A 114,477-nucleotide genomic window follows, 5' to 3' on the forward strand; every position below is an offset into this window, starting at 1 on the left:
CCGGTTTTATCCAACATGCTCGGCATACGCGTTGGAGGCGGTAGAGGTGCATGGTGCGCTTAAAGGCTCATGGCTGGCTGCCAAGCGTATAGCCAAGTGCCATCCCTTTCATCCGGGCGGGGTAGATTTGGTTCCTCCTATCCAAAAACGGGCAGATAAATCTGGTGAAGACCGGCTGGCTGATCATGATGAGAAGATGCTGGGAAGGGGCTGACTTGACATCGCTGCGTGGATTTGGTTATATTTTGGTTAATATTGTTTTCCTGTGAAGGGATGAGTAGGGCAAGAGTCCAGTACAGAGAGCCGGAGTTAGCTGCAAACCGGTCTGGAGCGAAGCCTGAATATGGTCCTGGAGGAACCTTTTTCGAGTGTATTTGCCAACATTTTTGTGCAAGTGTGGGGGCAATTGTAAGGGAAAGGCGTGATCCAGCGTTAATGGGCGGTCAGTTGTGACCGGTGAAGCCTGTAGTCTGCGAGGATACAGGGAATTTGGGTGGTAACGCGTGAGGTGACTCTCGTCCCATAGGGGCGGGGGTCTTTTTTGTGCCCAATTTGTGTCGAAATCATGAATTGGAGTAACAGGAAACAAAACAGGAGGAATACACATGTCCCATGAGAACACATTTTACATTACGACACCGATCTATTATCCCAGTGACAAGCTCCATATAGGTCATGCTTACACGACGGTAGCGGGTGATGCGATGGCTCGCTACAAGCGGCTGCGAGGCTATGAGGTTCGCTATTTGACAGGAACGGATGAGCATGGTCAGAAGATTGAGCAGAAGGCGAGTGCAGCCGGTAAAACGCCGCAACGTTTCGTTGATGATATCGTGGCAGGTATTCAAGATCTGTGGCGGAAGCTCGACATTTCCAATGACGATTTTATCCGTACTACAGAAGAACGTCACAAGACAGTCGTACAGGACATTTTTGACCGTTTGCTGAAGCAAGGCGATATTTACAAGGGAGAATACGAAGGCTGGTACAGCATTCCTGACGAGACTTACTACACCGAAACTCAACTGGTTGACGTGGTGAAGGACGCTGAAGGCAATGTGGCTGGAGGCAAAAGTCCGGATAGTGGACACCCGGTAGAACTGGTCAAGGAAGAATGTTATTTTTTCCGTATGAGCAAGTATGCTGATCGGTTGCTGCAATTTTATGAGGAGAATCCACAGTTTATCCAGCCGGAATCCCGCAAAAAAGAGATGATTAATAACTTTATCAAGCCGGGGCTGGAGGATCTGGCAGTATCCCGCACAACCTTTGACTGGGGCATTAAAGTGAAGGGTGATCCGAAGCATGTCGTATATGTATGGATTGACGCGCTTTCCAATTATATTACAGCCTTGGGTTATGGTTCCTCCAATACTGAGCTGTATGATAAATTTTGGCCTGCAAATGTGCACATCGTAGGTAAAGAGATTGTGCGCTTCCACACGATATATTGGCCGATCATGCTGATGGCGCTGGATCTTCCGTTGCCCAAAAAGGTATTTGCACATGGCTGGCTGCTTATGAAAGACGGTAAAATGTCGAAATCCAAGGGCAATGTCGTAGACCCGGTCACGTTGATTGACCGTTATGGTCTGGATCAGCTTCGCTACTACCTGCTGCGCGAGGTGCCTTTCGGGGCGGATGGAACCTTCACACCAGAAAGTTTTGTTGATCGGGTGAATTCGGATCTGGCAAATGATTTGGGCAATTTGTTGAACCGTACCGTAGCGATGGTAGACAAATATTTTGCAGGCAAGGTTCCAGCTTATGAAGCGAATGTAACAGCATTCGACGGAGCATTGGTAGAGATGGCAACATCGACTTACAGTAAAGTAGAAGAAGCGATGGAAAACATGGAGTTTTCCGTGGCATTGACAGCGATTAGCCAATTTATTAGCCGCAGCAACAAGTATATTGACGAGACGCAACCATGGAATTTGGCTAAAGATGAGAACAAACGCCGCGAATTGGCATCCGTCATGGTGCATTTGGTAGAAAGCCTGCGTATCGCTTCCATCCTGCTGCAACCGTTCTTGACGCGTGCTCCTCATAAAATTTGGGAACAACTCGGTATCAGCCAAGGTGAGTTAACTACATGGGATAGCGGCAAGCAGTTTGGACGTATTCCAGAAGGAACACAGCTGGTCAAAGGAAATCCAATTTTCCCGCGTCTGGACTCGGAGCAGGAGGTTGCTTTCATTGTGGAAGCAATGACGGGAGGCAAGAAGCCGGAGGGAGCTACGGCTCAAGTTCAGCCACAAAATGCGGCTGAGGCAGGCCAGGAGGCACCAGAGGCGAAGGAAGAGATTGGCATTGAGGATTTTGCCAAGGTAGAACTGCGAGTCGCTCAGGTCATTGCCTGTGAGCCTGTGAAGAAGGCTGACAAACTGTTGAAGCTTCAACTTGATCTCGGTTATGAGCAGCGCCAGGTTGTATCGGGAATTGCCAAGTTTTACACCCCAGAGGATATCATTGGACGCAAGGTGATTTGTGTGACCAACCTTAAGCCTGTGAAACTTCGTGGAGAGCTGTCACAAGGTATGATTTTGGCAGCATCGCATGGAGATCAGCTTACGCTGGCTACCGTACCGGAAGGTATGCCGAATGGTGCGATTGTGAAGTAGAAGCTTAGAGATTGTGTAAAAATTGTAGAATAAATAGAGTAGACGTATTGGCGTATGTCCGGGCGGCTTCATGTCCGGGCCTGCGCTTTTTGGTTTGCATCATATTTTGCTCTCTCCTTACGTATGTTGTAGTAAATAGGGCTTGTTTGCCGTGTTTATTTAAGACAGGTAGGAGGATATGAAGATGACGGATATTAACGCCGGGTTGGCGATCACAGCCGGGCTGGTTTCTTTTTTTTCACCGTGCTGTTTGCCGCTGTATCCCTCTTATTTATCGTATATGACGGGGATGTCGGCCCGTGAACTTGCCGAAGGACGGCATAAGGCAGAAGTGCGTTACCGTACGATGGGGCACACGCTTGCTTTTGTACTTGGTTTTTCGGTCGTGTTCTATTCACTTGGTGCAAGCATCGGGCTGCTAGGAGAATGGTTTGGTAATTATGGGGATACGTTAAGAGTGTTGGCTGGGTTGCTGATTCTGATTATGGGTTTGGTATCTCTTGGTGTGGTGCGTCCTTTGATTTTAATGAGGGAGCATAAGCTTCGTTGGACATGGAAGCCTGCCGGATATGCCGGTTCCTTTGTGATCGGAATTGGGTTTGCGGCAGGCTGGTCCCCCTGTATCGGTCCCATGCTGACAGCTATTATCGCTTTGGCGGTAGTTGAGCATCACACCTGGTTCAAGCTGATTACAGGCTACGCGCTTGGCTTTGCGATTCCATTTTTTGCATTGGCTTTGCTGGCAGGCTCTGTTCGGCTATCCTCTCGTTATACCTCAATCATCATTAAAATAGGCGGCATACTGCTTGTTATCACTGGTATTTTGCTGGTGACCGATCATATGACAGATCTAACACTGTTTTTACAACGAATTACCCCGGATTGGATGCTAATTATGTGAAATATTCAATACGGCTTAATGGAAAATGTTCAAAAATACGCTCTGTGATAAACTCCCGTAGTGCATTTTGCTGTTCATCGGGATAAACATATTTGTTTTGTCCCCAGCGGCCCCATTTTTTCTTGCGTTTCTCCATGTCCATTTCGAGCTTGGTTTTCGGGTAACGTTTTTCAATAACAGCTTTGGACGTTTTGGTAAAGCGGTGCTGAATTAATTCAAACGTCAAATCTGTAGCGGCATGCTGGGGCAAGGTTTCTCCCAATCTGCGCAGCAACTCACCATAGCCTTCTTCCCAGCCCTCATACCAGATGATCGGTGCAATGATGAAGCCCAGCGGATAACCGGCCCGAGCGACTTTACCCGCTGCTTCAATCCGCTCCTCAAAACGTGAAGTCGCAGGCTCAAACTGTTTAATAACATAATCGGAATTAATGCTAAAACGGATGCGCGTATGACCATTATGCTTAATATCGAGCAATGGATCGACATGATGATATTTAGTAACAAAGCGCAGTCGGCCATATTGCTCATCTGCCATAAAACGAATCAAGTCTCCGAGTGATCCGGTGATATGCTCCAGGCCAACAGGATCGGAGGTACAAGCTGCTTCAAAACGGGTGATTTCAGGGACACGTTCCTGAATATAGGATTTAGCTGCGGTCAGAATATCGTCGGTGTTGACATACACACGAATATATGGTTTTGCTCCCAAAGTGGTTTGTAAATAACAGTAGTGACAGTGTCCCATGCAACCGGTCGAAATGGGGATAGCGTATTCAGCTGAAGGTTTGGATTGATCAAAGGTTAACGTTTTGCGAAGACCGACGACCAGTGTTTTTTTTGCCATTCGATACTTTTCAACCTCAGTTTCACCCGGAAAATTGGTAATCCGGTTGTGGGAGGTGGTCATCCGATACGGAATATCCTTGGCTTTTACCCAATCCATAATATGCTGGCCTTTGGGATAATTCAGTGCATCCGGCTCAAAAAACACCAGATCGGGCAGGAACGGCTTGGTTCCTCTGCTTTGGACAGGAGTACGTTCAAGCGTAGACAAGGGTAACGCTCCTTTCCGAATAAAACTCAAGATTCAGATGTTTCATCTCTGACTCGTGCCAACAGGATAAAAAATACAAGTACGATATCACTAGTGTGTCCGGCTTAAGATTGAACAAATCATGGCAATAGCTGTGAGCAAAGGTAGGAGACTTGCCAATAGACAATGATAACATGTATCATTACATATGTAGGTTTAACGCAGGAAATGAAGGCGGTAGCGCCCGTTCAATTACAGAAAAGAGGGAAATAAGTGCCAACGCCAAGCATGGAAGATTATTTGGAGCGCATTTACCAGCTGATTGATGAGAAAGGCTACGCTCGTGTCTCGGATATCGCAGAGGGTCTGGAGGTTCATCCTTCGTCCGTTACCAAGATGATCCAGAAGCTGGATAAAGACGATTATCTTGTATATGAGAAATATCGGGGACTGATTCTGACGCCCAAAGGGAAAAAGGTTGGAAAACGGTTAGTTGACCGTCACCAGCTACTGGAGCAATTTCTGGATATGATTGGGGTTGACAAGGACCTGATTTATAAAGACGTGGAAGGTATTGAGCACCATTTGAGCTGGGATTCCATCACCCGCATTGAAACATTGGTCGAATATTTCCGCCGGGATGAAGATCGTTTGCGCCAGCTTCATGATATACACAAGGAATTAAGTGGGGATTCCTAAAAAGCATTGTCCGTAAGGACAGATGCTTTTTTTATTTGCAAAGACCGCAACAAACGTCCGGCTGTTAGCGTCTATCCATTATATAGCAGGACAAGATAGGGGTTAAAATTAACTGGGTAGCGGAGGACTGTAACAAAATGAATTGGAAGAAAATAGGGGTATCGGCTGCAGGCTTACTCTTGGCAGTGCAGACGGCCATTATGCCTGGAGCTCAAGCAGCTCCAAACGGAGATATTGAGATTATATTGGACGGAAAGTCCCTGCAAAGTGATGCGTCACCGTATATTGTACAGGGAGCCAATGTAACGATGGTTCCATTACGGGTGATCAGTGAGGGATTGGGCGCTCAGGTCAATTGGTCGGAAGCATCCGGTAAGGTAACGATTACAGCGCAGGACCAAAATATATCGATGGAGAACGGTGGACAGAGCGCGACCGTGAATGGCAAGTCCGTTCGATTAGACGCGTCTGCCCGCATGACGAGCGGGAGGGTCATGGTGCCGCTGCGTTTTGTAGGAGAAGCGTTAGGTTTAAAAGTAGATTGGCAGGCGACTGAGCGAGTTATTACGTTAAGCAGTGGTAAAGAAGGCGTGTCTACAGGTGCAAATACCTCTGCGGGAAATAGCACTATTCCAGATACGTCTGCATCTGTCAATCAGGAAAGTGAAAGTACGGATCAGAATGCCAGCGATGATGGGCAGGCGATGGGTACTTCACCGTCCACATCTACGAGCGAGAACAGTTCAAATGCTGCAAACGGAAATGTCGTTCAAGTGAAGGCTTCGACCTCCATGCGCGGAGCCTGGATTTCTACGATTAATGGAGATTGGCCTTCTTCGGCGGCCCGAAGTAGTGCCGAGAAGCAAAAGCAGGAGTTTACTAAAATGCTCGATGATTTGCAGGGCATGGGCATTAATGCGGTGTTCGTCCAGGTTCGTGCCAGCGGGGATGCGCTCTATCCGTCCAGTCTCGTGCCATGGAGCAAGTATTTGACGAACACCCAAGGTAAAAATCCGGGCTACGATCCTTTAAAATTTATGATCAGTGAATCGCATAAGCGAGGAATGGAATTTCATGCCTGGTTTAACCCGTTCCGTGCTAATTCGACAGGAACCACCAGCGGATTGGCTGCAAATCATGTGGCTAACCAGCATCCAGACTGGATTGTTAAAAATGGCAGCCAGTTGTACATCAATCCAGGAATTCCAGCCGCTCGTCAGCATGTCATTACGGCGATTATGGAAGTGGTGAACGGATATGACATTGACGGTGTTCATTTGGACGACTATTTCTATCCTTATAGCGGGACCTTTGATGATGATGCGACCTTCAAAGCATATAACGCCAACAATATCTCGAACAAGGGCGACTGGCGGAGAGATAATGTGAACAGTTTTGTTCGAGATTTGGGCAAAACCATTCATGCAAGCAAATCCAAGGTTCAATTCGGGATTAGTCCTTTTGGGGTGTGGCGCAACAAGTCTCAGGACTTAACCGGATCAGACACGAAGGCAGGCGTTACGGCGTATGATACGACGTTTGCAGATGTACGGACCTGGATCAACAAGGGCTGGGTTGATTATGTAGCTCCACAAATTTACTGGAGTATCGGTTTCCCGGCAGCCGGTTATGACAAGCTTGTCGCATGGTGGTCCAATGAGGTCAAAAATTCAGATGTTAAGCTGTATATCGGTCATTCTCCGTATAAAATCGGCACCCCAGAAAAGGGCTGGCAAACGGCTCAAGAGCTCATTAAGCAGCTTGAACTGAACGAAAATTATAAGCAGGTCAAAGGGGATATTTACTTTAGTGCACAGCATTTGCGCAAAAATCCTTACGGACTCATTCAACTTCTTCAAAATTATTATCAAATGTGATATAAATTGGATCATATAGGTTCTATTTGGGCCTCCGTTCTCATACATAAGCAGTAGAACTGCTTACTCCCAAGAGAACGGAGGTTTTTTGATCTATGCTGATCAATGCTGTGTTCCAGGGTGGAGGGGTTAAGGGTATATCGCTGGCGGGTGCAGTTAAGGCTGCGGAGGAGCATGGGACTGTATTCAATCGTGTAGCCGGCACATCATCAGGAGCTATCGTCGCTGCTTTATTGGCTGCAGGATACTCGGCAGATGAAATGAAAGCCGTGATTGAGAAGACCCCCTTAGTTAAGTTGTTGCGGCGTTCTCCGGTGTTTAACATCAAGTGGATTGGGCCGGCTGCTCGTATCTTCCTGAAAAAAGGGCTCTACTCAGGGGAAGCACTGGAGCACTGGGTACGTGAACTGTTGCGAGCCAAGGGAGTCCGTACATTCGCGGATTTACCCCCTGGCAAGCTGCGGATTATTGCATCAGACATCACGAATGGCCGTATTTTGGTACTGCCTGAGGATATTAAACGTTTTGGTATCAACCCTTCTTCGCTGGAGGTCGCCAAGGCCATTCGAATGAGCACAAGTATCCCTTATTTTTTTGATCCGGTGATGTTAAGACTTGATTCTGCACTTGCCAAAGGGAAAACTTTTTCCCAACAATTTGTTTTTGTTGTTGATGGAGCGTTGCTAAGCAATCTGCCTTTGTGGCTGTTTGATGAGCCTGTGAACGAACGTGAAGCCAAAACGATTCCAACGGTAGGATTTCAGATGGTGGGCAAAACGGGGACGGAAACCAAGGTTTCTTATATCCGGGGGCCATTGACGATGCTGCAGGCTATTTTTGATACGATGCTATCGGCGCATGATGAACGATATATCGAGCAGGAGAACCGATACCGGACTATTAAAATCCCAACATTGGGTATCCGTACCGCGCAATTCAACATTTCTCCAGAGCAGAGTGATTTGTTGTATGCTTCCGGTGTGCAGGCAGGGGAAGCCTTTTTCCACAAATGGAGCATTACCTCCTATCAACAGCAGTACAGCAAGTATCAATTGATGAAAAATACAATGTACGCCATGAAGTAATCACTACCAACAGCTAAATTAGATTAGAAGGTAAAAAAAGGAGCCGCTTCCCGGAAATATTTCATTACACGGGGATGGCTCCTTTTACTGCATCATACATGGTCTTTGCCTGACTAATGATACTTAGGCTGCTCTTCTTCATTTTTACCTTTAGAACCTTCAATGACATGAAAAGGATACGCCTTGCGCTTGCTTGAAGTCTGCTGCTTGCGTGAGTTGGCTGTTTTGGTCATCGTACGCGCAGAGGGCTTGATTTTGGGAGAACGACTTCGTCGTCCCGGCAAGTATTTGTATAGCAGAAAAATAACTGTAAAAACAAGGACAGGAATCAGTAAACTCATGAGAAAGCCCAAGCTGCCTTTCCATACCATATCCACAATTCCATATGCACCCAAAGCAAGGGTAAGCCAGAAAATAACCGCATGTCTGTTCATCATCTACTCATCCTTTCACAGGATCAAGAACCGGGCTGTTGAAGGTCTCCTTTGCAGGTGCATTTTCCAACTCGGCATCCAATTCAAGCATACGCTTAAAAGAAGCAATGGATACCTCCACTTGATCATCGGTCGGTTCTTTGGTGGTCAGCAGTTGCAGCCACAGGCCAGGATAGCCCAAATAACGAAGTACCGGAATCTCCCGCAGGGCATTGGTCAGCTTGAGAAATTCAAAAGAAAGGCCCAACACAATTGGAAGCAGCAGAAGTCGTTGCCCCATACGTTCCCACAGATTATCGTACGTAAACAGGGAGTAGACGAGTACGCCGATAATGACAGTGAGCATAATGAAGCTGCTTCCGCAGCGGTAATGCAGTCGGCTATATTTTTGCACGTTGGCTGGCGTTAATTCTTCTCCTGCTTCAAATGCAGTAATTACTTTATGCTCCGCACCGTGGTATTGAAACAGTCGTTTAATTAGCGGAGTTTGGGAAATCCCCCATAAATAAGCCAGCAGCAGAATCAGCTTAATAGCTCCTTCGGCGAGGTTATGCAAAATCTGATTGTGAAATAGATTGCCAAACAGGAAGCTTTCTACGACAACCGGCACGAGGGTCAACACAATTTTGCCGAACAAAAAGGATATAATCCCGACCGCCGCCACACCGATGATCATACTAGGGCTCCAGCGGGATTCTTCTTTTTTCTTTTGTTCCGCACGTTCTTCCGGGTCGAGCTCATCATCTGCATAGGCATCGGCTGAATAATTCAAATGCTTGGTACCCTTGGCGCTGGAATCAATGATACTTACAATCCCCCGCAGCAACGGTATTTTACGAAATTTGGATACCCAGGATTGCTCCTTGCGCGGTACTTCCAAATATGTGATTTCGCCGGTTTTACGGCGAACTGCCGTGACATTGACACGCTTGCCGCCGAACATGACACCTTCAATAACTGCCTGACCACCGTAACTTACAGGCTTCGATGCTTGTGACAACCGACTCACCTCTCTTTATACGTGATACATGCTTTTTTGTATATTGTATCGAATTTGGGAGTGAATATCTAGTTGGGGCAAATTCGAGAAGCAGTATTTAGACCGCTCCGAGCTCGGATCATCCTTCCGATCGCTGTTATCCCCAGATTTTTTTTGGATTGAATAAAAGATGTAATGGTAAAAATCCGGGGATAAAGGCGAACGCTAACGCTTCTTCAGGACGATTCCGAGCCCTCCGCTGCTACCCGCCTCTCGATTTGTTTTGGGTGGGGGAGTAAAATCGTGTTTTAAACCTCTATTGAGGAGCATGTTGCTGCTCTGCGAATTGAAAATTACCTTATAGCCACGTAGCCACAGGGCTATTATATAAGTTGAACTTAAAAGTTACCCTTTCACTTGTACAGCCCATTCGCTACTTCGTTTTCTATGTCATTTTTTAAGTTTAGCTTATATAGTCCCTTTTTAGCTTTTCGAATTTAAAGCATTTAGGTTGGTTTAGAATCAGATCTTTTAAGCTTTAAATAATGGTTGTAAATACGTCTCTTAACTAAGTCCGCCAAGGAAAAAGTTCGCACAAGCGCATAAAGCAGCGGAGAGAACGGAATCGTTCTGAAGAAGCGACAGCGTTCGCCTTTGCCTCCGGATTTCTACCCTTGAGGGTAAAAATCAGAAATCTGGAGGCAACAGCGATCGGAGGAATGATCCGTTCGCGTAGCGGTCACATACGCATGCAACTCACTAACGTCAGTGTTAAACTCACCCCTTCGGAGCATACTACCTAGCAAAATGGATATACAGACGCATCACAACGTGTAGCATCATGAAAGGGGAGCAAACGACATGAGTGAAACCTACTCCGTACCGAAGGGGAGACATAATCAGGAGCAGTCTCGTGAATCACAGGATCAACGCAGCCATAACCATAACAGCAGTAGGGGCAGACAACAGTCAGGCAAAATACATACACCGCTCATTCCCTTTGCGCTTGAGCTTGGTTTTTTTGCAGGTTTGCTCTGGGGATTGCTGCGCTGGCTATTTTTTACGCTGCACTTTACGATAGTAGCACCCGGCTTTCTGGCAGAGCCATTTTTCAAGCATTCGTTCATGAAAACAACGGCAGGGCATCTGGTAGGCTTGCTGTTTTTTATCGCACTATCCGTTATAGCTTCATTGGTGTACACACTGATGCTCCGTCGATTTAAGGGACCTATGCCCGGCATCGTTTACGGTCTGGTCTGGTGGGTTATTTTATTTGTATTAACCGGCCCCAAGCTCGGGATGATGAATCCGCCTCATCGGCTAACATGGAATTCCATATATACGGAAATTTGCTTGTTTTTATTGTGGGGCTTGTTTATCGGCTACACGATTGCTGTGGAGTATACGGATGAAAGAAAGCGCGAGCCTGAGGAAGCTGGGGATTGAACGTAACAAAAACTTCTCAAGCGCCTATCCCCTGTGTTAAAATAGCATTTGGTTATTTGACAGAGGGGAGCGGAATGAATGATGAAGAATGACCGGGTGTTAAAGCTGCGGCAGGCGCTGGGCGAGCAAAATCTGCGTGCCATGCTGATTACTAGCCCTGTCAACCGCCGATATTTGACAGGCTTCACAGGTTCGGCGGGTTATGTGCTGATCACGGAATCCCATAGCTACCTGCTGACCGACTTTCGTTATATGACGCAGGCGACCGAACAAGCTAAAGGTTTTACGGTGGTGCAGCACGCTGCGCAGGTCATGGAAACAGTGAAAGAGTTGCTGTCCTCCCATCAGATCAGTGAAACAGGCTTCGAGCAAGACGATGTATCTGTTGCTACGCATAAAGCTTACAGCGAAGATTTGTCGCCTCTTACGCTGGTTCCAGTGTCAGGCATTGTGGAGAAGTTGCGGGTGTACAAGGATACGGAAGAGCTGGAAGTGATGCAGCGGGCAGCGGATTTGGCAGACGCCACATTTACACACATTTTACCTTACATCAAACCGGGTGTCAGCGAGCGTGAGCTGGATCTGGAAATGGAATTTTTCATGCGCAAGCAAGGAGCTACCTCTTCTTCATTTGACACGATTGTGGCATCCGGGGTTCGTTCGGCATTGCCTCATGGGGTAGCCAGCGCCAAGTTGGTACAAGCGGGCGAACTGATTACGTTTGACTTTGGCGCCTTGCTGGATGGCTATTGCTCCGATCTGACTCGTACAGTAGCTACGCAAGGGGACTTATCGCCTCAGTTGCGTGAAATCTACGATATTGTGCTCAAGGCGCAGCTTCACGCATTGGAGCATATTAAACCCGGCATGACGGGTCGGGAAGCGGATGCGCTGACTCGTGATATCATTGCAAGTCATGGCTATGGAGACAATTTCGGGCACAGTACAGGCCATGGTCTGGGTATGGAAGTCCATGAATCCACACGCCTGTCGAAGGTGAGTGATGATATTCTGGAGCCGGGCATGGTTGTAACGGTCGAGCCGGGTATTTATGTACCTGGATTGGGCGGCGTGCGGATTGAGGATGATATCGTTATTACAGATAGCGGCATCAAAGTATTAACACATTCAAGCAAAGAATTTACGGTCGTTTAATAAAGATAACAGTCCTGTAGGAGGGGTATTTTAGTGATTAACGTTAATGATTTTAAAACAGGTTTGACCGTCGAGGTAGACGGAGATATTTTTACGGTGCTGGACTTCCAACACGTAAAACCGGGTAAAGGTGCAGCGTTCGTACGCTCCAAGCTGAAAAACTTGCGCAACGGCAACACCGTTGAACGTACATTCCGTGCGGGTGAAACAATTGGTCGTGCGCAAATCGAAAATCGTGGTGTATCCTACCTCTATGCAAGTGCAGATGATCATACATTCATGGACAACGAAACTTACGATCAGTTCACATTGTCCAGCGATCAGCTGAAATGGGAGCTTAACTTCCTGAAAGAAAATATGAATGTAAATATTGTCAGCTATAACGGAGAAATTCTGGGGATTAACCTGCCTACTAGCGTAGAGCTTAAAGTAGTCGAAACCGAACCGGGTATTAAAGGCAATACGGCTACCGGTGCGACCAAGAATGCCAAATTGGAAACAGGTCTGAATGTTCAGGTTCCTTTGTTCATTAACCAAGATGACGTATTGTTAATTGATACTCGTGACGGCAAATACATGTCTCGCGCATAATTTTTTTCCAGTTTTTAGAGTCCTCTGTCCTTGTTAAGGGCAGAGGATATTTTTATAAGGATTTATGATTAAAAAACATTGGCTCCGCATAGCACTTTCGTATTATACTGTACTAAAGTTATGCCGCAGGATGTCACGTTCAAGTCGGTTGTGCCATCTCAAGGTTACATACTGTTGAGTCTGAGGGAGTGAATATCGTTGTCTTTGTATGTCATGAAATTCGGAGGCAGTTCCGTCGGTGATACGGAACGCATGAAACGCGTGGCAAAACGCGTTGTTGAGAAACAGAGTGAAGGGCATCAATGTGTAGTGGTCGTTTCCGCAATGGGAGACACGACAGACGAACTGATTGACCAGGCCAAATTGCTGAATGAGCAGTTGCCTGCACGTGAGTTGGATATGCTGATGACGACAGGCGAGCAAATTTCGATCGCATTATTGTCAATGGCTATTCAGCAGTTGGGTCATGAGGCGGTATCGTTTACGGGATGGCAGGCTGGTTTCCGTACTGAATCTGATTTTGGTCGGGCACGGATTACGGACATTCAGCCTCAGCGTGTGCTGGATGCACTAAGCAGCAACAAGATTGTCGTTGTAGCCGGTTTCCAGGGGATGTCTGCCGAGGGAGACATTACGACGCTGGGACGTGGAGGTTCCGATACGACGGCGGTTGCGCTGGCGGCAGCGATCCAAGCCGATGCATGCGAAATTTACACAGATGTAGACGGCATTTATTCTACAGACCCACGGATCGTGAAGGTTGCTCGCAAGCTGAAAGAAATTTCGTATGATGAAATGCTGGAATTAGCCAATTTGGGAGCGGCTGTATTGCATCCCCGTGCGGTAGAATATGCCAAACATAATCGGGTACCTTTGATTGTGCGGTCCAGTTTTAACCATAATGAAGGAACGGTCGTAAAGGAGGATGCAGTAATGGAGCAGGGCGTTGTAGTCAGTGGGATTGCATATGATAAAAATGTAGCAAGAATCAGCATTTTGGGCGTCGCCGATATCCCTGGTGTACTGGCAAAAGTATTCGGAACATTGGCAGCAGCCAAAATTGATGTAGATATTATTGTACAGAGCGGGGTTGAAGCGGGTAAAGCAGACTTCTCCTTTACAGTAGCTCTAACAGACCGTGAAGCAGCACTGAAGACACTGGAAGGAATTCGCACAGAGCTTCCATATCGTGAAGTAACGTCTGAGGAAAATCTGGTAAAAGTATCTATTGTGGGCGCGGGCATGGTTAGCCATCCGGGGGTTGCGGCGCAAATGTTCTCCGTGTTGGCGGAGCAAGGCGTTAGCATTAAAATGGTCAGCACGTCTGAAATTAAAGTATCGTGTGTCATTGAGGCTGGTAAGCTTCATGAGGTTATTCAGGCGCTGCACACAGCGTACAACCTGGATACCGAAGAGCAAGCATTTGTGGGTGGACCGAAGGACCGTCGTTAATAAAGCTACTTATAGTTTTATATCATAGAGTATTGTGGTAGGTTAAGAGGTTGTCCAACAGTATGAGTCTGACTGTGGGGCAGCCTCTTTTTGCTGTAAATCTATCTTTTCTACTTAAGGGTATCCCTTTGCCGACAAGGCTTTGAGGTGCTCTTTTTTGATATCTGGAAATGAAGCAAAGGAGCTTGAACAAGTGAAAAAAAGGCCTGTTACGTGCTGATAGAAGCGGTGAAATTCTCGACCAGGTTTTCGATATATTTTCGGCATAAAAAGCGAGAGTCAGCCATAGACTTGTCTTAAAGAAAAAGGACAACTGTGAGGGGGGCATCGGTATGGAATGGCTGGAGTTATTTCCCGAACCGTTGCACGGTATACTCGGAAAACTTCCGGAAACGGTATTTAAGCAACTGGAAGAAATTCGAGTCCGGGAAGGAAGGCCGCTGGAAATTAACACGAATGGTGAACATCATTTTGTAACGTCAGCGGGTCGACTGACTTTGAACCATGTGGAAGCCTATAAGCCTAACCGGGAGGATGCCCACCGTTTGCTGGATTTTATCAGCAATCATTCCCTGTATACCATGGAGGAGGAGCTGCGTAAAGGCTTTATTACGATCCCAGGCGGTCATCGTATTGGGCTGGCGGGAAGAACCGTGCTTAGCAGGGGACGAGTGGAGCATTTAAGGGATATAAGCAGCTTTAATGTAAGAATTGCCCGAGCAATTCCCGGTATAGCTGATCGGATATTGCCTTATGTAGCGGATCAAAAGTCCGGGAAAATCCGGCATACCCTCATCTTATCTCCTCCTCAGCATGGCAAAACGACACTGCTTAGAGACTTGGCTCGGCAGCTAAGCTACGGAGGGGTGGGAAGTAATGGGGGGCGACGAAGTGGACTTAAGGTGGGCATTATAGACGAACGTTCTGAAATTGCCGGCAGTCACAAGGGTATCCCCGGATTTGATGTCGGACCTCGCACCGATGTATTGGACGGATGTCCGAAAGCAGAAGGCATGATGATGATGATTCGCTCGATGTCGCCGGATGTGCTCATTGTCGATGAAATCGGGCGACCAGAGGATGCCGAGGCGGTGCGTGAAGCACTACATGCGGGCATCGCAGTCATTGCTTCTGCACATGGCCGTGATGTAGCCGAAATGGCGACCCGTTCTGCTCTTGCCGGACTAACAGCAGGGCAGGAGCTATTTCAGCTCTATGTCATGCTGGAGAGGACGAGCCGGGGCGTCTCCTTCCGGCTGGCAGATGCCAAGCAGCGCAGGCTGACATTGCCTGGAGATGGGCAGAACGGGGGAATATCCTATGCTTAAGCTGCTGGGAGCCGCGTTGGTTATACTAGCCGCTACGCTGGCAGGCTGGCAGCGGGCAAGGCAGTTTGCAATGAGGCCGCGGCAGATCAGGGAACTAATTCTTGCGCTGCAAAGACTGACCACCGAGGTCTCCTACGGAGTGTCCCCGCTGCCGGATGCTTTCGCCAAGACAGGAGAGCCGCTGCGGGAGCCGCTGCGAACCTTGTTCACGCAAGCCTCACGCTGGATGCACCCCTCTTTTGGCCTGACCGCCAGAGAAAGCTTGCATAAAGCAATTGAAGATTCGTGGAGCCGTTCCTCTATGCAGCAGGCCGAGAAGGAGGCGATGCGGCAGCTTGCTTACAGCCTCGGAACCAGCGACCGTGAAGACCAGATCAAGCACATTGCGCTAACGATCCAGCAGCTATCCCATGAAGAAGCGCAGGCGCAGGCAGATCAGGTGAGATACGAGCGCATGAGCAGAAGCCTGGGACTGCTGATCGGAGCATTGATCGTCATTTTGATCTATTAGCGGGGTGCTCGAATGAATTTAGAAGTGAACGCGATCTTCCAGATAGCCGGAATCGGCATTATTATCGCCATGATTCATACCGTGCTTAAGCAAATGGGCAAGGAGGACATGGCCCATTGGGTAACGGTTATCGGTTTTGTTGTGGTGCTGTTCATGGTGGTACGAATGCTGGATAACCTTCTGCAAGAGATCAAATCAATCTTTCTTTTTCAGTAGGTGGATACATGGAAATCATTCAGGTGGTGGGATTTGCACTCATTGCCACAGTCCTCATTTTGGTCATTAAGGAACAGAAGCCGATGTTTGCCTTTTTAATTGCAACCGCAGCGGGAGTCGTTATTTTCCTGCTGCTGATTGGCAAGATCGGGTCCGTAGTTTCCGTGCTGGAGCGACTGGCCAGATCTTCAGGTATGGACATGATTTATTTTAAAACGGTACTGAAAATTATCGGAATTGCTTATATCGCCGAATTTGGAGCGCAGATCGTTCGGGATGCGGGGCAGGACGGCATTGCCTCCAAAATTGAGCTTACGGGAAAGGTGCTTATTATGGTGCTTGCCATCCCGATTATCAGCATTATTATTGACACGATTCTGAAGCTGATGCCCGCCTGAAGGGGTGATGCCATGAAAAGGCTGGGGGGCATGCCGAATCTCAAAGTAATTATGGTTTTGCTGCTATGTCTCTGGTGCGCCTCGGCTGCGGTCCTCTTTGCAGATACGCCTACCAACGAATGGATCAAACAGCAGGCGGAGCAAATGCCTAAAGATGAGGTTGAACACTATTGGGATGGGCTAATGCAGCAATACGGCGGATTTTTCCCTGATCAGAAAATGCCTTCTTTCATGGACATGCTTCTTCCGGGTGGTAAAGGATTTAGCATTAAGAGTGTACTGAGCGCTATCGTTGATTTTTTTATTCATGAAATCCGGGTAAATGCCAAACTGCTCGTTACCATTGTCATGCTCAGCATTATGAGTATGGTGCTGGAAACGCTGCAAAGCGCTTTTGAAAGCAAGCAGGTCAGTAAAGTCGCCTACGCCATCGTGTACATGGTCATTATCATCCTGGCGATAAACAGTTTTAGTGTAGCCATTGGTTATGCCAAAGAAGCTATTGACAGCATGATTCACTTCATGATGGCGATGCTGCCCTTGCTGTTTACCATGTTGGCCTCCATGGGTAACGTCGTCACGGTTTCGGTCACCCACCCGCTGATCGTTTTTATGATTAACACGGTCGGGACAGTCATTCATACGCTGGTTTTCCCGCTGCTCTTCTTCTCGGCCGTGCTGTATCTGGTCAACTCACTTACGGGTAAATACAAGCTGACCCAGTTAGCCGATCTGCTGCGAAATGCTGGAGTAGGGGTGCTGGGGGTGCTGCTGACGATTTTCCTCGGAGTCATTTCGGTACAGGGCTTGACGTCGTCGGTTACGGACGGATTAACGATTCGTACAGCCAAATATATTACGGGCAGCTTTGTTCCAGTGGTTGGCAAAGCGTTGTCGGATGCGACAGATACAGTCATTTCGGCTTCGTTGCTTGTTAAAAATGCCATTGGTCTGGTGGGAGTCATTATTATTTTATTCCTGTGCGCTTTCCCTGCCCTCAAAATTCTGACACTGGCTATCATTTATAAAGTGACTGCTGCAATCATGCAGCCTTTGGGAGAAACGCCCATAGTGGAATGTCTGGATGCGATCGGCAAAAGCATGATTTATGTTTTCGCAGCGCTGGCGGCAGTGGGCTTAATGTCCTTTCTTGCGATTACTGTAATGCTCGCAGCAGGCAATATGACGGTCATGATGAGGTGAATCAATGCACGCAATCCAACGGGAGGGAGGGGAGTGACGTGACCTGGCTGGGAGGATGGCTTAAGGAACTGGTGCTGATTGTGCTGCTGGCTTCTTTTGTCGATATGATCTTACCGAGCCGATCCATGGAAAGGTATGTCAAGCTCGTACTCAGCCTGCTTATTCTACTGACGCTGCTCTCTCCGGTCGTACGTCTGCTGAGCACCAGTCCCTCGGAGATTTTGGGGCGTGCATTCGATCTTCAACGTCAGGCAGAGATGGGCCAGAGGGAACCGACATTGGAGGAGATTTTAGCCAGAGGCAACAAGCTGAAGCAACAACAGGAGCGGAGCTCCATGCAATGGGCCGGCCAAGAAGTAGCCAAAGAAATGAAAGCCCAGTTGGAGCAGTATACCGGATTACCCATTCAGTCGGTTCAAGTTACATTGGCACAAATTGAGCAGAAGGAATCGGGATTAAAGGCTGGAACAGGCATTCAGTCCGTTGTGGTCAAATTAGCAGAGCAGCAGCCAGAAAATGAAAAGAAAAGCACGAACGCCCCGTCTGGCGCGGATTCCAAGCCAATTATGGTAGAGCCTGTTGCTGAAAAAACAGTCCATATTCACATAGAGCCAACACCTTCGAATGCTTCCGATCAGGCTGAAGGAACGCAAGCGAATACCCGGAACCCTGCCGAAGGCGTAAAAGATGCAACAGCAACGAGTACACAAGCTTTTGGCTTAATTACAGACGTGCTGCGTGAAAAATGGGGGATCGACAGTAAAAATGTTCAGGTGCTTCTTCCACAAAGCGGGACACATGAATGGTAACAGGAGGTGAGTAGAAATGGGCAAATGGATGAAAATGCTGGAGAAATGGATGGGCGGGGGGGAGGAGGGAAGCAAAAGGTTCAATTCGTTTCGCTGGCTGCTTATTCTAGGTCTGATCGGGGTAGCCATTATGCTTTTTAATTCATTCGTCAATGTAAAAAAGGTGGACCCGGAAAACGTAGGGCGTGAACCGCCTGGCGTGATGAAAAATGAGCCTGCACTAGAGACAACAGCGGGGGAAAAGAGCTCTTTTGCCGGGATCGAGAAGGTCTTTGAGGACAATATGAAGCAGATGCTGGAGCAGATTGTAGGTGTGGGAACGGTTGATGTCATGGTTACCGTAGACTCCACCGAAGAGGTTATCGTCCAGCGCAATGTGAAGGATATGCAGGAAGAAAATAACGAAACGGACGCTAATGGCGGCCAACGGCATACCACCCAATATACACGCGATGGAGAGATTGTCACCTATGAATCGTCAGGAGGTCAGCACACCCCGATAGTTACCAAAAAAGTAAAGCCGCAGGTGAGGGGAGTGCTCGTTGTGGCCATGGGGGCAGAAAACCCTACGGTGAAGAAGCTCATTATTGATGCTGTACAGAAGGGGCTTAATGTGCCTTCCTACAAAATCTCAGTTGTACCGCGCAAGCAGGGATAATATGGGGTTTACAGGCAAAGAAATTGATAAATTAACCATTAATGAATATGGAGGACGGAACATGAATAATAAAAGACAAACCGTTTGGCTGGTGTCCATGCTGAGTTTAATGGTCGTGCTGTCTGCGTATTATTTGTTTACGGAGGACTCAAGCCCGGCAAACCCGCCAGTGGCAGACAGTGAGCAAGTGAGCAAGGATAAGCAGGGAACCGCACAGGAAGCAACTTCGAAGGCAGAAGAGCAGTTGAATGAGCTGAAAGTGAATGAAGTGGTGACGAATGGGGAAGTCACTGGCGATGCAGCAGCTTCTTCCACAAAGTCGGACACAGGAACAGAAGCCTCAAAGAGCGATAAAGACACGGCAGCTAAGACGGACACAACCGCAAAAAGTGAAGATAAAACAACCTCTACCGCCAAAACCGACCAGCAGGTACTTGATCAAGTGGCCACAGAGCAAGAGGCCAAACCTACAGCAGCAGCGGTGATTGATAACTATTTGCTGGAACGGGATGTGGAAAATCAAAAGAAAAATGACGAGCTAACAACTGCCATGAACGACAGTACACCAAAGAAAGCTGCAGAGGCGCAAAAAGAATTGCATGTGCTGGAAGATAAACAGGCCAAAATTACCGGGATTGAAGAAGAGCTTCAGCAGCAGTTTGCCAATGCGGTCGTGCGTGAGGAAGATGCTGATAAATACAAAGTAGTTGTTCTGAGTGAGAAATTGGACGCCAAACAAGCGGTAACCATTGTCGATAAAGTCATGAAAGAACTGAATGTAACGCAGGACAAAATTAGTGTGCAGTATGTTACACAATAAGACAAAAATCGCGAAAAAGCCCGGATTTCTGAATAATCCCGGGCTCTTTCTATTTTTAATGATTGTGATATAATACATAAAGCTGTTTCAACAATGTTATCAGCAACCGGCAAAATGCTGAAGGAGTGATTAATAGAGATGTTTAAATTAAGCGAGATTAAGGAATTGATCAAGCTGGTGGATGAAACGTCTGTACATGAGCTTGAAATTGAAAATGAAGGAACTCGCCTGTTGATCCGCAAACCGGGCAAGAGCGAGATCGTTACAGTACAGGCTCCTGCGGCAGTACCTGCTTATACAGCGGCACCACAAGCTGCTATTCCAAATCCACAAGTACAGTCCGATGCTGGACAAGCAAATGCTGGGGAAACCAAGGAATATGCAAGCAATCTACATAAAATCGTATCTCCGATGGTAGGCACTTTCTATAGTTCTTCATCCCCGGATGCGGCTCCGTATGTGAGTATCGGCAGCAAAGTGGGCGATAAAACAACGGTATGTATCATTGAAGCGATGAAGCTGATGAACGAGCTGGAAGCTGAAGTGAAGGGCGAAATTGTAGAAATTTTGGCCGAAAACGGACAGCTGGTCGAGTATGGCCAGCCATTGTTCCTTGTGAAACCGGAGTAAGAAGCTTGCTTGAGCCCTCTTTCGAGGGCCAAACAAGACTGCTCCCAGGGAGGATAAAGTCATGACATTTCAAAAAGTATTGATTGCGAATCGTGGAGAAATTGCGGTTCGCATCATTCGCGCTTGCCGCGAAATGAATATTTCAACGGTTGCCGTATATTCGGAAGCCGATAAGGATTCGCTGCATGTGCGTCTCGCAGACGAGGCCTACTGTATCGGACCGACGCTGTCCAAGGACAGCTACCTGAATTTTACGAACCTGATGAGCGTTGCAACATTGACTGAATGTGATGCTATTCATCCAGGTTATGGATTTTTGGCGGAAAACGCCGACTTCGCTGAAATTTGCGAATCGTGCAATATTACGTTCATTGGTCCTTCTCCCGAAGCGATTAACAAAATGGGAGACAAGGCCGTAGCCAAGCAGACGATGAAGGATGCCGGAGTTCCGGTTATTCCGGGTTCGGACGGGCTTGTCGAGGATTTGCAGGATGCGATTAGCATCGCACGCGATATTGGTTATCCTGTGATTATCAAGGCCACAGCAGGTGGCGGCGGTAAGGGGATTCGTATTGCCGAGGATGAGGATAACCTCATTCAGCAAATTACTACTGCCCAGCAGGAAGCGCAAAAAGCGTTTGGCAATGCGGGTGTGTATTTGGAAAAATATTTGACCGGTATGAAGCACGTGGAAATTCAGATCATAGCGGACAAGCACGGCAATGTCGTGCATTTGGGTGAACGCGACTGCTCTGTGCAGCGCCGTCGTCAGAAGTTATTAGAGGAAGCGCCATGTCCTGTACTTTCACCGGATGTGCGTGAAGAAATGGGCCAGGCAGCGGTTCGTGCGGCTTTGGCTGTGCAATACTCTGGTGCGGGTACGCTGGAATTTTTGCTTGGTCCGGACAATCATTTTTACTTCATGGAAATGAATACACGTATTCAGGTAGAGCATCCCGTAACGGAGATGATTACCGGTGTAGACCTGATCAAGGAAATGATTTCGGTCGCTGAAGGACATCCGTTGTCCTTTACACAGGAAGAAGTGGTCATCAATGGATGGGCGATAGAGTGCCGTATTAACGCCGAGGACCCGGATCGCAATTTTATGCCTGCACCGGGAAAAATCGGATTTTATCTGCCTCCAGGTGGTCCTGGGGTACGTGTAGACAGCGCAGCTTACCCGGGTTACAGCATTCCTCCTTATTATGACTCCATGATCGCCAAGCTGATTGTGTGGGCACCTACACGGCAGGATGCAATTGCCAAAATGAAGCGGGCTTTAACTGAGTTTGCTGTTGAGGGTATACCAACAACAATTTCTTTTCATCAGCGTTTGCTGGAGCATCCGACCTTTATTAAAGGCGATTTTGATATTAAATTTTTGGAGGAAAACGAAGTTTAATCGGTATATTTCCTTCGTTTGTCATAATGAACGCCAAATGATATAGTATGGATAATAAGTGAGCATGTCTGCTTTGAAATCCAAAGCTGGAATGAAACTTATTTTGACCGAAAGGTGTTGAAGGTATGAGCACAGTGCCAACCGAATTCGAACGTACAGAAATTGGGGAGATTCAAATTGCCCCGGAAGTGATTGAAGTGATTGCCGGGCTGGCTACAGTTGAGGTACCAGGCGTAGCGGGAATGAGTGGCGGATTTGCAGGCGGGTTTGCCGAGCTGCTGGGCCGCAAAAATTTGTCTAAAGGTGTGAAAGTGGAAGTCGGACAGCGTGAAGCGGCTGTAGACGTCTCCGTCATTATTGAGTACGGTAACCGTCTGCCTGAGGTGGCTGCTGCTATTCAGCATAATGTTAAGCGCTCCATTGAAACGATGACAGGACTTAACGTTGTTGAAGTGAACGTGCAAATTCATGATGTTCAATTCAAAAGTGCCGAAAAAGTAGAAGAGCCGGAAGTTCTGGGCGCCGGACGGGTTAAATAGAGCGATACTTTGTACAAACCCCCGACCCTTTTGGGTCGAGGGTTTACTCTAATTTAAGGAGGCTGTGCGTTTCGTGGCCAAAGTTATGGACAGACTTCTGCTGTTCTTGTACAGCTTGAGTATCGGAATTATTTCCATTCTCGCCATCCTCCTCCTGAGCGGGGCCATTCCGTATGCTTTAAGTATTGAGGATGAGCGAGTCGTATGGTTCACCAGCTTGATCATTGCAGGAGTCCTGCTGCTGTTGAGTCTCCGGGTTTTTTATATCTCTATTCGCCGAAGCCAATCCGTGCAGCATTCTATTGATCAACGAACGGAATACGGCGACATTCAGATTTCGGTGGATACGATTGAAAATCTGTGTCTCAAAGCGTCATCACGCTTTCGTGGGATGCAGGATTTGAAGGCACGTGTTCGCGTGCTGGAATCGGGACTTGATATTACGATTCGGGCGGTTGTAGACGGGGAAAGCTCCATTCCGGTGTTAACCTCCGAGGTACAAAAGGGGGTACACGATCATGTGGAAGAAATTACGGGTATTCCTGTGTCCAATGTGTCGGTGTACATCGCTAATGTTTCTCAGTCACCAAGCTTTAAGAGTCGTGTGGAATAGAGGTGATTTTCCCTGATGCCCTGGAAAGAAATATGGGGAAGTTACAAGGGCCGGATCACGGGGATTACGGCCGGGATTTTTTTTGGTTTCATTTACTTGTGGGCAGGCTTTTGGAATATGTTGTTCTTTGCATTGATGGTGTTCATCGGATATACGCTAGGAAGGCGTAGCGATTCAGCGCTTGGTTCTCTCCTCCCTTGGAAGGAATGGAGCAATTGGCTGTCGCAGCGTTGGCGTCCTTTTAAATGAACCCTGTGATACGTGTTCTCCAAAATAGAGCTGTAGCTTCTTTGCGCCCAATGTTTTGGAGGATGCGTTCACAGGTTTTTTTGTGAAAATGGTTAAAATGAAAAATAGATACAGGCAAGCGTAGGAGGCAGGGCATGAAAAGACGTCTGGCGAGGGAATTAGCGGTACAAAGCATGTACCATATGGAAATGAATGAAGTGGATGCAGCAGCAGCGGTGGACATGCTGCTTCAGGAAGCCGCTGAGGAGAACGAAGCGGAAGTTGTCATTAAAAACGCAGCAGCGTTGAGATCGTATGTTTTGGAGCATGTGCGCGGTACGTGGGAACACAAGGAAGCCATTGATGGGCTGTTGGTGGATTACCTTAAAGGCTGGCAGATCAGCAGACTTTCACGCGTGGATCGTCAAATATTAAGACTTGCCGTATATGAAATGATTTTCCGTGAGGATGTTCCAGCCAAGGTGGCAGTCAACGAAGCCATCGAATTGTCCAAGCATTTTGGTACCGAAGAGTCGGGCAAATTTGTCAATGGTGTGCTGGGTCGGGTGATACAAGAACTGGAGCAGCTAAAAGCACGTTTTTAAGTTGAAACTACTGAATCAGGTTGGGGAGTGGTTAAACATGTCGGCACCGATCATTGATGGTAAACAAATCTCTCAGGATATTCGCGTAAGCATTCAGCAAGAGGTCATTCGTCTGAAAGATCACCAGTTTCAACCCGGATTGGCTGTTGTACTGGTAGGTGAAGATCCCGCTTCGCAGGTGTATGTTAAAAACAAGGAAAAGGCGTGCCATGATCTCGGTTATTATTCCGAGGTTCATCGGCTGCCAGCGGGTACTTCGCAGGAAAAATTGCTGGAGCTGGTGGATAAACTGAATCACCAAAGCAATATTCACGGAATTTTGGTACAGCTGCCGCTGCCCAAGCATATTCATGAAAAAGCGGTCATTGATGCCATTGCCGTGGAGAAGGACGTGGATGGATTTCATCCGGTAAACGTAGGTAATCTGGTCATCGGTGACGATAGCCTGCTGCCTTGTACTCCCGCTGGAGTGATTGAACTGATTAAGCGGACAGGGGTAGAAATAGCGGGTAAACATGCGGTAGTTATTGGTCGCAGTAATATCGTAGGTAAGCCAGTGTCATTATTGTTGCAGCGGGAAAATGCTACAGTAACGATGTGTCATTCCCGTACAGCGAATATCGCTGAGTTAAGTCGACAAGCAGATATTTTGGTCGTTGCCATCGGCAAAGCCAATTTTATTGATGCTTCGTTCGTAAAGCCCGGAGCAGTAGTTATCGATGTTGGAATGAATCGTCTGGAGAACGGAAAACTGGCGGGTGACGTTGATTTTGAGAGCGTGAAGCAAGTGTCCGGTCCGATTACGCCTGTTCCCGGCGGAGTAGGCCCAATGACGATAACGATGCTGATGCAAAATACGCTCGTAGCGGCCAAGCGGTCGCACGGTTTGGCTTAAGGACGACTGCCTGTGGCTGAACAGCGTATTTACTCCATAAAGGACCTGAATCGTTATATCCGGATGAAGCTGGAATCGGATCAGGTGCTGTCCGACGTATGGATACGCGGGGAAATTTCTAACTTTACGCATCATTCGAGTGGTCACATGTATTTTACGCTCAAGGATGAGGGGAGCCGCATACGTTCGATTATGTTTGCGACCCATAATAAGCGGCTCCCTTTCGTGCCTAAGGAAGGTACGCGTGTTATTGCCCGGGGAAACGTATCCGTGTACGAACGGGATGGACAATATCAATTTTATGCGACCCAAATGCAGCCCGACGGCATCGGAAGCCTGTATCTTGCTTATGAGCAGCTCAAACAAAAACTGGATGCCGAAGGGTTATTTGAAACTGCTCGCAAGCGTCATTTGCCCGCTCACCCGGTAACGATCGGCGTAATTACATCGCCGACCGGGGCGGCTGTGCGGGATATTATCACAACGCTTCAACGGCGATATCCGCAGGCAGGAATTGTGCTGTATCCTGTGCTTGTACAAGGCAAAGGAGCTGCGCCCTCCATCGTCAAGGCGATTGAAGCCATGAATCGCATGCAGGAGGTGCAGGTGATGATCGTCGGGCGGGGTGGCGGCTCGCTGGAAGAGCTGTGGGCATTTAACGAGGAAGCGGTTGCGCGCGCCATCTATGCATCGGTCATCCCGGTTATTTCGGCGGTCGGACATGAAACGGATTTTACCATTGCCGATTTCGTGGCCGATTTGCGTGCCGCTACGCCGACCGCAGCAGCCGAGCTGGCTGTGCCTCATCAGGGAGAGCTGCGGGATCAGCTGCTCCAGCGAGAGCAGCGGTTGCGCAACGCTCTAAGGCAGCGGCTGGAAACCAACCGTGAACGCTTAGCCCGGCTGCAGCGTTCGCCGGTGCTGCTGCATCCGCGCCGCTACATGCTGCAGCATGCGGAGCGAATGGACATGCTGCAGCAGCGGCTGATCCGTGCAGCGGGCCACCGTGCGCGCTTAAACGTGGAAAAAAACGCGCGTATGCGTCAGGTACTAGAGCGTTTTAACCCGCGTGAACAAATTCGTTCAGCGCGCAAGCAGACGGATATGGCGCAACGTCAGTTGGAGTCAGCGATACGTGCGATTACGAAATCGGGACGGCAGCAGCTGCACGCGGGCATTCGCCAGCTGGATGCGCTGAGCCCGCTCAAGGTTATGGCCCGAGGCTACAGCCTGGTATATGATGAGCAGGAAAAACGGCTGATCAAGTCGCTCAAAGACGTGCAGCCGGGAGATTCCATCAGGATTAAAGTGAGTGACGGGCAGTTGGACTGCCAAGTATGGGGAATGAAGGAGGACGCGAAGCACGGTGGCGAATGAAACGGAACTGAATTTTGAAGCGGCGATGGCCGCTCTTGAAGAAATTGTCGGGCAACTGGAGCATGGAGACGTTCCTCTGGAGCAAGCCATTGATCTGTTTCAGCGTGGCATGCAGCTGTCTCAGCTTTGCAGTCAGAAGCTGGAACAGGTCGAACGTAAAATTGAAATGATCGTGGAAGAGGATGGAGATTTGCGCAAGAAGCCCTTCGGCGGCGGATTGGATGAAAACGGTGGTGAAGGGGTTGAATAGACCGTCATTCAAGGAGTATTTGACCGGGACGGCAGATGCAGTTTCGTCTTCATTAACCGAGCAATTCCCGGCCCATTGGAACATTCCTGCAGTTCTTCGAAAATCTATGAATTATTCACTCACCGCAGGCGGAAAACGTCTGCGGCCTCTGCTTGTGATCGCGGCTGTCGAAGCATTTGGCGGAAGCAGGGAGGCTGCGCTGCCGGTGGCATGTGCAGTAGAAATGGTACATACGTATTCCCTCATTCACGACGACTTGCCAGCTATGGATGATGATGATTACCGTCGGGGCAAACTGACGAATCATAAGGTATACGGCGAAGCGGTTGCTATCCTTGCGGGAGACGCGCTGCTGACCCATGCCTTTTACAGCGTCGTACAAGCAGGTCGGCGTCACGGGGTTTCATCCGATGCGCTACTGTCCATCGTGGAGGAGCTGTCCGAAATGAGCGGAGCACGGGGCATGGTAGGTGGCCAGGTCGCGGATATGTCCGGCGAGCAGGGGTTGACAGGCATCGAGGAACTGGAGTATATCCATCTCCATAAAACCGCTGATTTGATCATTTTCTCCCTCTTGGCAGGTGGACGGATCGGTGGAGCGGACAAGAATCAATTAGAAGCGCTTCGCCAATTTGGACGCGATCTGGGTTTGGCTTTTCAAATTCAGGACGATATACTGGACCTCATAGGCGATGAGAGCAAAATGGGTAAAAAAACACAAAGTGATGTTGAACAGGAAAAGGTAACTTATCCGTTTTTTATCGGTATGGAGGCATCTCAGCAGCAAGTGGAGAAGCTTACGGCATCTGCCAAAAAAGCGTTAATAGAAGGCGGTATCCCGGATTCGTCGCGTTTGCTGGAGATTGCGGATTACCTGATGAAGCGTGATCATTAGTGCGGTTAAAGCTGCTTTGACTTGTCTGCGTTTAAGCAAGGTCACAAAGTGTGATATAATATTGGTTAACTTTACACACAAACTTGAAGGAAAGCGGGGAGATATGCGTGCTGCTTCCACACATAAAGCAACCAGGCGATCTGAAATCACTGTCGGTTGAGGAGTTGGCTTCTCTAGCCGAGGAAATCAGGAGCTTTTTGATTGAGAAGCTGTCCGTGACTGGGGGGCATCTGGCATCGAATCTGGGAGTGGTTGAGCTCACAATCGCCCTGCATTACTGCTATAACAGTCCGAAGGACAAGATGATATATGACGTTGGACATCAGGCCTACGTGCACAAAATATTGACAGGGCGAATGGAACGGTTTGATACTCTTCGTCAGCGTGATGGACTTTGTGGATTTGTCAAAAGAAGCGAGAGCGAGCATGATGTCTGGGAAGCCGGTCATAGCAGCACGTCTCTGTCAGCGGCGATGGGGATGGCTTTGGCACGAGATTTGAAGGGCGAGGACAATAAAGTTATTGCGGTGATCGGGGATGGAGCGTTGACCGGAGGCATGGCTTTTGAAGCGTTGAATCATATCGGTCATGAACGTAAAAATTTGATGGTCATTCTGAATGACAACGAAATGTCGATAGCACCGAATGTTGGGGCCATGCATAATTACTTGAGTAAAATCCGCTCAGATCGTCACTATTTGCGGGCCAAAGATGAGCTCGAAGTTTTGTTGAAAAAAATACCCGCTATTGGCGGTAAACTTGCCAAATCGGCTGGCCGTGTCAAGGACAGTCTTAAATATATGATGGTGCCCGGAGTGCTGTTTGAGGAGCTGGGTCTTACGTATCTTGGTCCGGTCGACGGACATGATTTGCCGAAGCTGATCGAAACCTTTCAGCAGGCCGATAACGTCACGGGTCCTGTGTTGGTGCATGTCGTAACCACTAAGGGCAAGGGCTACAAGCCTGCGGAGGCAGATTCACATAAGTGGCACGGAATCAGTCCGTACAAAATTGAATCAGGTCAGGTGCTTAAGGCTGTGGGCAACCCCATGTATACGGAAATCTTCGGACGGACGCTGATTGAGCTGGCTGAACAGGACGAACGCATTATAGCGGTTACGCCTGCTATGCCTGGTGGTTCTGGACTGGTACCGTTCAGCAAGGAGTTCCCTGCACGGATGATTGACGTCGGCATTGCCGAGCAGCATGCAGCTACCATGTGTGCCGCCTTGGCGATGGAGGGACTGAAGCCGGTATTTGCGGTATATTCCACCTTTATGCAGCGTGCTTATGATCAGATTGTACATGACATTTGCCGTCATAATGCGAATGTGATGTTTGCGATTGATCGTGCCGGTTTTGTCGGGGCTGACGGGGAAACGCATCATGGCGTGTTCGATGTGGCATTTTTACGTCATATCCCTAATCTTGTGCTTATGATGCCTAAGGATGAAAACGAGCTGCGCCATATGATGAAAACAGCACTGGACTACGATGATGGCCCAATTGCTTATCGCTATCCGCGTGTTAATGTGGTAGGTGTGCCATTGGATTCAGAACTGAAAGCCATACCGATTGGCAGTTGGGAGCTTCTGCGCAAGGGTGAGGGCTACGCTGTAATTGCTTCAGGCCCGATGCTTCAGGTGGCGACGGAGGCTGCGGAGGCGATGAAACGTGAAGGTCTGCAGGTGAGTGTCGTCAATGCCCGTTTTCTCAAGCCAGTGGACGAGGAAATGCTGCGTGAGCTGGCCCGCCAGCATACAAAGCTGATCGTTTTGGAAGAAGCTTCTGAAGCGGGAAGTTTGGGTAGCGCCGTGCTGGAATTTTACGCGAAAGAAGAAATTCAAAATGCACAGGTGCGTCTAATGGGGATTCCCGATATGTTTGTGGAGCATGGCTCCATTAAAGAGCAGCGTGCTGAAGTGGGTCTTACCGTTGAAGCCGTATGCCTCAAGCTTCGTCAATGGGCTGCTGAGCCGGCTTATGGCATAGGACAATCGGTATAAGGGAACCGGTGCTAAAACGATAATAATTAAACGATAATAATTATAAAAAAAGTATGACAAAAGCAGCTTGGCTGCCCAAAGGGAGATTAACATGTCTGTTCCGAAGGAACGCATTGATGTATTGCTTGTAGAACAAGGCTTTTTTGAAAGCCGTGAAAAAGCCAAGGCCGCTATTATGGCAGGTCTAGTGCTGGCGGACAGCGAGCGGATCGAGAAAGCGGGTATGAAGGTGCCACGCGATAGCGAGCTTAAAGTTAAGGGATCGGTGCATCCGTATGTAAGCCGTGGAGGATTGAAGCTGGAAAAGGCCATTCGCCAATTTGCGCTGGACATGAACGGCAGGGCAATGCTGGATATCGGTTCATCCACCGGTGGTTTTACGGATTGTGCGCTTCAGCATGGAGCGGAATACGTATATGCGATTGACGTTGGTTATAACCAACTGGACTGGTCGCTTCGTAATGATGAACGGGTATGTGTCATGGAGAAAACAAATTTCAGGTATATGACACCTGCGGATTTGAGCGGTCCTGTTCCGAATTTCGCAAGTATTGACGTTTCTTTTATTTCGTTACGCATTATTTTGCCTCCGCTGCTTGCATTGCTGAAACAACCTGCCGATATTGTAGCTCTGATCAAGCCGCAATTTGAAGCTGGCCGCGAAAAGGTAGGAAAATCGGGTGTAGTCCGTGACCCTGCTACACATAAAGAAGTGTTGCAGACCATCCTGATGTTTGCGCAAGAGCTTGGCCTCTCGCTACAAGACTTGGCCTATTCTCCGATTACAGGTGGAGAGGGCAATATTGAATTTTTGGCGCATTGGCGTTTGAACGAGGCTCCGGTTGCGAAATTGCCACTGGAGAACGACGATTTCAGTTCATTGATTGAGCGTACTGTTCAGGAAGCAGGTCAGACTTTTAACAATGGTCCGTCGCGCAAGTAACATTCAGGGGTTCTCATGAGTTCGGTGAACTTAAGGGAACCCCTTTTTGGTGTGGGGGATTGATTATCGAACTCACGTTCGCCTATAATGAGAAGTATAGTAGTGGATATTCAATTCATTCACACAGATGTGATTAACCAAATTGAATATCCGGTCGCAGGTACAGTGGACCTGCTATGAGGAAAAGGAGTTTTACGTCTTGTCCTAGAATATGTCCATGAGGTGATCGGTTCATGGACACACGATATGATACGGTTATCATTGTTGTGATCGGGGTGATATTAGCAATATGGGCTTTATACAGCCTGCGTGCATGGTTAGAGGAGCCGGGACCACTTGTATTAAAGACGATACCGATTAACGAGGAGCTGGACGAAGGGCCTGCCGTGGACCTACTTGAAAACGCAGGATATGAAGTGGTAGGCGGAAAAATGAAAATACCGCTTGCTTTTAAAGTGAATGGAAATACCGTGTATAGTCGTTTGTTTATAGACTACGTGGCTGTACGAAACGGTTCGACATATATGGTTACAACATCACGCCGGAAGAAACCAATCCAGTGGAGCGGTCCTGAATTGCGGGACAGGCTCTTGCCGTATTTGCTGCTTTATCCGGGATGCGCGGGTGTATTGTACGTCGATACGGACGAGCAAAGTATTCGCCTTATTACATTAGTGGAAGACCTCGAAGAAGAGGAATATGAAGATTAATCCACAGGAGGATTATATGAAGGGTCAACGACATATTAAAATCAGGGAAATTATTTCACAACAGGAGATTGAGACACAGGATGAGCTGGTTGAAGCATTGCGGAAGGCTGGTTTTCAGGTGACTCAGGCCACTGTATCACGCGATATTAAGGAGCTGCTGCTCATTAAGGTTCCAATGGATGATGGCAGATATAAATATTCGATGCCTTCAGATCAGCGGTATAATCCGGTGCAGAAGCTGAAACGAACGTTGGTTGACAATTTTTTGCATATTGATTACACAACAAATCTGATTGTGATGAAATGTCTGCCGGGAACAGCCAACTCCATTGCTGCTTTACTGGACAACATTGAATGGCCTGAGGTTATGGGTACGATTAGCGGGGATGACACCATTCTGATTATTTGCCGTTCGGAAGAGAACAGCGAAGCTATCGTGAATCGTCTTATGGGCTTCATTTCCTAATTGCAAATCAGGCGTTTTAATTTGTACATCATGAGGTGAAAGAACGATGCTGGTCACTTTGTCTATACGAAATTTGGCAGTTGTAGAGGCTGTGGATGTTCATTTTTTTAAAGGCTTTCACGTTTTGAGTGGAGAAACAGGTGCTGGTAAATCCATCATTATCGATGCGCTAGGTCTTATTGCAGGCGGTAGAGGCTCTGCTGATCTTGTGCGCTACGGGTGTGATAAGGCAGAGATGGAAGCCTTGTTTGAACTGCCGGGCAAACATCCAGTGTGGAGCACGTTGGAGCAACAAGGTATTAAAGCCAATGCCGAGGAGCATTTGCTGATCCGTCGCGAACTCACAGTCCAAGGGAAAAGCTCTTCACGAATTAATGGGCAAATGGTTAATTTAACGATGCTGCGTGAGGTAGGCGAGCAGTTGGTCAATATCCACGGACAGCATGAGCATCAAAGTTTGCTGCGTGCAGATCGTCACCTGGCGCTCTTGGATACGTTCGGGGATTCGGTTATTGGTCCGGTCAAAGCGTTGTATCGAGAGCGCTACAATGCTTTTGTCAAAGCTGAAAAAGAAGTACGGGAATTGCAAAGCTCCAGCCAAAAGGCTTATCAGCTATTGGATATGTACCGTTTTCAACTGGAAGAGATCGCTGCAGCGGAGCTGAAATTGGGGGAAGATGAATTATTGGCAGAAGAACGGGTCAAGCTATCCCATAGTGAGAAAATGATGGATGGGATATCAGGAGCTTACGAATTGCTTAACGGCAGAGGTGGACTGGACGTGATCAATGATGTGTTGTCCAGACTAAATGATGTTCAAAACTACGACAGCAAAAGCCTTCAGCCTATTGCCGAGCAGATTCAATCAGCTTTTTACCAGTTGGAGGATGCGGCATTTCAATTACGTTCGTATCGTGAGGATATTGAATTTAATCCGGGGAAGCTGCATGAAGTAGAGCAACGTTTGAATCAAATTACCGGGTTACAACGAAAATATGGTGATAGTATCGAGCAGATTTTGGAATACTATAGCCGTATTGAGCAGGAAACCGACCTGCTGGAAAATAAGGATGAACGACTGGAGCAATTGATTGCAAAGCGGGATCAGTTGCTTGCGGATTTGCTGGAAATTGCGGAAGAGCTTACGGAAGCGCGTGAAATTTGCGCGGAAGAGCTTGCAGAGCAAGTGGAGCAAGAATTAAAAGACCTTCAAATGGAAAGAACGTCACTCAAGGTGCGTATTGATGCAATTGAAGATCCACGAGGATATGAATATAAAGGACTTCGTGTAAGACCTACCAAGCAGGGTATTGATAATGCGGAATTCCTTATTTCTCCTAATCCCGGCGAGCCGCTTCGTCCACTTGGCAAAATCGCTTCAGGCGGTGAATTGTCACGTATTATGCTGGCAATGAAGAGCATTTTTGCTCGTCATGATCAAATTCCGGTACTTATTTTTGACGAGGTGGATACCGGGGTGAGTGGTCGTGCGGCTCAGTCCATTGCCGAGAAGCTGTATCGATTGTCCTCTGTCTGTCAGGTGTTTTCCATTACTCATTTACCGCAGGTGGCATGCATGGCAGATCACCAGTATCTAATTGAGAAAAATGTTCATGATGGACGGACCATGACACAAATTGAGGGATTAACCGAAGAAGGGCGTGTCAAGGAATTGGCACGTATGCTGGGCGGTGTGGAAATTACCGAAAAAACGTTGCATCACGCACAGGAAATGTTGAATTTGGCGGAAGGAAAGAAAGCCTGAAAAGAGCGGCTGGCGTAATGATTAACAGTTATAAAAGCCTGGGGGCAAGGTTACCTTATAGGTACGCAATTGGCGACCACCTTTACTCGTCAAGCGAAAGAAGCAAAGGGAGCGTGACAGCCATTGAATTTTTACTCCAGGATCAAATTGCTCGGTCTTTTGCTTGTTTTTCTTATGTGTTCTATCGGTAACGCTAAGTATGTGCATGCAGCGCTGCCTCCACAAGCTTCTTTGGATTGGTTCGGATCTAAAAGCACGAGGACGGCTCAAGAGAGCGTGATTCCCGATTTAAAGGTATACCCGGGAGGACAGACAATTGGGGTCAAGGTAAAATCATCAGGAGTGCTTGTCGTCGGTCACCATGTCATCCAGGAAAGTAATGATCGCAAGGTGTCACCTGGAGAGACAGCAGGAATTCGTTTAGGGGACCGGATTACGCATATGAACGGCAAGCCGCTGGATAGTCTGGCGAAGGTTGCGGAGGCGGTAGACGAAGCAGGTAAGAACAAAAAGCCGCTTGATATCACGCTTTGTCGAGGGGAGCAGACGATTTCCACCAAGCTAACACCAGCTTATGATTCAGACGATAAAGCGTGGCGGCTAGGATTGTACATTAGAGACTCGGCTGCGGGTGTAGGCACTTTAACGTTTTACGCTCCAGATCAGGGTGTATACGGGGCCTTAGGGCATGTAATTACCGATATGAATACTCAAACCCCTATTGTTGTGGGGAGCGGAGAGATTGTACAATCCAATGTGACGTCAATTGCAAAAAGCCAAAGTGGGGAGCCTGGGGAAAAACGCGCTCATTTTCTCAAAGATCATCGGATATTAGGTAACATTGAACGTAATACAAACTTCGGAATTTTTGGGAAAATGTCCAATGAGCCGCAATATGGCTTATATTCAAAGCCCATTCCTGTGGCTCTTGCGAATGAAGTAAAGGAAGGACCCGCAGAAATATTGACCGTACTCGAAGGTCAGCAGATTCAACGGTTTCAAGCAGAGATTGTACACATTTCTCAACAGGACAAACCGGCAACCAAAGGACTTGTGATCCGTATTGTAGATCCAAAGCTGCTGGAGAAGACTGGAGGAATTGTACAAGGGATGAGCGGTAGTCCAATTATTCAAAATGGCAAGCTTATCGGGGCAGTGACACATGTATTTGTAAATGATCCGAAATCTGGCTACGGTTGCTTTATCGAATGGATGCTGCGTGATGCAGGAATCATGCAAAATAATGTGAGCATGACAACTAATCTTAAGGCGAGCTAGTGGCCCTAAGATTTTTTTGTCGAAAAGCAGGGAATTAGCTCAAAAAAGCGAGATAAATATTTAATTATAATGGAAACGATAACAAAAATAAATAAAAATAATTTTCGACAGAAGGAATTCATAATTCGATGTCGAAATCATATACTCCGACAAGAAATATTTATATACTGTAAGTAGAAATCCAACGGAATAACACTCAATAAGGAGGAAGTACATTGCAAAAAATTGAGGTATTGTTGGCTGATGACAACCGGGAATTTACGAATTTGCTCGCTGAATTTATTTCCGATCAGGAGGATATGGAAGTTACAGGAATCGCCTATAATGGTGAAGAAGTGCTTCAACGCATCTCAGAATCCCGCAACATACCTGATGTACTTATTTTAGATATTATTATGCCTCATCTGGATGGTCTCGGTGTATTGGAGCGTTTGAGAGAAATGAACTTGACTCCACAGCCAAAAATCATCATGCTGACTGCATTCGGTCAAGAAAATATTACACAGAGAGCCGTACAGCTCGGGGCATCTTATTATATTTTAAAGCCGTTTGACATGGAAGTGCTTGCCAACCGTGTTCGCCAATTGGTGGGGCCACAGCTAGTCAGCAACAGTCCGGTGACCGTTTCATCCATGCGTTCCAATGTTGTGCCGATGGGTAAGACGAAAAATCTGGATGCCAGTATTACGGCCATCATTCACGAAATCGGTGTACCCGCTCATATCAAGGGTTATCAATATTTACGCGAAGCCATTACGATGGTGTACAATAATATCGAAATTTTAGGTGCGATCACCAAAACATTATATCCGGCAATCGCCGAAAAATTCAAAACGACGGCATCCCGCGTGGAACGCGCCATTCGTCATGCGATCGAGGTAGCATGGACACGTGGAAATATCGACAGCATTTCCCACCTTTTCGGCTACACCATTAACATCAGCAAATCCAAGCCAACCAATAGCGAATTCATCGCGATGGTCGCTGACAAGCTGCGGATTGAGAATAAGGTGTCCTGAAAGGGCTAAAAGCATGAAGAGAACAAGAAACGCTGAGCCCGAAAATCGTAGCATAACCATAAAAACCAGCCCGACACTTTTGTGTTGGACTGGTTTTTTGTTTATCTTTTCACTTTTTTAGTAAGCGGACCAACCAGCATCAGCCGTAATCACAGTACCATTTACAAAGCTGGAATCATCTGATGCGAGGAAGAGAGCAACCTTCGCGATTTCTTTGGCCTCCCCAGCCCTAGGAGTCAGATTTTGCCCAGCCATCGCTCTGTCCAAACCAAATGCATTGGGTTCGTTAATGGAAGCTGCAATATTGGTGATTACAGCGCCGGGAGCAATAGCATTACACCGTACACCTTTATTAGCATATTGGAAGCCTACATTTTTAGTTAGGCCGACAACAGCATGTTTTGCTGCAGTATAAGCTGCTCCCGCTCGAGAGCCTTGCAACCCTCCCAGGGAAGCGATGTTAATAATGACCCCAGCGCCTTTGTCAGTAAAAATAGGAAGTGCCTTTCGAATGGCACGCATAGGTCCGGTGCTGTTAATTGCAAATATGCGTTCCCAGAGCTCATCGGTCAAATCAGCAGCTGGAACAAAATTATCCATGATCCCCGCATTGTTAACTAAAATATCCAACGTTCCATACGTGCTTACAGCGGTATCAATTAGATTTTGAATATCTGCTTCTTTGGAAACGTTCGCTACAATAGCAATAGCAGTTCCGCCATACGATTCAATCTCTGCTACGGTTGAGTTAGCCGCATCTAAATGGATATCGGATACAACCACTTTAGCCCCTTCTTTAGCGTACAAAATGGCTATTTCCTTGCCCATCCCAGAGGCAGCTCCTGTGACTACTGCAACTTTACCCTGAAGTTTCATGATGATCCCTCCGCATGTTCAGTCAGGTGTAATGTATTTTATCGAACACCTGTTTACTAAAGTATAGTTCCCCTTTCTTTATAGTATAATCATAGACATAAATGAATCACAATCAGCAAACAAGCAGCAAATTGTTGCTTTTTGAACAGTATATCTATCATGTGTATATAAAATTTAAAATAACGGCGGTGCAGCATGACTGATCCAAAATTAGCTCAGGATAAACGTATTCGAAGAACGAAAAAACTATTGAGGGAATCTTTAGTGTGCCTTCTAAAAGAAAAAGATTTGAAGGATATAACCATAACGGATATCGTACAGCAGGCAGACATCAATAGGGGGACATTTTACAAGCATTATCAGTACAAGGAAGATCTGTTGGGAGAGGTCATAGATGAGGTTCTACTGGATTTAGTTGATTCCTATCGGGAACCTTACCGTCAGGTTGATACTTTTGTAGTGGGAGACATGGTGGTTTCCACAATTAAAATCTTCGAGCATATTGCGCAGTATGCAAATTTTTATGAAATTGTGTTGAAAACAGATATGCTTCCGGGAGTCCAGACAAAGATTTGTAATGAGCTTAAAAAACTTCCAATACAGGATCTTGTAAATACACAGCAGCATAATCATATAAATCAAGAACTTCAGTCTAGTTATTATGCTTATGCTATTCTGGGGATGATCATAGAGTGGGTGAATGAAGATTTTCAGCACTCCCCTCGCTATATGGCGGAACAATTGTTGGAGATCATGAAATATAATAGCCTCAACGTAGTTTATAAAATTAACCAAAATCAGATGCACTAACCCACACACAAAAAAATTTTCCTATTGGAAACAGTTCTGAAAATCTCTTTAATTTGATATAAACAAACTGTCGATTCTTGTCGATATAATATCTATTATAAAAGAGATTGAGGAGCGAAAGTATGAAATTTAACATTCGAGCGAAATTGTTATTGGGTTTTCTTGCGGTTATTGTCTTATTGATCGTCATTAGCTTAGTATCCATCTCAAAAATGAAAAACCTGGGTGATAATTCGATGGAAATCGATAGCCGTTGGATGCCCAGTGTAACGATCCTGGGAACGCTGAACGGCGATATCTCTGATGTAGAACGGCTCTCCTTGAATATTATTGTAGAACGCGACCCGGCAGAAATGGAGAAGGTGCAAGCGGAATACGATAAGGTTTTGAAAAAGGTCGAGAGCGGACGGAAAACATATGAAAAATTAATTGCCACCCCAAAAGAACGTGAAATGTATGAGGACTTCTCCAAAAAATATGCAGAATATCTGAATAAGTTGCCAGAGGTGATCGCAGCCGGAAAAGCTAACGATTATGTTCAATCCAGCATTCTGCACAAAGAGTCCTATGTGCTATGGTATAGTGCGAACGACACGATCAATCAGCTTATCAAGTTGAACTCGGATGGTTCAAAACAGATTACGCAAGAAGCCGTTGACAACTTTATCTCAGGTAGACAAATAGTCATCATTTTGAGTATTGCTGCCATTGTGTTGGCACTGATTATGGCAATCATCATCGCCCAGATTATTTCTAAACCCATTTTGCGAATCAGTCGTGCTGCTGAGAGCATTGCATCGGGTGATCTTACAGGTGAGGCTATCATTGTGAAGGGCAAGGATGAGATTAGTACGTTGGCCCTTTCCTTTAATACGATGGTTGAAAACCTTCGTCAACTGATTCAATCGGTTAGTAAGACAACTGAAATGGTAACCACATCGTCAGAGGAATTGACAGCCAGCGCAGAGCAAAATAGCCAAGCTTCTGCACAAATAACCGAAACGGTACAAGAAGTAGCTACAGGAACAGGCGATCAGGTGGATATGGTGACCAAATCGTCCCAGGCTATTGAGGAAATGTCCATCGGTGTAGAACAAATTGCCATTCGTGCGCAAAATGTATTTGCATCAGCTCAGGATGCGGCTCACAAATCAGCTGAGGGTAATCAGATGATTCAGCAGGCTGTTACGCAAATGAATGCTGTGAATGACTCGATGAATAGTTTGGCAGGTCTGATGGCTGGATTGGGAGAACGTTCAGATGAAATTGGCAAAATAATTGATGTAATTACCAATATTTCGAGTCAGACCAACCTTCTTGCTCTGAACGCCGCCATTGAAGCGGCCCGCGCAGGAGAGCACGGTCGAGGATTTGCTGTAGTTGCAGGCGAAGTGCGCAAGTTGGCTGAACAATCGGCTCATTCTGCTCAACAAATTACGGAGCTTGTGGGCTTGATTCAAAAGGATACCGCACATGCGATTGAGGCGGTAGCCGCCAATGGGCAGGATGTTATGACAGGTCGGGAAGTCGTACAAAATGCAGGTGCATCCTTTGAACTGATTCAAGAAACGGTGAATAAAGTGGCAAGCGAAATTGAAGAGGTATCTGCTGGTTCGGAGCAAATGTCTGCAAGTACCGATGAGATTGTTGGTTTTGTCAAGCAAATTTCGGTAATTGCCGAGGAAGCTGCAGCCGGTACACAGCATGTGTCTGCTGCAACTCAAGAGCAGCTGGCCTCGATGGAGGAAATTGCTTCATCTGCAAAAAACCTGTCTACGATGGCAGAGGATCTGCAAGGGCAAATCGGCAAATTCAAAGTATAATTTGAAGGCTATTATTTACAATTCTTAACTTCAGGGGAAAGCCGCTCTATTGTAGAGCGGTTTTTTCTGCCATTTCCCCCTTTTCCTTAATATGGTGATTGTGTTCACTCAATGATATAATGATAAATAATGATGTGGGCTGGAGTGTGATCAAAAGAAAAGCAAAGGCGGGGTGAGAACATGTGGAATAGCTTGACTTGGGTGGTCATCGGCGTATTGGTGGTGGCGTTGGGATGGATTATTATGACATGGCGTGGTCGTAGCAGCAAAAAACAATTGAACGAACAGCGAGGCAGCAATGTCGTTGAATTTCGCTCTCGTAAGCCTGTCCGACAGCCCCGTGTTGGGAACGCATCCAAGTTTAAGGTATCCTCTTCCTCTGGCTCCAGCACGACGACAGAAGCAACAGGCAGGCAGGCCCAATCCGGGTTTGGGCTGTCTGATCCTATACAGCACAGGGGTAAGCAAAAATGCTCCTTTTGTAGAAAAGAAGACAGATTAATCTTTTATGCCGATGATAACGGTTCCCTCTACGGAGCATGCAAGGAGTGCAGGGTTAAGGCAGAAAGACAGGATATGTTGCCACTTTAGTCTATACAGATGTTGACAACCAAGAATATAGTTAAAAATCCCCAACCGTAGCTAACGGTGGGGATTTTTTGGGATTGCATTCGCTTTTTAGCGAAGCTGTCTGTCGATCAATTCCTCCAGCGCATCCGCAATGTGATCTGGTCCATAGGATAGCTCTTCCCGGCTTAAGCTCAACCAGGCGTGACGCTCGTCCATATCAAAGGCAGTCTCCAGCCAGCCGGACAATCCTCTGCCTCTACGATCTACTTCGACGAGCACATGCACGCCTTCGGGTTCCAACTGCATGATCAGCTCCAGCTCTTCGATATCGCGTGCATATTCCGATCCAGGTGCAAATTCAAATTCCTGCACGTACGGAACACCGCGTCCCAGCTTAGGATGACGTTCGCAGGTGGAGGAACGGAATCGGAAGCCGAGCAGGTGAACCGCCTCAAATACCGTACTCATATAGGGGTGCGGCTCGATTTTGAGTGAGTCACGGTCAGTCGGGTCCAAAGCCATGCCGATATCTAATGCCGTTTCCAGCCACACAGGCTGCTTGGCATGAGTGACAGGGGTTTCCAGCGGAAGCTGGAAGGAAAAAGGAATTTCAAGCTCCTGTCCTTGCTTTAAATGAAAGCCGTCAGACACCTTGATCCGTGCGATACAGCAGGTGGTGGTGGTTTTTTTATCATCGTGCTCTACGATGTATTCTGTTTTGAGCTCGATGTCGATTTTGCCGATTTCCTGATCAACTTTACCGCCTTTGATACGCATGATGCCACTGAGCTCTTCCCCTGGCACATATACGGCTTGATCCACCAATGTATCGACCTTGGCTGATCCGATTCCTGCGCTTGCTAGGATTTTGTTGAAAAAACTCATAAGTACGCCCCCCGATAATCTCATGGTCATGTATATAAACGACAAACTAGAAGCTTGTACAGCTTAACCGGATATACGGGCTGGTGGCTCAATTCGTTCCAAAAAATTGCAAGGAAAAAGTCATTGGTGATCGCGTGCTAATCGCAGTTTACTTTATGAGGCGGTATAAAGCATTTGCGACAGCGTGGCTCATAGGCCTCAGAGTCACCGATCATCACGATAGGCCCTACTGTGGAAGGCTTTCCATTTACCATCCGTTGGGTAAATACCGCCTCCGAGCTGCCGCATACGGCGCAAAAAGAAGTCAGCTTTTCGATGTCATCCGCCATGGCAAGCAGACCGCCAATATAGCCGAATTCCTTGCCCCGGTAGTCCAGATTCAAACCATCCGCAATGACATGTTTGCCACAATAAGCCAACTCCTGTATCAGAGCCATAATATGACGGCTGAAAAACTGGACTTCATCAAAGGCAACCACGTCGGCCTCCTTCGTTTCTTCCAAAATACGCTGAACAAGCTCATCTGTGAGTTTTCTTGGAATAGAGATAGCGGGCAGCCTATATCCGATGCGGCTCACAATTTCGTCTGTGGCGTAGCGGTTATCCTCAGCAGGTTTGTAGGCGACCACCTTGCGGTGCCCGTATTGGATTAGTTTTTGACAGCGGCGAATCAATTCACCGGATTTTTCACTAAACATGGGGCCTGTAATAATCGTAATTCGTCCTGTAGGCAACGCGAATTCCCCTTTCTGTAACATGCGCATAACGCTGTGAATCATCATTTTCCGAAAGAAAAAGCCATTATAGATTACCATAATGAGTAGCATGCAGACCAGCGAAAATATATTGTTTTTCGACATGTTTGTGTATATCTGTTTTTGAATGTAAATGTGGTCGTCATTGCTCTGCTGCCACGGGCATGATATGGTGAAGTGTAGTGGAAAGAAGGGAAGAGGGGACAGGCATGGATGAAAAAGCTACGGATTATAGTACCAAAAAAAGAACATTACTGGAGCAAGGGCTGATAAGCCCGCAAGCACAGGAGTTGATCTCTGAGCTGGAGACAGAGCTGGAGCTTCTGCGCAAGCAAAATGAGTCCTATCGCAATACGTTGCGAGCCAAATCAGCTCAAAACCCAAGGATGTCTACCAAATTGCGGGATGCGCTGTATGAATGAGCTGTGGGCATAACGTTATATTTTGTATAGAGAAATAAAGAGAGTACAATAAGCTATATATAATCATAGTTAATGGAGGAGAAGCATGACTATACATTGTGATGTTGCTATTTTAGGTGGGGGGACCGGGGGATATGTGGCGGCGATTCGCGCAGCCCAACTCGGCAAGGAAGTCGTTATTATCGAACAGGACAAGCTTGGCGGAACCTGTCTGCACCGTGGTTGTATTCCGAGCAAGGCTTTGCTGCGCAGCGCAGAAGTATATGCAACCATTAAGGAAAGTGCGCAATATGGCATTGAGACGTCGGGTGCGCAGCTTGTATTCCCTAAAGTACAGGAGCGTAAGGAAGCCGTGGTAGAGCAGCTGCATCAGGGGGTTCAATTTTTGATGCGTAAAAATAAAATCACGGTACTGAGCGGTAAGGGACGCGTGATTGGACCGTCGATTTTTTCACCAAAAAGCGGTGCAGTTGCTGTGGAGCTGGAAGATGGTGAGATGGAGACGGTCGTTCCTGCCCATCTCATTATTGCGACCGGATCACGCCCGCGTGTACTGCCCGGATTGGAGCCGGATGGCGAATTTATTCTAAGCAGTGACGAAGCGCTGATGCTGGAAGAATTACCTGCGTCGCTAATCATCGTAGGTGGGGGTGTCATTGGTGTGGAATGGGCTTCCATGCTAAATGATTTTGGCGTGGAGGTTACAGTAGTTGAGGCAGCCAATCGCCTTATTCCAACCGAGGATGAGGATATTTCGCGTGAAATGCAGCGCTTGTTAACCAAGCGTGGGGTTAAGGCCCTGACGGGCTCGCAGGTGCTGGCCGAAACATACGGCAAGGATGGGGAAGGCGTACAGATTGACGTGCAAAAAGGGGATGAAACCGAAACCCTTAGCGCCTCCAAGCTGCTCATTTCAGTAGGCCGTCAGGCGAATGTGGAAAATATCGGACTGGAAAATACGGATATTCGGGTAGAGCGTGGCTTTATTTCGGTTAATGAGCATTTACAGACGAATGAGCCGCATATCTATGCAATCGGGGATTGCATCGGGGGCTTACAGCTGGCGCATGCGGCGAGTCATGAAGGCTTGCAGGCAGTTCATCATCTGGCGGGCGAAGATTTTCACAGCGTATCGAATCATCTGATTCCGCGTTGCATTTATACACGTCCTGAGGCAGCGAGTGTCGGCTTGACGGAGCAAGAGGCACGTGAGCGGGGACATCAGGTGAAAACAGGGAAGTTCCCTTTTCAAGCCATCGGAAAGTCGCTCGTGTACGGTAGTCGGGACGGGTTCGTTAAAGTAGTCGCCGACAAGGAAACGAATGATATTCTAGGTGTACATATGATCGGTACGCATGTGACAGATTTGATAAGCGAGGCGGCCCTTGCACAATTGCTGGATGCTACGCCTTGGGAAGTCGGACAGCTTATTCACCCGCATCCGACGTTGTCGGAGATTTTGGGAGAAGCGATGCTGGCGGTTGATGGACGGGCAATCGGCATATAAACCATTCAAATAAATCGGTGCTTTTCTTTTTGGGGAGAAAAGGATTATAATGGGGTTAGTCAGAGTTTAGTACCAGGTTTTAAGACAAGATGGTACTAGGTGCTGGTAGTAGGACGTTTTGACACTTAAGGAGGTGCCTCGATGAGTTCAAAAGGCGCTGTAGATGCTGGCTTCAGACATGAACAGCTGGGACTTACCCACGGACAAGTAATTGACATGTACAGATATATGCTGCTTGCAAGAAAATTTGACGAGCGCAATATGCTCCTGCAGCGGGCAGGAAAAATTAATTTTCACGTTTCCGGCATTGGTCAGGAAGCGGCACAAGTAGGGGCAGCTTTCGGACTGGATCGGGAAAAGGATTATTTTCTTCCGTATTACCGGGATTACGGATTTGTGCTTGCTGTGGGAATGACACCTCGCGAGCTGATGCTGTCAGCATTTGCCAAGGCAGATGATCCGAATAGCGGCGGTCGTCAGATGCCGGGTCACTTTGGCAGTAAACGGCTGCGGATTGTGACGGGCTCCAGCCCGGTGACGACACAGGTTCCGCATGCAGTGGGTGTAGCGCTGGCTGCCAAAATGCAGAAAAAGGATTTTGTATCGTTTGTTACATTTGGGGAAGGCTCCAGCAATCAGGGAGATTTTCACGAGGGGTGTAACTTTGCGGGTGTACAGAAGCTGCCGGTCATCATTATGTGCGAGAACAATCAATATGCAATATCAGTACCGATTCATAAACAGCTGGCGGGCAAGGTGAGCGATCGTGCTTTGGGCTACGGGTTCCCTGGAATTCGTGTCGATGGCAATGATGCGCTGGCCGTATATGCGGCTGTGAAGGACGCGCGTGAACGCGCTGTTCGCGGCGATGGTCCGACGTTGATCGAAGCGATGATGTACCGTCTGTCTCCTCACTCTACCTCGGATAATGATCTGGCTTACCGGACCAAGGAAGAAGTGGATGAGAACTGGGCCAAGGACGGCGTAGCCCGCATGAAAAATTATTTGATCGAATGCGGCATTTGGGATGAGGCCAAGGACGCTGATTTGTCGGCTGAGCTGTTGCTCGAAGTCAAGGAAGCGATTGAATATGCAGATCTTGCTCCTTTTCCGAAGCCTGAAGATACGCTGCTGCATGTGTATGCCGACAGCGATGGGGAGGGCCGGTAATTATGGCGATTATGGAATATATTGATGCGATTCGCCTGGCCATGAAAGAAGAAATGGAGCAGGATGAAACGGTTTTTGTACTAGGCGAGGATGTTGGCGTGAAGGGCGGCGTCTTTACGACGACCAAGGGTCTTATGGAGCAATTCGGTGAGCAGCGTGTCATGGATACGCCATTGGCAGAGTCAGCAATTGCCGGAGTTGCGATTGGCGCGGCCATGTACGGAATGAAGCCCATTGCCGAAATGCAATACTCGGACTTCATGCTTCCGGCGACGAACCAAATTATTAGTGAAGCGGCTAAAATTCGCTATCGCTCTAACAACGACTGGAATTGTCCTGTTGTCATCCGCGCGCCAATCGGTGGAGGTATCTTTGGCGGCTTGTATCACTCGCAGTGTCCGGAGTCGATCTTTTTTGGCACGCCAGGTCTGAAAATTGTAGCTCCTTTTACGCCTTATGACGCCAAAGGATTGCTGAAGGCCGCCATTCGTGACCCTGATCCGGTGCTGTTTTTTGAAAACAAAAAATCCTACAAGCTGATTAAGGGTGAAGTGCCTGAGGATGATTATATCGTCCCGATTGGCAAGGCCAATCTATTGCGTGAAGGTGACGACATTACGGTTATTGGCTACAGCCAGCCGCTGCATTTTGTGATGCAGGCTGCGGAGGAACTGGAGAAGGAAGAGGGCATTACCGCACACGTTGTGGATTTGCGCACACTCCAGCCGCTGGACCGCCAGGCCATTATTGAGGCTGCGCGCCATACCGGCAAGGTACTTATCGTGCATGAGGACAACAAAACGGGCGGCATCGGCGCTGAGGTATCGGCCATTATTAATGAGGAATGTTTATTCGAGCTGGATGCCCCGATTGAGCGACTGTGCGCTCCTGATGTGCCAGCCATGCCGATCAGTCCACCCATGGAGAAATTTTATATGTTGAACAAGGACAAAGTGAAGGAAGCCATGCGTCGTCTTGCCATGTTTTAGAATGGAGCAGATTGGACGAAAGCATTCCAAAAGTGTAGCGAGGGCAGCGGTAAAACGCGCCCTCCTATGATGTTAAGGAGCTGAAAAAATGTCAGACCAAACACAATGGAACGACGTGATCATGCCTCAATTGGCAGAATCGCTTGTATCGGCGACTATCGCCAAGTGGCTGAAACAACCTGGTGACACGGTGGAGCAGTTTGAACCGATTTGCGAGGTCATTACAGATAAAGTAAACGCGGAAATCCCATCCACATTGGACGGAATTATGGGTGATCTGTTAGCAGAAGAAGGTCAGACGGTGGCAGTAGGTGAGTTGATTTGCCGTATCCAGACCAAGTCGGCTGCACCTGCGGTATCAGCAACTTCTGCTGTACCAGCAGCCCCTAGCAATACACAAGCTCAGCAGGGAGTTGCTTCTGATCAGTCGATGCGGGGACGTTTTTCCCCGGCGGTACAAACGTTGGCTGCTCAACACAATGTGGACTTAAGTCGAGTACCGGGCACGGGCATGGGGGGACGAATTACCCGCAAGGATGTCCTGAATTATGTGCAGCAGGGCGGCTCTGCTCAGGCTGTAGTACCAGAACAGCCAACCGGAACGGCGCAGGGACAAGGCTCGCCTTTTGCTGGAATACAGCCTTCCGCCGCTCAGCAGAGTACACCGATTCAACATATGGACCCTGCTATTCCGGTGCGCAACAGCGGTATTCATTTAACGGAGGCTCCAAAGGTTCCTATGATTGAGGTTGAGGGTGACAGCCATAACAGATCAGAATATTTTATTGATGTGACACCTATTCGGAGTGCGATTGCCCGCAATATGCGGCAAAGTGTTTCAGAAATTCCACATGCCTGGACGATGATTGAGGTGGATGTGACCAATCTGGTGATGCTCCGCAACAAGATCAAAAACGAGTTCAAGCAAAAAGAAGGGATCAACATTACGTACCTCGCTTTCCTCATGAAAGCAGTCGTGAATGCGATCAAGGAATATCCGATCATGAACTCGGTGTGGGCAGTGGATAAAATTATCGTCAAAAGAGATATCAATATTTCGCTGGCTGTGGGTACGGAGGATTCAGTCCTCACCCCTGTCATCAAAAAAGCGGATCAGAAAAATATTGCCGGACTGGCTCGTGAAATCGAAGATTTGGCCCGTAAAACACGGGAGGGAACGCTCAAGCTGGACGATATGCAGGGCGGGACGTTCACCGTTAACAACACAGGCTCCTTTGGTTCGATTCTGTCTTATCCGGTAATCAACTATCCGCAGGCTGCAATCCTCACCTTTGAATCCATCGTCAAAAGACCGGTGGTCATTGATGATATGATTGCGGTTCGTTCGATGGCTAATCTGTGTTTATCGCTGGATCATCGTATTTTGGACGGTGTCATTTGCGGACGATTCCTGCAACGGGTCAAAGAAAACCTGGAAGGGTACACTTTGGATACGAAGCTGTACTAATTTTCTGAACAGCTGGGTCATTCGAACAGTTGGGTAAATGGACGGGGAGGAAGTGACAGGCCATGAACAGACGACCGCTTGAAGTAACCTATATAGATAGGATGGAATATGCTCATGCATGGGATGTTCAGAAGGAGATTGTAGGGAAGCTGGATGCTGGAGAAGCGAGGGAAACACTTATGCTTCTCCAGCATCCGCCGACCTACACAATTGGCTCTCAGCGACATCCCGAGCATTTGCTTCTCACACCCGAGCAACTGGAGGCTGAGGGAATTAGCGTCTTTCAGATTGACCGTGGGGGAGACATTACATATCATGGGCCAGGACAACTTGTCGGATACCCTCTGCTTATGCTCGGCAATCGGGAGGCGTTGAATCTGCACGGTTACCTTCGGAGTTTGGAAGAAGTAATCATTCGGTTGCTGGCAACTCACGGGATTGAGGGGAATCGTAAGCCTGAATATACAGGGGTGTGGGTCGGGAATCTTAAAATTGCGGCCATTGGTGTGAAATTCAACAAGTGCAAGCACCGTCGGGGCTTTATAACCAGTCATGGCTTCGCCTTCAACATCAAATCAGGGATTCAGCATGAGGGCTTTAAAGGAATTGTCCCATGCGGCATTCAGGAGTACGGGGTGACTTCACTGGAGGACTGTACACAGCAGACTTTTTCGGTGGAGCAGATTGCGAAGGAAATTGTACCGCACTTCGAACAGCAATTTTCGTTTGCTGCGGAATGGCAAGCGCATTCCTAACCATAAAGGTAAGGCGGGCTAATACGTGATTTACACGAAAGCCCGCCTGTTTGCATTCACAGCAGCTTGTCCATTCACAGCTTTTACGGAGCCATGAAGCGGATGAATACGGTGAACGTAGTTGGCCATTATAGCGGCATAATCAACGGCTCAATGACCATGAACAGTGTAGAGCCAATCATAGCAGCGAGCATAACATAAACGAAAAAACGAACCCATTTTTTGTTAGACATGTGTAACTCCTTTTGTAAAGGTTTAAGTCATAGATAAGACCATCTATTCGTATTGTAGCGTAAACGGGAAAGAGAGGAAAGTTTAATGAGAGCAAAAGTAGTGAGAGACCGAATCGTACAGGAATTTATGGAACTGGTACAGGTGGACAGCGAAACGAAGTATGAGCAGGAAATATCACGTGTTTTGAAAGAAAAATTTAATACGCTTGGGTTGGAGGTAACGGAAGACGATTCTCGTGAGAGAACCGGACATGGCTCAGGCAACCTGATTGTCACCTGGAAAGCGGAAGGTGTGGAGAAAGCACCTAAAATATTTTTTACCTGCCATATGGATACCGTTACCCCGGGCAAAGGCATTAAGCCGCAATTGGGTGAAGATGGCTGGATTCGCAGTGATGGTTCGACGATTCTGGGATCGGACGACAAGGCGGGTATTGCTGCCTTGTTTGAGGCGATTCGTGTCGTGCGCGAGCAGAACATTCCCCATGGTCAAATTCAGTTTGTTATTACGGCTGGTGAGGAATCCGGTCTGATGGGCGCGCGGGCCATGAAGCCGGAAGTGCTGGATTCGGACTTCGGGTATGCTTTGGATTCCAATGGGGACGTGGGTTCCATTTGTATAGCTGCTCCTACGCAGGCACGTATTGAAATGAAGATTACAGGAAAATCCGCTCACGCGGGTGTGAATCCTGAAGATGGCATTAGTGCCATCCAAGTTGCATCCAAGGCGATTTCCAATATGAAGCTGGGCCGAATCGATAAAGAAACCACTGCAAACATCGGTAGCTTCGAAGGCGGCGGGGCAACGAATATTGTATGCGATTTTGTATTGATTCGCGCAGAGGCACGCAGTATTGTGCAGGAAAAGGTTAACCATCAAATCCAGCATATGCGTGAAGCACTGGAAACTACAGCGCGTGAATTTGGCGCACAGGGTGAGTTCCGCAGTGAGGTGATCTATCCGGCATTCAGCTTTACGGAGCATGATGAGGTTGTGCAGGTAGCGCAGCGTGCGATTCAAGGGCTGGGATTACCAACATCGACCTTCCATTCCGGTGGTGGCTCAGATGCCAATGTATTCAACGGACTGGGGATTCCAACGGTGAATTTGGCTGTGGGCTACCAGAACATTCATACAACAGAGGAAAAAATCAAGGCTGATGATCTGGTAAAGGTTGCTGAAGTAGTTGTAGCTCTGATTCAGGAGACCGCGAAGTAAAACTTGTATCCTATGAACAAAGAGGTTCAGGCTAAAGATAGGAAGATCGTTCCTTTGTCTTTAGACCTGAACCTTTTTTGGAACGGTCAGCGAAGCAATGGTGGCTGAGGGACCGTGTTCCTTTTGCCATTGACGCAAGAGAGCTTGAATCTGCCAGGCTTTGCCGACAATATGGAGGGTGGTTTCGGTACGGTAGCTTTTCATCTCAGTATCTCCTTATCACAGGAAGTTTGTTATACCACCAGCATATGTCCAAAGTGGACAAGTTAGACTATCGTTGGCGATAATGGATAAAGAAAGATAGATGACGAAGAAGGAGACATAATCGATGAACGACCAAGTGAATCATCACACGAACGATTTGCATCGCAAGCCTTATTCCAATCCTGCGCTGGAGGAAAAGACGGTGTCTACCCAGCCGATTTTTGAAGGAAAGGTCATTACGTTACAGGTGGACACCGTAGAGCTTCCCGACGGCTCTACCGGAAAGCGTGAAACCGTAAAGCATCCGGGTGCGGTGGCTGTATTGGCTCTGCATCAGGGGAAAATGCTGGTTGTGGACCAGTACAGACAGGCTATGGGGCGCTGTGAGGTGGAAATTCCAGCAGGCAAGCTGGAGCGAGGCGAAGACCCGATGGAAGCTGCAAGACGTGAGCTGAGAGAAGAGACAGGTTATAACGCCAAGTCCTTAAAGCTGCTGCATTCCTTTTATACTTCCCCTGGCTTTGCAGATGAAATCATTCATTTATATGTGGCCGAAGAGCTGGAGCTAGGGGAAATGGAGCCGGATGAGGATGAATTTCTGGAGCTGTTTGAGGTGACGCTGGAAGAAGCACAGGCGTTCATTCGTGAGGGTCGAATTAGTGATGCCAAAACGATTTTGGCTGTCTATGCATGGCAGCTCCAACAGCACACAGGGAGTTTCTAAGAAATATGAACGGAAATAAGGTAGAACTTACAGACTATTTTGCTGACCTCCATATTCATATTGGCAGAACAGAGAAGGGAGATCCGGTGAAAATCAGTGGCAGCCGCGATCTCACCTTCGCCAACATAGCCAAGGAAGCCTCCGGTCGCAAGGGGATCGGGCTGATCGGGATCATTGATTGCCACGCACCGAATGTACAGGAAGATATTCGAGCTTATTTGCACACGGGGGAAATGACGGAAATTAGCGGCGGCGGTATCGCATACCGTGATACGGTGGTTCTGCTAGGGACGGAGCTGGAAATCCGAGCCGAAGGACGTCCCGAAGCACATGTATTGGCTTATTTTCCTAATTTGGCGGTGATGGAGGATTTTACGCAATGGATGGCCCGACATATGAAAAATGTCAATCTCAGCTCACAACGTATCTACGCACCGCCACGCGAATTACAGCAGCAAATTTACGGGCGTGGAGGCATCATGGTGCCTGCGCACGTGTTTACCCCTCATAAGGGCATTTACGGCAGCTCTGCGGCCCGTATGGAAGAACTGCTCGATATGGAGCTCATAAGTGGAGTGGAGCTGGGGCTAAGCGCAGATTCATCCATGGCAGGAATGATCTCGGAACTGGATCGTTTCAGCTTTCTTACCAATTCTGATGCCCATTCACTTGGAAAAATTGGACGAGAATACAATAAATTATCGCTCACGAAGCCGTGCTTTGATGAATTCAGAATGGCTTTGGAGCGACGGGGAGGACGAAGGGTGTGTGCCAACTACGGATTAAACCCCAAGCTGGGCAAATACCACCGTTCTTACTGTCAAAGCTGCGGTACGATTATTGACGAGCAACAGATGGTGGACGAACGTTGTCCTGACTGTGGTCACCCCAAGCTGGTGCGGGGCGTGCTGGATCGAATATGGAGCATTGCCGACCGTGAACAGCCCGTGATTCCTTCACATCGCCCGCCGTACATTTATCAGATTCCGCTTGAGTTTATCCCTGGTCTGGGCAAAGCCAAGCTGAACCATCTGCTGACCGCGTTTGGGACGGAAATGAATATATTGCATAAGGTCAATCAGGGAGAACTGGCGGCAGTTGTCGGGGAAGTGTTGGCAGAGCAAATTATTCTGTCCCGTGAGGGACGACTCTCTCTCGTGTCCGGCGGTGGCGGAACATACGGCAAAATAGCCAAGTCCTAGCAAAGTCATGTCCTGATAAAGTCATATCAGCATCTGCTTGTTCATAACCATAAAATAACCTTAAAAATATCTATGCCGCCGCTGGCTTGGCACATCTTTTACGAATCTTTACTGCCTCCATTCATGGCCATCAGCTGTCGGATTCCGGTTGTTTTTTGGACAAACAAGCAGATGAAAGGGGCAGGACGCCGATGCAATGGTTTCGTCATACGTTAAAGGATCAGACGCCGTATTATGTTTTTTTGGCTGTGCTGTTTCTGGTGGGAGTTGTCTTTGGCGCACTGATGGTAAATGCGCTCTCGCTGGAGCAGCTACAGGATTTGTCGCGTTATCTGAAGGACTTTTTTGCGACGGTCAATCAAAACGAGCAGGGCTTTGCTGATCCGCAGGCGGCCTCGACCTTTTGGGATAGTGTGTCTCTACATTTGAAATGGGTCGGTTTAATTTGGGTGTGCGGCCTTTCAGTCATCGGTCTTCCCGGTATTCTTGTGCTGAATTTTCTCAAGGGTGTGCTAATCGGATTTTCAGTGGGCTATTTGGTAGGGCAATACTCGTGGAAAGGGCTGTTATTTTCCCTCGTCTCGGTAGCTCCTCATAACCTGCTGGTGATTCCGGTGCTGCTTGTGTGCAGTGTGGCTGCGATGACCTTTTCCATTCATATGATCAAAACTAAAATACTTGCTACCCGTCCATCTGACGGGATGTTGCGTCCTTTGCTGTCATACGCAGGACTGACGGCCGTAATGATGCTGCTTCTCGTCGGTAGCGCGTTCTTTGAAACTTGGATCACCCCGGTTATGATGCAATGGGTCACTCCCATGCTGACGGCTTCCGTATCATCTTAACCTCTTTCAAAATGTTTGACTTTATTTGTATAGACCCCCTATAATAATAGGAGTGAAAAAAGTGCAGTAGGCAGTAGCTTTGCAGGGGGAGGGAGACACATGGAAGCACGGATCGAAAAAATTAAGCAGCAATTGCAATCCCAGGGCTACAAACTAACGCCTCAGCGGGAAGCCACCGTTAGAGTTTTACTTGAGAACGAAGATGATCATCTGAGTGCGGAAGATGTATTTATGCTCGTCAAAGAGAAAGCTCCCGAAATCGGTCTGGCGACCGTATACCGTACCCTAGAACTGCTAAGTGAACTGCATGTCGTGGAGAAAATTAATTTTGGTGATGGCGTGGCGCGTTATGATTTGCGTGGCGATACGTCCAAGCATCACCACCACCATTTGATATGTGTGCAGTGCGGCAGTGTAGATGAAATACTGGAGGATTGGCTTGGGCCGTTGGAAGAGCGTCTGGAACGGGAATTTAATTTTACCGTAGTGGACCATCGATTGGACTTCCACGGTATTTGCTATCGTTGCAAGGCGAAGAACGATATGACTGCTCAAAAGTCTTTGGGCAAAACCAGGAAAAACAAATCTCAGGATTAATAAGCTGACAACCCAAGCTCTCACCGACGAAGACGCGTTCGGGGGGAGCTTTTTAGTTCGGGACTTTTTTGGCTGGGGATTTTTTCAGTTGAAGACTTTTTTAGTTCGGGATGGGCTGCATGGGGCCAAACGGTATAAAAAGGAATAGCTTGTCATATCCTTCCCATAGAGAGCCTGATAGGTTCTATATTCTGGGAAAAGGCGGCTGATCCACATGGTTATATCGATGCGAAAAGTACTAAAATGGCTGCGTATAGTCATATTGTTCGGGGCTTTGTCATGTATGTTCTTTTATAGCCTCAGATTGTTTACAGATTGGATATCACCTGTGGATCATTACCGGATACCGGAAGGGCAGTCAGTTAAGGTATTTGGCGGACAGGCATTGTCCGAGGGAACTGAGCACCAAATGGTGTTGTTGGAGCGTTTGCGTTTCTTTTACTGGTATGGGGAATAGCTATGAATCGCTGTAGGTAGGACAAGGAGACTTTTGCTACTCATGAAAATATATATTCAACCTTTCGTTCGATATATGGAAGAGGAAAAGGGCTTGTCGCGCAGCACATTGGAAGCGTATCATCGGGACATACAGCAGTTTGCCGAGTTCGCAGAAACCTGTGGCCTTGAGCAGCCGGATAGCGTCCAGCGCTCACATCTTGTGCTGTATTTGGGACGTTTGAAGGAACAGGGGAAAGCAGCGGCGACGATCTCTCGCAGCGTTGCCTCCATTCGCTCCTTTTTTCATTTTTTGATTCGGGAGGGGATTACAGGCCAAGATCCGTCTGTTCTGCTAGAGTTGCCGAAAGCGACCAAAAAGAAGCCCTCGGTGCTCACGCAGGATGAGATAGAGCGTTTGCTGTCAGCACCGGACGTGACTACCCCGCAGGGAGTACGGGATAAGGCGATGCTGGAACTACTATATGCAACAGGCATCCGCGTATCCGAGCTGATTGCCCTGAACGTGCGTGATGTGCGCACCGATCTGCGCTTTGTTCACTGTGGCGGCGAGGCGGGCAAGGAGCGTGTAGTGCCGATTAGCCGTGAGGCGGCACAGTGGGCGCAGACCTACATAGATGAGCAGCGTCCATCGTTGCTGCGACCCATGCAGGACGGAGAAGCTCAGGCGGAGCAGGAAGCCCTGTTCTTGAATGTATCTGGTCAGCGTCTCAGTAGACAGGGCTTTTGGAAAATAATTAAGAAGTACGGTCAGGAGGCAGGCATAAACGAGGATATTACGCCGCATACGCTGCGGCATTCCTTTGCGGTACATATGCTGGAGGGTGGAGCCGATTTGCGCTCTGTACAGGAAATGCTGGGCCATGCCGATCTGTCTACGACGCAGGTTTATGCGCAGACGGCCAGACGGAATATGAAGGAAGTATATGAAAAGCATCACCCGCACGGCAGCAATCACATTTCTCCTGAAAGCAAGGAACATCGGTAAAGATGCGGTAACAATGTGATAATGGTGTGGTAACGATGCTTTGCTTTCACGAGAAAAATGTGATGATCACTATAACTTAACGATTGTACAAGTCAGGAGCGATATTGATGTCAACAGCCAACCAAGCTATGATTCAGGAAGCAGCAGAGTATATCCATTCCAAGAGCGGAATTCGTCCGGAAATCGGTCTTATTCTGGGATCGGGTCTCGGTATTCTGGCCGATTTGATTCAGGATGGGATTAGCATTCCCTATCAGGAAATTCCCCATTTTCCCGTTTCGACGGTAGAAGGTCATGAGGGAGAATTACTGTTAGGTACGATTGAAGGTCGCGCTGTAGTCATGATGAAGGGGCGCTTCCATATGTACGAGGGCTATGGCCCGCAGCTAACCACTTTCCCTGTTCGTGTCATGAAGCAACTGGGTATTCAAAGTCTGCTGGTGACGAATGCAGCAGGTGGTGTAAATACATCCTATCAGGCGGGCGATCTGATGGTCATCTCGGATCATCTTAATCTGACAGGACAGAATCCGCTGGTTGGACCGAATGATGCGGGGCTGGGTGTTCGTTTCCCTGACATGTCGGAGGCATACAGCCGCCGTCTGCGTGAAATTGCCAAACAGACAGCTACTGAGCAGGGCTTCAGCTTGCAGGAAGGTGTATATGCCGGTCTGCTAGGACCAAACTATGAAACGCCTGCTGAAATCGTCATGCTGCGCACCCTGGGCGCAGACGCGGTGGGCATGTCGACTGTGTCTGAGGTTATTGTAGCCCGTCATGCGGGCATTGAGGTGCTCGGGTTCTCCTGTATCACGAATATGGCAGCAGGCATTCTGAATCAGCCTCTGTCCCATAGTGAAGTGATGGAGACGGCGGAAAAGGTACGCGAGCAATTTTTGAAGCTTGTACTGGCGATTATTCCACAAATGTAGATAAGGTGCGCCGCCGAGTCAGAGTGGCGGGCATGTAACCAAAGAACCCCATATCCAAGCGCCATTTGATGGCCTAGGATGGGGTTCTTTTTTTGCGTAACGGTTGAGAGCGGGTGATATTTCCTAATGAAGTGGGGATGTGCTCAATGCTGCCGAATTAGTTTTTTCTGCTACAGCCAGTCTATGCCGCTCCTGCACCTTGATTACAATCACCATAAAAATGATCCAGTAGATGGATAGTGAGTTCAGAAAACGACTGTCCGTTATATTGTTCAATACGATGAACAGGAAAAAAACCATTGCTGTCAGCCATGTATACATATCTGCTTTGCCAATTCTGAATTTAAATAAGGTGATTGTAACGAGTGCGATCGTGGCGAGGAGTCCTGTGAAGCCCACGTCGATCCACAAATCCCGGAAGCCGCTATGGCTGCTTGTCAGATCAAATCGGATTCCACCCGCATAGATACTGGGCCGGGCTGCCCAGTAGGAGCCGTAACCATGACCAAACCAGTAATGGCTCTGAATAGCACCAGCGATTCCCTGCCAGATTTCTGTCCTTCCGGTTAAGGTTGTTGTTTTTCCGAACTCCGATGCAATCGCATCCCCATAAGTAAAGGCCAATACCAAGCCCAAAAGCACAAGCAGGCCGGAAGTGCTAATGAAAAAACCTCGTAACGCGACACTTCGAATTCTTTTGAATAGCAATATAAACAAAATGAATGCGAACAGCGAGGATGTCAGCACCAACGAGGTGGTAGATTGGCATTTAATGAGCAATAGGGCGTTGAGCAGGATAAAGCCGACATGCAAAGCTTTGTGTTTTCCCTTGAAAAAGGATATGACATGTGAAACAAAACTTAATAAAGAGAGGGTCCCGAGTGTGTTCTTATGACCGGAGATCCCCTTCCACAGTCCAGTATGTTCTACGCCTGCGTGAATAGCAAAGGAAGGAACGAGCAAAACGGCCAGTAGATTAAGTACGCTCAAAATACTTAATGTAATGACGAGTAGTCGAATGCAGTCCTGTGCTGTGTAGTGGGTAACAAAATAAAGTCCGAAGGTAGAGAAGGCAAGGAATTTGAGAACCATCAGCATAGATGAGGTCTGCTCCTGCTCAGCCCATAAGCAGGAGGCCGCTATGTACATCATGAGCAAGGTCAGCAACGGATTGTCTGCTAAAGTTGCAATCACCGTTTTGAGCGAAGGCAGCAGCATGATATAGCTGAATAACAGAATGAGCAGGGCAATTGTGATGACTCTGGGAGATAGGCCCTGACAGGCATAAGGAATTGAAAAAGCCAGTAAACCGGCCACTGTGAGTATATGCTTCACGTCTTCACCGCCTGGATACGTTATGTATCTATTTTATACAAATCGTATCTTCTTGTACAGCCTACAGCAAGCTCTCTTATACATATACTCAGTCCATGCTAAGAAAATGAATAATCATCCATATGGAATATTTTTCTTCCAATCTGACGACAATGGTTAGCAGCACGCGAATAGGCCGGAGGGGCAAGTATACGGGCTCCGGTGCTTTCCGCCAATATGTTGAGGAGGTAACCGATTGTGAAGAAAAAAGTGGTGGCGTTCATTCTGGCTTGTCTCGTGGCCTTGACTGCTGTCCCCGTCGGCGGTTGGGCCGAAGAAAGCAAACCTGAAAGCAAACCCAAGGGGGGCTCTGCGGCGGAGCTGGCTCCTGAGGCTCTCTCGGCGATCCTGATGGATGCAGATACAGGCACAGTTATCTATGAAAAAAACAGTCGTGAAAAACTTCCTCCAGCGAGCATCACCAAAATTATGACGATGCTGCTGACGATGGAAGCTATTGATAACGGCAAGCTCAAGCTAACTGATAAAGTGCGGGCCAGCGAATATGCATCCTCGATGGGCGGCTCGCAAATTTTTCTGGAGCCGGGAGAAGAAATGACGGTTGACGAGATGTTAAAGGGAATTGCAATGGCTTCCGGGAACGATGCTTCTGTGGCTATGGCTGAGAAAATTGCAGGATCTGAGCAGGCTTTTGTCGAGCTGATGAATGCCAAAGCGCAGCAGCTCGGACTCAAGGATACCCATTTTGCCAATTGCAACGGTTTACCAGTAAAAAATCACTATTCTTCTGCGCATGATATTGCGGTAATGAGCCGGGAGCTGTTGAAATATCCGCAAATTACGAAGTATACAGGAGCATATCAGGACTATTTGCGCAAATCCTCGGTCAAACCCTTTTGGCTGGTGAATACCAATAAGCTTGTTCGCTTCTACACCGGAGCAGATGGGCTGAAAACAGGCTATACGTCAGAAGCGAAGTTTTGTCTTTCTGCTACGGCGAAGCGTGATGGCATGCGCATCGTAGCCGTCGTGCTCGGTGAGCCGAATACCAAGACACGCAACAATGAAGTATCATCGATGTTTGACTATGCATTTTCTCAATATACAATGAAATCCATATACAAGCAGGGTGACTTGCTGGGAAGCGTAAAAGTTGAAAAAGGCGTATTGCCAGAGTTAAAAATACAGGCAGACCGCTCGTACAGTGTGCTGGTGAAAAAAGGCGGGACCCAGCAAACGTTGCGTCATGAGCTGCAACTGACTCCAAGTCTGAAAGCACCTGTCCGTGCAGGAGATCCGGTCGGCAAGCTGGTTGTCTATCAGGATGGTCAACGGTTAAAGGAGTTTAACATTACTTCGCCTGTGGCTATTGAGAAGGCCGGATGGTGGAAATTGTTAAAACGCACCATGTCGAATCTGTTTTCTTTGTAGATTGGACGGGGTTTTCTTCTAGTTTTGTCGGAGGGCAGGAATCGTCTGCGGCAGCGTAGAAATCCTTGTCCAAGACCGGGAGGAGAGTGAGTAAGCATGAACCTGCAAATTGAAATGGAGCATCACCGGGGGGTACTGATTGTAAGACTGTCCGGTGAGCTTGATCACCATACGTCGGACATGGTCCGCATGCAAATGGATGAGGCGATTCAGCGTCGGCAATGCGAGCACATCGTGCTCAGCCTGAAAAATCTTCAATTTATGGACAGCTCAGGGCTTGGCGTTATCCTGGGCCGATACAAGTTGATCAAGCAAAAGGGCGGGAAAATGGCAGTCTGTGATGTTAATCCGCCAGTATATCGACTGCTGGAGATGTCAGGGTTGTTTAAAATTATGCCTATATATGACAACGAGGGAAATGCGCTCACGGAACTGGAGGTCGTATCATGAGAGAAGGCACAGGAAACAATTTCATGAGCTTGCAGTTTGCCGCCAAATCCGAGAATGAAGCTTTTGCACGTGTGGCTGTTGCAGCCTTTATTTCCAGGCTTGATCCTACAATGGATGAGCTGAGCGACTTGAAAACCGTGGTGTCTGAAGCAGTGACAAACAGTATTATTCACGGATATGACAGTGATCCGTCAGGTGTCGTAACGATTAAAGTCGGCATTGAAGCAGACGTGATTACACTGGTCGTTGAAGACGCAGGACGGGGAATTGAAGATCTGGAGCTGGCCAAGCAGCCTCTGTATACCTCCAAGCCTGAGTTGGAACGTTCGGGTATGGGCTTTACCATTATGGAAAACTTCATGGATGAGTTTGAGGCAGTCAGTGAGCCGGGCGGAGGCACGTCGGTCCGGATGAAGAAAAGGATTGAATCCAAGAAAGCTTTATATAATTAGGGGTTGGTCCTATGGAAGCAGGAGGAAAAAAAACTTCACACAGCTATTTGGAGGATGCGGAAGTCAAGCGGCTCATTGCACGAAGTCAGTCTGGTGATAATGATGCCCGTGAGACGTTGGTCAATAGTAATATCCGGCTCGTTTGGTCTGTCGTGCAGCGCTTTATGAACCGGGGGTATGAACCTGACGATCTTTTTCAAATTGGTTGCATCGGTTTGTTAAAATCGGTGGATAAATTTGATCTCAGCTATGAAGTCAAATTTTCAACCTATGCGGTACCGATGATTATTGGTGAGATTCAACGGTTTCTTCGTGATGACGGGACACTCAAGGTTAGCCGTTCCCTGAAGGAGACGGCCAATAAGGTCCGCAAAATGAAGGACGAGCTTTCCAAACGGCTCAACCGACTGCCTACGGTTAAGGAAGTCGCCGATGAGCTGGGAGTGACACCGGAGGATGTTGTTTTTGCACAGGAAGCAAACAAGCCGCCTACCTCCATTCACGAAACGGTGTTCGAAAATGACGGTGACCCCATTACGCTCATGGATCAGATTGCTGACGAATCGCAGGAACGATGGTTCGACAAGCTGGCGCTAAATGAGGCCATCGGCGGACTTTCCGAGCGGGAACGGTTAATTGTATACCTGCGTTATTACCGGGACCAGACTCAGTCGGAGGTTGCAAGTCGACTTGGTATTTCCCAGGTGCAGGTATCTCGGCTGGAAAAAAAGATTTTGCAACTGATCCGCGATCAGATTGCCCAATAATAGCAGTCAGGATTTTGCGAAATCCTTATGCTTACGTGAGTCTAAAGGGTATTCCGAAGCCATTCTGATGGCATGGAATACTCTTTTTTTGCGTGGGAAAAAGGACAAGTCGAAGAATAGGTTTGCTTGCTTCGTTCCATAATAACCAGTAATTACGAGGATAAGGAGGGGATCGGATGACTCATAGTCCGGCTCCTACAGTGGCTCCTATGGTTTACTTGCGGCTTCGCAGCCGTGTGCGCATGATGCAAGGACAGGATTTGCGTTTGGGAAATGTGGCCCATCTGCTAGCCGATCCCGAATGGGAAAACGAGCTGCTTGAGCTTGTTCTCAAACGGCCGCAGAAGCAGGACGGCAACCTGATACTGGTGGACATGCTGCAGATCATTTCCAAAATTAAGGAACATATTCCGGGTGTCGTAGTCGAATCCCTTGGCAAGCCGCATGTACTTGTGGAACTCGTGGAGAAACCCCGTAAGCCATCCAAAATACTGTTCGTTTTGGTATGGGTGCTTCTGTTTTTTGGCTCTGCATTAACGATTATGAACTTTCACGCCGACGTCAGCATGATGGAGGTACAGGTTCGGATTGTGGAGATGATTACGGGACATAAGGACGAACATCCGTACCTGTTTCAAATTGCTTACTCAATTGGTATTGGTTTTGGCATGATCATATTCTTCAATCACTTGTTCCAAAAAAAATGGAACGAGGAGCCGACGCCGCTGGAGGTAGAAATGTATCTGTATCAGGAAAATGTGGATCAGTATGTTGTGGCGGAGGAGTATGAAAAAATGGCCCGCCTGCATTCAAAGGATAAGCTGCCATGACATTTGTACAGGGCGCGCTGCAGATTATTTTGGGCATCGCTGGAGGTCTGGCAGTGGGGAGCGGCGTAATCGCGTTTTTTATTGTACTGGACATCATGCCGCGATTGGCCCAGCTCACCCGTACGTATAAAAAATCACGTGCATACGAAAAGGCGATGGTCTTAGGTTCCGTGGTGGGAACGGTGGCTGATTTTTGGGATATTTGCTTGCCATTCCCTAAAATATTCACATGGATACCCGGGTTATTTTGCGGATTGTTTATTGGTTTGCTTGCTGCAGCTTTAACAGAGGTATTGAATCTCCTGCCCATACTTGCCAAGAGGCTTCATATGTCCGTGTATATGTTTGGCCTGCTGATGGCGATGGTACTTGGTAAGGTAACGGGTTCCTTATTTGACTGGTTTGTATACAACCGATAACAACGAAGGCAGAGGTGGCAAACGATATGGATCGCAGGGCAGATCAAGAGCATCAGGAGCATCAGGAGCATGTTCAGGCAGACGGAGCAATTGGAAGGGAAAATGATACTGACGGGGAAAATTTGGGCTCATGGAAGCAAAAGCAAGAGCAGGAAGCAAAACGTCTTAAGCACAAAAAAGAAAGCGAGCATTCTGATAATGTAGAGGAATCCATTCGTTATTGGCAGATTGAGGATGACATTTCGCCAAAGATGAAGGATAATCTTGAAACACTCAAAATGGTATTGGGTCTGGGAGAGACTTTTGATGTTGTATTCAGGGAAATGACAACGGGTGGACGCCATATCGGGTATCTGTTTCTGAATACCTTTGCCAAGGATCAGATCATGGTTGAGGTGCTAAAGCGGCTCACCTATCTGACGCCGGGTGATCTGACTTCGGATGGGCTGCACGCATACTTTGAATATTATATCCCACATATTCAAGTGGAAAAGACGGACAAAATGTCGGTTGTCATCAACAAGGTGCTAGCAGGCTATAGTGCCTTTTTTATGGAAGGTGAGCGTTTTTCCGTCATTCTGGATACCCGTAATTACCCCGTACGTAGTCCGGAGGAGCCTTCGTTGGAGCGTGTCGTACGTGGTGCCCGTGACGGATTTACCGAAACGATGCTTACGAATGTAGGGCTGGTGCGCCGTCGTTTGCGGGACCCCGGACTTAAATTTGAGGCTATGCAGGTCGGACGCCGAACCAGAACGGACGTCTGCCTGGGCTACATTGATGATATCGTGGATAAAGTGATGGTGGATACCGTACGCGACAAAATTAAAAATGTCAATCTGGACGGAATTCCACTGGCAGATAAGCAGTTAGAGGAGACGATTATCAATAAAGGCTGGAATCCATATCCATTGGTGCGATATTCGGAGCGACCAGATGTCGTGGCTTCGCATATTATGGAAGGAAGACTTGTAATTTTCGTAGATACCTCACCCAGTGTTATGATCTTGCCAACCACTTTTTTTGACTTGTGTCAGCATGCGGAAGAAAATCGGCAGACGGCATTTATGGGAAGCTATTTGCGCTGGGTACGCTTTATTGGGATTTTCGCCTCGATGTTTTTGCTTCCGATGTGGCTGCTTATGGTCATCAATCCCGAACTAAAACCGGCATTTCTCGATTTTATCGGTCCTCAAAAGCAAGCTCACCTTCCGCTGATCGCCCAGTTTATCATCGTGGAGCTAGGGGTCGATCTCATGCGTATGGCGGCAGTTCATACCCCTACACCCCTAGCTTCCGCTATGGGCTTGATCGCAGCCGTTCTGGTCGGCGATATTGCGGTTAAGTCAGGGCTGTTTGTGAATGAGGTTGTGCTGTACATGGCTGTAGCCGCTATCGGAATGTTCGCAACACCGAGCTATGAGCTAGGATTGGCCAATAGACTGATTCGGCTATTTTTACTGATCGCTGTAGCTATTTTCCATGTTCCGGGCTTTGTCGTAGGCACGACGCTGATCATTTTGATGCTGACGATGCATCGGTCATACAATTCTTCTTACTTATGGCCGTTCATCCCTTTTAATGCCAAGGCGTTAGCTTCCATTTTGTTCCGCATGCCTGTACTAGATGCGCCTAACCGCCCGTCATTTAATAAAACGAGGGACAATACGCGTATGCCCCATACGGATGCCAATACAGATTCGGACTCAGGCAATGGACAGGAGCATTAATCTAAATGATCTGCATAAAAATCCATTGTTCTTGATGTTTTTTTTGCTATACTGGTGTAAACATTCGATGGAATATGACTAGCTTGTTCCAGAAAGAGAGGCGCCAGAACATGTATTTGCATGGAAGCAGTAAAATTAACAGCAATGGACATTTGGAAATTGGCGGATGTGATACAACGCTTTTGAAGGAGCATTTTGGAACACCGCTATATATTGTAGATGAACAATTAGTACGCCGGCGCTGCCGGGAGTTTATAGAAGCTTTTCGTGAAACAGGCTTGAAGTTTCAAGTCGCCTATGCCAGCAAAGCATTTTGCGTCATGGCGATGTGTGCTCTGGCTGCAGAAGAAGGAATGTCGCTCGACGTTGTTTCCAGTGGAGAACTGTTCACCGCGCTGCAAGCAGGATTTCCGGCAGAGCGAATCCATTTTCACGGCAACAACAAAACACCGGAAGAAATTGAAATGGCGTTGGATGCGCACATTGGCTGCTTCGTGGTCGACAGCGAGATGGAGCTGTATTTGCTGCAGGCCCTTGCCTCCGAGCGGAAACAGCAGGTGAATATTTTATTGCGCGTTACGCCAGGGGTTGAAGCGCATACGCACGAATATATGGCCACAGGCCAGGAGGATTCGAAATTCGGTTTTGACATTGCGAACGGTACAGCGCGTCAAGCGGTGGAGCAGGCTATCGGACTGGATCATCTGCATCTGCTGGGAGTGCATTCCCATATCGGCTCGCAAATTTTTGAAGTGAACGGCTTCCAAATGGCTGCCGAGCGGGTTGCTGCTTTTTCCAGAGAAATCAAGGAACAGCTTCAGTTTTCTTTCAAGGTGATTAATCTGGGTGGGGGATTTGGCATTCGTTACACCGAAGAGGACACACCGCTGAAAATTTCCACCTATGTTCATGCTATTGGCGAAGCGGTTAAAACCCATTTTTCCGGGCTTTATGACGAACTTCCAGAAATTTGGATTGAGCCGGGACGCAGTATTGTAGGCGATTCGGGCACAACTTTATACACGGTAGGAAGCATCAAGGATATTCCACAGGTACGGAAATATGTTTCGGTAGACGGCGGTATGACGGATAATCCGCGTCCGGCATTATATCAGGCCAAGTATGAAGCGATGCTGGCAAATCGGGCGCAGGATGCGAACGAAGAGACCGTATCCATTGCAGGCAAATGCTGTGAGAGCGGCGATATGCTGATTTGGGATGTGGAGCTGCCTCGTCCGAATAGCGGGGACTTGCTCGCTGTTGCCTCAACCGGAGCCTACAATTACTCCATGGCAAGTAATTATAACCGGATACGCCGTCCGGCGGTGGTATTCGTGAACAACGGTGAAGCCGAACTGGTGGTGCGCCGGGAAACCTACGAGGATATCGTACGCAACGATGTTGTGCCGCAGCGCTTGGTTCGTGACGAAGCCAGTCCAGCAGTTCATTCCAATGCCAAAATTACGGTTTCGTCCTGATTTTTGATATGTGAGGATTTTGCAAAATCCTGATGTGTGAGCAAGCAGACCACTCAGCCGGGGATATTATACCGGTACAGTGGTCTTTTTTTTGGACAAGGCTTTGCTAAGCGCAGCAATTCATAGTAAACTGGAACTTGATGTTATTTAGCTTTCAAAACAGGTTGAAAAGGAGATACAAACAATGAAAAAAGGTAGAATAGATCTTGAAAACGGCGGAATCGTCGAAATTGATTTTTTTCCGGAAGAAGCTCCAAATACGGTTGCTAACTTTGAAAAGCTCGCTAACAGCGGCTACTACAACGGTCTGAGCTTCCACCGTGTCATTCCGGGCTTTGTTGCTCAAGGCGGTTGTCCAATCGGTAACGGTACTGGCGGCCCTGGGTACACCATTGACTGTGAAACAGCTACGAACACAACAAAGCATGCCAAAGGCGTTCTGTCCATGGCTCATGCAGGCCGCAACACAGGTGGCAGCCAATTCTTCATCTGCTACGCTCCACAGCCGCATTTGGATGGGGTACATACTGTATTTGGCAAAGTGACCAAAGGTATGGAATTTATTGATGCTGTAAAACAAGGTGACAAAATGAAAGAGGTTAAAGTATTTGACGCATAAAATGCCGTTAAATGCTTGATTCTTTGACGTAACACGCAGGCCGTTCTGTCTTTTGGACAGGGCGGCTTTTTGTTGTCTTTTATTTGACGATTTGCTGTGTTTTTGCAATCACGTAAATATTAAAGTGCGTAAGATCACATTCGAAAAGTAAGCGTTGTGATAGCCTTTTCATAGGAATGCAATTTTCCATTTTTTTATGAGTATTCAAGCTCAGTGAAGGTTGCAAAAGAAGGAGGCTTATCACATTGTCTATTTTAACGCGCACAAATCGACTCGGATTTTTTGAAATCCGTCTGGAATCCATTGGTGGGCTCGGCGCTAATCTGGCTGGCAAAATGCTGGCCGAAACCGGTGTGCTTGGTTTGGGGCTGAATGCTTCAAATTTCTCGTCCTACGGTTCAGAAAAGAAGGGAACTCCGGTTAAAAGCTTTGTCCGCTTCTGTGATCCGGGAGTTGATATCCGTGATCACAGTCCGATCGAACAACCGCATGTGGTAGGCATTTTCCATGAAGCGCTATACAAAACGGTAAATGTGATCAGCGGACTTCCAGCCGATGGGATCGTTGTGGTCAATTCCACGCGTCCGGCAGAAGAAATACGGGCTGATTTGGGACTGGTATCCGGTACGCTGGCGGTGGTGGATGCAATGGGCATCGCATTGGAAGAGCGAACCAAACTGAATACGTCCATGCTTGGAGCCTTGTTCCGTGTCTGCGATTTTTTGGACCCGGAAGCGATGAGATCGGTTATTCGCAGCACCTTTGAAAAGAAAAATCCACAATTAGTGGAGCCTAACCTGCGCACGTTTAACCGTGGCTTTGAGGAAATGGAGCTGCACGTATATCCAGTCACCCATGACACGCAGGATCGGGTTTTTGAACGTCCGCAGCCTTTGCTCGGCTACGAAACGCAAACATGGGGTGGCGTTATTGCTACGCAGGGGAACAGCATGACAAAAGATCTGAGTGGCTCACGTCAGGGTTATGTACCTGAATATGAAGCTGACAAATGTACTCATTGTGCCAAATGCGACTCGATTTGTCCGGATTACTGCTTTGTATGGGAAGAGCAAGCAGACAAACGTGGCAGAATGATGCCATTTTTGCAGGGAATTGATTATCAGTATTGTAAAGGATGCCTAAAATGCGTAGATATTTGCCCGTCGGGAGCATTAAGCTCGCGTCGTGAGCAATGGGGATGGGCGGAACAGCATCGAATTGCCCATCAATTTCCGGTGTATGAAGGAGGTCGTGCGTAATGGCTAAACTGGAGGAGGAGCTCAAACAAGCAGGCGCAGCACAAGTAACGACGTTCGAATCCGGTAATGAAATGGCTGCTACAGCGGCTGCGCAAATCAATTATCATATGATGGGATATTTTCCGATCACTCCGTCGACTGAGGTGGCGCAGTACCTGGATCAAATGAGAACAAGGGGTCAACATAACATCAAGCTGGTCGCAGCGGATGGAGAGCATGGTTCGGCAGGGATATGCTATGGTGCCGCAGCAGCGGGGGCAAGAGTGGTGAATGCCACCAGCTCGCAGGGCTTCCTGTATATGCTGGAGCAGCTGCCTGTTCAGTCAGGTACGCGTTTCCCTATGGTGATGAATCTGGTGACACGGGCCGTCAGCGGTCCGCTGGATATTCGCGGGGATCATTCGGACCTGTACTACGGTCTGAATACGGGCTGGGTGATCTTGACGGCAAGCACACCGCAGGCTGTATATGATATGAATATCATGGCGCTGAAAATTGCGGAGCACAGCGATGTTCGATTGCCTGTAATGGTCGCTTATGACGGCTTTTATACGTCACATCAGAAGCGTAAAGTACAGTATTTTGCCGATGCGGAGACGGTTCGGGGTTTTGTAGGACCGAATCCCAATCTGAATCATCCGAATCTTTTGGATTTTGAACATCCGGTCACCGTAGGCGCCCATATGAACGGTGATGATCTGTCGAACAATCACTTCCAGCAGTCTGAGGCATTAAGACGGTCTGAAGCAGTATATGAGCAGGTTGTGGCAGAATATGCATCTTTATCCGGTCGGGAATATCCGATTTTGGATCTATATCATATGGAAGATGCCGAGGTTGCGGTATTCCTGCTGAATTCAGCGGCTGAATCGGCCAAGGATGTGGCGGATCAGCTCCGCGCGCGCGGCATTAAGGCCGGGGTCGTTCGTCCGAATATCATCCGTCCGTTCCCGGCTGCACAACTGCGTGAGGCATTACGTAATGTCAAGGCGCTGGTGGTGGGCGAGCGTGCGGATTCGTACGGCGCTGACGGCGGTAATTTGACGCACGAAATCAAGGCGGCTCTGCAGGAGGACCCGCTGAACAAGACGACTGTATTGTGCCGCATCTTCGGCTTGGGCGGCAAGGATTTTTATGCGGAAGACGCAGAGGCGTTCTTCCAGCTTGCAATTGAGGCGGCAGAGGCTGGCCACGCGGAGAAGCCGTTTGATTATTATGGCATTCATCCAGGTTCCCCGGATAAGGTGATGCCGCAGGTTATGCAGTCGCCACGGGGCGATGCGTACCGCACGGGTCTGATTCAGGTCACGCCGGATGAGGCGACCGGAAAGCTCAAGGTCAAGGTGCCGCCGCTGCGTTCGCTCACGACCAAGCCACGTCGGCTTACGCCGGGGCACGGAGCTTGTCCGGGCTGCGGAGCACTATCTGCGCTTGAGCTGTTTTTCAAAGGAATTGAAGGCGATATTGTTGTATTGTTCCAGACAGGCTGCGTCTATGTGGTGACAACGGGTTATCCATATACATCACACAAGCAACCGATGATCCATAATCTTTTTCAAAATGGGGCAGCTACACTTTCGGGAGCGCTGGAAGCTTACTTGGAAATGAAGCGTCGTAATGAGATTGAGATGTCGGATGATCCAACCTTTATTATGATCAGCGGCGACGGTGGTATGGATATTGGCATGGGGTCTGCGATTGGTGCGGCTCTGCGCAATCATAAGCTGATCATGCTGGAATATGATAACGAGGGATACATGAACACAGGCTCGCAGCAATCGTATTCCACTCCTCTTGGTCATATGACCAGTACGTCGGGTGTAGGGAAGATGCAAAAAGGGAAGCAAGGACATCACAAGGACACTGTGCAAATCATGGCCGCCTGTAATATTCCGTATGCCTTCACAGCCGCTGAAAGCCACCCGCAGGATATGCTGCGTAAAGCGGCCAAGGCACAATGGTATGCGAACAACGTGGGAACGGCCTATGGCAAAATCCTGTGTGCCTGCCCATTGAACTGGAAGTCGGAAGACCGACTGGGCACCAGCATTGTGGAGGCTGCTGTTGAGTCTTGCTTCTTCCCATTGTACGAAATTGAGCAGGGCAATACGACGATTACGTACAACCCGGAAGACAAGGGGAAACGGATTCCAGCCGCTGAATGGTTGAAATTAATGGGGAAAACGAAGCATCTGCTAAAGGAGGAAGCGACGTTGGCTACCTTTGAGCAGGAAATTGAACGCCGCTGGACTATTCTGAAAAAGAAACATGAAATTTCGGAGCTATAATTCAGTTTTTTATATAATCCAATTCAATCATTATTAGAAGATGTATGGATACCAATTCCCAAAAGATTCTTTGCGCTTGCTGCGTGAAGAATCTTTTTTGTCGTTTATGGGATGAAGCATAAAAAATCAGGTAATGATTTCCGATATAGGAGTGGAGGCCTATATGAAAATGAATAAATAACAGTCTTCTTCTGAATTTTTAGATGCAATGAGGTGCAGGTATGATTAAACTGAATACAGTTGAAATAATCGAAATTATAAAGAAGCAAATCCCCAAGGTCATGAACATCAAGCCCGTGGATCTGAAATTTACAGATGATTTTGGGCGGGCATCACTGGCGGGGACGGAGCATAAATTTACGCTGACGAATCAGCATTATTCCGCCAAGGTGATGGATTGCGTGCTGGAAACGCAGGTGCGTCCGATATTAATGTGTGAAATTATTTATTTTCTAAAATGTGAGTTTATTGATGGGCATGTTGAAGTACGGCTGGATTATGACGCATGCTCTGAAGGAGGCCACGGACCCACAGCTTCGGCGGTTATTACCTTTGACCATGCTACACAGCTTGGCTTGGAAGAACTGGCTGATCTGATTGATCTGGCGCTTCATATGAATGATAAAACCTGGTTTGAAGAACTCTCCGGCCAATATGTTAAAACAAAAGCAGGAGCGTCCATCCGATAACTTGCTTTTTTTAGAGGTTGGTGCTAATATACGTAACAAGTTTAATGCTGATTCAATTGAATAAGAGCAAGATCCTTCGGGGCGGGGCGAAATTCCCCACCGGCGGTGATGACGTGCTTGTGATCGCTTTTGTGATAACAGCACGGCTTAGTCCGTGACCCGGATGCTGAACGATCAGCAGAAGGTGGACCTGGTGCAATTCCGGGACCGACAGTATAGTCTGGATGGGAGAAGGATACGGAGCGCATGTGCATGACGTGACATGTGCCGATTTTTAGCATACCTAAATATACGTACGGCTTATTTCGTTGTAGGGCGGCATCAGAGGGACGGCTTTTTAGCTTTCTTTTCTGTAGGTGTTCTAACGCATTAGGTTGTATCGTAGTCATGCTTTTTATTGGCATACGTATTATTCGTGAGATTTCAACATGCATATGGACTGCGCTTGTATACTGTAGATTTGACTCTCATCACCCCCATGACGGATAGATTCCGTACTGGGGGTTTTTTGCGCTTACGACTGATGAATTAGGGATAAACTGAAATGAGATGGAAAGGAGTGAGGGCATGTTTACCGGTTTGGTCGAGGAAGTGGGACGCATTCAAACGATTTCCAAAAGCGGAGAAGCAATGGTACTGGGTATTGAGGGCTCCGTCGTCTTGGGCGACTTGAAAATAGGAGACAGTGTTTCCGTGAATGGTGTTTGTCTGACGGCCATACAGATCGGTGTTAAGGATTTTAAGGTTGATGTCATGCCGGAAACCTTTCGCAGCAGCAATCTGAAAGAACTCAAATCCGGTAGCCGAGTCAATCTGGAGCGGGCGATGGCGGCAAGTGGAAGGTTCGGAGGACATATTGTGCAGGGACATGTGGACGGGACGGGCACGATTCGGCGTGTGACATCAGACCAGAATGCGGTTGTGTTCGAAGTTGCGCCTTCTAATCATGCATTATTCAAATATATTCTTCTCAAAGGTTCGATCACACTGGATGGCATCAGCCTCACAGTCGCGCAGCGTACAGGAGATACATTTGCCGTATCCATTATCCCCCATACCTTATCCGAGACAGCCTTACAAGCCAAACGTGAGGGAGACACCGTCAATATTGAATGCGACATACTGGGCAAGTATGTGGAACAGCTTTTGAATTACAGAGGCTCAGCGGCGACGGAGGGAGCAGAAAAAGCTCCTATCAGTCTGGACTACCTGGCAAAGCACGGCTTTGCCTGATATGGAATGGTAGATCTGCCAGAGGAGTGCTTATGCCACAAAAAAATAAGGAGGACAGCGCTATGGATAGAGAGAGCCAAACAAGTGCAACGGCTGACGTAATGGAGCATGACGAGGGGGAACTGGGCGAAGAGATTCGTCTGGATTCCATCGAAGAAGCGCTGGAGGATTTGAAGAACGGTAAAGTCGTTATCGTCGTGGATGATGAACGGCGCGAAAATGAAGGTGATTTTATTGCGTTGGCTGAAAAGGCAACTCCGGAGGTCATTAATTTCATGATCACTGAAGGTCGTGGATTGGTCTGTGTGCCGATTACACAGCAAAGAGCCGAAACGTTGGAGCTGCATCCGATGGTGGAGCAGAATACAGATTTCCACGGCACAGCCTTTACCGTGTCGGTTGACCATATAAAGACAACAACAGGTATTTCGGCAGCCGAGCGTTCCTTGACCGTGCGTGCCTTGGCCGACGATACAGTCGCAGGAGGCGATTTTCGCAAGCCTGGTCATATGTTTCCGCTGATTGCCCGCGATGGCGGTGTTTTGCAGCGTGCAGGCCATACAGAAGCGGCAGTCGATCTGGCCCGACTCAGCGGCTTCAAGCCTGCCGGAGTTATTTGCGAAATTATAAAGGAAGATGGCTCCATGGCCCGTCTGCCTGATTTGGCCGTGTTCGCCAAGCATCATCAGCTGAAGCTGATCAGTATTCAGGATTTAATTGACTATCGTCGTCGTTTGTCATTGTAAAAATCATTTTAAAAAAGAGAGGTTGATAAGTATGGCACGTTTTCTGGAAGGTAATCTTGTATCGGATGGTTTAAAATATGGTATTGTAGTAGGAAGATTCAATGAGTTTATTACAAGCAAGCTGTTAAGCGGTGCAATTGACGCACTTCAACGACACGGTGTACAGGAAGATGAAATTGATGTGGCCTGGGTTCCTGGTGCTTTTGAAATTTCACTGATTGCGCAAAAAATGGCTGCAAGCGGCAAATATGATGCAGTTATTACGTTAGGGACCGTGATCCGTGGTTCTACTTCGCATTATGATATTGTTTGCAACGAAGTGGCAAAGGGAGTGGCGGCAATCAATCTGAAAACGGGCGTACCCGTTATTTTTGGTGTCGTGACTACAGAAAATATTGAGCAGGCTATTGAGCGTGCAGGCACGAAGGCTGGTAATAAGGGCTGGGATTCTGCACTGGCGGCGATTGAAATGGCGAACCTGGGCAAGCAATTTTAATGATATAAGCAACTGAATAAGAAGGGCGTAATTGCAAAGCAAAAAAGGGATTGGATTGTTAAGCAAGGCGATGACGTATATACTACAGAAAGAGGGATTGATAACGTCGAGCATACGTGCTATGGGGAAAGGTATTGTTGAATGATGATTGGAGTAAGGCAGGGGGAAGCACATTGACAGTCGTAAATTACAAGCTGGAAACATTCGAAGGTCCGCTGGATCTGCTATTGCATCTGATTGATAAAGCCGAGATCGACATTCAGGATATCCCGATTAGTGATATTACGGATCAGTATATGGCTTTTTTGCACAGTATGCAGGAGCTGGAGCTGGACATTACGAGCGAGTTTCTGGTGATGGCGGCGACGCTCTTATCGATTAAGAGTAAATTGCTGCTTCCCAAACCACCTGTGATGGAATATGACGATTTGGATTATTATGAAGAAGAGGATTATGATCCGCGCGAGGAGCTGGTCCGCAAGCTGGTGGAGTACCGTAAATATAAAGGGATTGCTCGTCATCTGAGTGAACGTGAATGGGAACGGAGTCTGATTTACGGCAAAGAGCCGGAAGATCTGAGTGCATTCCTGCCCACTGAACCCGTAAATCCGGTACACGGGCTACATACGAGCGATTTGGTCGCGGCCTTTCAGCGTGCATTGCGTAAAGCAGAACGACGTACAACGGTAACTCGTGTCCACCGGGATGAAATTTCAGTCAAGGACCGTATCCGGCAGGTAGTCGGGGTGTTAGAGGGACTGGGGACAGGAGGGCGGTTTCTGTTCTCCAAGCTGATGCATGAGGATATGTATCGGCATGAAGTGGTAGTAACCTTTTTGGCTATTCTCGAACTGATGAAAATGAAGCAAATTTTCTGTTATCAGGAGAAGATTTTTGATGATATTGTAATGGAGTGGAGAGGGGATTTACGGGTTAATGGATTATCTGAAGCTGAAATCAATTATTGAGGGACTGTTGTTTCTCGCGGGAGAGGAAGGATTGTCCGCCAAGCAGATCGCCGACATTGTAGAGCAGCAGCAAGAGCTGGTTGAAAAAAGCCTGGAAGATATGAAACAGGATATGGAGCAGGGAGGAAGAGGTCTGCAACTTGTCCGTATCGCCGGGAACTATCAACTTGCAACATTACCTGAGCATGCACCCTATTTTGAAAAGCTCGCTTATTCTCCGGCACGTGCCTCACTGTCTCAAGCGGCTTTGGAAACACTGGCCATTGTGGCCTATCGCCAGCCCATTACAAGAGTCGAAATCGAAGATATTCGGGGAGTCAAATCCGAGCGGGCCATACATACACTGGTCAACAAGGAGCTTATTGAGGAAAAAGGTCGGGCAGAGGCCATTGGACGGCCGATATTGTACGGAACGACGAAATCATTTCTGGATTATTTCGGTCTGGGCTCTCTCGCGGATTTACCGCAACCGGAGATGTTCGAGGATTCGGACAATCTGGAGGAAGAGACACAATTATTGTTCGAGCGTCTGGAGAGCACTCAACCTGCTGCAAATGATCCGGATCTCGAAGCCTGATAAAGTAAAAAAACAGCCAGTTCCCGCAGAGAGGGACTGGCTGTTTGCCTTTTAGGATGCATAATTTTCCTGTAAAGAGCCATACTATTTTTGCCATGGTATATCCATAGAAAAAGGTTGGGAGGACTCGCCAGTGTGGAAATGGATCGGTATCGCCATCATCGTCATCATATTACTTGTGCTGGCTGTTTTGCTCTCTCGTATCCGATGGAAGCTGGATATTGCCAAGCATGACAATGATGAACGGGCGCATCTGGAGATTAGATTTCTGTACGGGTTGATCAAAATCAATTATGATATTCCGGCTATTCTGATAGCAAATCTGCAAAAAGGGCTTCTCTATCGGCTTGACCGCAACAAAAACATACATAAAACCGATGCTTCCGTGGATAGTGGAAATATTGATGCAGAAAAAATCAAGCAATTTATACACGATGTACGAGTTTTGCTTAAAGGAACGAAAGCCTTAAGCCGCTGGCTGCGGCATACGTTAGCCCATGTGACGATGTCCAAAATAGAATGGTCCACCAATATCAGTCTTGCTGATGCTGCCTATACGGCTACCTCAACCGGTATTCTATGGGGGCTGAAAACGACGCTAATCGGTTTTGTTTCCAGCTTTGTACACATGAACTGCACGCCCAAGCTGTTTGTTGTACCCTATTGGGCGAATCGTCTGCGTTTTACCACCACTTTGACCTGCGAAGGAAATGTGTCGCTCGGATATTTATTTTTTTCCATGCTCATTTTAGCTTATCGTATATGGCGCGTTCCGGGTGGACCGGAAGCTTGGAAACGGGTTTTGTCCAAGAAGCCCATCCGGCATGAGGGATGAGTGATACATATTTTCTTAGTGCTCTGTGCACAATAGCGAAAGAAAAGGCAGTCTACGCTTGAAAATAAGCAAAGGAGGAATAATCATGTCAGATCACCCGATTCAAGGGCTCATGCAAACCGCGATGGAAAACATTAAAGCCATGGTAGACGTAAATACGATTGTGGGAGAAGCGGTGGAAACACCCGATGGTTCCGTTATTTTGCCAATCAGTAAGGTGGGTTTTGGTTTCGCAGCCGGGGGAAGTGATTTTAATGTAGACGAAGAGGTACTTCATACTTCCTCGGCAGCGGGTAATCATAGCGGGAAGGAAGGGCATCCGTTTGGTGGCGGTAGCGGTGGCGGTGTATCTATTCAACCGATTGCTTTTCTGGTTGTTGGCAAACAGGGGGCGCAAATCGTTCCTTTGGACAATCAAACACATCTGATTGAGAAATTAATCGATTCCACCCCCTACCTGATTGATAAGGTTCAGTCTATCTTCCAAAATGCAGGCGGCGGTACGCAGACTCCAAAGGTAACTGTAGATGTCACTACAAATCAAGATCACAGTAACTCTGGTCCGGCTTACTTGTAAAGATTATTGAACTAAAATGTTTCTTCGGGAAGGGTTCCCAAAGCCGAGTAAGGGCTAAGGAATACCTTCCTTTTGCTTGCATTTGTTTCTATCTGCGAATATACCGCCTTCCACCAATGACTGCATGTACACGCTGACCATGTTCCTGTTGATAAGAAGTATGCAGCGATCGTTCAACTTGACGGTTCTCTTCGGGAGCAAACTGGGATAAATAAGCGAAGTCTGGATAGATCACCTCATCCGTTAAATAAGCAGATATGGTAGCCCCCGGCTTGCGATGCTGATTGAGGGAATCAATAATGCCTTTTGCTGGCAAGATGCCGATCCCATGTCCATAAAACGAGTCCTCCTCCTTCATTTTAACGACGTTTTCTCCTTTCCACTCCAATGTTTCGGGTGACACATCCGGATTGTTGAAATACAGGATGTCGCCGGGAGACGCTTTATGACTTCCTTGCTCTTGTATGAGCTTGAGGTCACTGTCATAGTGCCAATCATACAACAGCATATCTGCAAAAATCCGGTTAAATTCACTTTCCAGAATGGAATCCAGCACTGCTTTGTACAGTACAATCACCATAGCTGTTGCACATTCAAAGGCATATTGATGACCATTTGTAAAGATATCCCTGATCCCTTGCGCCGGAGTAACACCTGCTTTGATCTGAAATCCACCTTCTGGCGTCAAATCCCAAAACTGCGGATTACGACGTGCGGTTGCAAACGTGGCAAAGGATACGCCGCTTTGATGTAATGCCTCTGCGGACTCTACAATCCGGGATCTCAAGATCGGTTCAAACTGTAGGCGCTGCATGCTGTACCCCCATCCATATTAAATATTTAGCTACTCAGGATCTTGCAAATCCTCAACTATATATATGTGATCAGGAGTGTAAATTGACTGATCGGGCATACCTTGTAGAGGAATTTTCTGTTATAAAGGTGGACATACTTTGAACAGCTTGGACATAGAATGGTACAAGACTTGTTCAAAACCGGAGGAATCCAAATGTTTAAAAAGAAGCAACACATCCACGCGGGCCAAAACCAGCTTTTGTCTAATGGACGCGCCTTTGTTTTGCCGCTGGCACTGCTGCTTATTGTGTCATTGCCGCTCGCATTGCTGAGTCCACAGCCTGTTCGGGGAGCGATGAAGACAGAGGTACCACTGCCTGCATTAAAAACCCATGCACAGGCCTCCTCTTTAATTGATGTCACATCAGGAAGAATCATATATGCTGCCGAGGGTGACCGGGAGCTGCGTATTGCCAGCCTGACCAAAATTATGACTGCAATTGTAGCTATTGAGCATGGACGTTTGCAGGATCAGGTAAAGGTTAGTCCGACGGCTTATGCCAAAGAAGGTTCCTCACTTTTTCTGCGAATGGGTGAACAAATGACGCTGGAAAATATGCTGTACGGTCTCATGCTTCGTTCCGGCAATGATGCCGCTTCTGCCATTGCCGAGCATGTGGGTGGGACAGAAGAGGGATTCGTTCATTTGATGAATGAAAAGGCGGTTCAGCTTGGGCTAAGTCATACGCTTTTTGCTAATCCTCATGGACTGGATACCGAAGGGCATTATTCCTCAGCGAACGATATGGCCCGGCTAACTGCTTATGCGCTGCATAATCCAACCTTTGCACGTATCGTTAAGACAGAACTGAAAAAAGCACCGAATCCCAACGATCCCTGGGATTACTCGTGGCGTAACAAGAATAAAATGCTGAGGCTCTATGAAGGGGCAGACGGTGTGAAAACTGGCTATACCAAGAAAGCCTTCCGCTGTCTGGTCAGTTCGGCCACGCGCGACGGTCGCCAGCTTGCTGCCGTTACTTTGAATGATGGGGATGATTGGAGTGACCATGCCCGTATGCTGGATTACGGGTTTCGATATTATCCACTCATTCCGATTACGGACAAGCAACAACCCATTGACGGCTATCCGCTATTGACGGGTGCGAGCTTTGCTTATCCTCTGCACGACGGTGAGAAGAGCCAACTGCACAAAAGATTAGTGCTGTATAAAAAGTCCCGCTTTGCTGGCAGATCGGACGTATCCTTTGGTTTACGGGGACGTGTCGAGTTTCTGCTGGAAGGCAAACTGATCGGTTCCGTTCCTGTGTATGCAAAAGGCAGCAAGCTGCCCACCCCAAGAACGATACAGCCAGGGCAGGAGGTTCCGACTGATCAAACTCCTGTAAGCAGCACTCAGCAACGCAGCTGGACAAGCGGATGGAGTGCGATTATAAGAAATCTGTTTGGAGTATAGGAGGGATCAATCATGATTCATCTCATATGGGTGGCTTTGATTTGTATCGGATTTGTATTTGCTGCTGCGCAGGGAAATATTGAGATCGTGACCAAGGCAGCTTTTGATGGGGCGGCTACGGGTGTTACAGTGTGCTTTGGACTGATTAGCGTGCTTGTGTTCTGGATGGGCATGATGAGGCTGGCCGAAGACGGCGGACTCTTGCAAAAAATATCCAAGCTGCTCGCTCCCTTCGTTGCCTTTTTGTTCCCGGATGTTCCACGGAATCATCCGGCTATGGGCTACATTTTGTCCAATATGAGTGCCAATCTGCTGGGCTTGGGAAATGCAGCAACTCCAATGGGCATCAAGGCCATGCAGGAGCTGCAAACGCTCAACCCGGATAAGCAGACCGCTACTCCTGCCATGTGTACGCTGCTGGCGCTAAATACAGCCAGTATTACGCTCATACCCACGACATTGATCGCGATTCGGCTTAATTATCATTCCGCACATCCGGCGGAAATCGTCGGCACGACACTGGTGGCAACTGCAATAGCGACCTTTGCTGCGATAGTGGCGGATCGGTGGTACCGTAGTCGAGAACTGCGCCGCCCTCCAGCGAATCCGCCGTCTCAGACCGCATTGACGCCACAGCCTCCTCAAACCACGGCAACCCCTGTGTCCTCTTCGACAGCGCCGCCTGTATCTTCACCTGCAGCTCCTCGGACGGGAATCACCGCCGCCCAGGGCAGGGATACCACTTGGAAAGGATGAGGGAGGCATGCTCCATTTTATTAACCTCGTATCGACTTGGGCTATTCCGGCTATACTCGCTTTTATTCCTTTATATGCATATGTCAAGAAAGTACCCGTCTACGATTCCTTTGTGGATGGAGCCAAGGACGGCTTTTCCACTGCGATCAGCATCATTCCTCATCTCGTAGGCATGATGGTAGCGATCAGCATTTTTCGAGCTTCAGGGGCTCTGGATTATTTGATATCCTGGGTTACACCATGGATTAAAAGCTGGGGCGTCCCCGGTGAGGTATTGCCTTTAGGGCTGCTCCGTCCATTGACGGGCACCGGTTCGCTTGCGTTCACGACAGATCTGATTCGCACCTATGGCCCGGACTCCATGATCGGTCGGATTGCTTCAACCATACAGGGCAGCACGGACACAACTTTGTATGTACTGACTGTATATTTTGGTGCGGTAGGTATCCGCAATGGACGATATGCTCTGAAGGTAGGACTATTTTCCGACGTGGTTGGTTTTGTCGCAGCCATTGCAATTTGCCTGCTTGTATTTTGATTCCTGCATCGTTTTTTGAACGGGGGTTGTGATTTTGTTCGTAGATGGGTATCATTAGCATGAGGTGAATTAGCGAACATGGAAAGATTGCAGAAAATATTGGCCCAGGCTGGTGTAGCGTCCAGACGGAAATGTGAGGAGCTCATTCAGGCGGGCAGCGTGGAAGTGAACGGGGTTGTCGTAACAGAGCTGGGAACGAAGGCGGACCCTGATCAGGATATAATTACGGTAAAGGGTAGACCGATCAAAACCGAGAAAAAAATCTACCTGATGATGAACAAGCCCAAAGGGGTTATTACGAGCGCCTCCGATCCGGAAGGTCGAAAAATCGTGTCCGACTACCTGAAAGGTGTCAAGGAACGTGTGTATCCGGTAGGCCGTCTGGATTACGATACGGAAGGACTGCTGTTACTTACCAATGACGGCGAGTTCGCCAATTTGCTCACCCATCCCAAGCATCATGTGCCCAAGACATATGTAGCGACTGTCAAAGGCGTTCCGCATGGTACCGAGCTGGACAAGCTGAAAAAAGGGATCGTGCTGGAAGATGGCATTACTGCACCAGCCGAGGTAGAATATAAAGATGTAGATCCCGATGGCAAGGAGTCAGTTATCCAAATTACCATTTATGAAGGTAGAAATCGCCAAGTAAGACGGATGTTTGAGGCTATTTCACACCCGGTTATCAGACTCAAACGAATTGCCTTCGGGGATCTTTTGCTGCAAAACTTGAAGCGTGGTCTGACCAGACCCCTCACCAAAGACGAAATCAACCGTCTCATTCAACTTGCCAAATCAGACAACACGAAAAAGAAACGGACAGGACGGGGGTCATAACCCCGGCCTTTTTGATGTAAAGAGACTGTTGAACAAGAGTAAAGTTTGACCACGCACGGGAAAATAGTAAAATAGAGAGAATGCTTTTTTTAGCGAAGGGGCTGGGAATATGTCAGAACATAGCAACCGCATATTAATTGTAGATGATGAAGAACGCATTCGCCGCCTTCTGCGGATGTATCTGGAAAAAGAAGGTTATGAAATTGATGAAGCCGAGGATGGAGAAATTGCTCTCCAAAAAGCGACTGCAAGCGATTACAGCATTATTTTGCTGGATGTGATGCTTCCGGGCATGGATGGGATTGAAGTATGTACACGCCTGCGTCAGACCAAGGCAACGCCTGTCATTATGCTGACCGCCAAAGGCGAAGAAGTAAACCGCGTACAGGGCTTTGAAGTTGGGGCCGATGATTATGTGGTCAAGCCTTTTAGTCCACGGGAAGTTATTTATCGGGTTAAGGCGATTTTACGTCGTTCTTCGGAAACTGCCTTTCTAACCAAAGAAGCGGTCCCAAGCAATAGTATCGTTTTTCCGAATCTTATTATTGAGCATGATGCACACCGGGTAAGTGCAGGCGGAATTGAGATCAGTCTCACCCCCAAAGAGTACGAGCTGTTGCACTATTTGGCAGTGTCGCCGGATAAAGTCTTTTCGCGCGAAGAACTCCTAAAAGATGTATGGAATTATGAATTTTTTGGTGATCTACGCACCGTCGATACGCATGTGAAGCGGCTTCGTGAAAAACTGAATAAGGTATCCCCGGAGGCAGCGGCTATGATTACAACCGTTTGGGGTGTAGGCTATAAGCTGGAGGTTCCAAAATAACGTGAACTTTTGGAGATCACTGGTAGGCAAGCTGTGGATCACCATCATTTGTCTCGTAGGCTCCGTGCTTATTTTCCTAGGACTTTTTTTGTTGCCGTATATCAACAGAAATTTCGCGGCACATGAATCGACGGAAATCAAGCATTTGTTTATCTATACATGCATTGTCGGATTTTTATTAACGACCTTTTTTGCTTTATTTCTTTTTACTAAAATCACACAGCCTATGCAGCTGTTGATTCAGGCGGCGAATGCCATTCGTGAGGGAAAGTATGATACACGGCTTTCGCTGGTGACCAGTGATGAGATCGGGGAGCTGGCGAAAACCTTTAATCATATGTCTACGGAACTGGAGGCGACGATCCGCAGTCTGAATGAGGAGAAAAACCATCTATCCAGTGTGCTGCGAAGCATGTCTGACGCTGTAATTACCTTTGACAGAAGCGGGCAAATTATTTTGACGAATCCGCCTGCGCAAAATTTGCTGGATAGCTGGGGAGAGCTGGAATGGCAAGGACATGATCAGAAGGAGTTTGGAGCACCTGTACCAGACCCGATGCTGCCACTGTTTCATACGGTTATGGACAAAGGAGAGGACGTCGGAGACCATATTCATGTAAGAAATGGCTCCTGGTCGGTACAGATGGCTCCTCTGTACACAGATAATGTAATTCGTGGCACGGTAGCTGTGCTTAGGGATATCACAGAAGAAGTGAAGCTGGAGAAGATGAGAAGCGACTTTGTCGCCAATGTATCCCATGAAATCCGTACACCATTATCCATGATGCAGGGCTACAGTGAAGCGTTGCTTGATGGTATGGCTGGTTCACCGGAGGAATCCGAGGAGCTGGTGCAGGTCATCCATGATGAATCACTGCGCATGGGAAGGCTGGTTAAGGATCTGCTTGATCTGGCTCGAATGGAAGCAGGTCATACAGACATGCATCGTCAGGAAGTGAATGTGAACGAGCTGATTGAGCGTGTTCACCGTAAATTTACGGTACGCTCGAAGGAACGGGGACTGATTCTTGATTATCATGATCAGGGCCAACAGTTGCTGTTGTCTGATGCGGATGAGGATCGGCTGGAGCAGGTACTGACCAATCTGTTAGATAACGCGTTCAGGCATACACCCGAAGGGAAAAAGGTTACTTTGGCGGCGGATCTAATTTTGGGAGAACGGCATGAGCTTGTACGCATCCGGATTAAGGATGAAGGTGTGGGCATTGCCAGCGAGGACCTGCCTTATATTTTTGACCGTTTTTACAAGGCTGACAAGGCCAGAGTGCGGGGCGAGGATAAGGGCACAGGCCTGGGACTTGCTATTGTCAAAAATATTGTAGAGGCTCACGGAGGCTCTGTCTCTGCTGCCAGCACATTGGGAGAAGGGACAGAGTTCACGATTCTGCTGCCGATCTCCAAAAAACAAAGTCAGGCTCTGTCACAGACTAAGGAAACTTAGCTGATCACCCTGTTCGAAAGCATCCTCGGAAGAGGGTGCTTTTTGTTGAAAAATCAACATTTATCTTGTTCAACGTGGAACATTCAGCATCAAGATAGATATTTGGCATTGGCATAGGAAAAAGACGCCTGATTACCCAGGCGCCTCACTTTTATAGGGAAAGTAGATGGACTTTCTTAAGCCCTGTCTATATTTAATCCAGCACTACTTCTTGAGCGGTATTCAGTTCCGGCAACCCAACCAGCTGAATCAGCACGTCTTTTGGCACAGCCTTATCAACCGTCAGGATCATGATCGCTTCACCACCAACAATTTTACGTCCTACTTGCATGGAGGCGATATTGACGCCGTTTTCGCCAAGCAGGGTGCCGACACGGCCGATAATGCCCGGCTTATCATTGTGGGAGATGAGCAGGAAATGAGCTTCCGGTGCCACATCAACCGGGAATTGGTTCAACTGAACGATACGTTCGCCATAACCTGCAAGCAGGGTGCCGGCTACACGTTGCTCTTCGCCACTTTGTGTTTTAAGCGTAACGGTGATCAGGTTCGTAAAGCCCTTGGTAGCCGGTGCCTGAGATACGACCAGATGGATGTCGCGTGTTTTGGTAAGATGTACAGAATTTACAATGTTTACATCACTGCCCAAGTGACGGCTGAGTACACCTTTCAAAATATAACGTGTCAGCGGCTGTGTATCTACAGAGGACAAATCGCCAGCGTAATCCACATGGATTTCACGTACAGCCTGATTTGTTACCTGTGCGGCAAAGCTGCCCAGCTTCTCGCCAAGCGAGAAATACGGCTGCAATTGCGTCATCACATTGGATGGAACAGGAGGCATGTTGACCGCATTTTTAAACGGCTCATCACGCAAAATATGCAGCACCTGTTCAGACACGTCGATGGCTACGTTCTCTTGCGCTTCGACCGTCGAGGCACCCAGATGCGGTGTGACGATAATTTTTGGATGGCTCAGGAAAGGGTGGTCTTGTGCTGGCGGTTCCGACTCGAATACGTCAAAGGCTGCACCGGCCACAATTCCTTTATCAATGGCCTCAACGAGAGCCATTTCATCGATAACACCGCCACGCGCACAGTTAATGATGCGCATTCCTTTTTTCATCACTTCAAACTGCGGGCGTGCAATCATATGCTTGGTTTCCGGTGTTAAAGGTGTGTGTACGGTCATGAAATCTGCATTGCGGATGATTTCGTCCACGCTGGCCAGCTTGATGCCCAGCTTCTCGGCACGCTCTTCCGTCAGAAACGGATCATAGCCGAGGATGTTCATGCCAAAGGCTTTGGCGCGTTTGGCTACTTCGCTGCCGATACGTCCCATACCGAGGACTCCGAGCGTTTTGTTGCGCAGCTCGACACCGAGGAATGTTTTACGATCCCATGTACCGGCGATGGTTTTGGCATACGCCTGTGGAATATGACGTGCCAGAGCCATCATCATGGCAAAAGTATGCTCACATGTCGTAATTGTGTTGCCGTCAGGAGCGTTAATAACGATAATCCCGCGTTGCGTTGCTGCCTCAAGGTCGATGTTGTCCACTCCTACACCGGCGCGTCCGACCACTTTGAGGTTTTTACCTGCGGCCATGATGCGTTCGGTTACCCGGGTTTGGCTGCGGACGAGCAGTGCGTCATAGTCACCAATAATTTGAACCAATTCATCCTCGCTGAGACCTGTGTTCTTGTCCACCGTGACATCGTCTGCATCCATCAGCTGCTGAATGCCCAGGTCACTGATCGGATCGGATACTAACACTTTAAACATTTGGTTTCCTCCTCAAAGTTAACTTCTTTTATGGACAGGATGTACTTCTAACTGAAATACATTCCATAAAGAACATGAAAAAACTTGAAATGCTTCTAAAACTACAGGAGAGCGTGGTAAACACTTGTGTGATAACGCATTGACGCAGAAAAGGGATAAAATAGCATTACGCACCGAGCTTTCGGTCAAAGCTAATGGACAAAAGCTCTGTGGGAGCCGCTTTGCGGTTTTCGGGCATCAAAAAAACCCCCGAATCACATACTATCTCCATAGTAAGGGACGAGAGTTATCGTGGTACCACCCTAATTCGCAGCCATTTCGCAACGGACTGCCTTCAGCGGTCATAAAATGACCGAAAGGATAACGGTTTTCTGCCGATTGCATCTAATGCCGGAATAAAATTTCCTAGGCCTCGGTGCAATAACTCAGGAGCGCTGAAGAACATTACTTCGCCATCGGCTTCCACCCAAGCACCGATTCTCTGAGGACGAAATCAATATCTTTTCTCCATCAAGGTTGTTGTCGTAAATAATTTTTTCATAATGTATCACGGCTTACATGGCCATGTCAATAGGAGATGTGACATGTATAGATAACTGGCTAGATAGTAGCTATAACATGCGGAATAATTAAGAATTAGGTCTTCTTGAATCCGCCTGACTTTTTGGCTATGATGCTAAAGAAGACTATGCAGAGGACTAACTAATCATGAAAAAGCTTAAAGTGAAATGGAAAAGAGCGCAAATTCACGAATTGAATGACCGCTTGCTGCTTTACAATTTGTATCTAACCCAGGGACTGACCCTGCTGGTCGGTGCAGTCTGGATTATTTTTCAGCAAAGAAATGTGTTGGAATTGTTTGCCTTGCCGAACAGTTTACATGTCTTATGGTGGGGACTGGGATTGGCTGCTGCTATGCTCCTGGTGGATCTGGTGTTATCCCGAGTTATGCCTGAGGATGCCATGGATGACGGCGGAATTAACCAATTGCTGTTTCAAAATCGTCCGATTTGGCATATTATTTGTATAGCTGCCGTCGTCTCGATCTGTGAGGAACTTTTGTTCAGAGGTGCGATTCAGTACAGCTTTGGACCTTATTGGACAAGCATTTTGTTTGCAGTCATCCATATCCGATATTTACGGCATTGGATTCCAACAGGCTGGGTATTCCTTAGCAGTTACGGATTGGGCTACATCTACGTACAGACCGGCAGCCTGTGGGCGCCGATCATTTGTCATTTTGTGATTGACCTGATATCCGGTTTAGCGTTGCGTTTTCGGAGGTATGAAGAATGAATCAGGAGCTTAGCAGAGTGCAGACCTATGGTAGTCGTCGAAATGGTCGCAAAGTCAAGGAGGAGGACAGGTCCAAATCAAAACCTGTCCGTTCCCGTGCTTCACGACCCGTGCCTGAATTGGCCCACGTTGACGCTGTACCAGAAGTTGCTGTGATGATGGAGGATGACGCTCCTGTCAGTGAGTACCGTACGCGGGCAGAAATGTTTCCGTCCCGCCGTATCCGGGTAAGCAAGTGGTTTTTAAATTTTTTGAGCACTCTTTTTGTACTTATTACAGCAGCGTTACTATGGTGGGGCATCAAGGGAGCACCGCCTATCAGTAAATTGCTCTGGTAATAAAAGGGTGTAAGAAAAAGGCCTTTATCTTCGCACAAGCTTATGCGGAAGATGAAGGCCTTTTCTGCAATTATCGTTGATTATTGACCCTAAACCCAATTCCTGTTAGCTGGCAGGAACCTCAATGTTTCGCGGATCAACAAACTGGTAACCCTTTTGCTCCAGGAGGGTCAATAGACTATCCAGCGCCTCAGCTGTCCATGGCAGTTCATGCATCAAAATGTTGCTGCCAGGATGTAGCTGCTCCGTTACATTTTTGAGAAGCGCATCCGTTTTATTAGGCTGACTCTTCTTCATAGTCCAATCCAGAGAACCGACGGACCAGGTCATGTACAGAAGTCCGTTTTCCTTGGCAACCTTACGGCCTACGTCTCCGCCTGCACCATGAGGAGGGCGAAAAAACACCGGTGCTTGGCCCGTTATATCCTTGACCATTTTTTGCACGGTTTCAATCTGCTTTTTGACCTCAGCCTCCGATTTGTTCTTCAGCACGATGTGGTCCCAGCTATGGTTGCCGATGGGCTGTCCACGGTCATGGATAAGCTTGAGCAGTTCAGGATGCTCCTTCACACGGTAACCGTTTACGAAGAAAATAGCTTTGGCCTTGTGCTTGTCCAGTGTATCAATGATTTTATTAATCATGGCCGCTTCCTTGGGCCCATCGTCAAAGGTTAGCAAAATAACCTTTTTTTCCACTCCTTCTTGATTGGGAACCACATTATATGCTTTGTCCAAATGATAAGTTTTATCGGTGGCAGCCACCGTAGCTGAATCCTCCGATTTGCTGTTGTCAACAGCGGACTTGTCATGTTGTGCTGTTGTTTTACCTGCTGAGTTATGATCTTTAGGGACTGTTTGATTACCGTTGCTTGTGTCAGACGCTGCCGAAGTTTGGTTGTTGCCGGTAGTCGCCGATTCCGGCTTGTTCGCCGTGCAAGCACTAAGCAGCAGACATGCAGTCAATAAAATGGCTGCTGTTTTTGTACCCATTAATTCATCTCACCTTCCTGTATTTATACCGTATGAGTTTGTCTTTCCTGACGAACACTATGCTTGATTCTACCACAAAGGGAGGTTCTAATTGTGAAGACATCTTCATTTTTCCTGGGAATCGTTTTGGGCGCTGTCGCAGGCTCTATGATCTCCCGTAACCGCAACATGCTGGGCTTTTCTATGAACATGGATGGAAAAAAAGGCGAAAATTTGGTGCAGAAAGCCCGCACCAAAATGATGGACGCTGCGTTTCCCGGAATGGGCGATATTACGCTAAATAAACATGATACTCATGAGGATCATGATCATCATTCCAAAACAGATACAACCGTTCATAATGTCCAAAGCAAAGAAGAAAATATGAAGTTGATTAAAGACTTTATCAGCAGTAGTCCCGATGTTAAACGCGAGGTCGAGCAAATACTGAAGGAAACTCATACAGCCGTACCGGGATTATAACCCCGGAACCTCTATCCCGAATCATTTTGCGGCTTTTTTGTGAAAGCCGTTCAAATGATTCTTTTTTTTCTCATTTTTATTTCGTGCATTTACGATTATAAAATGATAACATGATTACATAGAACCATTTTCATCACAGGCATCATAATTGCATCATAATCTGTTAATAACACTCGGCTGCCAGGAGGAGGGTCCAGTATGAAAATAGAAAGATTAAGTCAGGACAAGATACGGATTTTCCTTACCTTTGACGATTTGAGCGAACGCGGTATTCAAAAAGACGATATGTGGCAAGAAATTCCAAGAGTCCATGAGCTGTTCACCGAAATGATGGATCAGGCATACAGCGAGCTGGGCTTCGATGCCACGGGACCGTTAGCTGTCGAAGTCTTTGCGCTCCCTGCTCAGGGAATGGTTGTTATCGTCACTCGGGGAAAATACGATCACCAGCAGTATGGTTCGGGTCCCGATGAGGAGCTTCCAGAAGAAGTCTACGAAATGGAAGTCACGATGGAACACAGTGATTCCATTGTTTACGCGTTTAGCGATTTCGAAGTACTCATAGAAGCGGCTCACATGCTCCGCAGCAACACTACGGAAGCAGGTAAGCTGTATCATTATAGAGGAAAATGGATGCTGCATTTGGAGCCAGAAGAGGTAGAGGAGTCCAAGCTCGCGGCTTTGATCGCGGTTCTTGCCGAATTTGGGGAAGGCTCATCCGTAACACCAGCAATGCTGGAGGAGTACGGCAAGCTGATCATTCCTGAACAGGCTGTTGCTGTCATCTGCACTCATTTTGACAGCCGTTCTTAATCGGGCTATAGAAAGTGATATGGAGTGAATTTGTCGGCTCTGCGCTGAATGCAGGGCCGACTCATTTTTATGGAGGGATGATCGGTGCTTCTGTTTTCGGTTTTAGCGGCAGCCACAGCGCCGGGTCTTGCCTTATTGATGTATTTTTACTTGAAGGACAGATATGATGCGGAGCCGCTGCACATGGTTGTTAAAGTGTTTCTACTCGGCTTCCTGGTGGTGCTTCCTGTTATGATTTTTCAACGCGGGCTGCTGCTTTGGCTAGGGGATAACACGTTAATCCAGGTGTTCGGCATTTCGGCCGGAGTGGAAGAGTTTTTTAAATGGTTTTTGTTGTATCACATTATATATAATCATACCGAGTTCGATGAGCCTTATGACGGCATTTTGTATGCGGCTGCGGTATCCCTCGGATTTGCTACGGTTGAAAATCTATTGTATGCCTGGGCGGGGCATGCTTCTGTGAGCATGATGCTGATGAGATCGCTGCTACCTGTGTCTGGTCATGCGATGTTTGGAGTAATGATGGGCTATTACTTGGGAAAAGCCAAGTTTTCAGAGGGGTGGAAGAGCAAATACATGTTGCTTCTGTCATTGGTGCTTCCATGGTTTTGGCACGGCGTATATGATCTGATTTTAACGAAATTCCAGCATGACTGGGTTTGGTTTATCATTCCTCTGATGGCATTTTTGTGGTATGGAGGCATGGCGAAGATCACTCGTGCTAACAACCGTTCTCCTTTCAGATTATTGAAACGGGAAGAAAAGGTTAATATGTAACAAAAAGGGACACACTGATCTGACAAACCTGTTAGAGAAAGAGGTGTCTTTTTTGCGTATTAAAGTGAGAATTCATTGTAAAAGATGCGGGGAACGCTTTGTGCTTAGAGGACGCATGGAGCAAGGACGAATTCAAACCGGCTTTAAGCGTTGTATATGCGATCATTGCGAGTTTATTGTTGAACTCATGGAAAACCATGCATAAGAGAGCTTTCTTCTTGTCACACTATCGGTAGTGTACTTGAAGAAAGGAGACTTCCAATATGTATAAGCGACTTAGTTCCGTGTTGTTCCCGATTGTTGCCCTGGTCATGATAGGAGCATTTGTGTGGGGTTATCGGGAAAGCCAGATGAGAAAAGAGGTATCTCTTCAGGCCAAAAGCATGTCGATTAAAACGGAAAATCAATATCAGCGTGCGTTTCATGATTTGTCGTTTCATATGGATCAGCTGCATTCCCAACTGGGTAACGCAGTTGCTGTCCATAACACTTCACACGCGATGCATCGCAAATGTTTGATGAACGTGTGGAGGCTTACAAGTGAGGCCCAAAGTGAGGTTAACCAGCTGCCTCTCAATGTGATGCCATTTAATCATGCCAAGGATTTGCTGTCACATTTATCTACATTTTCGTATCAGACCGCCGTTCGTGATCTGGACAACGAGCCTTTAACCGAAAAAGAATTATCAAATCTAAAAACGTTGTATAACAACTCCAGAGAAATTTCGAAAAGCATGCACGAAGTTCGAGCAAAGGCCTTGAGTAAAAACTTGCGATGGACTGATGTAGAGCAAGCCCCAGGCGCACAAACCGGTCCAAAGGATAACACGATTATAGATGGCTTCAAAACCGTGGACAAAAAGGTGGAGGGCTACAAGGAACTGGATTGGGGGCCTTCCGTGGCCAGCATTTATGCCAAGCGTTCTGTGAAAAAATTGAATCTCCCGGTTGTGGATGCTGCGCAAATTAAGCGGAATGCTGCCATGTTTACAGGAAAACCGGAAAGCCAGATTCGTGTACATGAAAACGGTAAAGGGACTGAATGGGCGTCCTATACGGCTACCCTGCTTAACAAGCAGAAGCCTGTGGCCACCATGGATTTTACGAAAAAGGGCGGTAAGCTCATTTCCTATCACGATATGAGAGAAGTAGGTCCCAAAAAAGTCACCCGCAATGAGGCGATTCGGCATGCGAGTGAATTTCTCGAACAAAAGGGCTACAAGGGGATGAAGCCGGTTGCTTATGATGAAAGGACAAATTTAGCCGCCATCACATATGCAAGCGTGCAAGGGGACGTGATTATCTATCCGGAAAAAATCACAGTCAGATCGGGCCTGGATAACGGAAAAGTGACTGGGCTTCAAGCGAGCGACTATGTGCACGAGCACAATCCTCTCCGTCATATCCCGAAGGCTAAACTGGATTTGAAGGCTGCACGAGCAAAGCTGAATCCTGAGTTTCGTGAAACTTACCATCGTAAAGCATTAATTGAAAATGAACTGTCGAAAGAAGTTCTGTGTTATGAATTTGGCGGTAAAATCAATGGCTCCGTTTATCGGATTTACATTAATGCCGATACGGGGATGGAAGAAACGATTGAGCAAGTGAAAGACTCGGATGAGCCTCAAGCCAAAGCAAAAAATGCATAACGCTGAAGGTACAAGGGATATAATTCCTTAGCCACTCGAAACCTCCTTAATTTAAGGGGGTTTTTGCGCTTTAATCATAGTTCCAACAAATAAAATGCTTAAAATAGGCATAAAGTCGTGGTATTATAGACCTTGGTTAAAGCTTTTAATGGACAAGGACGGTGAATGGTTTGTTTCCTAAAATTAATGATGTGCTATACATACAACTCGCTGGTAGCGATCACAAGGACGAACTTTTTGAATTCAAGTCGCGTATTGCGGAAGAGGAGTCACAGAACTTTCTGATTGAAATTCCCATGTCACAAATAAGCGGGCATTTGAAAAAGCTGTTTTTGGGGGAAGAGCTATCGATATTTTTTATGAGCGAGGGTGGAATTAAAAACTATTTTAATACTCATGTTACGGGCTTTAAAGAAGATGTGCTGCGGATGGTCCGCATTCAAAAGCCGGATCCGGACAGCATCAGCAAAATTCAGCGTCGAAACTACCTCCGTGTTAAGGCCAATCTGGAAATTGCGGTGAAACATGGTGTAAACGAGTCAAGATTTGTAGCAGAGACACATGATGTGGGAGGCGGGGGCGTTTCTTTTCATACTCAGGGACCGCACCTTCTAGAAGAAGGAGAATCGTTGTCCTGCTGGATTTTGGTTCCTTATAAAAACGGCACGATGGAGCATGTGTGGTTCCAGTCTGAAGTTGTACGCATTCATGAGATGGAAAATGGCCGTAGGCTCATCATGCTGAAATATGAGAAAATTGCTGATCAGGAGCGCCAAAAGCTGATTAAATATTGCTTTGAAAGACAGCTGGAATTTCGGGAAAAATCGTAATCATCCGGGGGGATTCTTTTTCAGTAAACCTGCCGTTCATTTTGCATCGTCTATAAATGTGTGGTATAATTTTCACGTCGCAGGCAATGCCTGCTTTTTTCTTGAGGTTAGGTTAGGAGGAATTCCCCGTTGGCAAGGCAGCAAGTATCTTCAAATAAAAAAATAAATGTAGCCATTGACGGACCTGCTGGTGCAGGGAAAAGTACAGTGGCCCGCTTGGTGGCGAAAGCACTTTCTTATGTGTATGTGGACACTGGAGCCATGTACCGGGCAGCAGCGTGGTACATGATATGTAAGGAAATTCCGGCGGAAAATGTAGAAAAAGTGCTTCAACATGTACCTGAGCTGGTGATTGAATTAGTACCGGACCCCACAGGTCAAAAGGTTTATTGTAACGGGGAAGACGTAACTACAGTAATTCGTTCGATGGAAGTGACCAGCAAGGTATCACAGTATTCGAGTATTGCGGGTTTACGCACACGTTTGACTGAAAACCAGCGTGAAATGGCTGCGCGTAAGGGCGTCGTTATGGACGGGCGGGACATTGGAACAACTGTACTTCCCGATGCGGAAGTTAAGGTGTTCATGACTGCAAGTGTTCAGGAACGTGCCTCTCGCCGTTTTAAAGAATTGAACGGAGCTGATGATATCACTCTGGAGCAGCTTGAACGTGACATTGCGGCACGTGACAAGCTTGACGAGGAGAGGGAAGTATCCCCGCTTCGTTGCAGTGAGGACGCCATCGTACTGGATACGACCCATATGGGCATTCAGGATGTCGTGGAGACGATCGTATCTTATTGCGTGGCGAAGAAGGATGGGGAGATCAGCCAATGATATATACGGTATGCGTCAGTATTTTGCGTCTCATTTACCGCATTCTGTTTAGACTTGAAGCGGTAGGCAGGGAAAATGTACCTGCTGAGGGCGGAGTATTGTTGTGCTCTAATCATATTAGTAATCTTGACCCTCCTACAGTTGGTATTTTGCTGAAGCGAAAGGTTCACTTTATGGCAAAAGCCGAGCTGTTTAATATTCCTGTACTGGGGCCATTGATCGACAAGCTGGGAGCTTTTCCAGTCAAACGCGGTGGTGTGAGTAAGGAATCCATTAAACTGGCATTGAACATTTTGCGTGATGGAAAAGTAATGGGGATCTTCCCAGAAGGCTCTAGAGGAGCTGGAGGAATTGGTAAAAAGGGTGCTGCCAGCTTTGCGCTGCGTAGTGGAGCGGCTGCCGTTCCGGTCGCCATTGTAGGTGATTACAAGCTTTTCCGTAAAACGAAAGTGATATACGGCAAGCCTGTCAATTTGGATGCCTTCCAAAAAGGGGCCGATATCGAGGGAGACCCGCTTGAACTGGCGACAGAAGCAATTATGTCCCGTATCCGTACAATGAAGGAAACTGGCAAGCCTACGAATAACTGAAAGGCTTGCATGAATTATGTCTAAGCTCGGAAAACTAGAACAAAAGTTTAATTGATGTTTTGAACTCTGCCATGCGCAGGTTTAAATAAATGGTTTTTTTGAATTGAGGAGGGTATTGACATGTCGGAAGAAATTAAAAATCAAGAAGCTGCTGAAGCGGCTAATCAAGACGAGCTCGATCAAATCGTCTCCCTGAAAAAAGGTGACACCGTTAAAGGTACAATCGTGAAATTGGAAGATAACCAAGCGGTAGTAAGCATTGGATATAAATACGATGGAGTTATTCCAATTCGCGAGTTGTCTTCTGGTTTGGATAACGCAGAAGAAGCAGTACAAGTAGGCCAAGAAGTCGAAGCCAGAATCATTAGCATCGATGATGCCAAAGAAAAGCTTGTTCTGTCCAAACGCGCAATCGACAGCGAAAATGCTTGGGAAAAGCTGGAGCAACTGTTCGAAAGCAAAGAAGTGTTTGAAGTCGTAGTAAACGACGTCGTTAAAGGCGGCATCGTAGTAGACGTGGGTGTGCGTGGATTCATTCCTGCATCCATGGTAGAACGTCATTTCGTTGAAGATTTCAGCGATTACAAAGGCCGCACATTGCGTGTTGTTGTAAAAGAGCTGGATCGCGAAAACAACAAAGTGATCCTTTCTCAAAAAGACGTTCTGGAAGCAGAATTTGAAGCCAACAAGCAGAAAGTAATGGCTGAGCTGAAAGAAGGACAAGAAATCGTAGGTACGGTTCAACGTCTCACTCAGTTTGGTGCTTTTGTAGACGTAGGTGGCGTGGACGGCTTGGTTCATGTATCTGAAATCGCTTGGACTCATGTTGATAAGCCTTCTGATGCTGTTTCTGAAGGGGATCAAGTAAAAGTAAAAGTCTTGAAAGTAGATCCTGAAAAAGGAAAAATCAGCCTGAGCATGAAAGCTGCACAGCCTGGTCCTTGGGAATCGGCTGCTGGACAATTTAATAACAGTGACATCGTAACCGGTGTTGTAAAACGTCTGGTTAACTTCGGTGCATTCGTTGAAATCGCTCCTGGCGTGGAAGGTTTGGTTCACATTTCCCAAATTTCCCACAAACACATTGGTACTCCACAAGAGGTTCTGGAAGAAGGACAAGAAGTGAAAGTTAAAATTCTTGAAATGAATCCTTCCGAAAAACGTGTTAGCCTGAGCATTAAAGAAACGGAAGAAGCTCCTGAAGCTGCTCCAAAAGCAGAAAGAGCACCACGTGCAGCTCGCGCGCCTCGTGAGGAACTGAACAATCCGAACGTCTCGCTCAACAATTCCGGTCTGAGCATTACGCTTGGCGAACGTTTTGGCGATAAGCTGAACAAATTTAAATGAGTTTGAATCAATACACTTTATAATAAGCATAACGTACACCATCGGCGGACCCAGAGGGTTCGCCGATTGTTGTTACGTGACCATATCGCCAACAGGTATGTTTTTTGCTATGATGAGAGCTGAGAATGACAGGAGGAGTGAATTTATGGCAAGACCCGTTGTGGCTATCGTTGGTCGCCCGAATGTGGGAAAGTCCACTATTTTTAATCGGATTATCGGGGATCGTTTGTCCATCGTGGAAGATAAACCCGGAATCACCCGTGACCGTATATACGGTATATCGGAGTGGAATGGTAAATCCTTCAGTATTATTGATACCGGTGGTATTGAGATTGATGGAGAAGATATCATTTTGAAATCCATCCGAATGCAAGCGGAATTGGCAATAGAAGAAGCAGATGTTATCGTATTCATGAGTGATGCGAAAGCAGGAATTACGCAATCGGATGAAGAGGTAGCTCAAATGCTGTATCGTTCGGGTAAACCGATCATTGTAGCGGTAAACAAAGTGGACAACCTCAATCGTGCCGATCTGATTTACGAGTTTTATTCTTATGGATTTGGAGATCCTATCCCCGTTTCCGGTAGTCACGGTACAGGTATAGGTGACCTGTTGGATGCAATTACGTCCAATTTGCCTGAGCTTGAAGAAGAGCACTACGATGATGATGTTATTCGTGTCGCTTTGATCGGTCGCCCGAACGTAGGCAAATCTTCACTCGTTAACGCCATTCTAGGAGAAGAACGGGTTATTGTTAGTGATATTGCAGGCACGACACGTGATGCGATTGATACGCCTTTTGAAAAAGACGGTCAGAAATATGTACTGATTGATACGGCTGGGATGCGCAAACGCGGTAAAGTATATGAAACGACAGAAAAATATAGTGTCATGCGTGCGATGCGTGCTATCGAGCGTGCAGATGTTGTCCTGGTTGTTATTAACGGTGAGGAAGGTATTATTGAGCAGGATAAGCACATTGCCGGCTATGCTTATGAGGCGGGTAAAGCGTCGCTGTTTGTTGTTAACAAATGGGATGTCGTGGATAAAGATGATAAAACGATGCATCAGTTTGAAACTAAAATCCGCGATCATTTCCTGTTCATGACATATGCTCCGATTGTGTTTTTGTCTGCCAAAACGAAGCAACGCTTGCAAAAGCTGCTTCCTGTTGTACAGCATGTGGCGCAGCAGCATGTCATGCGTATTCAGACGCATTTGCTGAATGATGTCATTTCCGATGCAGTGGCGATCAATCCTCCACCAACAGACAAAGGACGTCGTCTGCGCATTAACTATGTGACCCAGGTTGCTGTCAAGCCGCCTACGATGGTTGTATTCGTTAATGATCCGGAGATCATGCACTTCTCTTACGAGCGTTATCTGGAGAACAAAATTCGCGCCGCCTTCAATTTCGAGGGGACTCCAATTCGTATCTTTACACGGCGCAAGTCTGACGAAAGTTAGGAGCGAATAGGTTGATTTTACAGATCGTTGCCATCGTACTCAGTTACTTGCTTGGCTCTGTCAGCTTTAGTTTGCTGTATGGAAAATTAAAAGGAATCGACATTCGCCAGCATGGAAGCGGCAATGCCGGTGCGACGAATACGCTGCGCGTGCTTGGAAAAGGCCCAGCTATTCTGGTATTGCTGCTGGATGTACTTAAAGGGGTTATTGCGGTGCTGATTGGGCACTGGCTGGGTGGAGAATCTACTTGGCTACCGGGTTTGTGCGGAATCGCGGCGATCGCGGGCCATAACTGGCCGGTATATTTTCACTTTCGCGGAGGAAAAGGGATTGCTACCGCTATTGGTGTATTAGCATCGCTGGCCCTTCTTCCCGCTTTATATGCCGGGATCATTGCGATTCTCGCCATCGTGATAACCCGCTATGTGTCCCTTGGATCACTGATTTTTGTCATTCTGACCCCCTGGATTTTGCTCGTGCTTGGATATGAATGGCCGTTTTTCTGGACAGCTCTAGTCATTTGCTTGTTTGCTGTGTGGAGACACCGTACCAACATTGTCAAGCTGGTACGGGGAAATGAAAATAAGCTTGGCTCCAAAGGAGGAGATCGTCTTGTCTGAGAAAATAGCTGTGCTGGTCGCGGGTAGCTGGGGGACAGCCCTGGCTTCCGTTCTTGCGACCAATAACAACGATGTCTCTGTCTGGACGAGAAATGAGCAGCAAGCAGCTGAAATCAATGAAAAGCATACGAATGAGCATTATTTACCCGGCTCCATTTTGTCTGATCGTATTTCTGCTACAACCGACATGGAGACTGCCGTATCTGGTGCTAAGGCTGTTATTATCGTATCTCCTTCGTCTGCCGCTCGTCAGGTAGCACGTAGTCTAAAAGATCACTTTACCAAGGATATGCTGGTGGTGCATGCCATTAAAGGCTTTGAAACCGAAACGCTCAAGCGTATGTCCACGGTGATCTCGGAAGAACTGGAAATCGCAGAGGGTGATATTGCCGTGCTGTCTGGTCCGAGTCATGCGGAGGAAGTGGTGCGAAAATGCCCAACAACGGTCGTTGTGGCTTCCTCCAATGAGAAAGCTGCACAGGCTGCGCAGGAGCTGTTTATGAACTCCTATTTTCGGGTATATACCAACCGTGATTTGCTGGGCGTAGAGCTGTCCGGGGCGTTAAAAAACATTATCGCTCTAGGCGCGGGAATGTCGGACGGACTTGGCTTCGGCGATAATGCCAAAGCGGCTTTATTGACGCGTGGATTAGCTGAGATTACTCGTGCCGGGGTTGAGATGGGCGCTAATCCATTGACCTTTGCCGGTCTGGCTGGTATTGGCGACCTTGTTGTCACCGCAACGAGCCGTCACAGCCGCAATTGGCGCGCAGGCTCATTATTGGGACAGGGTCAACAGCTTGATGCTGTGCTGGAATCCATGGGCATGGTGGTAGAGGGTATTCGGACGACAAAGGCGGCCTACGCGATCTCGCAAAAGCTGGGCGTTCAGATGCCTATTACAGAAGTGCTGTATGGAGTACTGTTCGAAGGACGTGACGTCCGCAAAGCGGTCGAGGCACTGATGGGTCGCGACCCTAAGACCGAGATGGAAGTCATGCCGCTGCAAACTTGGGAGCAATGGCATTCATAATGGCTGAATGATCCCAAAAGTATAGTAAAGGCTGTCTCGTAAGTAGATTTTTTCTACGAATGAGATAGCCTTTTTAGTTAGGCATTAGGCATGTCTTTTGTAAGCTTAATCACCTTTTATCTCCACCATTCATAGACTGAGTTGAGCAATGGCGGAGGAGGGGAGATTGTGAATAAAAACTTTCCGAAAGAAGCGTTGAAGGCCATTAACAAAAAAGGCGGCAAAAACATATCCGAAAATGCAGTTAAAAAGCTGGCAGGCACGGTAAAGGCGGACACGCTTCAAAGTGAAGCGCAGCTGCGTCAGCTTATAAAGCAGGTATCTGCGATGGCCAACATTCCGGTGTCGGAAGATACAGTAAGGGATATTGTCAGTGCCGTCAAAAAGAGCGGAATGAGTTCTTCCAACATGGAAGCGTTGATGAAAATGATGATGAAAAAATAAAAAGTTGGCCGCAAATGGTCAGGTTTCACCGTGAACCGGGTGGGTTCGCGGTTTTTTTTTATATATTGAAGCTTGCTTTCGCTTGCTTTTCACTGCACAAAATATCGAACTACCATGCCGAACATGATATAATGATGCCCAATAGGAAACGGGTTGAAAGACAGTAAGGAGGAAACAATGTTGAAGGAGGCCATATCATCGACGCTATTAAACGGGCTGCCTCGCGATTTGACAGCTGCGCTGAGTAGCTTGGCTGATCGTTGGTCAACAGTGTCGGTTCCGTGGATGCTTGGAGGAAGCTGTTCACTACTGGTGCAGGGAGTTGAGCTGGATCGCCTGCCGCGGGACATTGATATTTATGCGGATATTCACGCAGCAAAACAGCTTCATGCACACCCTCCGGGTGTAAATATAGATCAACAGCAGGTTGACCGCAGCGGCTCGTACGTTTCATTGTTAAGCCATTATGAGCTGGAGGGATTTCCAGTTGAGTTGGTGGGTGGGTTCGAGGTGCTCTGTGACGGAGCGTTATACCGTTTGGAGGTCGAAAGACTCCTCTGGACAGCGGGAATCCAGCTTGATTTGGGGCGTGTTTCGCTACATCTGATGCCGCTCAGTCACGAGTTGCTATTTAATTTGTTGCGAAATCGCCCTGACCGATATAGGGCGATTGCAGAGGTTATGAAGCGTGATCCACAGCGTCATCTGGTGGTACTCAAGCAGTTGCTGATCAGTAACATTTGGGCAGAGGAGCAGTTGGACAGGCTGGTAGAGCTTTTGCCTTGGCCAGAGCTGCATTCCATAATCCGGATGGGACATGATGTATAAGCTTCGTGTGTGTTAAGCGGTAAGACGAATGGAGGACCGTTCATGAATGTGAGGATTACGTTCATGCCGTCAGGCAGGCACGTACAGGTTGGTCAGGGTACGACATTGCTCCAGGCTGCCCGTAAAGCAGGTGTATATATTCCCACTCGCTGTGACGGGAAAGCGGCCTGCCTCATGTGTAAGGTACATGTATCACCGGAATGGGCTGCATTCACAGGCCGTCCCAATGATGCAGAGCAGCGTAAGCTGGGACCTTTATTGGAGGAAGGTATACGATTGTCCTGTCAGGCTCGTGCTCAAGGTGATGTAGAGGCTACGATACCGGAGGATAGGCTTAAGGCTGCTATCAGGCGGCAACTGGAGCGCCAAGCGATGGATGACGAGCTGTGGTAATAATACATTTATTTGGAAATCAAAATATATAAACAACAAAGGATGTTATCCGACGCCTACAAAGCGGTCAGGAGAACATCCTTTTTTATATAGTGCGTGGCACCGAAGTCATGGGGAACCCCCTCTCCGCATATATTAGGTGAGTGGACCCAAACGTAAAATATTGTTTTTGCAATGATGGCTGTGGCCTACTCTATTTTTTCAAAAAACTGAACATATTTTACGGAGGGGATACATATGATGGTATCAGTCCAAATGCATGTACGAGTTTACGCCGTTTCGCCGATTCCATCAGTCTCCTGAATCTCGGCGGCGGACGACTTCCGGGCATTTTAAAGGCTGTTCTGCCGCATCTGGGATCAAGCAGTTGGTTGAACACGAAGCGGATGCTCTTTAAGCATTTTTCCTTCGGAGACTTTTGAGGAGGGGATTTCATTGGAGAAAGTGGACATTTTTAAAGACATTGCCGAACGCACCGGAGGAGACATTTATCTTGGGGTCGTTGGCGCAGTCCGAACAGGAAAATCAACGTTTATCAAGCGGTTTATGGAGACGATTGTTCTGCCCAATATTACAAGTGAGGCGGATCGTGCCCGCGCCGTAGATGAGCTGCCGCAAAGCGCGGCAGGGAAGACGATCATGACGACGGAGCCTAAATTCGTACCGAATAATGCCGTCCAGATCAAAGTAACGGAAGGACTGGACGTGAATGTACGTCTGGTTGACTGTGTAGGATATGCAGTAGAAGGAGCAAAAGGTTACGAGGATGAAAATGGCCCAAGGATGATCTCCACGCCATGGTTCGAAGAGCCGATTCCATTTCAGGAAGCGGCGGAAATTGGTACACGCAAGGTTATTCAGGAGCATTCGACGCTCGGTGTTGTGGTCACGACAGACGGCACGATTGCTGAAATTCCGCGCAGCTCTTACGTGGAATCAGAGGAGCGTGTCATTGAGGAGTTGAAGGAAGTTGGCAAGCCATTTGTGCTGGTCATCAACTCTACGCATCCGCGCAGTGATGAAACACTCCAGCTTCGCAGTGAGCTGGCTGCCAAGTACGATATTCCGGTCATGACACTCAGCGCAGCGACGATGACGGAAGATGATGTTACAGGCGTGCTTCGTGAAGTATTGTATGAATTTCCGGTGCATGAGGTGAATGTGAACCTGCCGAGTTGGGTCATGGTGCTGAATGAAGAGCACTGGCTGCGTAGCAATTATGAAAATTCCGTTCGCGATACGGTTAAAGATATTCGACGCCTGCGTGATGTAGATCGAGTAGTTGGTCAGTTTATGGAATATGAATTCATCGACAGGGCCGGATTGAGCGGGATGAATATGGGGCAGGGCGTAGCTGAAATTGATCTGTATGCTCCCGATGAGCTGTATGACCAGATTTTGGTTGAAGTCGTCGGGGTAGAGATTCGCGGCAAGGATCATTTGCTGCAAATGATGCAGGATTTTGCCCATGCCAAACGGGAGTACGACCGCTTCGCCGAGGCGCTGGAAATGGTCAAGACAACGGGATATGGCATTGCAGCACCATCGTTGTCCGAGATGGCACTAGACGATCCGCAGTTGATTCGTCAGGGTACAAGGTTTGGTGTGCGGCTCAAGGCAACAGCACCTTCCATACACATGATCCGTGTCGATGTGGAGTCGGAATTTGCTCCGATTATCGGTACAGAGAAGCAAAGTGAGGAGCTTATGCGCTATCTGATGCAGGATTTTGAAAATGATCCGATCAAAATTTGGGAGTCAGATATTTTCGGACGTTCGCTACATTCTATTGTACGTGAAGGCATTCAGGGCAAGATCGCCATGATGCCGGACAATGCACGCTACAAGCTGCAGGAAACGCTGGGTCGCATTATCAATGAAGGCTCCGGCGGTCTCATTGCTATTATTCTTTAAGTGTAATCAAATGAAAAAACACGTTTTACAGCAACCGTTTTCCGATCTTCAATCGGGGAACGGTTGTTTATCATTCCGCACCAATCTTTACATTATTTTTTTATAAAATTGTTGTATTTTGTCATATAAACTCGGAAAATAATTTTATATTCATAAAACCTATTTACATACTTGGTTTAACGCGCTATATTAAATATCAAATTTGAATCATTTTGTGGATGGAACGAGGGGGAAATGAGATCATGAGTAGCCAAAAAGAGATCCGAAAGAGCAAGAGAGTAGGACTGGGGGCCATGATGCTGCTGGTGCTGGTTTTGCTGGTCACTGCATGCGGCGTGCCGAAAACAGAGAGTGGCGCTCAGGGGACAAGCACTGCGGGATCGAGTGCAACAGACGGAAAAACGGGCAGTTCAAATCTAAAAGGTAAACGTGTTGCGCTGATTATGGAGTTTAACACGGGTACATTTTCGCAGCAGTATGTTCAAGGTGTGGAAGAGGAAGTTAAGAAATTTGGCGGAACACTGACTAAGTTTGTGGCAGATAACGATAAGGCTAAAATGGCCTCCTTGCTGGATAGCGCGATTAATCAGCAGTTTGATGTGATTTTAACCGATCATGGTGATGCCCTGCTGGAGCCAGGACTGAAAAAAGCAATCTCTCGCAATATTCCGGTGATCGTATTCGATGCTGCCGTCAACGTTCCGGGCGCGGTTGTGCTCTCGCAGGATGATCAAAGCATGGCTGAGCTGACGCTGGAGCAAATGAAAAAGGATATTGGCGGCAAAGGCAACATCGTCAAAGTATGGGTGGCCGGATTTGCACCGATGGAACGCCGTCAGATTGCTTACGATGCATTTTTGAAAGCTAATCCGGATATAAAAGAAATTGCGACTTTTGGTTCGGCGCAGAATCCTGCTTTGGACACACAAGCGAAGATGGAGGCCATATTGAAGCAATATCCTAAGGGCCAAATTACAGCAGTATGGGCTGCATGGGATGAATTCGCCAAAGGTGCAGCCCGTGCCATCCAACAAGCGGGACGTACGGAAATTAAAGTCTATGGTATTGATATGAGCGACGAGGATCTGCAAATGATTCAGGACCCGAAAAACCCTTGGGTGGCTTCGGCAGCCGTAGATCCAACAGATATCGGGCGCGTACAAGTACGCTATGCCTATCAGAAGCTGCATGGGGATAATCCGGAGGAGAAAGTGGTACTGAAGGCTGTATATGTGCAGCGCGAAGCACTGCCAGACAAGCAAATTTCCACATCCGAGCTGTCTCAATATGTGAAGGGATGGGGCCAAAGCGAGCAAGGCTATAAAGACTGGATGAAGGAATATGAAACGTCCAAATAAATTGTAAGCATCATGCACAGGCGCGCTTCGGCGCGCTTTTATCATAAGCAGGCGTAAGGGGGTTACTATGAGTCATGAGTTCACAAGTATATACGCTGGAGATGAAGAAAATCAGCAAGCAGTTTGCTGGTGTGGATGCGCTGCGAGCCGTGGATTTTACAGTGCATGGCGGCGAGATTCACGCTCTGTTAGGTGCTAACGGGGCAGGCAAAAGCACATTGATGAAAATATTGTCCGGCGCATATCGTTCCGATCAGGGAGCCATCGTAGCTGGTGGCAAGGAACTGAGCATTAACTCACCGTGGGAGGCCAAAAGAGCCGGGATTCACTGTGTGTATCAGGAGGTCGATTCAGCGCTTGTGCCACAGTTAAGCGTCGCTGAGAACATTATTTTAGACGATTTGTCAGCACCTGAAGGGCGATGGTGGGCCGCGCCAGGCTCTATGCGCAGACGAGCGCGTGAGGCGCTGGCACGGCTGGGAGCTGATATTGATGTCCGGCAATACGTGTCTGAATTAACGTTGGCAGAAAAGCAGCTTGTACTCATCGCACGTATTTTGACACAGCAGGCGAAGACGATCATTTTTGATGAGCCCACGGCGCCGCTCAGCGAGGAAGAAACGCGCCGCTTGTTTCGCACGATCCATACCCTCAAGGATGAGGGGGTTGCATGCATTCTGATCACGCATCGGTTGCCGGAGGTCATCGAGCACAGTGACCATGTGACGGTGATGCGTGACGGTGAGCGTGTGTTCACGGGCTCTGCCTCTGATTTAAGTGTAGGAGACATCGTTACGCATATGCTGGGGAAAACATTTGAAGAGGAGTTTCCGAAAACGGAGACTTCTATTGGAGAAACGATATTGGAAGCGAAAGGGCTTCGCAAGGGTTTACGAGTTCACGGCGTTGATTTACGGGTCAGACGTGGAGAAATTTTGTCTATTGTGGGTTTGGTCGGTGCAGGCAAGACGGAGCTGTCACGGCTTCTTACAGGGGCAGACAGACCTGATAGGGGGGAGCTGGTCTTTAAAGGTCGATCCATTCGTTTGAGAGAGCCTGCGGATGCGGTAGTACAAGGGATTGTGTCGATACCCGAGGAACGGCGGAAGCAGGGTGTACTGATCGAGGAGAATGTCGAACGAAACCTTAGTCTCCCGCTCTTGGGCAAGTTGAGTGTTCTTGGTTTCATCTCTCGAGCAAAAGAACGTGCTAACGGCAATAAGGTCATCGCATCTCTTGGCATTAAGACACCCTCTCTGCGTCAAAATGTTAAATATTTGAGCGGCGGGAATCAGCAAAAGGTAGCGATTGGAAAATGGCTGCATTCCGGAGCGGATGTGTTTGTTTTTGACGAGCCGACCAAGGGTGTGGATATTGGGGCAAAAAGCGATATTTTCCGTATCATCGGTGAATTGGCGGCACAGGGGAAAGCGATCATTTATCTCACCTGTGAATTTGCTGAGGGGATCGGCATTGGGGATCGGATTGCAGTGATGTATGATGGCAAAATAATTAAGGAATTTGCGCGGGGCGAAGTGGAACAGGAACAACTCCTGTTGTATGCTAGCGGCGGTGAAGAGGTGCATTCATGAAGGAAAAATGGTTAAACGTCTCATTTCGTTATGGTGCTGTAGTAGTCATAATTGGTGTGTTGGCGTTCTTTTCAGCCACATTGCCTTATTTCTGGACTTATGACAATTTGATGGACATTCTTGGCTCTATTGCGATTGTGACTTTCGTCGCTATTGGTGTGACGTTGTCACTTATCGTGGACGGTTTTGATCTGTCGGTTGGAGCCACGGTATCTTTGACGACGGTAGTTTCAGCTTCTTTGATGGTTTGGTATGAACAGCCTGTGGCGGTGGTCATCGTTGTGTCCTTGGTTGTCGGGGCTTTGGTTGGACTACTGAATTCATTGCTGATCATTAAGCTACGCATTCCCGATTTGCTGGCAACCCTCGCAATCATGTATATTGTAAGTGGGATTCATAAAACGTACGCACAAGGTTACACCATTTACAACCATATGCAGTTTCCTGACGGCAGCAAGGCGCCGGGAGAGATATCTCCTGCATTTCTTTTATTGGGGCAAGGAAAATGGCTTGGCATTCCGATTTCAGTTATTTTGCTGCTGTTGGCCGTGGTGGCGGTGCATATTTTCTTAACTTACACGAAGCATGGGCGTCAAATGTATGTGACTGGAGGCAATGAAGAAGCCGCTCGTTTGTCAGGCATACGGGTAAAAAAAGTCCGTACACTAGCCTACGTGGCTTCGGGCGTTTTTGCGGCGATTGCCGGTATTTTATATGCTTCCCGTGTAGGCTCGGGTCAAATTGACGCAGGCTCTCCATTGCTTATGGAAGCAGTCGCTGCAGTTTTCGTTGGTTTTTCGGTCTTTGGAGCCGGTAAACCCAATGTCATCGGTACTTTTATTGGTGCGGTGCTGATCGGGGTATTGGTCAATGGACTGACGATGATGAATGTGCAATATTTTGCTCATGATATCGTCAAGGGCGTAGTGCTGGTGCTCGCGTTGGCCGTTACTTTTTACGTGTTAAACCGTCGCCGTACTTGAAATTGTCTGTGGACTGTATTACTATAAACCTTGTTCCACGCAAGAAGGGTGCCATTAAACGCCAGTTTCGGCCTATATTGCGGAGGTTAGGTATATTCTATGTATATTTAACGACGAAACGGAAACAGATGATAACATTATGGAAGGCAGTATGCCGCCCGCGTTATTTTATACAGGCGTTCGTATCGGTCTATAGCACCGATAACCTTAATGCTGGACTACACTTGAATTAGGAGGTGAAAATTATGAATAAAACGGATTTGATCAATCAGGTTTCTGAAAGCACTGAATTGTCCAAAAAGGACGTAACCAAAGCCATTGACGCTGTATTTGAAGCGATCTCCGGAGCGCTGCAAAACGGGGACAAGGTACAACTGGTAGGTTTCGGAAACTTTGAGGTTCGTGAACGTTCCGCACGTAAAGGACGTAACCCGCAAACAGGAGAAGAAATCGAAATCCCTGCGAGCAAAATTCCGGCATTTAAACCGGGTAAAGCGCTCAAGGACGGAATTAAATAAGATTTCTTACATATTCCCATTGCGCTGGAAAGACCGTGAATTTGATTCACGGCCTTTTCTTTTTGTTCTGTTTACTTCAGGATAAATTTACTTCAGAATAGATTTATTTCAGGATAGAGGTACTTTGGACAGAAGAAGAGGAAGCTGTCTTGTCGTTCCGCGAGGCATATGCGATCAGGACCAGTGGTTCACCTGTCAGCTCGGCGAATTCTTGCTCCAGCTGTTGGAGTCGCTCGATTTGGGCAGGACTGAGATTGGCCGGAAGATAGTTTTTCATCAGATTTGCTCCTTTCGTTAACATATGAGGCTGCACGGATAGTATGGCTCGTGATACGCTAATTGTTGCAAGTAACGCCAGAGGCATACAGTTGACAAAACGAGCTCAAATCTCCATCATAAAAAGTATAGCTTCGGCTCTCAGGGGGGAAAAGAAATGGAAGATCATGTGACAGGCAATAGTGAGTACGTCGTAATTAAAGCAAAAAGCAGCGGATGTCAGGTTTTTGGTCTGACCAGAGGCCAAGATACACGCTTGCATCATTCAGAAAAATTGGACAAGGGCGAGGTGCTGATCGTCCAGTTTACGGATCACACCTCTGCTATTAAAGTTCGCGGTAAAGCCGTAGTGATGACCAAACACGGAGTTGTGGATACAGAGGATTAAAATGCAGGCATAGCCTGCTTTTTTTTGTTGTACAATGAGAGTGAGGACCTTTACCGTATCAAGTCCATATTATGGGGTAGGGGTCAGGGGAGGTTCAGATGAAACCTTGGATTGTACTCGGCAGCTCGATTCTCATAACCGCCGCGGCAGCAATGTTGCTGCCCTCTTTACATACGCTGGATTCGGGGACCGCGGCTGTCCGTGAGACCCAGGCGGCGATAGCGCCTCAGCAGCGAGTGCGGCTGACCGATGACAATCTGGTGGATACGCTCAAGGAGCTTCCTCTGACAACACCGATCGCCAGCGTAAGCTGGGAACATTCAGTCCTGATCCTGGATGTAAAGCTGTCAAAAGAAGAAACTGCACCGCTGGAGATTTATCAAAATATGGCGGAGCTTGTTGCCTTTAGCTTTTACGGAACGACGAATGTACAGCAATTGCTGCTCCGTGTGGTGACGCAGGACAAATGGTCGGGTGAACGCCATTTGCTGCTGGCATCCGATATACGCCGAAATGAGTGGACGAATGAAGCACTGGAACAGCTGAGAAGCCGCGAAGGCGCAGAATTACCGGAGCAACTGAAATCCCGTTTCCGCATTACAGTTACACCTATGTGGCAAAAGAGGTTTGACGGTGTATATATAGATTAGATATTTCTGCCGTTGGACCTACGGTACTTTAGTCGCGAATCATTTTAAATTGTGATATAATATAAGGCATTGCAATTATTTGATACACCAGAAAGTCATGGCTCGGAGGCTTAGGATGAAACCGTATCGCGTACCCCAATTAGCAAGGAAATATGTGGAATACGACATGATTCAACAACATACGGAAATGCCGGCTTTTCCTGACAGCCGTACCCGCTTGCTATTTGTGTTTTTGAACCGGAATATGCAGGAGCTGCATGCCAGCGAGGATGAGCTGTACGCATTGGTCACCTCGCTTTTGCAGATGGGGCTGGATACGCATGACATGATCGATACTTTATCCGGTATTCGAAGTCCGGAGGAAATGCGTTCCAGACAGCTGAAAGTGTTGGCCGGGGATTATTTTAGCAGCCGCTTTTATCAGCTGCTTGCATTGGCGGGCCGCATTGCGACCATTTCAAAGCTGAGTGATGCCGTATGTGAGGTCAATGCCGGTAAGATGAGCCTGTATTGGGAGATGAAGTATTTCCGCCTGGATGCGGCTCAGTATTTATCCCAAGTGGTTCGCTTTAAAAAGGAGCTTTTTTTATCTTTAACTTCACTTGTAGCAGAACAGGATCGGGATATTTGGGAGCAGCTTCTCCACGAATTTGCCCTCTGTGATATGCTGGTGGAGGAATGGGACAAGCGAGCAGAACCGGACAAATCCCGTTTCGGATATATGTTCTGGCATGTTTACAGTAACGGGGACCAGAACGAGCAGGCGCTGCTTTCAGAGAGTGGTACTGATACTGAAGCATGGCGTAATCTTGTTCTGAAATACAAGGCCGAGGATGCGATACTGGACAAGCTTCGCACGGCTGTTATGTACATCCGACATATCCTGTCTGATGATCAAAATACGGGGATCGAGGAGATTGAACGCATGCTGGAACCTTTCCTGAAGCTGCTGAATAGTCCGCACCCGGTTGTAAGGGAAGGTTAGGTGAACGTCATGGAAACAAGCGACACCAAGCCGAAAGAGCAATTCGTTCATGGCGTGTTTGAAAGTATAGCAGGTAAATACGACTTGATGAACGATATACTGAGCTTTCGCAGACACAAGGCTTGGCGGAAATTTACGATGAAAAAAATGAACATGCATCACGGGGACACGGCAATTGATCTTTGCTGTGGGACATGTGACTGGACGCTTGCGATGGCGCATGCAAGTGAAAGTGGTCACATCGTGGGACTGGATTTTAGTCAGAACATGCTTAATGTAGGCGAGCGCAAGATTAAATCAGAATCCCGTGAAAAGCAAATCAAGCTCGTTCAGGGCAACGCGATGGAACTGCCCTTTGCAGACAATTCATTTGATTATGCGACGATTGGTTTCGGTTTGCGCAACGTGCCTGATCTGCGCCGTGTACTACAGGAAATGCAACGAGTCGTCAAGCCTGGCGGGCAGGTCGTTTGTCTGGAACTGTCCAAGCCTACCTGGCAGCCGTTCAAGGGGATTTATTACACATATTTTCAACACATCTTGCCCATGCTCGGCAAATTGTTCGCCAAACGTTATGAGCAATACAAATGGCTCCCTGATTCGTTGGCGCTTTTTCCAGGAAGGGATGAGCTGGCTAACATCTTCCGTGAAATCGGATTAAAGGATGTACAGGCTCATTCTCTCACCGGAGGCATCGCGGCATTGCATATTGGAATCAAGGAGAGTCAGCATGTTTAAGAAAATTGCTATTTTTTTGGAAATGATTAAAATTGAACATACGTTATTTGCGCTCCCATTTGCATTTATGGGGGCTGTATTGGGGTCGGTTGTCGTGACTGGCAGCCTCCCCTCATGGCCGCAAATTGGTTGGATTTTGCTGGCTATGGTTGGCGCACGTAGTGCGGCCTTTGGCTTCAATCGCATGATTGACCGTGTGATTGACGGGAAAAATCCACGTACAGCAGGACGCGCTATCCCGGCAGGGCTGCTCAAATCGAGTGAAGTGGTTATTTTCATTATCATCAGTTTGCTGTTGTTATTCTGGGCATCGTTCAAGCTAAGTCCGCTGGCGTTCAAGCTGTTCCCGCTGGCCTTTTTTATGCTTGTTTTTTACTCTTATACCAAGCGTTTCACCTGGCTTTGTCATGTTGTACTGGGTCTGACGATTGGCTTGGCGCCGCTGGGCGCGTGGGTTGCGGTAACGGGACAGATCGATTGGATCTCGACCGTATTGTACCTCACCATTGCATTCTGGACGGCTGGATTTGATATTATTTATGCTTGTCAGGATATTGATTTTGACCAGAACGAGGGCGTTTATTCCATTCCTGCCCGCTTTGGTATAGCTGGTGCACTCAACATTGCCCGGGCATTCCATGTGATTACGGCAATCGGATTTATTGTACTTTTCTTTATTGCAGATTTAAGCTGGTGGTATCTTGCAGGGATGATTATTTCGTACATTATTTTATTTTATGAGCATTATATCGTATCTCCGAAAGATTTGAGCCGCTTGCAGACGGCGTTCTTTACAATGAACGGTGTTCTTAGTATGGTCGTATTTGCTTTTACACTGATTGATTTGGTGGTGCGTCAATTCTAATGAATTCTAACCAGGTGAGTAGCCATCAAGGCAAACGAATCGTTATCGGCATTACAGGCGCGAGCGGAAGCATTTATGGTGTACGGCTGGTAGAGACACTGCTGGACTTGCAATACACAGTTCACCTGATTGTTTCCAATGCCGGCTGGCGGGTACTGAGAGAGGAATTAGGCTGGAACGTGACTGACCGGGAGGGAGCTTTGAATGAACAATTCGGAGGCCGTCCCGGTTCTCTTGTATACCATCCATTCACAGATATCGGAGCTTCAATTGCGAGCGGCTCCTATCTTGTGGATGCGATGATCATTATGCCATGCTCCATGGGAACGCTGTCTGCGGTAGCACACGGTTCGTCCGACAATTTGATGGCACGTGCAGCAGACGTCATGATGAAGGAGGGGCGTCCGCTGATCCTTGTGCCTCGTGAAACACCGCTTCATGCCATTCATTTGGAAAATATGCTTAAGCTTGCGAGACTCGGCGTCAAAATGATTCCGGCCATGCCGGCCTTTTACTTTCATCCGAAGACGCTGGATGACATTGTATTGTTCCTCGTAGGCAAAGTATTAGACAGCTTGCGTATCGAACATCAATTGTTTACGAGATGGGGGGATTCCGATGCCAACACCGGACAACAAGACGATCACAATCGGAAAAATTAAATATACCAATGCTTGGCCCATTTTTCATTATTTTAATCCTTCAGAGCTTGTCCGCCCGGCAGAGATGATCTCTAAAGTTCCGGCTGTATTGAATCGCGGCATGCTAAACGGGAGCCTGGATATCAGCGCGATGTCGTCCTTTGCGTATGCATCAGGCTCTGAGGAGATGCTGTTGCTGCCGGACTTATCCGTCAGTGCGGACGGTCCTGTGCAATCCATTTTACTGTTTTCACGCAAGCCGCTGGACGAAATCAAGAACGGAACGATTGCATTGACGAATACGTCTGCTACATCCGTGAATTTGTTGAAAATTCTGATGCAAAAGGCGTGGGAAGGGCAGCCATCCTATTTTGACTGTGAACCGGATTTGGACTTGATGCTGGAACAGGCAGATGCAGGGCTGCTGATTGGAGATAACGCAATCAAGGCCTCTTGGCGGAATGAAGGTCTGTATGTAACCGATCTTGGCGAAGAGTGGAAACGCTGGACGGGGTATAGCATGACTTTTGCCGTATGGGCTGTCCGTCGCGCCGTTGCTGCTCAGAATCCGGATGCAGTGGCTGAAATTGCAGCTGCGTTCCGTGCAAGCAAGCAGCGCAGCTTGGCTGACCTGACGCCTGTTGTCTCTGAGGCTTGCAACGAAATTGGCGGCCTGCGAGATTATTGGGAGCGCTACTTTACTAATCTGTGTTATGATTTTGGAGAGAAGGAACAAAGAGGCTTAGAGCTTTATTTTCAGTATGCGCATGAATTGGGGCTGCTTGACCGGCAAGTGAAGCCGCTTCTCTGGAGTGACAATACGCTGACACGGGTGAAAGAATGAAACGATTGGATTTGTTCGGTTTATTAAAGAAGGATATGAACTTCATAGAAGAAGAGCTGTATCGCAGCATTGACAGCACGGAGCCGCTGATTAATGATACGTCGCTCCATCTGCTTAAAGCAGGAGGCAAGCGTTTACGTCCAGTGTTTGTATTGCTGGGTGGCAAGTTTGGAGAATACGATCTGGACAAGCTCAAACACATAGCGGTACCACTCGAATTGATTCATTCGGCCTCTCTCGTTCACGATGACGTAATTGACGATGCTGAAATGAGACGTGGTCAACCCACCGTAAAGTCCAAATGGGACAATCGGGTGGCGATGTACACAGGAGACTACATATATGCACGAGCGCTGTCTATGGTTGCCGAATTGCCGAGTCCGGATATTCACCGGGTACTGTCCAAGGCGCTGGTGCAGATGTCCATTGGTGAAATGGAACAAATCCGCGATTTTTTTAATGTGGATCAAAGTGTGCGTAATTATTTGCTGCGCATACGGCGTAAAACCGCATTGCTGATTGCGGTTAGCTGCCAATTGGGCGCTATGGCTGCGGGGGCACGGGAAAGAGTCAATTCCCTGCTGTACAGCTATGGCTATAACGTAGGGATGGCTTTTCAAATTCAGGATGACTTGCTTGATCTCTGCGGTACGGAAAAAAAGATCGGCAAGCCGCCGGGCAGCGATATGAGACAGGGGAATATTACGCTTCCGGTTATTTATGCGCTCAAGCAGCCCGAGCTGCGTGACGATCTGCTGGCTGAAATCGGTCGTATTCAGGACGGGGATGGGCAAGGAGATGCGCGTAAAGCGGTGGATATGATCAAAAAAAGTGAAGGAATCACTAAAGCGGAAATTCTCGCTGACCGATATATTAAGAAAGCGCTGAACGCGCTGGACTTACTGCCAGATGTCAAAACAAAAAAGACGCTTCGCGATATTGCTCATTTTGTGACACGTCGCTCCTACTAAAGTTGTGTTTTGGATTGGGTGTGACAAAATACTTTAATCGTATCCAAGCTTTCTGTTACAATACAGATTAGTATTGTATAAATACATTAAGATTGGATTGGGAGTGAGCCGATGGATCGCACGTTTTTGATGGTTAAACCGGATGGAGTACAACGCGGACTGATTGGACGTATTATCAGTCGTCTGGAAGACAAAGGCTTCAAAATGACGGGTGGCAAACTTGTGCAGGTATCTAGAGAACAGGCGGAACGGCATTATGCGGAGCATGTGGGCAAGCCCTTTTTTGAAGAGCTTGTAGATTTTATCACATCAGGCCCTGTATTTGCCATGATTTGGGAAGGGGATAACATCGTTACGCTTTCCCGCCTGTTGATTGGTAAAACACAAGTAACAGAGGCTCTACCGGGCACGATCCGGGGAGACTTTGCTGCACATACACCGTTTAACCTCATACACGGTTCGGATTCACCGGAGAGCGCGGAACGCGAGATTGCGAATTTTTTCATGCCGGAAGAGTCGGTTCGGTATGAGAAAAGTGTGGCGACCTGGACGTAAGTTTAATCTCGTATGAAAAAGGATGGTAGCATGACGGATTTGGAACTGGGTCAGACGGACCCCGATTACACGGCGTTTATCCGCAAAATTAAGGACAGCACAGGTATTGATCTTGCACAATACAAAGAAGCACAGATGAAAAGGCGGTTAACGACACTTCGCAACAAAAACGGGTTTCCCAGTTTTGTTTCTTTTTATGATGCCATGATGAAGGAAAAACCCCTGTTTTATGAATTTCTGGATCGTATGACGATCAATGTTTCGGAATTTTGGCGTAATCCCAATCGGTGGGAAGTGCTGCGGGATACGATTCTGCCACAGCTGCTTGCAGGCAAGCAGAAGCTCAAGCTGTGGAGCGCGGCCTGCTCGACTGGCGAGGAGCCTTACAGTTTGGCTATGGTTCTGGACGGCAAGGGGATCTTGGGGAATTGTTCCATTACGGCTTCCGATATTGATGATGGTGCATTGGCTAAAGCCAAGGAAGGCAGATATTTGGAGCGTTCGCTCAAGGATGTGCCTGAGCAGGTAGCCAGCAAATATTTCAAACCGGATGGTGCGATGTTTCGCGTGGATGACCGTTTGAAACAGGCTGTGAAATTTCAAAAGCAAAATTTGCTGCTGGATTCGTTTGAAGACAACTATGACCTCATTATCTGTCGCAATGTTATGATTTATTTTACTGAAGAGGCCAAGAATAAGCTGTACCAGAAGTTTGCAGCCAGTCTTCGTCCCGGCGGTGTACTGTTTGTGGGCAGTACAGAGCAAATTTTTTCTCCCAACCAATATGGTCTGGAATCAACGGAAACCTTTTTTTATCGTAAAAAAGCATAGCCTAGACATATATCGATCATTCGTAATTAGATGTTTTTGTTTTTTGAATCATGAGCACGTTGATGGCTTGCTTATCGGAAACGCACGTCCTTTAGCTTTGCCTAAGGGGCGTGTTTTTGTTTATCTGCATACCTGTGGCTTTTCTTGTCAAAGAAAGGTGCGTATACTATAATGAAGCACAGTTAAAGATTTTAGCGATGCACAGTTTAACAGTTTAAAGGGGGAACGCGTCATGAGTTTACGTTATTTAACCGCGGGGGAAACGCATGGTCCCCAGCTAACTGCAATTGTAGAGGGCATGCCTAGCAATTTAAAATTGGATTTTGAGGAACTTAATTTTCAGCTGCACCGTCGTCAGAAAGGGTATGGACGGGGTCGGCGTATGCAGATTGAAAAGGACACGGCGAGCATTGCCGGAGGCGTACGTCACGGTTATACCACAGGTGCACCGATTGCACTGATTGTGGAAAATAACGATTGGAAGCACTGGCAGAATATTATGAATATTGAGCCGATCGAAGGCAGTGATGAAGAAAAGCGCCGGGTTCACCGTCCGCGTCCGGGTCATGCCGATTTGAACGGCGGAATGAAATACAACCTGAAGGACCTGCGTAACGTGCTGGAGCGCTCCAGTGCGCGTGAAACTGCGATTCGTGTCGCGTGTGGTGGCTTGGCCCGTCAATTGCTGGCAGAGTTCGGAATCAAGGTGGCAGGTCAGGTCATCCGTATTGGCGAAATCGAGGCTCCTTACCGTGATTTGCCGATCGATGAGCTGATTGCTGTGACGGAAGCCTCTTCTGTGAGAGTAACCGATCCAGAAACTGAAAAGAAGATGGAAGCATACATTGACCTGATCAAGCAAGAAGGCGATTCGGTTGGTGGTGTAGTGGAATGTATCGTGGAAGGCGTCCCGATTGGACTGGGTAGTCATGTACAGTATGATCGGAAGCTGGATGCACGCATTGCGCAAGGAGTCATGTCCATTAATGCCTTTAAAGGCGTAGAAATCGGCATCGGCTTCGAAGCAGGAGAACTGCGCGGTTCACAGGTGCATGATGAGATTTTGTATGATGAGGAGCGTGGATATCACCGTCGTACCAATCGTTTGGGCGGCTTTGAGGGTGGCATGACCAATGGAATGCCCGTTGTGGTTCGTGGTGTCATGAAGCCAATCCCAACACTGTATAAGCCCTTGCAAAGCGTCGACATTGATACGAAGGAAGCGTTCACCGCACAGGTTGAGCGTTCAGATGCATGTGCGGTACCAGCGGCAAGCGTGGTTATGGAGCATGTCGTAGCCTGGGAGATTGCGAAGGCTTTGCTTGAAAAATTCGGCGGAGATTCCATTGAAGAAATCCGTGCGAACATTGCATCCTACGAAGAACAACTGGGACGGTACTAAGATGAGTACGCTGACGGTACAACTAGGAGAACGTTCCTATCCCATTCACATCGGGCGTGGGCTGCTGCATCGAGCCGGAGAGTTTCTGAAGGAACGAGGAATTGCGCAAAAAAGTCCATTGTTGATTGTTTCTGACGAGCATACAGCGAAACTCTACTTGGCGACATTGGAGAGCAATCTCCATGAGTCGGGATACAAGACGGTATCCTTTGTGGTCAAACCGGGTGAAACATCCAAATCGCTGGCTGTATTTGAGCAGGTTATAACAGCAGCCATTCAGGGTGGTTTGGATCGCCATTCAGCCGTTATCGCACTTGGCGGTGGTGTAGTGGGCGATCTGGCTGGATTTGTGGCGGCCTCGTATATGAGAGGTGTTAAGTTCGTACAGATTCCTACGACGATCCTGGCCCATGACAGCAGTGTGGGAGGCAAGGTCGGCATCAATCATCCTTTGGCAAAAAATATGATCGGAGCCTTCCATCAGCCGGAACTCGTTCTGTATGATGTAGATACGTTATCTACATTGCCTCCGCGTGAAGTATCCGCCGGGCTGGCTGAAATGATCAAGCATGGTTTGATCTGGGATGCTGATTTCGCCCATTGGTGCCGTGATCATGCGGCAGATTTGTTGGCTCTGAATGCGGCAGCTCTGGAGTACGGACTGGAGAAGGGCTGTTCTGTGAAAGCCGAAGTGGTCTCACGCGATGAACGGGAAAATGATTTGCGCGCTATTTTAAACCTCGGTCATACGATTGGTCATGCCATTGAAGCAATTGCGGGATATGGCGAGTTTTTACACGGAGAAGCGATTTCGATTGGGATGATCGGCTCCGCGCTTCTGGGTGTGAAGCTGGGTGCAGATCCCTCTTTGATCGAAGAAACAAGAGATATGCTGTCTTCGCTGCGGCTGCCAACCTCCCTTCCAGCACATCTTGTTACGGATCGGCTGCTGGAGGCGATGATGCATGACAAAAAGTTTAAAGAAGGCAGCATTACTTTTGTCGTCCCGCGCAGTATCGGGCGCGTGGAGGTTGTGAAGGATATTCCCGTCTCTGACATCAGACAAGTCATTGAACAGTTAAAAGAGGAGGCGTAAAGATGTACAATCGTGGAATTCGTGGCGCGACGACCGTAGCGAATAATGAAGAAAACGAAATTTTGGAAGCGACCAGCCAACTATTGGATGAGATCGTATCCTACAATGAAATTCAGCCTGAAGACATTAGCAATGTCTGGATTACGGTCACCCACGACCTGGACGCTGCATTTCCAGCTAAGGCTATCCGTCAGCTTGATGGATGGGATATGGTTCCACT

The 114,477-nt window shown here is 47.7% G+C and carries 124 protein-coding genes and 1 riboswitch (2 of these 125 only partly in view); of the genes, 111 read left to right on the forward strand and 13 right to left on the reverse strand.

Features of this window, described 5'->3' with window-relative positions; genetic code table 11:
* The 3 genes from yidD to BAZ21_RS09380 all read left to right on the forward strand — a co-directional run.
* A protein-coding gene (gene yidD / locus BAZ21_RS09370; protein ID WP_068499306.1) for a membrane protein insertion efficiency factor YidD crosses the window boundary here: on the forward strand, positions 1–214 show its 3' portion. Its footprint begins 83 nt before the window's first position; 214 of the gene's 297 nt are visible here — the last part of the coding sequence; its start codon lies off the left edge, out of view; it ends in the stop codon at positions 212–214.
* 391 nt (positions 215–605) lie between these two features.
* Positions 606–2,624: a methionine--tRNA ligase gene (gene metG, locus BAZ21_RS09375; protein ID WP_068499309.1), complete on the forward strand. Its 2,019-nt coding sequence runs from the start codon at positions 606–608 to the stop codon at positions 2,622–2,624.
* 184 nt (positions 2,625–2,808) lie between these two features.
* A complete protein-coding gene (locus BAZ21_RS09380; protein WP_068499310.1) occupies positions 2,809–3,525 on the forward strand; it encodes a cytochrome c biogenesis CcdA family protein in 717 nt (238 codons plus the stop codon).
* On the opposite strand, the gene splB is transcribed toward BAZ21_RS09380, so the two are convergent.
* A complete protein-coding gene (splB, locus tag BAZ21_RS09385; protein ID WP_068499312.1) occupies positions 3,518–4,582 on the reverse strand; it encodes a spore photoproduct lyase in 1,065 nt (354 codons plus the stop codon). The genes BAZ21_RS09380 and splB overlap by 8 nt on opposite strands.
* Before the next feature lie 252 nt (positions 4,583–4,834).
* Between splB and mntR the strand changes: the two genes are divergently transcribed.
* The 3 genes from mntR to BAZ21_RS09400 all read left to right on the forward strand — a co-directional run bounded on the left by mntR (position 4,835) and on the right by BAZ21_RS09400 (position 8,222).
* Entirely contained in the window at positions 4,835–5,260 is a 426-nt protein-coding gene (mntR, locus tag BAZ21_RS09390) for a transcriptional regulator MntR (protein ID WP_007430946.1), read from the forward strand.
* 137 nt (positions 5,261–5,397) lie between these two features.
* Entirely contained in the window at positions 5,398–7,137 is a 1,740-nt protein-coding gene (locus BAZ21_RS09395) for a family 10 glycosylhydrolase (RefSeq protein WP_068499313.1), read from the forward strand.
* Between the two features lie 95 nt (positions 7,138–7,232).
* The gene (locus BAZ21_RS09400; protein WP_068499314.1) at positions 7,233–8,222 is read left to right on the forward strand and encodes a patatin-like phospholipase family protein; all 990 of its coding nucleotides are present in this window, start codon (positions 7,233–7,235) and stop codon (positions 8,220–8,222) included.
* A 113-nt stretch (positions 8,223–8,335) separates the two neighbouring features.
* On the opposite strand, the gene BAZ21_RS09405 is transcribed toward BAZ21_RS09400, so the two are convergent.
* Complete coding sequence (locus BAZ21_RS09405) at positions 8,336–8,656, reverse strand: hypothetical protein (protein ID WP_068499315.1); 321 nt, start codon at positions 8,654–8,656, stop codon at positions 8,336–8,338.
* 7 nt (positions 8,657–8,663) lie between these two features.
* On the reverse strand, positions 8,664–9,656 hold the full coding sequence (locus BAZ21_RS09410; protein WP_068499316.1) for a DUF1385 domain-containing protein: 993 nt from the start codon (positions 9,654–9,656) through the stop codon (positions 8,664–8,666).
* An 840-nt stretch (positions 9,657–10,496) separates the two neighbouring features.
* On the opposite strand from BAZ21_RS09410, the gene BAZ21_RS09415 reads away from it, so the two are divergent.
* From BAZ21_RS09415 to spo0A, 29 genes are all read left to right on the forward strand, one after another.
* Positions 10,497–11,081 carry a YqhR family membrane protein gene (locus tag BAZ21_RS09415; RefSeq protein WP_068499318.1) on the forward strand — a complete coding sequence of 195 codons (585 nt, stop codon included), beginning with the start codon at positions 10,497–10,499 and terminating at the stop codon, positions 11,079–11,081.
* An 81-nt stretch (positions 11,082–11,162) separates the two neighbouring features.
* Positions 11,163–12,236: a M24 family metallopeptidase gene (locus BAZ21_RS09420; RefSeq protein WP_068499936.1), complete on the forward strand. Its 1,074-nt coding sequence runs from the start codon at positions 11,163–11,165 to the stop codon at positions 12,234–12,236.
* Between the two features lie 33 nt (positions 12,237–12,269).
* Positions 12,270–12,827 carry an elongation factor P gene (gene efp, locus BAZ21_RS09425; protein WP_010345630.1) on the forward strand — a complete coding sequence of 186 codons (558 nt, stop codon included), beginning with the start codon at positions 12,270–12,272 and terminating at the stop codon, positions 12,825–12,827.
* Between the two features lie 198 nt (positions 12,828–13,025).
* Positions 13,026–14,279: an aspartate kinase gene (locus tag BAZ21_RS09430; protein ID WP_007430938.1), complete on the forward strand. Its 1,254-nt coding sequence runs from the start codon at positions 13,026–13,028 to the stop codon at positions 14,277–14,279.
* A 332-nt stretch (positions 14,280–14,611) separates the two neighbouring features.
* Complete coding sequence (spoIIIAA, locus tag BAZ21_RS09435) at positions 14,612–15,607, forward strand: stage III sporulation protein AA (protein WP_068499320.1); 996 nt, start codon at positions 14,612–14,614, stop codon at positions 15,605–15,607.
* Positions 15,600–16,118, forward strand: coding sequence for a stage III sporulation protein SpoIIIAB (gene spoIIIAB / locus BAZ21_RS09440; RefSeq protein ID WP_010345634.1), 519 nt, complete (start codon positions 15,600–15,602; stop codon positions 16,116–16,118). The genes spoIIIAA and spoIIIAB overlap by 8 nt, the downstream gene beginning before the upstream one ends.
* A 12-nt stretch (positions 16,119–16,130) precedes the next feature.
* A complete protein-coding gene (gene spoIIIAC / locus BAZ21_RS09445; protein WP_010345636.1) occupies positions 16,131–16,334 on the forward strand; it encodes a stage III sporulation protein AC in 204 nt (67 codons plus the stop codon).
* Between the two features lie 8 nt (positions 16,335–16,342).
* Complete coding sequence (gene spoIIIAD / locus BAZ21_RS09450) at positions 16,343–16,732, forward strand: stage III sporulation protein AD (protein ID WP_007430934.1); 390 nt, start codon at positions 16,343–16,345, stop codon at positions 16,730–16,732.
* A 12-nt stretch (positions 16,733–16,744) separates the two neighbouring features.
* On the forward strand, positions 16,745–17,935 hold the full coding sequence (gene spoIIIAE, locus BAZ21_RS09455; RefSeq protein WP_068499322.1) for a stage III sporulation protein AE: 1,191 nt from the start codon (positions 16,745–16,747) through the stop codon (positions 17,933–17,935).
* A 38-nt stretch (positions 17,936–17,973) separates the two neighbouring features.
* Positions 17,974–18,744: a stage III sporulation protein AF gene (gene spoIIIAF / locus BAZ21_RS09460; protein ID WP_068499325.1), complete on the forward strand. Its 771-nt coding sequence runs from the start codon at positions 17,974–17,976 to the stop codon at positions 18,742–18,744.
* A 16-nt stretch (positions 18,745–18,760) separates the two neighbouring features.
* Positions 18,761–19,402, forward strand: a complete 642-nt coding sequence (gene spoIIIAG, locus BAZ21_RS09465) for a stage III sporulation protein AG (protein ID WP_068499327.1) — start codon at positions 18,761–18,763, stop codon at positions 19,400–19,402.
* A gap of 61 nt (positions 19,403–19,463) precedes the next feature.
* Positions 19,464–20,222 (forward strand): SpoIIIAH-like family protein, encoded by a 759-nt coding sequence (locus tag BAZ21_RS09470; protein ID WP_068499939.1) that lies wholly within the window; start codon positions 19,464–19,466, stop codon positions 20,220–20,222.
* 138 nt (positions 20,223–20,360) lie between these two features.
* Positions 20,361–20,852: an acetyl-CoA carboxylase biotin carboxyl carrier protein gene (gene accB / locus BAZ21_RS09475; protein WP_068499328.1), complete on the forward strand. Its 492-nt coding sequence runs from the start codon at positions 20,361–20,363 to the stop codon at positions 20,850–20,852.
* Positions 20,853–20,913: 61 nt separating this feature from the next.
* On the forward strand, positions 20,914–22,257 hold the full coding sequence (accC, locus tag BAZ21_RS09480; protein ID WP_068499336.1) for an acetyl-CoA carboxylase biotin carboxylase subunit: 1,344 nt from the start codon (positions 20,914–20,916) through the stop codon (positions 22,255–22,257).
* 125 nt (positions 22,258–22,382) lie between these two features.
* Complete coding sequence (locus tag BAZ21_RS09485) at positions 22,383–22,796, forward strand: Asp23/Gls24 family envelope stress response protein (protein WP_007430927.1); 414 nt, start codon at positions 22,383–22,385, stop codon at positions 22,794–22,796.
* A 73-nt stretch (positions 22,797–22,869) separates the two neighbouring features.
* A complete protein-coding gene (gene amaP, locus BAZ21_RS09490) occupies positions 22,870–23,409 on the forward strand; it encodes an alkaline shock response membrane anchor protein AmaP (protein WP_068499338.1) in 540 nt (179 codons plus the stop codon).
* Positions 23,410–23,424: 15 nt separating this feature from the next.
* On the forward strand, positions 23,425–23,658 hold the full coding sequence (locus tag BAZ21_RS09495; RefSeq protein WP_068499340.1) for a DUF2273 domain-containing protein: 234 nt from the start codon (positions 23,425–23,427) through the stop codon (positions 23,656–23,658).
* Positions 23,659–23,792: 134 nt separating this feature from the next.
* On the forward strand, positions 23,793–24,242 hold the full coding sequence (gene nusB / locus BAZ21_RS09500) for a transcription antitermination factor NusB (RefSeq protein ID WP_068499346.1): 450 nt from the start codon (positions 23,793–23,795) through the stop codon (positions 24,240–24,242).
* A gap of 37 nt (positions 24,243–24,279) precedes the next feature.
* Positions 24,280–25,137 carry a bifunctional methylenetetrahydrofolate dehydrogenase/methenyltetrahydrofolate cyclohydrolase FolD gene (gene folD / locus BAZ21_RS09505; RefSeq protein ID WP_068499348.1) on the forward strand — a complete coding sequence of 286 codons (858 nt, stop codon included), beginning with the start codon at positions 24,280–24,282 and terminating at the stop codon, positions 25,135–25,137.
* Positions 25,138–25,149: 12 nt separating this feature from the next.
* Positions 25,150–26,514 carry an exodeoxyribonuclease VII large subunit gene (xseA, locus tag BAZ21_RS09510; protein WP_084011559.1) on the forward strand — a complete coding sequence of 455 codons (1,365 nt, stop codon included), beginning with the start codon at positions 25,150–25,152 and terminating at the stop codon, positions 26,512–26,514.
* Complete coding sequence (gene xseB / locus BAZ21_RS09515) at positions 26,504–26,764, forward strand: exodeoxyribonuclease VII small subunit (protein WP_068499349.1); 261 nt, start codon at positions 26,504–26,506, stop codon at positions 26,762–26,764. Before xseA ends, xseB begins: the two co-directional genes overlap by 11 nt.
* Entirely contained in the window at positions 26,736–27,659 is a 924-nt protein-coding gene (locus BAZ21_RS09520; RefSeq protein ID WP_068499351.1) for a polyprenyl synthetase family protein, read from the forward strand. The genes xseB and BAZ21_RS09520 overlap by 29 nt, the downstream gene beginning before the upstream one ends.
* A 107-nt stretch (positions 27,660–27,766) precedes the next feature.
* The gene (gene dxs / locus BAZ21_RS09525) at positions 27,767–29,665 is read left to right on the forward strand and encodes a 1-deoxy-D-xylulose-5-phosphate synthase (protein ID WP_068499353.1); all 1,899 of its coding nucleotides are present in this window, start codon (positions 27,767–27,769) and stop codon (positions 29,663–29,665) included.
* Between the two features lie 91 nt (positions 29,666–29,756).
* Complete coding sequence (locus tag BAZ21_RS09530; RefSeq protein ID WP_068499355.1) at positions 29,757–30,608, forward strand: TlyA family RNA methyltransferase; 852 nt, start codon at positions 29,757–29,759, stop codon at positions 30,606–30,608.
* A 233-nt stretch (positions 30,609–30,841) separates the two neighbouring features.
* Positions 30,842–31,318, forward strand: a complete 477-nt coding sequence (locus BAZ21_RS09535) for a hypothetical protein (protein WP_068499357.1) — start codon at positions 30,842–30,844, stop codon at positions 31,316–31,318.
* 16 nt (positions 31,319–31,334) lie between these two features.
* Positions 31,335–31,784, forward strand: coding sequence for a transcriptional regulator AhrC/ArgR (ahrC, locus tag BAZ21_RS09540; protein WP_068499943.1), 450 nt, complete (start codon positions 31,335–31,337; stop codon positions 31,782–31,784).
* A 46-nt stretch (positions 31,785–31,830) separates the two neighbouring features.
* On the forward strand, positions 31,831–33,549 hold the full coding sequence (gene recN, locus BAZ21_RS09545; RefSeq protein ID WP_068499359.1) for a DNA repair protein RecN: 1,719 nt from the start codon (positions 31,831–31,833) through the stop codon (positions 33,547–33,549).
* A gap of 123 nt (positions 33,550–33,672) precedes the next feature.
* The gene (gene spoIVB / locus BAZ21_RS09550) at positions 33,673–34,827 is read left to right on the forward strand and encodes a SpoIVB peptidase (RefSeq protein ID WP_068499360.1); all 1,155 of its coding nucleotides are present in this window, start codon (positions 33,673–33,675) and stop codon (positions 34,825–34,827) included.
* 215 nt (positions 34,828–35,042) lie between these two features.
* Positions 35,043–35,846, forward strand: a complete 804-nt coding sequence (gene spo0A, locus BAZ21_RS09555; protein ID WP_068499361.1) for a sporulation transcription factor Spo0A — start codon at positions 35,043–35,045, stop codon at positions 35,844–35,846.
* A 117-nt stretch (positions 35,847–35,963) separates the two neighbouring features.
* Here the strand turns inward: spo0A and BAZ21_RS09560 are convergent, their stop codons facing one another.
* Positions 35,964–36,722 (reverse strand): SDR family oxidoreductase, encoded by a 759-nt coding sequence (locus BAZ21_RS09560; protein ID WP_068499362.1) that lies wholly within the window; start codon positions 36,720–36,722, stop codon positions 35,964–35,966.
* A gap of 195 nt (positions 36,723–36,917) precedes the next feature.
* On the opposite strand from BAZ21_RS09560, the gene BAZ21_RS09565 reads away from it, so the two are divergent.
* From BAZ21_RS09565 to BAZ21_RS09575, 3 genes are all read left to right on the forward strand, one after another.
* Positions 36,918–37,532 carry a TetR/AcrR family transcriptional regulator gene (locus tag BAZ21_RS09565; protein ID WP_068499366.1) on the forward strand — a complete coding sequence of 205 codons (615 nt, stop codon included), beginning with the start codon at positions 36,918–36,920 and terminating at the stop codon, positions 37,530–37,532.
* Positions 37,533–37,654: 122 nt separating this feature from the next.
* Positions 37,655–39,355 carry a methyl-accepting chemotaxis protein gene (locus BAZ21_RS09570; RefSeq protein ID WP_068499367.1) on the forward strand — a complete coding sequence of 567 codons (1,701 nt, stop codon included), beginning with the start codon at positions 37,655–37,657 and terminating at the stop codon, positions 39,353–39,355.
* A gap of 180 nt (positions 39,356–39,535) precedes the next feature.
* A complete protein-coding gene (locus BAZ21_RS09575; protein WP_068499368.1) occupies positions 39,536–39,946 on the forward strand; it encodes a hypothetical protein in 411 nt (136 codons plus the stop codon).
* Between the two features lie 87 nt (positions 39,947–40,033).
* Here BAZ21_RS09575 and BAZ21_RS09580 read toward each other — a convergent pair whose 3' ends face one another.
* Entirely contained in the window at positions 40,034–40,810 is a 777-nt protein-coding gene (locus BAZ21_RS09580) for a sporulation protein (RefSeq protein ID WP_068499370.1), read from the reverse strand.
* A 137-nt stretch (positions 40,811–40,947) separates the two neighbouring features.
* Complete coding sequence (locus BAZ21_RS09585) at positions 40,948–41,544, reverse strand: thymidine kinase (RefSeq protein ID WP_084011584.1); 597 nt, start codon at positions 41,542–41,544, stop codon at positions 40,948–40,950.
* A gap of 230 nt (positions 41,545–41,774) precedes the next feature.
* Between BAZ21_RS09585 and BAZ21_RS09590 the strand changes: the two genes are divergently transcribed.
* From BAZ21_RS09590 to lipB, 6 genes are all read left to right on the forward strand, one after another.
* Positions 41,775–41,987, forward strand: coding sequence for a hypothetical protein (locus BAZ21_RS09590; protein ID WP_176718130.1), 213 nt, complete (start codon positions 41,775–41,777; stop codon positions 41,985–41,987).
* An 85-nt stretch (positions 41,988–42,072) separates the two neighbouring features.
* Positions 42,073–43,494: a dihydrolipoyl dehydrogenase gene (gene lpdA, locus BAZ21_RS09595; protein ID WP_068499380.1), complete on the forward strand. Its 1,422-nt coding sequence runs from the start codon at positions 42,073–42,075 to the stop codon at positions 43,492–43,494.
* 141 nt (positions 43,495–43,635) lie between these two features.
* Positions 43,636–44,664: a thiamine pyrophosphate-dependent dehydrogenase E1 component subunit alpha gene (locus tag BAZ21_RS09600; protein WP_068499381.1), complete on the forward strand. Its 1,029-nt coding sequence runs from the start codon at positions 43,636–43,638 to the stop codon at positions 44,662–44,664.
* 2 nt (positions 44,665–44,666) lie between these two features.
* Complete coding sequence (locus BAZ21_RS09605; protein WP_007430902.1) at positions 44,667–45,653, forward strand: alpha-ketoacid dehydrogenase subunit beta; 987 nt, start codon at positions 44,667–44,669, stop codon at positions 45,651–45,653.
* An 88-nt stretch (positions 45,654–45,741) separates the two neighbouring features.
* Positions 45,742–47,121 (forward strand): dihydrolipoamide acetyltransferase family protein, encoded by a 1,380-nt coding sequence (locus BAZ21_RS09610; protein WP_068499382.1) that lies wholly within the window; start codon positions 45,742–45,744, stop codon positions 47,119–47,121.
* A 62-nt stretch (positions 47,122–47,183) separates the two neighbouring features.
* On the forward strand, positions 47,184–47,876 hold the full coding sequence (gene lipB / locus BAZ21_RS09615; RefSeq protein ID WP_068499384.1) for a lipoyl(octanoyl) transferase LipB: 693 nt from the start codon (positions 47,184–47,186) through the stop codon (positions 47,874–47,876).
* A gap of 128 nt (positions 47,877–48,004) precedes the next feature.
* On the opposite strand, the gene prli42 is transcribed toward lipB, so the two are convergent.
* Positions 48,005–48,109, reverse strand: coding sequence for a stressosome-associated protein Prli42 (gene prli42 / locus BAZ21_RS28460; protein WP_141694961.1), 105 nt, complete (start codon positions 48,107–48,109; stop codon positions 48,005–48,007).
* 85 nt (positions 48,110–48,194) lie between these two features.
* On the opposite strand from prli42, the gene BAZ21_RS09620 reads away from it, so the two are divergent.
* The gene (locus tag BAZ21_RS09620) at positions 48,195–49,328 is read left to right on the forward strand and encodes a tripeptidase T (protein WP_068499386.1); all 1,134 of its coding nucleotides are present in this window, start codon (positions 48,195–48,197) and stop codon (positions 49,326–49,328) included.
* Between the two features lie 60 nt (positions 49,329–49,388).
* On the opposite strand, the gene mciZ is transcribed toward BAZ21_RS09620, so the two are convergent.
* Entirely contained in the window at positions 49,389–49,532 is a 144-nt protein-coding gene (gene mciZ, locus BAZ21_RS27810; RefSeq protein ID WP_007430898.1) for a Z-ring formation inhibitor MciZ, read from the reverse strand.
* A 124-nt stretch (positions 49,533–49,656) separates the two neighbouring features.
* Here mciZ and BAZ21_RS09625 point away from each other — a divergent pair, with 124 nt between their 5' ends.
* The 7 genes from BAZ21_RS09625 to BAZ21_RS09655 all read left to right on the forward strand — a co-directional run bounded on the left by BAZ21_RS09625 (position 49,657) and on the right by BAZ21_RS09655 (position 55,276).
* Positions 49,657–50,256 (forward strand): NUDIX domain-containing protein, encoded by a 600-nt coding sequence (locus tag BAZ21_RS09625; RefSeq protein ID WP_068499388.1) that lies wholly within the window; start codon positions 49,657–49,659, stop codon positions 50,254–50,256.
* Between the two features lie 5 nt (positions 50,257–50,261).
* The gene (locus tag BAZ21_RS09630) at positions 50,262–51,458 is read left to right on the forward strand and encodes an endonuclease Q family protein (RefSeq protein ID WP_068499390.1); all 1,197 of its coding nucleotides are present in this window, start codon (positions 50,262–50,264) and stop codon (positions 51,456–51,458) included.
* Between the two features lie 191 nt (positions 51,459–51,649).
* Positions 51,650–52,303 (forward strand): stage II sporulation protein M, encoded by a 654-nt coding sequence (gene spoIIM / locus BAZ21_RS09635; protein WP_068499392.1) that lies wholly within the window; start codon positions 51,650–51,652, stop codon positions 52,301–52,303.
* Positions 52,304–52,402: 99 nt separating this feature from the next.
* Positions 52,403–52,900, forward strand: a complete 498-nt coding sequence (gene fur, locus BAZ21_RS09640) for a ferric iron uptake transcriptional regulator (RefSeq protein ID WP_068499394.1) — start codon at positions 52,403–52,405, stop codon at positions 52,898–52,900.
* A 226-nt stretch (positions 52,901–53,126) separates the two neighbouring features.
* On the forward strand, positions 53,127–53,357 hold the full coding sequence (locus tag BAZ21_RS09645) for a YqzK family protein (protein WP_256020322.1): 231 nt from the start codon (positions 53,127–53,129) through the stop codon (positions 53,355–53,357).
* A gap of 42 nt (positions 53,358–53,399) precedes the next feature.
* A complete protein-coding gene (xerD, locus tag BAZ21_RS09650) occupies positions 53,400–54,344 on the forward strand; it encodes a site-specific tyrosine recombinase XerD (RefSeq protein ID WP_068499398.1) in 945 nt (314 codons plus the stop codon).
* Between the two features lie 107 nt (positions 54,345–54,451).
* The gene (locus tag BAZ21_RS09655) at positions 54,452–55,276 is read left to right on the forward strand and encodes a purine-nucleoside phosphorylase (RefSeq protein WP_068499399.1); all 825 of its coding nucleotides are present in this window, start codon (positions 54,452–54,454) and stop codon (positions 55,274–55,276) included.
* A 123-nt stretch (positions 55,277–55,399) separates the two neighbouring features.
* On the opposite strand, the gene BAZ21_RS09660 is transcribed toward BAZ21_RS09655, so the two are convergent.
* Positions 55,400–56,611 (reverse strand): O-antigen ligase family protein, encoded by a 1,212-nt coding sequence (locus BAZ21_RS09660; RefSeq protein ID WP_068499402.1) that lies wholly within the window; start codon positions 56,609–56,611, stop codon positions 55,400–55,402.
* Between the two features lie 237 nt (positions 56,612–56,848).
* Between BAZ21_RS09660 and BAZ21_RS09665 the strand changes: the two genes are divergently transcribed.
* From BAZ21_RS09665 to ytfJ, 19 genes are all read left to right on the forward strand, one after another.
* Positions 56,849–58,042, forward strand: coding sequence for a D-alanyl-D-alanine carboxypeptidase family protein (locus BAZ21_RS09665; protein ID WP_068499404.1), 1,194 nt, complete (start codon positions 56,849–56,851; stop codon positions 58,040–58,042).
* 96 nt (positions 58,043–58,138) lie between these two features.
* The gene (gene spoIIAA / locus BAZ21_RS09670) at positions 58,139–58,492 is read left to right on the forward strand and encodes an anti-sigma F factor antagonist (protein ID WP_010345711.1); all 354 of its coding nucleotides are present in this window, start codon (positions 58,139–58,141) and stop codon (positions 58,490–58,492) included.
* Positions 58,489–58,944 (forward strand): anti-sigma F factor, encoded by a 456-nt coding sequence (spoIIAB, locus tag BAZ21_RS09675; protein ID WP_013310781.1) that lies wholly within the window; start codon positions 58,489–58,491, stop codon positions 58,942–58,944. Before spoIIAA ends, spoIIAB begins: the two co-directional genes overlap by 4 nt.
* An 11-nt stretch (positions 58,945–58,955) precedes the next feature.
* Positions 58,956–59,711 carry an RNA polymerase sporulation sigma factor SigF gene (sigF, locus tag BAZ21_RS09680; RefSeq protein ID WP_007430886.1) on the forward strand — a complete coding sequence of 252 codons (756 nt, stop codon included), beginning with the start codon at positions 58,956–58,958 and terminating at the stop codon, positions 59,709–59,711.
* A gap of 176 nt (positions 59,712–59,887) precedes the next feature.
* Positions 59,888–60,541 (forward strand): stage V sporulation protein AA, encoded by a 654-nt coding sequence (locus BAZ21_RS09685; RefSeq protein ID WP_068499406.1) that lies wholly within the window; start codon positions 59,888–59,890, stop codon positions 60,539–60,541.
* Positions 60,538–60,960, forward strand: a complete 423-nt coding sequence (locus tag BAZ21_RS09690) for a stage V sporulation protein AB (RefSeq protein ID WP_068499408.1) — start codon at positions 60,538–60,540, stop codon at positions 60,958–60,960. Before BAZ21_RS09685 ends, BAZ21_RS09690 begins: the two co-directional genes overlap by 4 nt.
* Before the next feature lie 26 nt (positions 60,961–60,986).
* A complete protein-coding gene (locus BAZ21_RS09695; protein ID WP_068499410.1) occupies positions 60,987–62,690 on the forward strand; it encodes a spore germination protein in 1,704 nt (567 codons plus the stop codon).
* Between the two features lie 110 nt (positions 62,691–62,800).
* Positions 62,801–64,168 (forward strand): diaminopimelate decarboxylase, encoded by a 1,368-nt coding sequence (gene lysA / locus BAZ21_RS09700; RefSeq protein WP_068499417.1) that lies wholly within the window; start codon positions 62,801–62,803, stop codon positions 64,166–64,168.
* Positions 64,169–64,352: 184 nt separating this feature from the next.
* Entirely contained in the window at positions 64,353–64,787 is a 435-nt protein-coding gene (locus BAZ21_RS09705; RefSeq protein WP_068499419.1) for a peptidylprolyl isomerase, read from the forward strand.
* A 245-nt stretch (positions 64,788–65,032) separates the two neighbouring features.
* A complete protein-coding gene (locus tag BAZ21_RS09710) occupies positions 65,033–66,046 on the forward strand; it encodes a 2-oxoacid:acceptor oxidoreductase family protein (RefSeq protein ID WP_068499421.1) in 1,014 nt (337 codons plus the stop codon).
* Positions 66,046–68,334 carry a thiamine pyrophosphate-dependent enzyme gene (locus tag BAZ21_RS09715; protein WP_068499423.1) on the forward strand — a complete coding sequence of 763 codons (2,289 nt, stop codon included), beginning with the start codon at positions 66,046–66,048 and terminating at the stop codon, positions 68,332–68,334. The genes BAZ21_RS09710 and BAZ21_RS09715 overlap by 1 nt, the downstream gene beginning before the upstream one ends.
* A 221-nt stretch (positions 68,335–68,555) precedes the next feature.
* Complete coding sequence (locus tag BAZ21_RS09720) at positions 68,556–69,023, forward strand: IDEAL domain-containing protein (protein ID WP_068499425.1); 468 nt, start codon at positions 68,556–68,558, stop codon at positions 69,021–69,023.
* Positions 69,024–69,091: 68 nt separating this feature from the next.
* A riboswitch (FMN riboswitch) is annotated at positions 69,092–69,263 on the forward strand.
* 327 nt (positions 69,264–69,590) lie between these two features.
* Positions 69,591–70,256 (forward strand): riboflavin synthase, encoded by a 666-nt coding sequence (ribE, locus tag BAZ21_RS09725; RefSeq protein WP_068499426.1) that lies wholly within the window; start codon positions 69,591–69,593, stop codon positions 70,254–70,256.
* A gap of 62 nt (positions 70,257–70,318) precedes the next feature.
* Complete coding sequence (gene ribB, locus BAZ21_RS09730; protein WP_305119174.1) at positions 70,319–71,002, forward strand: 3,4-dihydroxy-2-butanone-4-phosphate synthase; 684 nt, start codon at positions 70,319–70,321, stop codon at positions 71,000–71,002.
* Between the two features lie 31 nt (positions 71,003–71,033).
* Positions 71,034–71,498, forward strand: coding sequence for a 6,7-dimethyl-8-ribityllumazine synthase (gene ribH / locus BAZ21_RS09735; protein WP_007430874.1), 465 nt, complete (start codon positions 71,034–71,036; stop codon positions 71,496–71,498).
* A 173-nt stretch (positions 71,499–71,671) separates the two neighbouring features.
* Positions 71,672–72,466 (forward strand): segregation and condensation protein A, encoded by a 795-nt coding sequence (locus tag BAZ21_RS09740; RefSeq protein WP_068499428.1) that lies wholly within the window; start codon positions 71,672–71,674, stop codon positions 72,464–72,466.
* A complete protein-coding gene (scpB, locus tag BAZ21_RS09745; RefSeq protein WP_068499430.1) occupies positions 72,435–73,043 on the forward strand; it encodes an SMC-Scp complex subunit ScpB in 609 nt (202 codons plus the stop codon). The genes BAZ21_RS09740 and scpB overlap by 32 nt, the downstream gene beginning before the upstream one ends.
* Positions 73,044–73,176: 133 nt before the next feature.
* A complete protein-coding gene (locus BAZ21_RS09750; protein WP_068499435.1) occupies positions 73,177–73,878 on the forward strand; it encodes a DUF2953 domain-containing protein in 702 nt (233 codons plus the stop codon).
* A gap of 85 nt (positions 73,879–73,963) precedes the next feature.
* Positions 73,964–74,455, forward strand: coding sequence for a GerW family sporulation protein (gene ytfJ / locus BAZ21_RS09755; RefSeq protein WP_068499436.1), 492 nt, complete (start codon positions 73,964–73,966; stop codon positions 74,453–74,455).
* 88 nt (positions 74,456–74,543) lie between these two features.
* On the opposite strand, the gene BAZ21_RS09760 is transcribed toward ytfJ, so the two are convergent.
* A complete protein-coding gene (locus BAZ21_RS09760) occupies positions 74,544–75,269 on the reverse strand; it encodes a protein-glutamine gamma-glutamyltransferase (protein WP_068499439.1) in 726 nt (241 codons plus the stop codon).
* Between the two features lie 195 nt (positions 75,270–75,464).
* Here BAZ21_RS09760 and BAZ21_RS09765 point away from each other — a divergent pair, with 195 nt between their 5' ends.
* From BAZ21_RS09765 to BAZ21_RS09790, 6 genes are all read left to right on the forward strand, one after another.
* Positions 75,465–76,727, forward strand: a complete 1,263-nt coding sequence (locus BAZ21_RS09765; protein ID WP_068499441.1) for a D-alanyl-D-alanine carboxypeptidase family protein — start codon at positions 75,465–75,467, stop codon at positions 76,725–76,727.
* A 12-nt stretch (positions 76,728–76,739) separates the two neighbouring features.
* Entirely contained in the window at positions 76,740–77,483 is a 744-nt protein-coding gene (locus tag BAZ21_RS09770) for a nucleoside recognition domain-containing protein (RefSeq protein ID WP_068499443.1), read from the forward strand.
* Between the two features lie 7 nt (positions 77,484–77,490).
* Positions 77,491–78,021: a spore maturation protein gene (locus BAZ21_RS09775; protein ID WP_068499445.1), complete on the forward strand. Its 531-nt coding sequence runs from the start codon at positions 77,491–77,493 to the stop codon at positions 78,019–78,021.
* A gap of 78 nt (positions 78,022–78,099) precedes the next feature.
* Positions 78,100–78,858 (forward strand): pseudouridine synthase, encoded by a 759-nt coding sequence (locus BAZ21_RS09780; protein WP_007430865.1) that lies wholly within the window; start codon positions 78,100–78,102, stop codon positions 78,856–78,858.
* 109 nt (positions 78,859–78,967) lie between these two features.
* On the forward strand, positions 78,968–79,684 hold the full coding sequence (locus tag BAZ21_RS09785; RefSeq protein WP_007430864.1) for a response regulator transcription factor: 717 nt from the start codon (positions 78,968–78,970) through the stop codon (positions 79,682–79,684).
* A 1-nt stretch (position 79,685) separates the two neighbouring features.
* Complete coding sequence (locus BAZ21_RS09790) at positions 79,686–81,146, forward strand: ATP-binding protein (RefSeq protein WP_068499447.1); 1,461 nt, start codon at positions 79,686–79,688, stop codon at positions 81,144–81,146.
* Between the two features lie 193 nt (positions 81,147–81,339).
* Here the strand turns inward: BAZ21_RS09790 and serA are convergent, their stop codons facing one another.
* Complete coding sequence (gene serA / locus BAZ21_RS09795; protein ID WP_068499449.1) at positions 81,340–82,932, reverse strand: phosphoglycerate dehydrogenase; 1,593 nt, start codon at positions 82,930–82,932, stop codon at positions 81,340–81,342.
* A 708-nt stretch (positions 82,933–83,640) separates the two neighbouring features.
* On the opposite strand from serA, the gene BAZ21_RS09800 reads away from it, so the two are divergent.
* Together BAZ21_RS09800 and BAZ21_RS09805 are read left to right on the forward strand one after the other, a co-directional pair.
* Positions 83,641–84,228: a type II CAAX endopeptidase family protein gene (locus tag BAZ21_RS09800; RefSeq protein WP_007430861.1), complete on the forward strand. Its 588-nt coding sequence runs from the start codon at positions 83,641–83,643 to the stop codon at positions 84,226–84,228.
* On the forward strand, positions 84,225–84,566 hold the full coding sequence (locus BAZ21_RS09805) for a hypothetical protein (RefSeq protein WP_068499451.1): 342 nt from the start codon (positions 84,225–84,227) through the stop codon (positions 84,564–84,566). The genes BAZ21_RS09800 and BAZ21_RS09805 overlap by 4 nt, the downstream gene beginning before the upstream one ends.
* 105 nt (positions 84,567–84,671) lie before the next feature.
* On the opposite strand, the gene BAZ21_RS09810 is transcribed toward BAZ21_RS09805, so the two are convergent.
* Positions 84,672–85,556, reverse strand: coding sequence for a polysaccharide deacetylase family protein (locus tag BAZ21_RS09810; protein WP_068499454.1), 885 nt, complete (start codon positions 85,554–85,556; stop codon positions 84,672–84,674).
* Between the two features lie 93 nt (positions 85,557–85,649).
* On the opposite strand from BAZ21_RS09810, the gene BAZ21_RS09815 reads away from it, so the two are divergent.
* The 19 genes from BAZ21_RS09815 to BAZ21_RS09905 all read left to right on the forward strand — a co-directional run bounded on the left by BAZ21_RS09815 (position 85,650) and on the right by BAZ21_RS09905 (position 104,015).
* Positions 85,650–86,018: a hypothetical protein gene (locus BAZ21_RS09815; RefSeq protein WP_068499455.1), complete on the forward strand. Its 369-nt coding sequence runs from the start codon at positions 85,650–85,652 to the stop codon at positions 86,016–86,018.
* Between the two features lie 198 nt (positions 86,019–86,216).
* On the forward strand, positions 86,217–86,831 hold the full coding sequence (locus BAZ21_RS09820) for a genetic competence negative regulator (RefSeq protein ID WP_007430857.1): 615 nt from the start codon (positions 86,217–86,219) through the stop codon (positions 86,829–86,831).
* An 84-nt stretch (positions 86,832–86,915) separates the two neighbouring features.
* Positions 86,916–87,611, forward strand: a complete 696-nt coding sequence (gene prsW, locus BAZ21_RS09825; RefSeq protein WP_068499456.1) for a glutamic-type intramembrane protease PrsW — start codon at positions 86,916–86,918, stop codon at positions 87,609–87,611.
* A gap of 263 nt (positions 87,612–87,874) precedes the next feature.
* The gene (gene ypeB / locus BAZ21_RS09830; protein ID WP_068499457.1) at positions 87,875–89,260 is read left to right on the forward strand and encodes a germination protein YpeB; all 1,386 of its coding nucleotides are present in this window, start codon (positions 87,875–87,877) and stop codon (positions 89,258–89,260) included.
* Positions 89,261–89,430: 170 nt separating this feature from the next.
* On the forward strand, positions 89,431–90,090 hold the full coding sequence (locus tag BAZ21_RS09835; protein WP_068499459.1) for a flagellar brake protein: 660 nt from the start codon (positions 89,431–89,433) through the stop codon (positions 90,088–90,090).
* Positions 90,091–90,219: 129 nt separating this feature from the next.
* Entirely contained in the window at positions 90,220–90,927 is a 708-nt protein-coding gene (gene cmk / locus BAZ21_RS09840) for a (d)CMP kinase (RefSeq protein ID WP_068499461.1), read from the forward strand.
* Positions 90,924–91,517 carry a lysophospholipid acyltransferase family protein gene (locus tag BAZ21_RS09845; protein WP_068499463.1) on the forward strand — a complete coding sequence of 198 codons (594 nt, stop codon included), beginning with the start codon at positions 90,924–90,926 and terminating at the stop codon, positions 91,515–91,517. The genes cmk and BAZ21_RS09845 overlap by 4 nt, the downstream gene beginning before the upstream one ends.
* Positions 91,518–91,637: 120 nt before the next feature.
* Complete coding sequence (gene rpsA / locus BAZ21_RS09850; RefSeq protein WP_068499465.1) at positions 91,638–92,864, forward strand: 30S ribosomal protein S1; 1,227 nt, start codon at positions 91,638–91,640, stop codon at positions 92,862–92,864.
* A 145-nt stretch (positions 92,865–93,009) separates the two neighbouring features.
* Complete coding sequence (gene der, locus BAZ21_RS09855) at positions 93,010–94,332, forward strand: ribosome biogenesis GTPase Der (RefSeq protein ID WP_068499467.1); 1,323 nt, start codon at positions 93,010–93,012, stop codon at positions 94,330–94,332.
* Positions 94,333–94,343: 11 nt separating this feature from the next.
* Positions 94,344–94,952 carry a glycerol-3-phosphate 1-O-acyltransferase PlsY gene (gene plsY / locus BAZ21_RS09860; protein WP_068499469.1) on the forward strand — a complete coding sequence of 203 codons (609 nt, stop codon included), beginning with the start codon at positions 94,344–94,346 and terminating at the stop codon, positions 94,950–94,952.
* Positions 94,945–95,985: an NAD(P)H-dependent glycerol-3-phosphate dehydrogenase gene (locus BAZ21_RS09865; RefSeq protein WP_010345750.1), complete on the forward strand. Its 1,041-nt coding sequence runs from the start codon at positions 94,945–94,947 to the stop codon at positions 95,983–95,985. The genes plsY and BAZ21_RS09865 overlap by 8 nt, the downstream gene beginning before the upstream one ends.
* A 168-nt stretch (positions 95,986–96,153) precedes the next feature.
* The gene (locus BAZ21_RS09870; protein ID WP_068499475.1) at positions 96,154–96,429 is read left to right on the forward strand and encodes a stage VI sporulation protein F; all 276 of its coding nucleotides are present in this window, start codon (positions 96,154–96,156) and stop codon (positions 96,427–96,429) included.
* Between the two features lie 177 nt (positions 96,430–96,606).
* Complete coding sequence (locus tag BAZ21_RS09875; RefSeq protein WP_068499477.1) at positions 96,607–97,257, forward strand: hypothetical protein; 651 nt, start codon at positions 96,607–96,609, stop codon at positions 97,255–97,257.
* A gap of 42 nt (positions 97,258–97,299) precedes the next feature.
* Entirely contained in the window at positions 97,300–97,650 is a 351-nt protein-coding gene (locus BAZ21_RS09880) for a 2Fe-2S iron-sulfur cluster-binding protein (protein ID WP_068499479.1), read from the forward strand.
* A 435-nt stretch (positions 97,651–98,085) separates the two neighbouring features.
* The gene (gene spoIVA / locus BAZ21_RS09885; RefSeq protein WP_023989182.1) at positions 98,086–99,564 is read left to right on the forward strand and encodes a stage IV sporulation protein A; all 1,479 of its coding nucleotides are present in this window, start codon (positions 98,086–98,088) and stop codon (positions 99,562–99,564) included.
* 242 nt (positions 99,565–99,806) lie between these two features.
* Complete coding sequence (locus BAZ21_RS09890; RefSeq protein ID WP_068499481.1) at positions 99,807–100,922, forward strand: sugar ABC transporter substrate-binding protein; 1,116 nt, start codon at positions 99,807–99,809, stop codon at positions 100,920–100,922.
* Between the two features lie 74 nt (positions 100,923–100,996).
* Positions 100,997–102,514 carry a sugar ABC transporter ATP-binding protein gene (locus tag BAZ21_RS09895; protein ID WP_068499483.1) on the forward strand — a complete coding sequence of 506 codons (1,518 nt, stop codon included), beginning with the start codon at positions 100,997–100,999 and terminating at the stop codon, positions 102,512–102,514.
* Complete coding sequence (locus tag BAZ21_RS09900) at positions 102,511–103,497, forward strand: ABC transporter permease (protein ID WP_068499485.1); 987 nt, start codon at positions 102,511–102,513, stop codon at positions 103,495–103,497. The genes BAZ21_RS09895 and BAZ21_RS09900 overlap by 4 nt, the downstream gene beginning before the upstream one ends.
* A gap of 245 nt (positions 103,498–103,742) precedes the next feature.
* Positions 103,743–104,015 (forward strand): HU family DNA-binding protein, encoded by a 273-nt coding sequence (locus BAZ21_RS09905; protein WP_007430838.1) that lies wholly within the window; start codon positions 103,743–103,745, stop codon positions 104,013–104,015.
* 103 nt (positions 104,016–104,118) lie between these two features.
* On the opposite strand, the gene BAZ21_RS28925 is transcribed toward BAZ21_RS09905, so the two are convergent.
* A complete protein-coding gene (locus BAZ21_RS28925) occupies positions 104,119–104,292 on the reverse strand; it encodes a hypothetical protein (RefSeq protein ID WP_176718132.1) in 174 nt (57 codons plus the stop codon).
* Between the two features lie 156 nt (positions 104,293–104,448).
* Here BAZ21_RS28925 and mtrB point away from each other — a divergent pair, with 156 nt between their 5' ends.
* From mtrB to aroH, 13 genes are all read left to right on the forward strand, one after another.
* A complete protein-coding gene (gene mtrB / locus BAZ21_RS09910) occupies positions 104,449–104,679 on the forward strand; it encodes a trp RNA-binding attenuation protein MtrB (RefSeq protein WP_068499487.1) in 231 nt (76 codons plus the stop codon).
* A gap of 98 nt (positions 104,680–104,777) precedes the next feature.
* Entirely contained in the window at positions 104,778–105,329 is a 552-nt protein-coding gene (locus BAZ21_RS09915) for a hypothetical protein (RefSeq protein WP_068499489.1), read from the forward strand.
* Positions 105,330–105,444: 115 nt separating this feature from the next.
* Positions 105,445–106,314, forward strand: coding sequence for a heptaprenyl diphosphate synthase component 1 (locus tag BAZ21_RS09920; protein WP_068499491.1), 870 nt, complete (start codon positions 105,445–105,447; stop codon positions 106,312–106,314).
* A 9-nt stretch (positions 106,315–106,323) separates the two neighbouring features.
* A complete protein-coding gene (locus BAZ21_RS09925; protein WP_068499951.1) occupies positions 106,324–107,052 on the forward strand; it encodes a demethylmenaquinone methyltransferase in 729 nt (242 codons plus the stop codon).
* Positions 107,045–107,917: a UbiA-like polyprenyltransferase gene (locus tag BAZ21_RS09930; RefSeq protein ID WP_068499498.1), complete on the forward strand. Its 873-nt coding sequence runs from the start codon at positions 107,045–107,047 to the stop codon at positions 107,915–107,917. Before BAZ21_RS09925 ends, BAZ21_RS09930 begins: the two co-directional genes overlap by 8 nt.
* Positions 107,917–108,579: a UbiX family flavin prenyltransferase gene (locus BAZ21_RS09935; RefSeq protein ID WP_068499499.1), complete on the forward strand. Its 663-nt coding sequence runs from the start codon at positions 107,917–107,919 to the stop codon at positions 108,577–108,579. Before BAZ21_RS09930 ends, BAZ21_RS09935 begins: the two co-directional genes overlap by 1 nt.
* Positions 108,536–109,402, forward strand: a complete 867-nt coding sequence (locus BAZ21_RS09940) for a menaquinone biosynthetic enzyme MqnA/MqnD family protein (protein ID WP_068499500.1) — start codon at positions 108,536–108,538, stop codon at positions 109,400–109,402. Before BAZ21_RS09935 ends, BAZ21_RS09940 begins: the two co-directional genes overlap by 44 nt.
* Entirely contained in the window at positions 109,399–110,373 is a 975-nt protein-coding gene (locus BAZ21_RS09945) for a polyprenyl synthetase family protein (protein WP_068499502.1), read from the forward strand. The genes BAZ21_RS09940 and BAZ21_RS09945 overlap by 4 nt, the downstream gene beginning before the upstream one ends.
* A gap of 111 nt (positions 110,374–110,484) precedes the next feature.
* On the forward strand, positions 110,485–110,928 hold the full coding sequence (gene ndk, locus BAZ21_RS09950) for a nucleoside-diphosphate kinase (protein WP_068499504.1): 444 nt from the start codon (positions 110,485–110,487) through the stop codon (positions 110,926–110,928).
* A 30-nt stretch (positions 110,929–110,958) separates the two neighbouring features.
* The gene (locus BAZ21_RS09955) at positions 110,959–111,759 is read left to right on the forward strand and encodes a CheR family methyltransferase (protein ID WP_068499507.1); all 801 of its coding nucleotides are present in this window, start codon (positions 110,959–110,961) and stop codon (positions 111,757–111,759) included.
* Between the two features lie 232 nt (positions 111,760–111,991).
* Complete coding sequence (gene aroC / locus BAZ21_RS09960) at positions 111,992–113,161, forward strand: chorismate synthase (protein ID WP_007430826.1); 1,170 nt, start codon at positions 111,992–111,994, stop codon at positions 113,159–113,161.
* A gap of 1 nt (position 113,162) precedes the next feature.
* On the forward strand, positions 113,163–114,257 hold the full coding sequence (gene aroB, locus BAZ21_RS09965; protein WP_068499513.1) for a 3-dehydroquinate synthase: 1,095 nt from the start codon (positions 113,163–113,165) through the stop codon (positions 114,255–114,257).
* 2 nt (positions 114,258–114,259) lie between these two features.
* Positions 114,260–114,477 carry the 5' portion of a chorismate mutase gene (aroH, locus tag BAZ21_RS09970; RefSeq protein ID WP_007430824.1) on the forward strand. 157 nt of this gene lie beyond the right edge of the window, so only the first 218 of its 375 coding nucleotides appear in the window; its start codon is at positions 114,260–114,262; the stop codon falls past the right edge of the window.

This window comes from Paenibacillus kribbensis (genome assembly GCF_001705305.1).
GTDB lineage: Bacteria > Bacillota > Bacilli > Paenibacillales > Paenibacillaceae > Paenibacillus > Paenibacillus kribbensis_B.

Bases quoted from the DNA above. Each gene is read 5' to 3' on its own strand.
- BAZ21_RS09935 (WP_068499499.1), top strand. From the start codon at position 107,917: ATGAATTCTAACCAGGTGAGTAGCCATCAAGGCAAACGAATCGTTATC.
- BAZ21_RS09880 (WP_068499479.1), top strand. From the start codon at position 97,300: ATGAATGTGAGGATTACGTTCATGCCGTCAGGCAGGCACGTACAGGTT.
- BAZ21_RS28925 (WP_176718132.1), bottom strand. From the start codon at position 104,292: ATGAAAAACTATCTTCCGGCCAATCTCAGTCCTGCCCAAATCGAGCGA.
- serA (WP_068499449.1), bottom strand. From the start codon at position 82,932: ATGTTTAAAGTGTTAGTATCCGATCCGATCAGTGACCTGGGCATTCAG.
- mciZ (WP_007430898.1), bottom strand. From the start codon at position 49,532: ATGAAAAGCTACCGTACCGAAACCACCCTCCATATTGTCGGCAAAGCC.
- BAZ21_RS09920 (WP_068499491.1), top strand. From the start codon at position 105,445: ATGAAACCGTATCGCGTACCCCAATTAGCAAGGAAATATGTGGAATAC.
- fur (WP_068499394.1), top strand. From the start codon at position 52,403: ATGGAAGCACGGATCGAAAAAATTAAGCAGCAATTGCAATCCCAGGGC.
- BAZ21_RS09535 (WP_068499357.1), top strand. From the start codon at position 30,842: ATGGACACACGATATGATACGGTTATCATTGTTGTGATCGGGGTGATA.
- BAZ21_RS09770 (WP_068499443.1), top strand. From the start codon at position 76,740: ATGATTCATCTCATATGGGTGGCTTTGATTTGTATCGGATTTGTATTT.
- BAZ21_RS09605 (WP_007430902.1), top strand. From the start codon at position 44,667: ATGGCGATTATGGAATATATTGATGCGATTCGCCTGGCCATGAAAGAA.
- aroC (WP_007430826.1), top strand. From the start codon at position 111,992: ATGAGTTTACGTTATTTAACCGCGGGGGAAACGCATGGTCCCCAGCTA.
- BAZ21_RS09380 (WP_068499310.1), top strand. From the start codon at position 2,809: ATGACGGATATTAACGCCGGGTTGGCGATCACAGCCGGGCTGGTTTCT.
- BAZ21_RS09720 (WP_068499425.1), top strand. From the start codon at position 68,556: ATGATTAAACTGAATACAGTTGAAATAATCGAAATTATAAAGAAGCAA.
- BAZ21_RS09945 (WP_068499502.1), top strand. From the start codon at position 109,399: ATGAAACGATTGGATTTGTTCGGTTTATTAAAGAAGGATATGAACTTC.
- BAZ21_RS09560 (WP_068499362.1), bottom strand. From the start codon at position 36,722: ATGAAACTTCAGGGTAAAGTTGCAGTAGTCACAGGAGCTGCCTCTGGG.
- BAZ21_RS09810 (WP_068499454.1), bottom strand. From the start codon at position 85,556: ATGGGTACAAAAACAGCAGCCATTTTATTGACTGCATGTCTGCTGCTT.
- lipB (WP_068499384.1), top strand. From the start codon at position 47,184: ATGAACAGACGACCGCTTGAAGTAACCTATATAGATAGGATGGAATAT.
- BAZ21_RS09685 (WP_068499406.1), top strand. From the start codon at position 59,888: ATGACTCATAGTCCGGCTCCTACAGTGGCTCCTATGGTTTACTTGCGG.
- BAZ21_RS09925 (WP_068499951.1), top strand. From the start codon at position 106,324: ATGGAAACAAGCGACACCAAGCCGAAAGAGCAATTCGTTCATGGCGTG.
- ribB (WP_305119174.1), top strand. From the start codon at position 70,319: ATGGATAGAGAGAGCCAAACAAGTGCAACGGCTGACGTAATGGAGCAT.
- lysA (WP_068499417.1), top strand. From the start codon at position 62,801: ATGTATTTGCATGGAAGCAGTAAAATTAACAGCAATGGACATTTGGAA.
- BAZ21_RS09895 (WP_068499483.1), top strand. From the start codon at position 100,997: ATGAGTTCACAAGTATATACGCTGGAGATGAAGAAAATCAGCAAGCAG.
- BAZ21_RS09520 (WP_068499351.1), top strand. From the start codon at position 26,736: ATGAAAACGGTGGTGAAGGGGTTGAATAGACCGTCATTCAAGGAGTAT.
- spoIIIAG (WP_068499327.1), top strand. From the start codon at position 18,761: ATGGGCAAATGGATGAAAATGCTGGAGAAATGGATGGGCGGGGGGGAG.
- prli42 (WP_141694961.1), bottom strand. From the start codon at position 48,109: ATGTCTAACAAAAAATGGGTTCGTTTTTTCGTTTATGTTATGCTCGCT.
- BAZ21_RS09805 (WP_068499451.1), top strand. From the start codon at position 84,225: ATGAATCAGGAGCTTAGCAGAGTGCAGACCTATGGTAGTCGTCGAAAT.
- BAZ21_RS09900 (WP_068499485.1), top strand. From the start codon at position 102,511: ATGAAGGAAAAATGGTTAAACGTCTCATTTCGTTATGGTGCTGTAGTA.
- ribE (WP_068499426.1), top strand. From the start codon at position 69,591: ATGTTTACCGGTTTGGTCGAGGAAGTGGGACGCATTCAAACGATTTCC.
- BAZ21_RS09415 (WP_068499318.1), top strand. From the start codon at position 10,497: ATGAGTGAAACCTACTCCGTACCGAAGGGGAGACATAATCAGGAGCAG.
- spoIIIAB (WP_010345634.1), top strand. From the start codon at position 15,600: ATGCTTAAGCTGCTGGGAGCCGCGTTGGTTATACTAGCCGCTACGCTG.
- BAZ21_RS09610 (WP_068499382.1), top strand. From the start codon at position 45,742: ATGTCAGACCAAACACAATGGAACGACGTGATCATGCCTCAATTGGCA.
- BAZ21_RS09395 (WP_068499313.1), top strand. From the start codon at position 5,398: ATGAATTGGAAGAAAATAGGGGTATCGGCTGCAGGCTTACTCTTGGCA.
- BAZ21_RS09845 (WP_068499463.1), top strand. From the start codon at position 90,924: ATGATATATACGGTATGCGTCAGTATTTTGCGTCTCATTTACCGCATT.
- spoIIIAA (WP_068499320.1), top strand. From the start codon at position 14,612: ATGGAATGGCTGGAGTTATTTCCCGAACCGTTGCACGGTATACTCGGA.
- spoIIAA (WP_010345711.1), top strand. From the start codon at position 58,139: ATGAACCTGCAAATTGAAATGGAGCATCACCGGGGGGTACTGATTGTA.
- BAZ21_RS09495 (WP_068499340.1), top strand. From the start codon at position 23,425: ATGCCCTGGAAAGAAATATGGGGAAGTTACAAGGGCCGGATCACGGGG.
- accB (WP_068499328.1), top strand. From the start codon at position 20,361: ATGTTTAAATTAAGCGAGATTAAGGAATTGATCAAGCTGGTGGATGAA.
- BAZ21_RS09570 (WP_068499367.1), top strand. From the start codon at position 37,655: ATGAAATTTAACATTCGAGCGAAATTGTTATTGGGTTTTCTTGCGGTT.
- BAZ21_RS09530 (WP_068499355.1), top strand. From the start codon at position 29,757: ATGTCTGTTCCGAAGGAACGCATTGATGTATTGCTTGTAGAACAAGGC.
- BAZ21_RS09420 (WP_068499936.1), top strand. From the start codon at position 11,163: ATGAAGAATGACCGGGTGTTAAAGCTGCGGCAGGCGCTGGGCGAGCAA.
- BAZ21_RS09400 (WP_068499314.1), top strand. From the start codon at position 7,233: ATGCTGATCAATGCTGTGTTCCAGGGTGGAGGGGTTAAGGGTATATCG.
- ytfJ (WP_068499436.1), top strand. From the start codon at position 73,964: ATGTCAGATCACCCGATTCAAGGGCTCATGCAAACCGCGATGGAAAAC.
- BAZ21_RS09760 (WP_068499439.1), bottom strand. From the start codon at position 75,269: ATGCAGCGCCTACAGTTTGAACCGATCTTGAGATCCCGGATTGTAGAG.
- BAZ21_RS09620 (WP_068499386.1), top strand. From the start codon at position 48,195: ATGAGAGCAAAAGTAGTGAGAGACCGAATCGTACAGGAATTTATGGAA.
- metG (WP_068499309.1), top strand. From the start codon at position 606: ATGTCCCATGAGAACACATTTTACATTACGACACCGATCTATTATCCC.
- BAZ21_RS09905 (WP_007430838.1), top strand. From the start codon at position 103,743: ATGAATAAAACGGATTTGATCAATCAGGTTTCTGAAAGCACTGAATTG.
- ypeB (WP_068499457.1), top strand. From the start codon at position 87,875: ATGTATAAGCGACTTAGTTCCGTGTTGTTCCCGATTGTTGCCCTGGTC.
- BAZ21_RS09695 (WP_068499410.1), top strand. From the start codon at position 60,987: ATGGATCGCAGGGCAGATCAAGAGCATCAGGAGCATCAGGAGCATGTT.
- ahrC (WP_068499943.1), top strand. From the start codon at position 31,335: ATGAAGGGTCAACGACATATTAAAATCAGGGAAATTATTTCACAACAG.
- sigF (WP_007430886.1), top strand. From the start codon at position 58,956: ATGGAAGCAGGAGGAAAAAAAACTTCACACAGCTATTTGGAGGATGCG.
- BAZ21_RS09875 (WP_068499477.1), top strand. From the start codon at position 96,607: ATGTTGAAGGAGGCCATATCATCGACGCTATTAAACGGGCTGCCTCGC.
- BAZ21_RS09565 (WP_068499366.1), top strand. From the start codon at position 36,918: ATGACTGATCCAAAATTAGCTCAGGATAAACGTATTCGAAGAACGAAA.
- BAZ21_RS09600 (WP_068499381.1), top strand. From the start codon at position 43,636: ATGAGTTCAAAAGGCGCTGTAGATGCTGGCTTCAGACATGAACAGCTG.
- BAZ21_RS09405 (WP_068499315.1), bottom strand. From the start codon at position 8,656: ATGAACAGACATGCGGTTATTTTCTGGCTTACCCTTGCTTTGGGTGCA.
- BAZ21_RS09955 (WP_068499507.1), top strand. From the start codon at position 110,959: ATGACGGATTTGGAACTGGGTCAGACGGACCCCGATTACACGGCGTTT.
- BAZ21_RS09890 (WP_068499481.1), top strand. From the start codon at position 99,807: ATGAGTAGCCAAAAAGAGATCCGAAAGAGCAAGAGAGTAGGACTGGGG.
- BAZ21_RS09470 (WP_068499939.1), top strand. From the start codon at position 19,464: ATGAATAATAAAAGACAAACCGTTTGGCTGGTGTCCATGCTGAGTTTA.
- BAZ21_RS09940 (WP_068499500.1), top strand. From the start codon at position 108,536: ATGCCAACACCGGACAACAAGACGATCACAATCGGAAAAATTAAATAT.
- BAZ21_RS09590 (WP_176718130.1), top strand. From the start codon at position 41,775: ATGGATGAAAAAGCTACGGATTATAGTACCAAAAAAAGAACATTACTG.
- folD (WP_068499348.1), top strand. From the start codon at position 24,280: ATGTCGGCACCGATCATTGATGGTAAACAAATCTCTCAGGATATTCGC.
- spoIIIAE (WP_068499322.1), top strand. From the start codon at position 16,745: ATGAAAAGGCTGGGGGGCATGCCGAATCTCAAAGTAATTATGGTTTTG.
- ribH (WP_007430874.1), top strand. From the start codon at position 71,034: ATGGCACGTTTTCTGGAAGGTAATCTTGTATCGGATGGTTTAAAATAT.
- spoIIM (WP_068499392.1), top strand. From the start codon at position 51,650: ATGCAATGGTTTCGTCATACGTTAAAGGATCAGACGCCGTATTATGTT.
- BAZ21_RS09625 (WP_068499388.1), top strand. From the start codon at position 49,657: ATGAACGACCAAGTGAATCATCACACGAACGATTTGCATCGCAAGCCT.
- BAZ21_RS09820 (WP_007430857.1), top strand. From the start codon at position 86,217: ATGAAAATAGAAAGATTAAGTCAGGACAAGATACGGATTTTCCTTACC.
- xerD (WP_068499398.1), top strand. From the start codon at position 53,400: ATGAAAATATATATTCAACCTTTCGTTCGATATATGGAAGAGGAAAAG.
- BAZ21_RS09715 (WP_068499423.1), top strand. From the start codon at position 66,046: ATGGCTAAACTGGAGGAGGAGCTCAAACAAGCAGGCGCAGCACAAGTA.
- mtrB (WP_068499487.1), top strand. From the start codon at position 104,449: ATGGAAGATCATGTGACAGGCAATAGTGAGTACGTCGTAATTAAAGCA.
- BAZ21_RS09630 (WP_068499390.1), top strand. From the start codon at position 50,262: ATGAACGGAAATAAGGTAGAACTTACAGACTATTTTGCTGACCTCCAT.
- aroB (WP_068499513.1), top strand. From the start codon at position 113,163: ATGAGTACGCTGACGGTACAACTAGGAGAACGTTCCTATCCCATTCAC.
- spoIIAB (WP_013310781.1), top strand. From the start codon at position 58,489: ATGAGAGAAGGCACAGGAAACAATTTCATGAGCTTGCAGTTTGCCGCC.
- BAZ21_RS09580 (WP_068499370.1), bottom strand. From the start codon at position 40,810: ATGAGTTTTTTCAACAAAATCCTAGCAAGCGCAGGAATCGGATCAGCC.
- accC (WP_068499336.1), top strand. From the start codon at position 20,914: ATGACATTTCAAAAAGTATTGATTGCGAATCGTGGAGAAATTGCGGTT.
- BAZ21_RS09800 (WP_007430861.1), top strand. From the start codon at position 83,641: ATGAAAAAGCTTAAAGTGAAATGGAAAAGAGCGCAAATTCACGAATTG.
- spoIIIAD (WP_007430934.1), top strand. From the start codon at position 16,343: ATGGAAATCATTCAGGTGGTGGGATTTGCACTCATTGCCACAGTCCTC.
- BAZ21_RS09775 (WP_068499445.1), top strand. From the start codon at position 77,491: ATGCTCCATTTTATTAACCTCGTATCGACTTGGGCTATTCCGGCTATA.
- rpsA (WP_068499465.1), top strand. From the start codon at position 91,638: ATGTCGGAAGAAATTAAAAATCAAGAAGCTGCTGAAGCGGCTAATCAA.
- BAZ21_RS09765 (WP_068499441.1), top strand. From the start codon at position 75,465: ATGTTTAAAAAGAAGCAACACATCCACGCGGGCCAAAACCAGCTTTTG.
- ndk (WP_068499504.1), top strand. From the start codon at position 110,485: ATGGATCGCACGTTTTTGATGGTTAAACCGGATGGAGTACAACGCGGA.
- BAZ21_RS09655 (WP_068499399.1), top strand. From the start codon at position 54,452: ATGTCAACAGCCAACCAAGCTATGATTCAGGAAGCAGCAGAGTATATC.
- BAZ21_RS09915 (WP_068499489.1), top strand. From the start codon at position 104,778: ATGAAACCTTGGATTGTACTCGGCAGCTCGATTCTCATAACCGCCGCG.
- BAZ21_RS09780 (WP_007430865.1), top strand. From the start codon at position 78,100: ATGGAAAGATTGCAGAAAATATTGGCCCAGGCTGGTGTAGCGTCCAGA.
- BAZ21_RS09645 (WP_256020322.1), top strand. From the start codon at position 53,127: ATGCGAAAAGTACTAAAATGGCTGCGTATAGTCATATTGTTCGGGGCT.
- lpdA (WP_068499380.1), top strand. From the start codon at position 42,073: ATGACTATACATTGTGATGTTGCTATTTTAGGTGGGGGGACCGGGGGA.
- recN (WP_068499359.1), top strand. From the start codon at position 31,831: ATGCTGGTCACTTTGTCTATACGAAATTTGGCAGTTGTAGAGGCTGTG.
- BAZ21_RS09785 (WP_007430864.1), top strand. From the start codon at position 78,968: ATGTCAGAACATAGCAACCGCATATTAATTGTAGATGATGAAGAACGC.
- BAZ21_RS09485 (WP_007430927.1), top strand. From the start codon at position 22,383: ATGAGCACAGTGCCAACCGAATTCGAACGTACAGAAATTGGGGAGATT.
- spoIIIAC (WP_010345636.1), top strand. From the start codon at position 16,131: ATGAATTTAGAAGTGAACGCGATCTTCCAGATAGCCGGAATCGGCATT.
- BAZ21_RS09705 (WP_068499419.1), top strand. From the start codon at position 64,353: ATGAAAAAAGGTAGAATAGATCTTGAAAACGGCGGAATCGTCGAAATT.
- nusB (WP_068499346.1), top strand. From the start codon at position 23,793: ATGAAAAGACGTCTGGCGAGGGAATTAGCGGTACAAAGCATGTACCAT.
- BAZ21_RS09690 (WP_068499408.1), top strand. From the start codon at position 60,538: ATGACATTTGTACAGGGCGCGCTGCAGATTATTTTGGGCATCGCTGGA.
- scpB (WP_068499430.1), top strand. From the start codon at position 72,435: ATGGATTATCTGAAGCTGAAATCAATTATTGAGGGACTGTTGTTTCTC.
- BAZ21_RS09930 (WP_068499498.1), top strand. From the start codon at position 107,045: ATGTTTAAGAAAATTGCTATTTTTTTGGAAATGATTAAAATTGAACAT.
- der (WP_068499467.1), top strand. From the start codon at position 93,010: ATGGCAAGACCCGTTGTGGCTATCGTTGGTCGCCCGAATGTGGGAAAG.
- BAZ21_RS09575 (WP_068499368.1), top strand. From the start codon at position 39,536: ATGTGGAATAGCTTGACTTGGGTGGTCATCGGCGTATTGGTGGTGGCG.